At 59.9% G+C, this 110,957-nt stretch carries 97 protein-coding genes and 3 pseudogenes (1 of these 100 cut by a window edge); 45 read left to right on the top strand and 55 right to left on the bottom strand.

Annotated features, from left to right (window positions below; genetic code table 11):
- From DNK10_RS17260 to DNK10_RS17280, 5 genes are all read right to left on the bottom strand, one after another.
- Positions 1–26, bottom strand: partial view of a DUF1272 domain-containing protein gene (locus DNK10_RS17260; protein ID WP_131192399.1) — the 5' end (the start) only. 226 nt of this gene lie to the left of the window's left edge; only the first 26 of its 252 coding nucleotides appear in the window; its start codon is at positions 24–26; its stop codon lies beyond the left edge, outside the window.
- Entirely contained in the window at positions 19–1,029 is a 1,011-nt protein-coding gene (locus tag DNK10_RS17265; protein WP_131192400.1) for a GlxA family transcriptional regulator, read from the bottom strand. The genes DNK10_RS17260 and DNK10_RS17265 overlap by 8 nt, the downstream gene beginning before the upstream one ends.
- Positions 1,030–1,125: 96 nt before the next feature.
- Positions 1,126–2,151 (bottom strand): DNA topoisomerase IB, encoded by a 1,026-nt coding sequence (locus DNK10_RS17270; protein WP_131192401.1) that lies wholly within the window; start codon positions 2,149–2,151, stop codon positions 1,126–1,128.
- 293 nt (positions 2,152–2,444) lie between these two features.
- Positions 2,445–2,714 (bottom strand): hypothetical protein, encoded by a 270-nt coding sequence (locus DNK10_RS17275; protein ID WP_131181695.1) that lies wholly within the window; start codon positions 2,712–2,714, stop codon positions 2,445–2,447.
- 362 nt (positions 2,715–3,076) lie between these two features.
- Positions 3,077–4,156: a patatin-like phospholipase domain-containing protein gene (locus DNK10_RS17280; protein WP_131192402.1), complete on the bottom strand. Its 1,080-nt coding sequence runs from the start codon at positions 4,154–4,156 to the stop codon at positions 3,077–3,079.
- Positions 4,157–4,284: 128 nt separating this feature from the next.
- On the opposite strand from DNK10_RS17280, the gene DNK10_RS17285 reads away from it, so the two are divergent.
- From DNK10_RS17285 to DNK10_RS17300, 4 genes are read left to right on the top strand one after another with little or no spacing between them, the layout of a single operon-like run.
- A complete protein-coding gene (locus tag DNK10_RS17285; RefSeq protein WP_131181693.1) occupies positions 4,285–4,593 on the top strand; it encodes a PepSY domain-containing protein in 309 nt (102 codons plus the stop codon).
- Positions 4,593–4,907 (top strand): PepSY domain-containing protein, encoded by a 315-nt coding sequence (locus tag DNK10_RS17290; protein ID WP_131181692.1) that lies wholly within the window; start codon positions 4,593–4,595, stop codon positions 4,905–4,907. Before DNK10_RS17285 ends, DNK10_RS17290 begins: the two co-directional genes overlap by 1 nt.
- Before the next feature lies 1 nt (position 4,908).
- Positions 4,909–5,577, top strand: coding sequence for a response regulator transcription factor (locus DNK10_RS17295; protein WP_131192403.1), 669 nt, complete (start codon positions 4,909–4,911; stop codon positions 5,575–5,577).
- A complete protein-coding gene (locus DNK10_RS17300; protein WP_131192404.1) occupies positions 5,574–6,896 on the top strand; it encodes a sensor histidine kinase in 1,323 nt (440 codons plus the stop codon). The genes DNK10_RS17295 and DNK10_RS17300 overlap by 4 nt, the downstream gene beginning before the upstream one ends.
- 21 nt (positions 6,897–6,917) lie before the next feature.
- Here DNK10_RS17300 and DNK10_RS17305 read toward each other — a convergent pair whose 3' ends face one another.
- On the bottom strand, positions 6,918–7,514 hold the full coding sequence (locus DNK10_RS17305; protein WP_131192405.1) for an NADPH-dependent FMN reductase: 597 nt from the start codon (positions 7,512–7,514) through the stop codon (positions 6,918–6,920).
- Positions 7,515–7,754: 240 nt separating this feature from the next.
- On the opposite strand from DNK10_RS17305, the gene DNK10_RS17310 reads away from it, so the two are divergent.
- From DNK10_RS17310 to DNK10_RS17320, 3 genes are all read left to right on the top strand, one after another.
- Complete coding sequence (locus tag DNK10_RS17310) at positions 7,755–9,071, top strand: Na+/H+ antiporter family protein (RefSeq protein ID WP_131181688.1); 1,317 nt, start codon at positions 7,755–7,757, stop codon at positions 9,069–9,071.
- A 190-nt stretch (positions 9,072–9,261) separates the two neighbouring features.
- Entirely contained in the window at positions 9,262–10,944 is a 1,683-nt protein-coding gene (locus DNK10_RS17315; protein ID WP_131192406.1) for a methyl-accepting chemotaxis protein, read from the top strand.
- Between the two features lie 91 nt (positions 10,945–11,035).
- Positions 11,036–12,100 (top strand): AI-2E family transporter, encoded by a 1,065-nt coding sequence (locus tag DNK10_RS17320; RefSeq protein WP_131181686.1) that lies wholly within the window; start codon positions 11,036–11,038, stop codon positions 12,098–12,100.
- A gap of 59 nt (positions 12,101–12,159) precedes the next feature.
- Here DNK10_RS17320 and nuoN read toward each other — a convergent pair whose 3' ends face one another.
- The 24 genes from nuoN to cspD all read right to left on the bottom strand — a co-directional run bounded on the left by nuoN (position 12,160) and on the right by cspD (position 39,972).
- A complete protein-coding gene (gene nuoN, locus DNK10_RS17325; RefSeq protein WP_131182476.1) occupies positions 12,160–13,647 on the bottom strand; it encodes an NADH-quinone oxidoreductase subunit NuoN in 1,488 nt (495 codons plus the stop codon).
- Between the two features lie 33 nt (positions 13,648–13,680).
- Positions 13,681–15,210: an NADH-quinone oxidoreductase subunit M gene (gene nuoM, locus DNK10_RS17330; protein WP_131182452.1), complete on the bottom strand. Its 1,530-nt coding sequence runs from the start codon at positions 15,208–15,210 to the stop codon at positions 13,681–13,683.
- Positions 15,211–15,251: 41 nt separating this feature from the next.
- Positions 15,252–17,099, bottom strand: coding sequence for an NADH-quinone oxidoreductase subunit L (gene nuoL, locus DNK10_RS17335; protein WP_131192407.1), 1,848 nt, complete (start codon positions 17,097–17,099; stop codon positions 15,252–15,254).
- A complete protein-coding gene (nuoK, locus tag DNK10_RS17340) occupies positions 17,096–17,404 on the bottom strand; it encodes an NADH-quinone oxidoreductase subunit NuoK (protein WP_070883764.1) in 309 nt (102 codons plus the stop codon). Before nuoK ends, nuoL begins: the two co-directional genes overlap by 4 nt.
- The gene (nuoJ, locus tag DNK10_RS17345) at positions 17,401–17,910 is read right to left on the bottom strand and encodes an NADH-quinone oxidoreductase subunit J (protein ID WP_131192408.1); all 510 of its coding nucleotides are present in this window, start codon (positions 17,908–17,910) and stop codon (positions 17,401–17,403) included. Before nuoJ ends, nuoK begins: the two co-directional genes overlap by 4 nt.
- A gap of 46 nt (positions 17,911–17,956) precedes the next feature.
- On the bottom strand, positions 17,957–18,505 hold the full coding sequence (nuoI, locus tag DNK10_RS17350; RefSeq protein WP_131192409.1) for an NADH-quinone oxidoreductase subunit NuoI: 549 nt from the start codon (positions 18,503–18,505) through the stop codon (positions 17,957–17,959).
- Between the two features lie 153 nt (positions 18,506–18,658).
- Complete coding sequence (gene nuoH / locus DNK10_RS17355; RefSeq protein ID WP_131182456.1) at positions 18,659–19,651, bottom strand: NADH-quinone oxidoreductase subunit NuoH; 993 nt, start codon at positions 19,649–19,651, stop codon at positions 18,659–18,661.
- Positions 19,648–22,392: an NADH-quinone oxidoreductase subunit NuoG gene (nuoG, locus tag DNK10_RS17360; RefSeq protein ID WP_131192410.1), complete on the bottom strand. Its 2,745-nt coding sequence runs from the start codon at positions 22,390–22,392 to the stop codon at positions 19,648–19,650. The genes nuoH and nuoG overlap by 4 nt, the downstream gene beginning before the upstream one ends.
- 106 nt (positions 22,393–22,498) lie before the next feature.
- Positions 22,499–23,860, bottom strand: a complete 1,362-nt coding sequence (nuoF, locus tag DNK10_RS17365) for an NADH-quinone oxidoreductase subunit NuoF (protein ID WP_131182458.1) — start codon at positions 23,858–23,860, stop codon at positions 22,499–22,501.
- Positions 23,857–24,357: an NADH-quinone oxidoreductase subunit NuoE gene (nuoE, locus tag DNK10_RS17370; RefSeq protein ID WP_131192411.1), complete on the bottom strand. Its 501-nt coding sequence runs from the start codon at positions 24,355–24,357 to the stop codon at positions 23,857–23,859. Before nuoE ends, nuoF begins: the two co-directional genes overlap by 4 nt.
- Positions 24,358–24,367: 10 nt before the next feature.
- Positions 24,368–26,149 carry an NADH-quinone oxidoreductase subunit C/D gene (gene nuoC, locus DNK10_RS17375; protein WP_131182460.1) on the bottom strand — a complete coding sequence of 594 codons (1,782 nt, stop codon included), beginning with the start codon at positions 26,147–26,149 and terminating at the stop codon, positions 24,368–24,370.
- Positions 26,150–26,209: 60 nt separating this feature from the next.
- Positions 26,210–26,887, bottom strand: a complete 678-nt coding sequence (locus tag DNK10_RS17380) for a NuoB/complex I 20 kDa subunit family protein (RefSeq protein WP_131182461.1) — start codon at positions 26,885–26,887, stop codon at positions 26,210–26,212.
- 10 nt (positions 26,888–26,897) lie between these two features.
- Positions 26,898–27,311, bottom strand: coding sequence for an NADH-quinone oxidoreductase subunit A (locus tag DNK10_RS17385; protein WP_131192412.1), 414 nt, complete (start codon positions 27,309–27,311; stop codon positions 26,898–26,900).
- Positions 27,312–27,768: 457 nt separating this feature from the next.
- Positions 27,769–29,364 (bottom strand): isocitrate lyase, encoded by a 1,596-nt coding sequence (locus DNK10_RS17390; RefSeq protein WP_131182463.1) that lies wholly within the window; start codon positions 29,362–29,364, stop codon positions 27,769–27,771.
- Between the two features lie 620 nt (positions 29,365–29,984).
- A complete protein-coding gene (locus DNK10_RS17395; protein WP_131192413.1) occupies positions 29,985–30,794 on the bottom strand; it encodes a secretin N-terminal domain-containing protein in 810 nt (269 codons plus the stop codon).
- The gene (locus tag DNK10_RS17400) at positions 30,791–31,411 is read right to left on the bottom strand and encodes a DUF7931 domain-containing protein (RefSeq protein WP_131192414.1); all 621 of its coding nucleotides are present in this window, start codon (positions 31,409–31,411) and stop codon (positions 30,791–30,793) included. The genes DNK10_RS17395 and DNK10_RS17400 overlap by 4 nt, the downstream gene beginning before the upstream one ends.
- A gap of 49 nt (positions 31,412–31,460) precedes the next feature.
- The gene (locus tag DNK10_RS17405; RefSeq protein ID WP_131192415.1) at positions 31,461–31,886 is read right to left on the bottom strand and encodes a GNAT family N-acetyltransferase; all 426 of its coding nucleotides are present in this window, start codon (positions 31,884–31,886) and stop codon (positions 31,461–31,463) included.
- Positions 31,879–33,045, bottom strand: a complete 1,167-nt coding sequence (locus DNK10_RS17410) for a ribosomal protein uL16 3-hydroxylase (protein ID WP_131182467.1) — start codon at positions 33,043–33,045, stop codon at positions 31,879–31,881. The genes DNK10_RS17405 and DNK10_RS17410 overlap by 8 nt, the downstream gene beginning before the upstream one ends.
- An 80-nt stretch (positions 33,046–33,125) precedes the next feature.
- Entirely contained in the window at positions 33,126–34,496 is a 1,371-nt protein-coding gene (purB, locus tag DNK10_RS17415) for an adenylosuccinate lyase (protein ID WP_131192416.1), read from the bottom strand.
- A gap of 123 nt (positions 34,497–34,619) precedes the next feature.
- Positions 34,620–35,240 carry a high frequency lysogenization protein HflD gene (gene hflD / locus DNK10_RS17420; RefSeq protein WP_131182469.1) on the bottom strand — a complete coding sequence of 207 codons (621 nt, stop codon included), beginning with the start codon at positions 35,238–35,240 and terminating at the stop codon, positions 34,620–34,622.
- Positions 35,237–36,352, bottom strand: a complete 1,116-nt coding sequence (mnmA, locus tag DNK10_RS17425; protein ID WP_131192417.1) for a tRNA 2-thiouridine(34) synthase MnmA — start codon at positions 36,350–36,352, stop codon at positions 35,237–35,239. The genes hflD and mnmA overlap by 4 nt, the downstream gene beginning before the upstream one ends.
- A gap of 96 nt (positions 36,353–36,448) precedes the next feature.
- Complete coding sequence (locus DNK10_RS17430; RefSeq protein WP_131192418.1) at positions 36,449–36,895, bottom strand: NUDIX hydrolase; 447 nt, start codon at positions 36,893–36,895, stop codon at positions 36,449–36,451.
- A gap of 76 nt (positions 36,896–36,971) precedes the next feature.
- Positions 36,972–39,200, bottom strand: a complete 2,229-nt coding sequence (locus DNK10_RS17435; RefSeq protein ID WP_131182472.1) for an NADP-dependent isocitrate dehydrogenase — start codon at positions 39,198–39,200, stop codon at positions 36,972–36,974.
- Between the two features lie 505 nt (positions 39,201–39,705).
- Positions 39,706–39,972 carry a cold shock domain-containing protein CspD gene (gene cspD, locus DNK10_RS17440; RefSeq protein ID WP_131192419.1) on the bottom strand — a complete coding sequence of 89 codons (267 nt, stop codon included), beginning with the start codon at positions 39,970–39,972 and terminating at the stop codon, positions 39,706–39,708.
- Between the two features lie 222 nt (positions 39,973–40,194).
- Here cspD and clpS point away from each other — a divergent pair, with 222 nt between their 5' ends.
- Positions 40,195–40,557: an ATP-dependent Clp protease adapter ClpS gene (gene clpS, locus DNK10_RS17445; protein WP_131182474.1), complete on the top strand. Its 363-nt coding sequence runs from the start codon at positions 40,195–40,197 to the stop codon at positions 40,555–40,557.
- A 29-nt stretch (positions 40,558–40,586) separates the two neighbouring features.
- The gene (gene clpA / locus DNK10_RS17450) at positions 40,587–42,857 is read left to right on the top strand and encodes an ATP-dependent Clp protease ATP-binding subunit ClpA (RefSeq protein ID WP_131192420.1); all 2,271 of its coding nucleotides are present in this window, start codon (positions 40,587–40,589) and stop codon (positions 42,855–42,857) included.
- Between the two features lie 136 nt (positions 42,858–42,993).
- On the opposite strand, the gene infA is transcribed toward clpA, so the two are convergent.
- The 4 genes from infA to trxB all read right to left on the bottom strand — a co-directional run bounded on the left by infA (position 42,994) and on the right by trxB (position 45,937).
- Positions 42,994–43,212: a translation initiation factor IF-1 gene (infA, locus tag DNK10_RS17455; protein WP_002553999.1), complete on the bottom strand. Its 219-nt coding sequence runs from the start codon at positions 43,210–43,212 to the stop codon at positions 42,994–42,996.
- Between the two features lie 248 nt (positions 43,213–43,460).
- Positions 43,461–44,168: an arginyltransferase gene (locus DNK10_RS17460; protein WP_131180529.1), complete on the bottom strand. Its 708-nt coding sequence runs from the start codon at positions 44,166–44,168 to the stop codon at positions 43,461–43,463.
- A 68-nt stretch (positions 44,169–44,236) separates the two neighbouring features.
- Positions 44,237–44,938, bottom strand: coding sequence for a leucyl/phenylalanyl-tRNA--protein transferase (gene aat, locus DNK10_RS17465; RefSeq protein ID WP_131192421.1), 702 nt, complete (start codon positions 44,936–44,938; stop codon positions 44,237–44,239).
- A gap of 48 nt (positions 44,939–44,986) precedes the next feature.
- A complete protein-coding gene (gene trxB / locus DNK10_RS17470; RefSeq protein ID WP_131192422.1) occupies positions 44,987–45,937 on the bottom strand; it encodes a thioredoxin-disulfide reductase in 951 nt (316 codons plus the stop codon).
- Positions 45,938–46,146: 209 nt separating this feature from the next.
- Here trxB and ftsK point away from each other — a divergent pair, with 209 nt between their 5' ends.
- The 6 genes from ftsK (at position 46,147) to cysG (ending at position 53,779) form a co-directional block, all read left to right on the top strand.
- Positions 46,147–48,561 (top strand): DNA translocase FtsK, encoded by a 2,415-nt coding sequence (gene ftsK / locus DNK10_RS17475; protein ID WP_165496004.1) that lies wholly within the window; start codon positions 46,147–46,149, stop codon positions 48,559–48,561.
- A gap of 20 nt (positions 48,562–48,581) precedes the next feature.
- Positions 48,582–49,208: an outer membrane lipoprotein periplasmic chaperone LolA gene (gene lolA, locus DNK10_RS17480; RefSeq protein WP_131192424.1), complete on the top strand. Its 627-nt coding sequence runs from the start codon at positions 48,582–48,584 to the stop codon at positions 49,206–49,208.
- 6 nt (positions 49,209–49,214) lie between these two features.
- Positions 49,215–50,540 (top strand): replication-associated recombination protein A, encoded by a 1,326-nt coding sequence (locus tag DNK10_RS17485; protein WP_131192425.1) that lies wholly within the window; start codon positions 49,215–49,217, stop codon positions 50,538–50,540.
- Positions 50,537–50,911: a fluoride efflux transporter CrcB gene (gene crcB, locus DNK10_RS17490; RefSeq protein WP_131180535.1), complete on the top strand. Its 375-nt coding sequence runs from the start codon at positions 50,537–50,539 to the stop codon at positions 50,909–50,911. Before DNK10_RS17485 ends, crcB begins: the two co-directional genes overlap by 4 nt.
- Before the next feature lie 16 nt (positions 50,912–50,927).
- On the top strand, positions 50,928–52,205 hold the full coding sequence (serS, locus tag DNK10_RS17495) for a serine--tRNA ligase (protein ID WP_131180536.1): 1,278 nt from the start codon (positions 50,928–50,930) through the stop codon (positions 52,203–52,205).
- A 173-nt stretch (positions 52,206–52,378) separates the two neighbouring features.
- Positions 52,379–53,779, top strand: a complete 1,401-nt coding sequence (gene cysG, locus DNK10_RS17500) for a siroheme synthase CysG (protein ID WP_131192426.1) — start codon at positions 52,379–52,381, stop codon at positions 53,777–53,779.
- A 77-nt stretch (positions 53,780–53,856) separates the two neighbouring features.
- Here the strand turns inward: cysG and DNK10_RS17505 are convergent, their stop codons facing one another.
- From DNK10_RS17505 to DNK10_RS17535, 7 genes are all read right to left on the bottom strand, one after another.
- A complete protein-coding gene (locus DNK10_RS17505) occupies positions 53,857–54,858 on the bottom strand; it encodes a TRAP transporter substrate-binding protein (RefSeq protein ID WP_131192427.1) in 1,002 nt (333 codons plus the stop codon).
- 161 nt (positions 54,859–55,019) lie between these two features.
- Positions 55,020–56,318, bottom strand: coding sequence for a glycosyltransferase (locus tag DNK10_RS17510; protein WP_131192428.1), 1,299 nt, complete (start codon positions 56,316–56,318; stop codon positions 55,020–55,022).
- Between the two features lie 7 nt (positions 56,319–56,325).
- Positions 56,326–56,832 carry a disulfide bond formation protein B gene (locus DNK10_RS17515; protein WP_131192429.1) on the bottom strand — a complete coding sequence of 169 codons (507 nt, stop codon included), beginning with the start codon at positions 56,830–56,832 and terminating at the stop codon, positions 56,326–56,328.
- A gap of 392 nt (positions 56,833–57,224) precedes the next feature.
- On the bottom strand, positions 57,225–58,637 hold the full coding sequence (locus DNK10_RS17520) for an efflux transporter outer membrane subunit (RefSeq protein WP_131192430.1): 1,413 nt from the start codon (positions 58,635–58,637) through the stop codon (positions 57,225–57,227).
- Positions 58,634–61,807: an efflux RND transporter permease subunit gene (locus tag DNK10_RS17525; RefSeq protein ID WP_131192431.1), complete on the bottom strand. Its 3,174-nt coding sequence runs from the start codon at positions 61,805–61,807 to the stop codon at positions 58,634–58,636. The genes DNK10_RS17520 and DNK10_RS17525 overlap by 4 nt, the downstream gene beginning before the upstream one ends.
- A gap of 103 nt (positions 61,808–61,910) precedes the next feature.
- On the bottom strand, positions 61,911–63,140 hold the full coding sequence (mexE, locus tag DNK10_RS17530) for a multidrug efflux RND transporter periplasmic adaptor subunit MexE (RefSeq protein ID WP_131180543.1): 1,230 nt from the start codon (positions 63,138–63,140) through the stop codon (positions 61,911–61,913).
- Positions 63,141–63,315: 175 nt separating this feature from the next.
- Positions 63,316–64,233, bottom strand: coding sequence for a LysR family transcriptional regulator (locus tag DNK10_RS17535; protein ID WP_131192432.1), 918 nt, complete (start codon positions 64,231–64,233; stop codon positions 63,316–63,318).
- 240 nt (positions 64,234–64,473) lie between these two features.
- Between DNK10_RS17535 and DNK10_RS17540 the strand changes: the two genes are divergently transcribed.
- Entirely contained in the window at positions 64,474–65,493 is a 1,020-nt protein-coding gene (locus DNK10_RS17540) for a zinc-dependent alcohol dehydrogenase family protein (RefSeq protein ID WP_131180545.1), read from the top strand.
- 127 nt (positions 65,494–65,620) lie between these two features.
- Here DNK10_RS17540 and gntR read toward each other — a convergent pair whose 3' ends face one another.
- Positions 65,621–66,646, bottom strand: a complete 1,026-nt coding sequence (gntR, locus tag DNK10_RS17545; protein WP_131180546.1) for an HTH-type transcriptional regulator GntR — start codon at positions 66,644–66,646, stop codon at positions 65,621–65,623.
- Between the two features lie 190 nt (positions 66,647–66,836).
- Here gntR and DNK10_RS17550 point away from each other — a divergent pair, with 190 nt between their 5' ends.
- The 9 genes from DNK10_RS17550 (at position 66,837) to DNK10_RS17590 (ending at position 78,506) form a co-directional block, all read left to right on the top strand.
- Positions 66,837–67,361 carry a gluconokinase gene (locus DNK10_RS17550; protein ID WP_131180547.1) on the top strand — a complete coding sequence of 175 codons (525 nt, stop codon included), beginning with the start codon at positions 66,837–66,839 and terminating at the stop codon, positions 67,359–67,361.
- A gap of 147 nt (positions 67,362–67,508) precedes the next feature.
- On the top strand, positions 67,509–68,885 hold the full coding sequence (locus tag DNK10_RS17555; protein WP_131180548.1) for a GntP family permease: 1,377 nt from the start codon (positions 67,509–67,511) through the stop codon (positions 68,883–68,885).
- Positions 68,886–69,081: 196 nt separating this feature from the next.
- Entirely contained in the window at positions 69,082–69,333 is a 252-nt protein-coding gene (locus DNK10_RS17560; RefSeq protein WP_131192433.1) for a hypothetical protein, read from the top strand.
- Positions 69,334–69,880: 547 nt separating this feature from the next.
- On the top strand, positions 69,881–71,767 hold the full coding sequence (locus DNK10_RS17565; RefSeq protein WP_244216281.1) for a TonB-dependent receptor domain-containing protein: 1,887 nt from the start codon (positions 69,881–69,883) through the stop codon (positions 71,765–71,767).
- 1 nt (position 71,768) lies between these two features.
- Positions 71,769–75,641 carry a cobaltochelatase subunit CobN gene (gene cobN / locus DNK10_RS17570; protein ID WP_131192435.1) on the top strand — a complete coding sequence of 1,291 codons (3,873 nt, stop codon included), beginning with the start codon at positions 71,769–71,771 and terminating at the stop codon, positions 75,639–75,641.
- The gene (locus DNK10_RS17575; RefSeq protein ID WP_131180552.1) at positions 75,638–76,114 is read left to right on the top strand and encodes a MotA/TolQ/ExbB proton channel family protein; all 477 of its coding nucleotides are present in this window, start codon (positions 75,638–75,640) and stop codon (positions 76,112–76,114) included. The genes cobN and DNK10_RS17575 overlap by 4 nt, the downstream gene beginning before the upstream one ends.
- Positions 76,114–76,419, top strand: a complete 306-nt coding sequence (locus tag DNK10_RS17580) for a DUF2149 domain-containing protein (protein WP_131180553.1) — start codon at positions 76,114–76,116, stop codon at positions 76,417–76,419. The genes DNK10_RS17575 and DNK10_RS17580 overlap by 1 nt, the downstream gene beginning before the upstream one ends.
- Positions 76,420–76,657: 238 nt before the next feature.
- Positions 76,658–77,749 carry a DUF3182 family protein gene (locus DNK10_RS17585; RefSeq protein ID WP_131192436.1) on the top strand — a complete coding sequence of 364 codons (1,092 nt, stop codon included), beginning with the start codon at positions 76,658–76,660 and terminating at the stop codon, positions 77,747–77,749.
- A complete protein-coding gene (locus tag DNK10_RS17590; protein ID WP_131192437.1) occupies positions 77,739–78,506 on the top strand; it encodes an alpha/beta hydrolase family protein in 768 nt (255 codons plus the stop codon). Before DNK10_RS17585 ends, DNK10_RS17590 begins: the two co-directional genes overlap by 11 nt.
- Here DNK10_RS17590 and DNK10_RS17595 read toward each other — a convergent pair.
- Together DNK10_RS17595 and DNK10_RS17600 are read right to left on the bottom strand one after the other, a co-directional pair.
- The gene (locus DNK10_RS17595; protein ID WP_244216277.1) at positions 78,497–79,171 is read right to left on the bottom strand and encodes a DUF2238 domain-containing protein; all 675 of its coding nucleotides are present in this window, start codon (positions 79,169–79,171) and stop codon (positions 78,497–78,499) included. The two genes, DNK10_RS17590 and DNK10_RS17595, sit on opposite strands and share 10 nt — an antisense overlap.
- A 43-nt stretch (positions 79,172–79,214) precedes the next feature.
- Positions 79,215–80,072, bottom strand: a complete 858-nt coding sequence (locus tag DNK10_RS17600) for a glucose 1-dehydrogenase (protein ID WP_131192438.1) — start codon at positions 80,070–80,072, stop codon at positions 79,215–79,217.
- A 196-nt stretch (positions 80,073–80,268) separates the two neighbouring features.
- Here DNK10_RS17600 and DNK10_RS17605 point away from each other — a divergent pair, with 196 nt between their 5' ends.
- The 3 genes and pseudogenes from DNK10_RS17605 (at position 80,269) to DNK10_RS17615 (ending at position 83,820) form a co-directional block, all read left to right on the top strand.
- On the top strand, positions 80,269–80,649 hold the full coding sequence (locus DNK10_RS17605) for a termination factor Rho (protein WP_131180557.1): 381 nt from the start codon (positions 80,269–80,271) through the stop codon (positions 80,647–80,649).
- Between the two features lie 32 nt (positions 80,650–80,681).
- On the top strand, positions 80,682–82,217 hold the full coding sequence (locus DNK10_RS17610) for an alpha-amylase family glycosyl hydrolase (protein WP_131180704.1): 1,536 nt from the start codon (positions 80,682–80,684) through the stop codon (positions 82,215–82,217).
- A pseudogene (locus tag DNK10_RS17615) lies at positions 82,214–83,820 on the top strand (alpha-amylase family protein). The gene DNK10_RS17610 and the pseudogene DNK10_RS17615 overlap by 4 nt, the downstream one beginning before the upstream one ends.
- Here DNK10_RS17615 and DNK10_RS17620 read toward each other — a convergent pair.
- The 6 genes and pseudogenes from DNK10_RS17620 to DNK10_RS17645 form a co-directional block, all read right to left on the bottom strand.
- Positions 83,797–84,774 carry an SDR family oxidoreductase gene (locus DNK10_RS17620; RefSeq protein WP_131180559.1) on the bottom strand — a complete coding sequence of 326 codons (978 nt, stop codon included), beginning with the start codon at positions 84,772–84,774 and terminating at the stop codon, positions 83,797–83,799. The pseudogene DNK10_RS17615 and the gene DNK10_RS17620 overlap by 24 nt on opposite strands.
- Positions 84,775–85,160: 386 nt before the next feature.
- Entirely contained in the window at positions 85,161–86,651 is a 1,491-nt protein-coding gene (locus tag DNK10_RS17625) for an aldehyde dehydrogenase (RefSeq protein WP_131192439.1), read from the bottom strand.
- Between the two features lies 1 nt (position 86,652).
- Entirely contained in the window at positions 86,653–87,555 is a 903-nt protein-coding gene (locus DNK10_RS17630; protein ID WP_131192440.1) for a dihydrodipicolinate synthase family protein, read from the bottom strand.
- Between the two features lie 79 nt (positions 87,556–87,634).
- Positions 87,635–87,934, bottom strand: a pseudogene (locus tag DNK10_RS17635) (MFS transporter); the annotation flags it as partial.
- Between the two features lie 188 nt (positions 87,935–88,122).
- Complete coding sequence (locus DNK10_RS17640; RefSeq protein ID WP_131192466.1) at positions 88,123–89,442, bottom strand: NAD(P)/FAD-dependent oxidoreductase; 1,320 nt, start codon at positions 89,440–89,442, stop codon at positions 88,123–88,125.
- Between the two features lie 93 nt (positions 89,443–89,535).
- The gene (locus DNK10_RS17645; RefSeq protein ID WP_131192441.1) at positions 89,536–90,258 is read right to left on the bottom strand and encodes a GntR family transcriptional regulator; all 723 of its coding nucleotides are present in this window, start codon (positions 90,256–90,258) and stop codon (positions 89,536–89,538) included.
- 554 nt (positions 90,259–90,812) lie between these two features.
- On the opposite strand from DNK10_RS17645, the gene DNK10_RS17650 reads away from it, so the two are divergent.
- The 7 genes from DNK10_RS17650 (at position 90,813) to DNK10_RS17680 (ending at position 97,559) form a co-directional block, all read left to right on the top strand.
- Positions 90,813–91,508: a GntR family transcriptional regulator gene (locus tag DNK10_RS17650; RefSeq protein WP_131192442.1), complete on the top strand. Its 696-nt coding sequence runs from the start codon at positions 90,813–90,815 to the stop codon at positions 91,506–91,508.
- 208 nt (positions 91,509–91,716) lie between these two features.
- Entirely contained in the window at positions 91,717–92,568 is an 852-nt protein-coding gene (locus DNK10_RS17655; RefSeq protein WP_131192443.1) for a glycine betaine ABC transporter substrate-binding protein, read from the top strand.
- A 78-nt stretch (positions 92,569–92,646) separates the two neighbouring features.
- A complete protein-coding gene (locus tag DNK10_RS17660; RefSeq protein WP_131180566.1) occupies positions 92,647–93,765 on the top strand; it encodes a quaternary amine ABC transporter ATP-binding protein in 1,119 nt (372 codons plus the stop codon).
- The gene (locus DNK10_RS17665; protein WP_131192444.1) at positions 93,762–94,625 is read left to right on the top strand and encodes an ABC transporter permease; all 864 of its coding nucleotides are present in this window, start codon (positions 93,762–93,764) and stop codon (positions 94,623–94,625) included. The genes DNK10_RS17660 and DNK10_RS17665 overlap by 4 nt, the downstream gene beginning before the upstream one ends.
- Entirely contained in the window at positions 94,612–95,463 is an 852-nt protein-coding gene (locus tag DNK10_RS17670; protein WP_131180568.1) for an ABC transporter permease, read from the top strand. Before DNK10_RS17665 ends, DNK10_RS17670 begins: the two co-directional genes overlap by 14 nt.
- A 13-nt stretch (positions 95,464–95,476) precedes the next feature.
- The gene (locus DNK10_RS17675; protein WP_131180569.1) at positions 95,477–96,475 is read left to right on the top strand and encodes a 4-hydroxyproline epimerase; all 999 of its coding nucleotides are present in this window, start codon (positions 95,477–95,479) and stop codon (positions 96,473–96,475) included.
- Between the two features lie 88 nt (positions 96,476–96,563).
- On the top strand, positions 96,564–97,559 hold the full coding sequence (locus tag DNK10_RS17680; RefSeq protein WP_165496007.1) for a GlxA family transcriptional regulator: 996 nt from the start codon (positions 96,564–96,566) through the stop codon (positions 97,557–97,559).
- 236 nt (positions 97,560–97,795) lie between these two features.
- Here the strand turns inward: DNK10_RS17680 and DNK10_RS17685 are convergent, their stop codons facing one another.
- A complete protein-coding gene (locus DNK10_RS17685; RefSeq protein WP_131180571.1) occupies positions 97,796–98,680 on the bottom strand; it encodes an AraC family transcriptional regulator in 885 nt (294 codons plus the stop codon).
- Between the two features lie 260 nt (positions 98,681–98,940).
- Between DNK10_RS17685 and DNK10_RS17690 the strand changes: the two genes are divergently transcribed.
- Entirely contained in the window at positions 98,941–99,696 is a 756-nt protein-coding gene (locus DNK10_RS17690) for an SDR family NAD(P)-dependent oxidoreductase (RefSeq protein ID WP_131192446.1), read from the top strand.
- Positions 99,697–99,764: 68 nt separating this feature from the next.
- Positions 99,765–100,193, top strand: coding sequence for a tautomerase family protein (locus DNK10_RS17695; protein ID WP_131192447.1), 429 nt, complete (start codon positions 99,765–99,767; stop codon positions 100,191–100,193).
- Between the two features lie 67 nt (positions 100,194–100,260).
- Here the strand turns inward: DNK10_RS17695 and DNK10_RS17700 are convergent.
- Positions 100,261–100,692, bottom strand: a pseudogene (locus DNK10_RS17700) (IS66 family transposase); the annotation flags it as partial.
- Between the two features lie 259 nt (positions 100,693–100,951).
- Positions 100,952–101,884 carry a helix-turn-helix domain-containing protein gene (locus DNK10_RS17705; protein ID WP_244216278.1) on the bottom strand — a complete coding sequence of 311 codons (933 nt, stop codon included), beginning with the start codon at positions 101,882–101,884 and terminating at the stop codon, positions 100,952–100,954.
- Between the two features lie 180 nt (positions 101,885–102,064).
- Here DNK10_RS17705 and DNK10_RS17710 point away from each other — a divergent pair, with 180 nt between their 5' ends.
- Positions 102,065–102,823 carry an SDR family NAD(P)-dependent oxidoreductase gene (locus tag DNK10_RS17710; protein ID WP_131192448.1) on the top strand — a complete coding sequence of 253 codons (759 nt, stop codon included), beginning with the start codon at positions 102,065–102,067 and terminating at the stop codon, positions 102,821–102,823.
- A 468-nt stretch (positions 102,824–103,291) separates the two neighbouring features.
- Here the strand turns inward: DNK10_RS17710 and DNK10_RS17720 are convergent, their stop codons facing one another.
- The gene (locus DNK10_RS17720) at positions 103,292–103,786 is read right to left on the bottom strand and encodes a hypothetical protein (protein WP_131192450.1); all 495 of its coding nucleotides are present in this window, start codon (positions 103,784–103,786) and stop codon (positions 103,292–103,294) included.
- 572 nt (positions 103,787–104,358) lie between these two features.
- On the bottom strand, positions 104,359–104,847 hold the full coding sequence (locus DNK10_RS17725) for a helix-turn-helix domain-containing protein (protein WP_244216279.1): 489 nt from the start codon (positions 104,845–104,847) through the stop codon (positions 104,359–104,361).
- On the opposite strand from DNK10_RS17725, the gene DNK10_RS17730 reads away from it, so the two are divergent.
- The 7 genes from DNK10_RS17730 (at position 104,846) to DNK10_RS17760 (ending at position 110,596) form a co-directional block, all read left to right on the top strand.
- Positions 104,846–106,009 carry a phage/plasmid replication domain-containing protein gene (locus DNK10_RS17730; protein ID WP_131192451.1) on the top strand — a complete coding sequence of 388 codons (1,164 nt, stop codon included), beginning with the start codon at positions 104,846–104,848 and terminating at the stop codon, positions 106,007–106,009. The genes DNK10_RS17725 and DNK10_RS17730 overlap by 2 nt on opposite strands.
- A 694-nt stretch (positions 106,010–106,703) precedes the next feature.
- On the top strand, positions 106,704–106,937 hold the full coding sequence (locus DNK10_RS17735) for a hypothetical protein (protein ID WP_131192452.1): 234 nt from the start codon (positions 106,704–106,706) through the stop codon (positions 106,935–106,937).
- Positions 106,938–107,002: 65 nt separating this feature from the next.
- Positions 107,003–107,284, top strand: coding sequence for a propanediol utilization protein (locus tag DNK10_RS17740; RefSeq protein WP_131192453.1), 282 nt, complete (start codon positions 107,003–107,005; stop codon positions 107,282–107,284).
- 232 nt (positions 107,285–107,516) lie between these two features.
- Complete coding sequence (locus tag DNK10_RS25910) at positions 107,517–107,657, top strand: hypothetical protein (RefSeq protein ID WP_165496005.1); 141 nt, start codon at positions 107,517–107,519, stop codon at positions 107,655–107,657.
- A 135-nt stretch (positions 107,658–107,792) separates the two neighbouring features.
- Positions 107,793–109,121, top strand: coding sequence for a hypothetical protein (locus tag DNK10_RS17750; RefSeq protein ID WP_131192455.1), 1,329 nt, complete (start codon positions 107,793–107,795; stop codon positions 109,119–109,121).
- Positions 109,122–109,123: 2 nt separating this feature from the next.
- On the top strand, positions 109,124–109,399 hold the full coding sequence (locus DNK10_RS17755) for a hypothetical protein (RefSeq protein ID WP_131192456.1): 276 nt from the start codon (positions 109,124–109,126) through the stop codon (positions 109,397–109,399).
- A 3-nt stretch (positions 109,400–109,402) separates the two neighbouring features.
- Positions 109,403–110,596 (top strand): zonular occludens toxin domain-containing protein, encoded by a 1,194-nt coding sequence (locus DNK10_RS17760; protein WP_131192457.1) that lies wholly within the window; start codon positions 109,403–109,405, stop codon positions 110,594–110,596.
- Positions 110,597–110,957 lie beyond the last annotated feature (361 nt).

Below are 110,957 nucleotides of genomic sequence, written 5' to 3' on the forward strand. Positions count from 1 at the left end.
TCGCAGTTGGGGCGCAGTTCAAGCATGGGAGCTCTCCTGACCGAAACGTTCGGCGTATTCCTGGGGGCTGATGGACAGATGTTTGTGAAAGACCCGGCGCAGGTTTTCCGGATGTCCGAACCCCGTCAGACGAGCGACCGTACCGATCGATGCCTGGGCGTCCTGGAGCAGGGCGCGGGCCGCTTCCAGACGGATGCGTTCCACATAACGCGCAGGGCCGATCCCCAATTCCTTGGCGAAAACGCGGGACAGGGTGCGAGGCGCCATCTTTGCCTCGCTGGCCAGCGCTTCCAGGGACAGATCGCTGCCCAGATTGACGGGAATCCAGTCCAGCAATTCGGCAAGACGTGGCGTACGGCTGGGCTCGGGAGCGAGCAGGGCACTGAATTGTGCCTGGCCGCCGGGACGGCGCAGGAACATCACCAGCCGCCGTGCCACGGCCAGCGCCATGCTGCGTCCCAGATCGGCTTCCACCAGCGCCAGGGCAAGATCGATACCTGCCGTCACGCCGGCGGACGTGAACAGGTGCTGGCTGCCATCGGCTGCAGTGGGGTCGTAGGTATGCAGGCAATCGGCATCCACCCGCAGCCTGGCGTGCTGACGCAGTGTGTCGATATCGGCCCAGTGAGTGGTTACCCGCTGGCCGTCGAGCAGCCCTGTACGAGCCAGGATCAGCGCGCCCGAACATACCGAACCGAGCCTGCGGATATGCGGCTCGGCGCTGCGCAGCCAGGCCAGCAAGGCCTGGTTCTCGCACTGCGTCGTTTCGCCGATACCGCCGGGAATCAGCAGGGTATCCAGCCCGGCGGGATCACAATCGCTCCAGGCCGCGTCGGCCATCAGGCGCATCCCGGAGGAGCTAGCTACCGGCCCGGCCTGTTCGCCGAGTATCAGCAGTCGGTAAGCATCGCCCAACCCCTGGCGATTACGCTCCACATTGGCGGAGGCGAACACCTGCAGCGGGCCGACTACATCCAGGCTCATGAAGTCCGGATAGATCAGGGCGGCGATGCATTTGATGTCGTCCATGGCGATCCCTCAGGAAAGATGGACAGAGTGTGCGCGGGCGAGAGAGTGGCGGCAATGACATTAACCCCACATATCTCGCCACTCTATGGGCGTGGCTCAGGCGCTGGGGAGCTTTTCCAGAAAGCGCATCAGCAGGCTTTCTTCCGAGCGCAACCCCTTGCGGGCCGCTGCCAGGCGTAGATCGGAAAGATCGCCAGCGTGAAAGGCATCGATCAGCGCTGGGTGGATATAGCATTTGCGGCACACCGCCGGAGTGTTGCGCAGCTCCTCGGCGACCAGCTTGACCATTGCCGCCACATGCTTCTTGGCCGAGCTTTCCGGCTGCCATTCGAGCTTGCGCAAGAGCGACAGCGCCAAGGCACTGCCGGCCCAGGTGCGGTAATCCTTGGCAGTGAAATCGGCACCCGTCAGCTCGCGCAGGTAATCGTTGATGTCAGTGGAGGTCACGGTATGGCGTTCGCCCTGCGCATCGAGGTACTGGAACAGGTGCTGCCCCGGAAGCTCCAGGCAGCGCCGGATGATGCGTGCCAGGCGCCTGTCGCTGACCTCCACTTCATGCTCGATCCCGCTCTTGCCTCGGAAGTGGAAACGAATGGCGCTGCCCTGCACCTCGACGTGGCGGTTGCGTAGGGTAGTCAGGCCGTACGAGCGGTTTTCCTTTGCATAGCGCACGTTGCCGATGCGGATCAGGGTGTTGTCGAGCAGGGTGATGACCGTTGCCATGACCTTTTCACGACCATGCTCGGGTAGCAGCAAGTGCTGCTCCACTGCCTGACGCAATTTCGGCAGGGCTTTGCCGAACAGCAGCAGATTGGCGTACTTGTCGGTGTCGCGTACTTCACGCCAGCGTGGATGATAGCGGTACTGCTTGCGCCCGCGGGCATCGCGGCCGGTGGCTTGCAGGTGGCCTTTGGGATCCGGGCAGATCCATACGTCGACGTAAGCGGGCGGTATGGCTAACGCATCGATGCGGGCCACCTGCCGGGTATCGCGAATACGCTCCCCGCTGGGATCGAAATAGCAGAATTTGCCGCGAAGTTTGCGCCGAGTGATGCCAGGGCCACTGTCATCGACGTAATGCAGGTCACTCGGTAGCTCGGGGATTAGCGGTGAGTCGGTCATCGACGGTTCGCCAATACAGCACCAGGGGCGGGAGCGACAGTGATGCCAGCAAGGTGGTGAACGGCAGAATGCGTCAGCGGAGACAGCGGTATTTTAATGACGTTGTACATGCCGGCCAGCTCGTTGCGACGGATAAAGACTTAGCCAGCCGAATACGGCGGGAAGTTCAGTCTTTTCCAGGTGCGGTGAGCCAATCGGTAAAGCGGAAGGGAGATGTTTCAATACCGAGACAAGTTGCCGCACCAAAGGTACGGCAACTTCATGGGAACAATGAAAGGCGAGCGATTAACGCTCTATTCCGGCATGCTCCACGGGGCGAGGTCGAAACCTTTGCGGCTCAGCTCGTCGCGGGATTTTTTCAATGCCTTGGCCAATTCTTGCGGATCGCTGTAAATGCTGCTGGTGAGTTGCGTGCGATCGATCAGGCGAGTGCTGGTGCGGTCTACGACCGTCAGGCTCAGTACGCCGGTGCCATCCTGGGGTGTCCAGGCGACACAGTGAAAAGGTTGAAAGGCACGATCGGCAATCAGCAGTGCATCATTGAAACGCAGCGAAGCGTTCATGGGGTCGGTTCTCCGAGGTTTTCCCAATGATTCATAGTGTCAGCGATGTGTTAACGCTGACGTTCATAGCTGTTGATGATCCGATGAGCCCTGCAAGTCACATCCAAATGAATTAATTTTTCAAAAAAATGAAAATTAAATTGTGAAGTTGACGAGCATCAAAGTTTTCAAGGGTTAGAACAGTCAGTTGCTTTACCAACCATTGAAACGACACCAACACTTAATAGGAAAATAACGCAGAGCGTCGGTTCCATTTGGTTCCGGTTTTTTATCAATAGCGGCAAATGTTTAGGTGCCGTGATCGAATTGCTGCCAGTTTTCCGACATTGCTTGGGTCGACGCTGCCAAGGGCATGCTGGGGCTCAAAGAGGCTGCAGATGATCGGCTAGGTGGCCGCTTTCAACCAGCTCGAGAAATTCGTCACCCAGGCGCTGGCTTTCATCCATCGCCAGGCGCCAATAGCGCTCGCGCCCGGCATCGTCGCCCAGAAAACGGCTGAAATCCTTGCGATCCGGCAGCTTGCCGTAGGGTAGGCGTGCCAGGTATTCGCGAGACGGAGCCAGCAGCAGGACATCCTGCAGGCGCGTGGCGTCACCGCGACGCCAGGGCATGCCCTTGTCGAACCAGCCGGGGATGATGCGATCGGTAAAGTGCGGGTACAGCACGATGTCGTCACCGCTGTAAGGCAGATCCAGATGATAGTCGAGCAGGCCGCCGTCGCGGTACGTGCCGGGGCCGGCGCCGGGAATGTCACGCACGCCTTGCATCACGAAGGGAATCGAGCCGGAAGCCAGCAGTGCATGGCGCAGATTGCCGACATCCAGAGGCAAGCAGCGCGAAGGGAAATCGGTGAGTGGGTGCAGTGGTGGGGCCAGACGTGCGTCGTGCAGGATCACCCGTTCGAAGTGACGGGCCAGGCGCGGGCGACCCAGCAGGTTGCTGCCTATCACTGACGAGAGTCCCAGCCCCAGCGTACGTCGCCCGTCCTCGGCAAGCCGACCATGGCTTTTCACCACGACGATGTTGAGCCGGTAATGGGCGTTGTCGAGCACCGCGGCATCCTGCTGTTGCAACAGCTCGTCGAGCATCTGCGTACAGCGGCGCGACACCTCGACCATGCTCACGCCCTTGGCGAAGCGCATGCCGGTATAGAGCTCGCCCAGGCGCCGCAACGCCACGGCTGGCTCAGGCAAACAGGCACTGGCGAAGCGCCAGGAACCAATCGAAGCGCCGATCAGCGAACGCTCCCGCGGAGCGCGTGCCAGCCAGTCACCGAACAACGCGATATCCAGGCCTTGAATACCGAGCGCCTTGGGGCCACCCGCGGCACCCGGCAATGTACCGACATCCGCCGGTTGCAGATTCTGCTCGCGGATGCGCGCAAGAGCGCGACGGCCGGCTTTGAGGGTAAGGGCGGGATACTTGATCTGAATGGCACTCATACCGGTCTCCAGGTGTGAGGTGCCAGTATAGGGCGCGGACAGTATGCGGGTCTGTGGGTCAATTCAGTTTGAGTTAAGTCGCCTCCCTTAACCTGAACATCGTCGAAACAGATAACCGGGAGATCACCGTGAAGAAACTGACTGCATTGTTCGCTGGCGCTGCCCTGACGGCCACCGCCGGTATCGCCCAGGCCCGTGACCTGGGGCCGGATGAGGCGCTGGAATTGTATGAAGCCGGCACCATCCAGTCCTTCGAAAAGCTCAATGAAGCTGCCCTTGCCCAGCATCCGGGCGGTAAACTGGAGGACACCGAGCTCGAGGAAGAATACGGTCGCTATCTCTATCAGGTAGAAGTGCGTGACACCCAGGGTCGCAAATGGGATGTCGAACTGGATGCGACCAATGGCACCATCCTCAAGAACCATCAGGATGATTGATGAAAGGCACCCCGGTTTTACGCTTCATTTCCATCGTGCTGCTGGTGACGCTGACCTGCGCCGCCAGCGCGCGGGATCTGGATCAGGACGAGGCGCGGGATCTGCGCCTGAGCGGCGTGATCCTGCCGCTTGACCAGTTGATGCGCGCAGCACTGGAGCGCTACCCCGGCGCGACACTGCTCGAGGCCGAGCTGGAGGAAGAAGACGACGTCTTCGTTTACGAAGTGGAACTGCTGACCCAAGAAGGCGTGGTTCGCGAATTGGAACTGGACGCCCACGATGGGCGGATACTGAAGGACGAGGTAGACGACTGACATGCGCCTGTTGCTGGTGGAAGACCATGTTCCTCTTGCTGATGAGCTGACCGCCTCGTTGATCCGGCAGGGCTATGCGGTGGACTGGCTGGCCGATGGCCGCGATGCCGTCTACCAGGGCGCCAGCGAGCCTTATGACCTGATCATTCTCGACCTCGGTTTGCCCGGCAAACCGGGGCTCGAGGTGTTGCAGGAGTGGCGCAAGGGCGGCCTCGTTACCCCGGTGCTGATCCTTACCGCGCGCGGCTCCTGGGCCGAGCGTATCGAAGGGCTGAAGGTCGGTGCCGACGATTACCTCACCAAACCTTTCCATCCCGAAGAGTTGCAGCTGCGCATTCAGGCCCTGCTGCGGCGTGCTCGTGGCCTGGCCAATCAGCCACAGTTGCAGGCTGCTGGCCTGCATCTGGATGAAGGCCGGCAATGCGTCAGCCGTGGCGATCAGGAAATCGAACTGACCGCCGCGGAGTTTCGCCTGTTGCGCTACTTCATGCTGCATGCCGGGCAGATTCTCTCCAAAAGCCACCTGGCCGAGCACCTCTACGACGGTGAAACCGAGCGTGATTCCAACGTCATCGAGGTTCACGTCAATCATCTGCGCCGCAAGCTCGGGCGTGAGGTGATCGAAACCCGCCGCGGCCAGGGCTACCGGTTCAGCGGTAGCGCCGCTTGAGGTCGATTCAGCGGCGCCTGAGCCTCGGGCTGATCAGCGTCCTGCTGGTCATTGGTCTGCTGCTGGCGCAAACCTGCCTATGGTTGTTCGATAACAGCCTGCGCCGCTACATGCAGTCCGGCCTGGAGGAGGAGGCGCAATCGCTTCTGGTCGCGCTGGTGCGCGGGCCTTCGGGCATCCAGCTGGATGAGTCGCGGCTCAGCGCGGCTTTTCAGCGCCCTTATTCCGGTCTTTATTTCCGTATCGACTTCGCCGACAAGAGCTGGCGTTCGCGCTCGCTGTGGGACAGCGAACTGCAGCCCAGCGATGTGGATGGCCTGCAGCCCGAACTGCAGGACGGGCCCCAGGGGCAATTGCTGGTGGCCTACCGCGGGGAGTACCGGCGATTTGGCCAGCAACTGACCATCTCCGTGGCGCGTGACTACACGCCCGTGCTGGAAAGCTTCCGGCGCGTGCAACGCATCGGCCTCGGCCTGGGGCTTGGCAGCCTGGCACTGATTCTGTTGCTGCAGCGCCTGGCGGTCAGTCGGGCGCTGCGCCCGCTGGAACAGACACGAGTACAGATCGCCCAACTGCAGGAAGGCCAGCGTTCCGAACTGGATGAAAGGGTGCCCGAGGAGCTGGAGCCCCTGGTCGAGCAGATCAACCATCTGCTGGCCCACACCGAAGAAACCCTGAAGCGCTCACGCAACGCCCTCGGCAACCTCGGGCACGCCCTGAAGACGCCGCTGGCGGTGCTGGTCAATCTGGCTGCTCGGGACGAACTGCGCGCCCACCCGGAGCTGCGTGACAACCTGATCGAACATCTGCAACAGATCGAGCAGCGTATCGCTCGTGAGTTGGGGCGTGCCCGCTTGGCCGGCGAAGCCTTGCCCGGTGCTCATTTCGATTGCCAGGAAGAACTGCCGGGATTGTTCGCGACTCTGGGCATGATCCACGCCAGTGACCTGAAGCTGAGCTGGCAAACCGTGCCGTCAGACTTGCGCTTGCCGCGCGACCGCGAGGATCTGCTGGAACTGCTCGGTAATCTGCTCGATAACGCCTGCAAATGGGCGGACAGTCAGGTACGCCTGCATATCGAGCGTACGACCGAGGCCTATGTTCTCACGGTCGATGACGACGGCCCGGGGATCGAAGGCGAGCGTCGTGAGGACGTGCTCAGCCGTGGCATTCGCCTGGATGAGCAGACCGCCGGACACGGCCTGGGGCTAGGCATCGTGCGCGATATCGTCGACGCCTGGGGCGGCACGATATCGCTGCATGACAGTGATCTGGGTGGGCTTCGCGTCAGGGTCGGACTGCCGCTGCGCACGCGCTGAACGGCAGTTCGACACGCTCGCTTACATGCCGTTGGTGAATGCCGGATCACTGAGATCGATGTTCGCACGCACCGGTTTCAGGGCTTCACCGTACTGAGCGAGGATGTCCAGGGTGTAATCGATACGCGCACGAATGCGGATGTCGTCTTCACTGACCGGTTGCTCGTCGTTCAGCACCTTGGTCACCTGGCGGATGATCAGGTGCTCCGGCAGGTAGTTCACGCGACAGTTCTTGTAGCTCGAGCTGCGCAGCTCGGCGATCGGGCTACCGCCGCCAATGCCCGAAGAAACGCCGACCAGCAGACCCGGCTTGTGCGCCAGTTCGGCCTTGCTGGCATAGATGAAGAAGTTCTTGATCGCCGGCCCGGCCATACCGTTCCACTCGGGAGCGATCACCACCACCGCATCGGCACTTTTCAGACGTTGGCTGTAGTCCGGCCAGGTGCCTTTGTCTTCGGCCGGCCACAGGGGCAGGGGGCCTGTGCCCAGATCGATGATCTGGCTCAGTTCGGCGCTGGTCTTGCCCAGCGTGATCAGGCGTTGGCGCAGAAAGTGGGCGACTTTTGCGGATTGGCTGTCAGGGCGGCTTGAGCCGGCAACCAGGACGATATCGAGCATGTGGATCCTCCATTGATAAAAGGCGTGAGGCTAATGCCCGTTGCCAGAAGCGGGAAAGACGTTTGTGCTATTTGCTTAGAACCGTTCTTGCGGTGCGTTCGATAAACCTTGTGGCCATTCTCGTGCGGATTTTTGACACCCAAGTCAGCTTCCGGCAGAGTGCGACGCTTTTTGTGGACAGCCACCCTTGGCTGCCACCCCAACGGGCCGTCGCTTGCGCGGTGATTCCAGGAGCCTTTCATGAACGCAGTTATCGCCGCCGTCGGCATCATGCTGATTCTCAGCCTTTGCCGGGTGCACGTGGTGGTGGCGCTGATCGTCGGCGCTCTGGCAGGCGGTATGATCGGTGGTCTGGGCATCGAAGGCTCACTGGCCGCGTTCAACAAAGGTCTGGGTGGTGGTGCCACCGTGGCGCTTTCCTATGCCTTGCTGGGGGCCTTTGCCGTGGCGATCGCCAAGTCGGGGCTGGCCCACGCGCTCGCCGACAAGGCACTGGTCATGGTCGGGCGGCAGGATTCGCGTGGCGGCGGTTCGCTGAAGTGGATGCTGGTGGGGCTGCTGTTGGCAGTAGCGATTTCTTCGCAGAACATCCTGCCGATCCATATCGCCTTCATCCCGTTGCTGGTGCCACCGCTGCTTTTCGTCATCACCCGGTTGCAGATCGACCGACGACTGATCGCCTGCGTGCTCACCTTCGGTCTGATCACGCCCTACATGTTCCTGCCGGTGGGTTTCGGCAACATCTTTCTCAACGAAATCCTGCTGGCCAACGTGGTACGCAGCGGAGTGGATGTGACAGGCGTGAACGTCAGCCATGCCATGCTGATCCCGGCCATGGGGATGGTCACGGGTCTGTTGCTGGCGCTGTACAGCTACCGTCGCAAGCGCAGTTACGACTTGGCGCTGGTCGAGCGTACCGAGCGCGTGGATGTCGCTTACAACCGCCGCAGCCTGGTGGTAGCGGGTGTGGCCGTGGCCATCGCGTTCGGCGCGCAACTGTGGCTCGATTCGATGATCATCGGCGCGCTGCTCGGTTTCGTGGTGTTCTCCGCTTCGGGCATCGTGCGCTGGAAGGAAACCGACGATCTGTTCACCGAAGGCATGAAGATGATGGCGATGATCGGTTTCATCATGATCGCCGCCTCGGGTTTCGCTGAAGTGATGCGCGAGACCGGCGAGGTCAAAGGGTTGGTGGACGCCAGCGCCGCGTGGATCGGCGACAGCAAGGGCCTGGGCGTGCTGATGATGTTGCTGGTCGGCCTGCTGGTGACCATGGGCATCGGCTCGTCGTTTTCCACGGTGCCGATCATTGCCGCGATCTTCGTACCGCTCTGCATGCAAATGGGCTTCAGCCCGCTGGCCACGGTATGCATCGTCGGCACCGCCGGCGCCATTGGCGATGCCGGTTCGCCTGCCTCGGACTCGACCCTAGGCCCGACCGCCGGCCTCAATGTCGACGGCCAGCACAACCATGTCTGGGACACCGTGGTGCCCACCTTCCTGCACTACAACCTGCCGCTGCTGGTGTTCGGCTGGGTCGCCGCGATGGTGCTGTGACGGCTGCGCATCGCTCATGCAGCGTTAAAAAGGCTGGAGGCCCAGCCGCTAAACCACTTGCATCCTGAAGCGAGCCTTTGAGCGGGGTCATGATGTGCCCGTTCGACGGTTGGGTTTAACGTTCTCGACGGGGCTGCCGATATGGATGGTAGCTCCGTTGTATTTCGTATGGCTCACAAGGAAAACAAAAATGCGCCTGACCTTGAAATCGAAAGTCGTTCTGTTGGCTCTGATCCCCGTATTGCTGTTCGCTGTGGTGCTCAGCGGTGCTGCGGCCAAGGTGCTGTACGGTCTGGCCGAGCAGGAGGTGGAAGAAACCCGCAGCCGCCTGCTTGAGGAAAAACGCAGCGAACTGCAGAACTACATGTCCATCGCACTGGGATCCGTACAGCAGTTGTACGACGCGGCGCCCAATGGCGATCTGGCCAGTCGCGAGCAGGCCATCGCCATTCTGGCGAAGATCAAGTACGGCGAGGATGGCTACTTCTTCGGCCATGATTCCAATGTGGTGCGACTGTTCCGCAGTACCAGCCCGGTGGACGTCGGCAACGATCTTTCGAATCGGCGCGATGTAAACGGCGTGTACATCAACCGCGAACTGGTGCGCGTTGCCAAGGACAACAGCTACTACGTCAATTATTCCTCGCCGTTGCCCAGTAACGAGGCGGTGCAGGTGCCCAAGCTCGCCTACAGCTACTACCTGCCGAAATGGGACATGGCCATCGGTACAGCGCTGAATCTCGACGGCGTCGAGGCACAGATCGCCGGGGTGCAGGAAGAAATCGACCAGCGTGTAGGCACCATCATCACCAGTATCATGGTTATCGGCGGGGTGTTGCTGGTGGTGTTCGGCGTGGTCGGTCTGATCCTCAGCAACACCTTTCTGCGTCCGTTGCAGCAGATCAAGGCCAACCTGGACGACATAGCCGCTGGCGAGGGCGATCTGACCCGGCGTCTGCCCATCGACAGCAACGACGAGCTGGGAGAGCTAGCCGGCTCGTTCAACCGTTTCGTCGAGAAGGTGCATGGCCTGGTGCGGCAGATCGTTGACATGACCGGCCAATTGACCGAGCTGGTCGGCCAAGTCTCCGCCCAGGCCCAGCGTTCGGAACAGGCCATGGAGCGTCAGCGCCATGAAACGGATCAGGTCGCCACAGCCATCAACGAGATGTCTGCCGCGGCCCACGAAGTGGCGAAGAGCGCCCAGGGCGCTGCAGAAGCTGCACAGCAGACGGATCGCGAAGGCCAGGCGGCCAAACAGGTGGTGGACGGCAGCATCGCACGTATCCACTCCCTGGTCGGCGACATTCGCGGCAGCGGCACATCTCTCGATAACCTGCAGAAGGACGTGCACTCGATTGTCAGTGTGCTCGACGTGATCCGCTCGATCGCCGAACAGACCAACCTGCTGGCCCTCAATGCGGCCATCGAGGCCGCGCGCGCCGGCGAGGCTGGCCGTGGCTTCGCCGTGGTCGCCGACGAGGTGCGGGCGCTGGCCAGTCGTACCCAGCAAAGCACTCAGGAGATCCAGGGCATGATCGACCGACTGCAGAGCGGCACGCGGGACGCGGTCAACGCCATGCGTCAGTCCAGCGATGCCGGCGACATCACCAGCGAACAGGCCAACAAGGCCGGCACCTCGCTGGATGCCATCGCCGGGCTGATCGGTACCATCAATGCGATGAACGCGCAGATCGCCAGCGCCGCCGAGGAACAGACCGCAGTGGCCGAGGAGATCAACCGCAGCGTGCATCAGATCGCTGGAGCGGTGGACAGCGTCGCCGACGAAACCCGCCAGGGCGCGCAGACGGCACGCAGTCTGGCGCAGTTGGGGCAGGGCCTGGAGCAGTTGGTGCGTCAGTTCAGGATCTGAGCAACGGGGGCAGGGACGCCTTCAAGAAGTTTCTCGCACTTTGTCTGGGCCGCAGGTGACTAATGGGCATACCCCATCCTGTGATCCGAACATGCCGACTACCTCCCTCGAAAAGAAAACCTTCATCCTCCTGCTCGTCCTGGTGACGATCGCTTTTTTCTGGATCCTTTTGCCATTCTACGGCGCGGTGTTCTGGGCGGTGGCACTGGCGGTGGTGTTCGCGCCCCTGCAGCGGCGCATGGCCCGGCGCATCGGCGGGCGTGGCAACCTGTCGGCTTTGCTGACGCTGGTCATCTGTCTGCTGGTGGCGATTTTGCCGGTGATTTTCATTACGTCGGCAATGGTGGCCGAAGGCACCAGCCTCTATCAACGCATCGAGTCCGGCGAGCTGGATGTCGGTGCCTACGTCACCAGTACCAAGGATATGTTGCCAGCGTTCCTGCAGCAGCAACTCGACCGCTTCGGCATGGACGATATGGATGGCCTGCGTGAGCAGATCTCCAGCAGCGCCGCGGCTGGCAGCCAGTACCTGGCGACCAAGGTGTTCGCCATCGGCCAAGGCACTTTCCAGTTCATCATCAGCTTCTTCGTCATGCTTTATCTGCTTTTTTTCCTGCTGCGCGATGGGCAGGAACTGGTGCGCGATATCCGCATGGCCATTCCGCTGGGCGAAAACACCAAGCGTCGCTTGCAGATCAAGTTCACCCGGGTGGTACGCGCCACGGTGAAAGGCAATATCGTCGTTGCTGCGGTACAGGGCGCTTTGGGCGGCTTGATCTTCTGGGGGCTGGGCATTTCCAGCCCGTTGCTGTGGGGCGTGCTGATGGCCTTTCTGTCGCTGCTGCCGGCGGTCGGGGCGGGTCTCGTCTGGGCCCCGGTGGCCATTTACCTGTTTCTCAACGGCAGCATTTGGCAGAGTGTGGTGCTGACCCTGTTCGGTGTGCTGGTGATCGGCCTGGTAGACAACATCCTGCGTCCGATCCTGGTCGGCAAGGACACCCGCATGCCCGACTACCTGATCCTGATTTCCACCCTGGGCGGCATGGCACTGTTTGGCCTGAACGGCTTCGTTCTCGGCCCGCTGGTCGCGGCGCTGTTCGTTGCCAGCTGGAACCTGTTCAGCGCTGGCAAGAAGACGGTCAGATTGCCGGAATAACGCGACGTCGAAAGAAAAAACGGCTGCCCCAGGGCAGCCGTTTTTCGTTATGCAGCGGATCAGCGTACGGCGGCGACCAGGCCTGCTTGCTGCACCAGATCCAGCAGCGGCTGCGGGTAGACGCCGAGGATGAAGGCCAGAATGGTCACCAGGATCAGCATGATGCCACCGGCCCGCTGGCCCCAGTTGAACTGGGCGTCGTGGCGATGCAGATTGGGCTCGACCAGAAACAGCGTGACCATCACCCGCAGGTAGTAGAAAACCGCGATGGCACTGCCCAGAATCAGCGCGCCGATCAGCCACCACAATTGTGCCTGCACGCCTGCGGCGATGACGTAGAACTTGCCGATGAAGCCTGCGGTCAGCGGAATGCCGGCCAGCGACAGCATCATCACCGTGAGCACGGCCGTCAGGTACGGGCGACGCCAGAACAGGCCGCGGTATTCGTACAGCGCATCGGCGTCGCGGCCGTTGTAAGGCGTGGACATCAGGGTGATCACGCCGAACGCGCCCAGGCTGGTCAGCACGTAGGTAGCCATGTACACGCCGATGGCTTCCACGGCCAGGCCCTTGCTGGCGATCAGCGCCACCAGCAGATAACCGAAGTGGGCGATGGACGAATAACCGAGCAGGCGCTTGAGGTTGTTCTGCACCAGGGCCAGCAGGTTGCCGAACAGAATCGAGGCGATGGCGATGACCGTCAGCAGGTCGTTCAGCCAGCCGCCGGCGGTAGCCGGGGAGAGCTGATAGAGACGCAGCAGCACGGCGAACACCGCCACCTTGCTGGCCGTGGCCAGGAACGCGGCGACTGGCGCCGGGGCGCCTTCGTAGACGTCCGGTGTCCACAGGTGGAACGGCACCATGGACAGCTTGAACGCCAGGCCGATAAGCATCATGCCGATACCGATCTGCACCAACTGGCTACCGCTGGCGTTGGCCAGGCTGGCACCGATTTCGGCGAAGCTCAGGCTACCGGCGTCGGCATACAGCAGCGCCATGCCGAACAGCAGGAAGGCACTGCCTGCCGCCGACAGCACCATGTACTTGATACCGGCTTCCAGGGAGCGCTTGTTGAAATAGGCGTAGGCGATCATCCCGTAGGTCGGCACCGAGAGCAGCTCCAGACCGATGAACAGGCCCGCCAGGTGCTCGGTGCTGACCAGCACCAGGCCGCCTGCTGCGGAGAGCAACAGCAGCAGGTACATTTCCTCGCGATTACGCGGGTAGCCCTTGGTCTGCCCATCGCTGACCGTCGCCTCGCCCAGGTAGGCGTGGGTCAGGGTCACACAGGCCAGCGTCGCGATCAGTACCAGCGCCATGTAGTAGCAGGCGAAGGTGTCGATCTGCATCAGCGGCGTGACCTGCAGCGGGGTGACGCCGAGGGTCGGTAGCAGCGACAGCAGGGCCAGGTTGAGGCCCAGCACCGAGAGGATGAAGGTCATCTCGTGGTTGCGCTTCCAGGCGATGGCCAGCATCACCACGACCACGGTGGCGCAGGTGACCAGCAGCGGTAGCAGGGCGATCAGGTGTTGGGTGGTGAATTCCACAGCGTGATGTTCCATAAAATTTGAACCCTTACCCTATCGGCCCGAAGCGAGTTGATTGAGGGCGCCGCTGAACCACTGCTGCACGCCTTGCATGCTGGCGGCGGAGGTGTCGAGCACCGGCTGCGGGTAAACACCGAGCAGGATCAGCAGCACGGCCAGGCACAGCACCATGCTCAGCTCACGAAATTGCAGGCCCGGCAGCGGACTGTCGTTCTTGACCGGGCCGAAGTGCGCGCGGTGGATCATGATCAGCGAATACACCGAGCCCAGTACCAGGCCGGTAGCCGCGATCACGGTGATCCAGGGGGCGGTCGGGAAGCTGCCGATCAGGATCAGGAACTCGCCGACGAAGTTGCCGGTGCCCGGCAGGCCCAGTGCGGCGGCTGCGAAGAACAGGCTCAATGCCGGCAGCCAGGACATGCGCGCCCAGATGCCGCCCATCTCGCGCATGTCACGGGTGTGCAGGCGTTCGTACAACTGGCCGCAGAGGATGAACAGCGCGGCAGCCGACAGGCCGTGGGCCATCATCTGCACCACCGCGCCCTGCAGGGCGATCTGGCTGCCGGAATAGATGGCGATCAGCACGAAGCCCATGTGCGAGACGCTGGAGTAGGCCACCAGGCGCTTGATGTCGGTCTGCGCGAAGGACAGCAGCGCACCGTAGATGATCGCGAACACGCCCAGGCACATGGCGATGGGCGCGAACTCTGCCGACGCATTGGGGAACAGTGGCAGAGCGAAGCGCAGCAGGCCGTAGGCCGCGGTTTTCAGCAGGATACCGGCCAGATCCACGGAGCCGGCGGTTGGCGCCTGAGCGTGAGCGTCCGGCAACCAGGAGTGGAAGGGCACTACCGGGAACTTCACCGCGAAGGCGATGAAGAAGCCGAGCATCAGCAGGTACTCGGTGCTTTCCGACAGCTGGGTCTTGAGCAGGTCTGCATAGTTGAAGGTCAGCACGCCGGTCTGGTTGAAGTGCACGAATACCAGGCCGAGGATCGCCACCAGCATCACCAGGCCGCTGGCCTGGGTGAAGATGAAGAACTTGGTGGCCGCGGTGATGCGGCTCTTGCCCGGGCTGCCGCTATGACCCCAGAGCGCGATGAGAAAATACATCGGCACCAGCATCATTTCCCAGAAGAAGAAGAACAGGAACAGGTCGATGGCCAGGAACACGCCGACCACGCCGCCGAGGATCCACATCAGGTTGAGGTGGAAGAACCCGACACGGTTGTGGATCTCGCTCCACGAACAGAGCACCGAGAGCACACCGAGCAGACCGGTGAGGCTCACCATCAGCACCGACAGGCCGTCCATCGCCAGGTGGATGCTGATACCGAAACGCTCGATCCAGCGCACCTGGAACTCGTGGGCCCAGCGCGGCTCGGCACCCGGAGCGGGAGCCAGGCTGAAGTCGCCGGTGCCCCACAGCCACAGGCCGAGGCCGAACAGCAGAGACATGGTCAGCAGCGCGATCCAGCGCGGCAGGGTGGCGCCGAAACGCTCGCCCTGCCAGCACAACAGGCCGCCGATGAAGGGAATCAGGATTAGCCAAGGCAGAATCATGACGGACGGGATTCCTTAGAAAAAGTATGCGGGATCATCGGTCAGGCCATCAGCACGGCGGCGAGCACCAGCACGGCGCCCCCGGCGATGGAGATGGCGTACCAGCGCAGATGTCCGGTCTCGCTGCGGCTCAGGACACTGTGACCACCACGCGCCAGGCGCGGGATGATGGCGATGGCACCATCGATGGGGTCACGGGCGAGCAGGCGGCAGAGGAACAGGTAGGGCTGCACGAAAATCTTGTCGTAGAGCCAGTCGAAGCCCCAGGCAGCGAACCACCAGGCCGACAGGAAACGCCCCGGCGCGCTGTTGGCGACCGCGGTAGCGAAGCTGCGTCTGCCGAGGAACAGCATGGCCGCCAGCAGGATGCCGGCCAGGGCGATGCAGGCCGAGACGATTTCCAGGCTGTGCTTGGCCTCGCCACCGGCGTGTCCGGCGCTCTGCGGCAACACGCCAGCCAGCGGCGGGGTGATCCAGGCGCCGATGAAGGTCGACAACACGATCAGCACGATCAGTGGCAGGTTGTGAGCGATGCCATGGCCGGCATGGGCTTCGGTCTTCTGTTCGCCATGGAAGGCGATGAAGATCAGCCGGAAGGTGTAGATCGAGGTCATGAAGGCGCCCAGCAGGCCGGCGTAGAGCAGACCGGAGCTACCGCTGGCGAAGGCTTCCCAGAGGATCTCGTCCTTGGAATAGAAGCCCACGGTGATCAGCGGCAGCGCCGCCAGGGCCGAGCCGCCGACGATGAAACTGGCGTAGGCCAGCGGCAGCTTCTTCCACAGGCCGCCCATCTTGAAGATGTTCTGCTCGTGATGGCAGGCATGGATCACCGAGCCAGAGGCGAGGAACAGCAGTGCCTTGAAGAAGGCGTGGGTCATCAGGTGGAAGATCGCCGCGTCCCAGGCACCCACGCCAAGGGCAAGGAACATGTAGCCGATCTGGCTCATGGTCGAGTAGGCGAGGATGCGTTTGATGTCGGTCTGCACCAATGCCGCGAAGCCCGCCAGCACCAACGTCACACCGCCGACGATGCCGACCAGGTGGAGAATCTCCGGGGTCAGCAGGAACAGGCCGTTGGTACGGGCGATCAGGTAGACACCCGCAGTGACCATGGTCGCGGCGTGGATCAGTGCCGATACCGGTGTAGGGCCGGCCATGGCGTCGGCCAGCCAGGTCTGCAGCGGCAACTGCGCGGATTTACCGACTGCGCCGCCGAGCAGCATCAGGGTCGCCAGCCACAGCCAGGTGTCGCCTGCCGCGTATTTCTGCGGTGCCAGCACCATCAACTCCTGAATGTTCAGGGTGCCGAGGTTGAGGAACAGCAGGAACAGGCCAATCATCAGGAACACGTCGCCGATGCGGGTGACGATGAAGGCTTTCAGCGCCGCGTTACCGTTGGGCACGTGCTTGTAGTAGAAACCGATCAGCAGGTACGAGCACAGGCCCACGCCTTCCCAGCCGAAGAACAGGGTCATCAGGTTGTCGCCCAGCACCAGCAGCAACATGCTGAAGATGAACAGATTGGTGTAGGAGAGGAAACGCGAGTAACCCTCTTCACCACGCATGTACCAACTGGCGAACATATGGATCAGGAAGCCCACACCGGTCACCACGCCGAGCATGGTCAGCGACAGACCGTCCAGGTACAACGTGAAGCTCGGCGCCAGACCCTCGACGCTCATCCACTGCCAGAGAGTCTGGGTGTAGACGCCGCCTGCCGGTGGCGCGGTATTGAACTGCCACATGATCCAGGCGGTGGTCAGTGCCGACAGGCCGACCGAACCGACGCCGATCAGTGCCGCGCTACCTTCGCTCAGACGGCCGCGGGAGAAGGCCAGGATCAACCAGCCAAGCAGAGGAAACAGTAACGTCAGGAATAAGAAGTTCATCCGCGCATCTCGCTGGCTGCGTCGATATCGAGGGTGTGGAAGCGGCGATACAGCTGCAGCAGGATCGCCAGGCCGATGCTCGCTTCGGCAGCCGCCAGGGCGATGATCAGAATGAACATGATCTGCCCGTCAGCCTGGCCCCAGCGTGCACCCGCCACGACGAAGGCCAGGGCGGCGGCGTTCATCATCACTTCCAGGCTCATCAGCACGAACAGGATGTTGCGACGCACCATCAGACCGACCAGACCGAGACTGAACAGCACGCCGGCCAGCGCCAGGCCGTGCTCCATTGGAATACCGTTCATGGCGTAGCGTCCTTGATGTCGTTGCGGCCCAGGTGATAGGCGGCGACCAGCGCGGCGAGCAGCAGCATGGAAGCCAGTTCCACGGCCAGCAGATAAGGGCCGAACAGATGAATGCCCACGGCTTTGGCATCGACCGTGGTGTGACCGATGGTGACACCGCTCGGTACGGCGAACAGCACGTACAGCAACTGCCCCAGCAATACGGCGGAAAGCAGCGCCGGGCCGATCCAGATGCCCGGGGTCAGCCAGGTGCGTTCCTGCTGTACGGAGGCCGGGCCGAGGTTGAGCATCATCACCACGAAGACGAACAGCACCATGATGGCGCCGGCGTAAACGATGATTTCCAGTGCGCCGGCGAACGGCGCGCCGAGGCTGAAGAACACCATGGAAACGGCGAGCAGGGAAATGATCAGGTAGAGCAGGGCGTGCACCGGGTTCTTGCTGGTGATCACACCCAGGGTCGAGGCAACCGCGACCCCCGCGGAGAAGTAGAAGGCGAATTCCATGGTCATGGCCTCGACGAACGAATGGCGGACGGGAGGATGAGACGGATCATGGCAGCAGCCCCTTGACGTTGATCGGCTCGGCTTCATCCTGCGCGGCGCCTTTGGGCTTGCCGGCGATGGCCATGCCGGCCACGCGATAGAAGTTGTAGTCCGGGTTCTTGCCGGGGCCGGAGATCAGTAGATCTTCCTTCTCGTAGACCAGATCCTGACGCTTGAACTCGCCCATCTCGAAATCCGGGGTGAGCTGGATCGCGGTGGTCGGGCAGGCTTCCTCGCACAGACCGCAGAAGATGCAGCGCGAGAAGTTGATACGGAAGAAGTCCGGATACCAGCGACCATCCTCGGTCTCGGCCTTCTGCAGCGAGATGCAGCCCACCGGGCAGGCCACCGCGCACAGGTTGCAGGCCACGCAGCGCTCCTCGCCGTCGGGGTCGCGAGTCAGCACGATGCGCCCGCGGTAGCGCGGCGGCAGGTACACCGGCTCTTCCGGGTATTGCAGGGTGTCACGCTTGCGGAAGCCATGGCCGAAGATCATGACCAGGCTGCGCAATTGGGTCGCGGTACCGACCAGTACGTCCCAAATGTATTTGAACATCGTCTCTCTCCTAAGAGGGCATCTACAAATTGCTGCGCTCGGTCATGCCGCGTTGAAATCCGTCTCAAAATGCTCATGTACTGCTCGTACACTCCGCTTTTTCGACTGACTTCGCCTTGCCTGACCTTCGCTCGCTGCTTTGTAAATACCCTCTTACTGGGCCGCGGCCAGCACGACTGCGCCGGTCACCAGCAGGTTGATCAGGGTCAGCGGTAGACAGAACTTCCAGCTGAAGGCCATGACCTGGTCATACCGTGGGCGCGGGATGGAGGCGCGCAACAGGATGAAGATCATGATGAAGAAGCAGGTCTTGAGCGCGAACCAGATGAACGGGATTTGCGGCAGGATGCCGAACGGGCCGTGCCAGCCGCCGAAGAACAGGGTCACCAGCAGAGCGGAAATGGTCACGATGCCGATGTATTCACCGACGAAGAACATGCCCCATTTCATGCCGGCGTATTCGATGTGGTAGCCGTCGGCCAGTTCCTGCTCCGCTTCCGGCTGGTCGAAGGGGTGACGGTGGGTCACGGCGACGCCGGCGATGAAGAAGGTACAGAAGCCGAAGAACTGCGGAATGATGAACCACAGGTTCTCGGCCTGGTAGTCGACGATATCGCGCATGTTGAACGAGCCGACCTGGGCGACGATGCCCATCAGCGCCAGGGCCAGGAATACTTCGTAGGACACCGTCTGCGCCGAGGCGCGCAAGGCGCCGAGCAGGGCGAACTTGTTGTTGCTCGACCAACCGGCGAACAGCACGGCGTACACCGACAGACCCGCCATGGCGAAGAAGAACAGGATGCCGATGTTCAGATCCGCCACGCCCCAGTTGGGGGTGATCGGAATGATCGCGAAGGCCATCAGCATCGCGGCCATGGCGATCACCGGGGCCAGGGTGAAGATCACCTTGTCGGCGAAGGGCGGCGTCCAGTCCTCCTTGAAGAACATCTTCAGCATGTCCGCAGCGATCTGGAACATGCCGAACGGACCAACCCGGTTGGGGCCGTAGCGATCCTGCCACCAGCCGAGCAGACGCCGCTCGACGAAGCTCAGCAGCGCGCCGCACACCACCACGGCAAGCAGGATGACGACGGCCTTGAGCACTTCCTGGATGATGTCGAGCAGTTGTGGAGTCAGCCAGCTCATTGCGTGGCCTCCCCACTGCCTGTAATGGAGAGCGCAGTAACCGCAGCACCAGCAAGCGCTGGCGGAATGCCCGGCAGGCCGACTGGCAAGCCGATCAGGCCGACACCCAGCTCATCGATGACGCGCAGCGGCAGACGCAAGGCCTGACCGTTGACCTGCAGGTCGAGCAGGGCGCCATCGTTGACACCGAGGCGATCGGCTTCATCCTTGCACAGCGCGGCATAGGCAGCCGGCATGCGCTCGGCGATCGGTTCGGCACGCGAAGCCATCTCATCGCTGCCGAACAGATGATGCAGCGAGACGACCTGCCAGGTGCCCTGGGCCGGATTGAACGGCGCAGGAGCGGAGAACCAGCCCAGGTTTTCGCCCTTGGCTTCGATCAGGCGAACGCCCGGATCCCCGGCCCGCAGGTGACCACCGACTTCGTCCTGGAACTTGTTCCAGGCTTGTGGCGAGTTCCAGCCCGGCGACCAGGCGAAGGGGATCTGCTGGCGTGCCTCCTTGCTGCCGGAATAACCTTCCATGGAGAAGGAGAAGGCACTGTCGATGTCCTGGGATACACGCGGCTCGTGCACGTTGATATTGGCGCGCATGGCGGTACGGCCGCTGTAACGGTGCGGTTCGCGGGCCAGCTTCATGCCCTTGATACGGAACGAGGCGCTCGGCGCGGCATCACGGATGCCGGCCAACTGTGCGCTGCTGGCGGCGCAGGCGGCAGTGACATGATCCAGTTGCGTCCAGTCGACAGAACGATTCTGCAGAGTGCTATGCAGCGCATGCAGCCAACGCCAGCCTTCGCGTACCAGCACATTGCTGTCGTAGTAGGACGGGTCGTAAACCTGGAAGAAACGCTGGGCGCGACCTTCCTGGCTGACCAGAGTGCCATCGCCCTCGGCGAAGCTGGCGGCCGGCAGCAACAGGTGCGCCTTGGCGCTGGTTGCGGTGTTCTGATGGTCAGCGACTATCACCACCTTGGTGGCGGCGAAGGCAGTATCCACCTTGCTGGCATCAGCACGGCGATAGAGGTCATTCTCCAGTACCACAAGGGCATCGGCCTGGCCGGAGGTCAGGGCCTCAAGGGCTTCGTCCAGGCTATGGCCGGAGAAGTTTTCACCCATCAGCAGGGACAGGCCCATGCTGTTGGCTTCCGGTACCACCAGGCTGATGGAGCCATTCTTCTCGCGATTCTTCAGGGCGCTGGCAATGTTCGCCGCTGCCTCGATCAGGGCTTTGCTGCCCAGGGACGCGCCGGAGACGATCAGCGGCCGCTTGGCGTTCAGCAGAGCCTTGGCGATGCGCTGCACCAACTCCGCCGCTTCGCTTTCCAGGCCGCTGACGGCCGGGGCGCTCGGGTCGATGGCGTGGGCCACGGCAAAACCGATACGGGCCAGGTCGTCCGGAGCGGCGTGCACGCACTGCTCGGCGACGTCATCCAGGCGGGTGGCGGTAACGCTGGCGATGAACAGTGGATTGAGGGCATTCTGGGCGACGTTCTGCACTGCCGCCATGTGCCAATCCTGAATCTTCGCACCGGCGGCGATCTCGGTGGCCTTGCCCTTGACCGACTGGCGCAGGGCCAGGGCGATGCGCGCGGCGGTCTGGGTCAGATCCTCACCGAGCACGAACACCGCGTCATGGCTTTCGATATCGCGCAGGGTCGGCACCGGCAGCGGGCCGTTCTGCAGGATGTCGCGGATAAGGCGGATATTGGCCTGTTCGGCAGCAGCGATACCGGAGTAGAAGTTGCCTTCGCCGACCAGCTCGCGCAGGGCGAAGTTGCTTTCCAGGCTGGCACGCGGCGAACCGATGCCGATCACCTTGCGGTTCTTCAGCAGCGCAGCGGCCTGATCCAGCGCGGCATCCAGGCCCATCTTCATCTTGCTGAGCACCATCAGCGGCTGACGAGGACGGTCTTCACGGTTGACGTAGCCATAGCCGAAGCGACCGCGGTCACACAGAAAGTAGCCGTTAACCGAACCGTTGAAGCGGTTCTCGATGCGGCGCACTTCGCCATAGCGTTCGCCCGGGCTGGTGTTGCAGCCGCTGGAGCAGCCATGGCAGATGCTCGGGGCGAACTGCATGTCCCACTTGCGGTTATAGCGCTCGGAATGGGTCTTGTCGGTGAACACACCGGTCGGGCAGACCTCGACCAGGTTGCCGGAGAACTCGCTCTCCAGGGTGCCGTCTTCGACACGCCCGAAATACACGTTGTCGTGGGCGCCGTAGACGCCCAGATCGGTACCGCCGGCATAGTCCTTGTAGTAGCGCACGCAGCGGTAGCAGGCGATGCAGCGGTTCATCTCGTGGGCGATGAACGGGCCGAGCTCCTGGTTCTGGTGAGTACGCTTGGTGAAGCGGTAGCGACGGGCGTTGTGGCCGGTCATCACCGTCATGTCCTGCAGGTGGCAGTGGCCGCCTTCCTCACACACCGGGCAGTCGTGTGGGTGGTTGGTCATCAGCCATTCGACGACGCTCTTGCGGAAGGCCACGGCCTCTTCGTCGTCGATGGAGATCCAGCTATTGTCGGTGGCTGGCGTCATGCAGGACATGACCAGGCGACCGCGCGTGTCGTTTTCGTCGGTGTACTGCTTCACCGCACACTGGCGGCAGGCGCCGACGCTGCCGAGCGCCGGGTGCCAGCAGAAGTAGGGGATATCGAGTCCGAGGGACAGACAGGCCTGCAGCAGGTTGTCCGCACCATCGACTTCGAGATCTTTGCCGTCTACGTGGATAGTGGCCATTTTCTTCAGTCTTCGTTTGCCCACCCGAAGGTGGACGGGCTAAGGGAATTCGTTGTCGTCACCCGGGCCGGACGGCGCATCGCGCCCACCTGTCCAGCCATCGGGTTCATACCGCGTGTGCCGCCACTGGCGGCTTGATCGAGTCGGCGATTACCCCGGCGTCGAACTCATCACGGAAATATTTGATCGCGCTGCCCAGAGGCTCCACGGCACCCGGCGCGTGAGCGCAGAAGGTCTTGCCGGGGCCGAGGAAATTGACCAGGCCTAGCAGGGTGTCGATGTCCTCGCGGCTACCCTGCTTGCATTCCAGGGCACGCAAAATCTTCACGCTCCACGGCAGACCATCACGGCACGGGGTGCACCAGCCGCAGGATTCGCGAGAGAAGAACTCTTCCATGTTGCGCAGCAACGACACCATGTTCACGGTGTTGTCGACGGCCAGGGCCAGGCCGGTCCCCATACGGGTGCCGACCTTGGCGATGCCGGCGGCGTACATGGACGCGTCCAGGTGCTCGGGCAGCAGGAAGCCAGTGCCGGCGCCGCCTGGCTGCCAGGCCTTGAGCGTATAACCGTCGCGCATGCCACCAGCATAGTCTTCGAACAGCTCGCGGGCGCTGATACCGAAGGGCAGCTCCCAGATGCCTGGCGTCTTGACCTTGCCGGAGAAGCCCATCAGCTTGGTGCCGTGGTCTTCGCTGCCTTCGCGGGCCAGGGATTTGTACCAGTCGACGCCATTGGCGACGATGGACGGCACGTTGCACAGGGTCTCGACGTTGTTGACACAGGTCGGCTTGCCCCAAACGCCCACGGCGGCCGGGAATGGCGGCTTGGCACGCGGGTTGGCGCGGCGGCCTTCCAGGGAGTTGATCAGCGCGGTTTCCTCACCGCAGATGTAGCGACCGGCCCCGGTGTGCACGAACAGTTCGAAGTCGAAACCGCTGCCGAGGATGTTCTTGCCCAGCAGGCCGGCAGCTTTGGCTTCGTCGATTGCCCGGTTGAGGTTGGCGGCGGCGTCGACGTATTCGCCGCGCAGGAATATGTAGCCGCGATAGGCCTTCAAGGCCCGGGCGCTGATCAGCATGCCTTCCACCAGAAGGTGTGGCAGCTGTTCCATCAGCATGCGGTCTTTCCAGGTGTTGGGCTCCATCTCGTCCGCGTTGCACAGCAGATAGCGGATGTTCAGGGATTCGTCGTTGGGCATCAGGCCCCACTTCACACCAGTGGGGAAGCCCGCGCCACCGCGCCCCTTGAGACCGGAATCCTTGACCGTCTGCACGATGTCGGTCTGGGCCATCTCGGCCAGCGCCTTGCGCGCGGCGGCATAACCGTTCTTCTGCCGGTACTCCTCCAGCCAGACAGGTTGCCCGTCGTCGCGCAGGCGCCAGGTCAGCGGATGAGTCTCTTCGCTGCGGGGGATGCGATTCGCCGGGCCGAAGGAGGTGAGCAGGCTGGAACTGCGGCTGATCATTGGAAATTCTCCAGCAGTTGAGCGACGCCTTCGGGGTGAACGTCACCGAAGGTCTCGTCGTCGATCATCATCGCCGGCGCCTTGTCGCAGTTGCCCAGGCAGCACACGGGCAGCAGGGTGAAGCGGCCGTCAGCGGTGGTCTGGCCGGGCACGATGCCCAGCTCGGACTTGATGCTGCCGAGCACGTTTTCATGGCCACCGATGAAGCAGGTCATGCTGTCGCACACGCGAATGATGTGGCGGCCGACGGGCTGGCGAAAAATCTGGCTATAGAAGGTGGCGACACCTTCCACGTCGCTGGCCGGAATACCGAGAATCGCACCGATGGCGTCGGCGGCACCGTCCGGCACCCAGCCGCGCGCCTTCTGCACGATTTTCAAGGCTTCGATGGACGCCGCACGCGGGTCTTCGTAGTGGTGCATCTCGTGCTCGATGGCCGAGCGCTCGGTTTCGCTGAGGGCGAAACGGTCGGTCTGAATCAGGGCTGCATTGCTCATGGTGTTTTCCTCAGCGATCCACGTCGGCCATAACGAAGTCGATACTGCCCAGATACGCGATCAGGTCAGCGACCATGCTGCCGCGGATCACCGAAGGGATCTGCTGCAGGTGCGGGAAGCTCGGGGTACGGATGCGCGTGCGGTAGCTCATGGTGCTGCCGTCGCTGGTCAGGTAGTAGCTGTTGATACCCTTGGTCGCTTCGATCATCTGGAAGCTTTCGTTGGCCGGCATGACCGGGCCCCAGGAAACCTGCAGGAAGTGGGTGATCAGGGTTTCGATGTGCTGCAGCGTGCGCTCTTTCGGTGGCGGCGTGGTCAGCGGGTGATCCGCCTTGTACGGGCCTTCCGGCATGTTGCGCATGCACTGGTCGATGATCTTGATGCTCTGGCGCATCTCTTCGACGCGTACGATGCAGCGGTCATAGGCATCGCCATTGACGGCCAGCGGTACTTCGAACTCGAAGTTCTCGTAGCCGGAGTAGGGGCGTGCCTTGCGCAGGTCGAAATCGCAGCCAGTGGAACGCAGGCCGGCACCGGTGGTGCCCCATTCCAGCGCTTCCTTGGTGTTGTATTGCGCGACGCCGATGGTTCGGGCCTTGAGAATGCTGTTGCGCAGCGCGGCCTTTTCGTACTCGTCGAGGCGCTTGGGCAACCAGTCGACGAATTCCTTGACCAGCTTCTCCCAGCCACGCGGCAGATCGTGGGCGACACCGCCGATGCGATACCAGGCCGGGTGCAGGCGGAAGCCGGTGATGGCTTCGATCACCTTGTAGGCGCGCTGGCGGTCGGTGAAGGTGAAGAACACCGGGGTCATGGCGCCGACGTCCTGGATATAGGTGCCCAGGAACAGCAGGTGACTGGTGATGCGGAAGAACTCGGCCATCATGATGCGGATGGTGTCGACCTTCTGCGGCACCTTGATGCCCGCGAGCTTCTCGACCGAGAGCACGTACGGCAGGTTGTTCATCACCCCGCCGAGGTAGTCGATGCGGTCGGTGTAGGGGATGAAGCTGTGCCAGCTCTGCCGCTCGGCCATCTTCTCGGCGCCGCGGTGGTGGTAACCGACTTCCGGCACGCAGTCGACGATCTCTTCACCGTCGAGTTGCAGGATGATGCGGAATGCACCGTGGGCAGAGGGGTGGTTGGGGCCGAGGTTGAGGAACATGTAGTCCTCGTTCTCGCTCTGGCGTTTCATGCCCCAGTCTTCCGGGTTGAAACGCGCGGCTTCTTCCTCGAGCTGTTGCTTGGCCAGGGTCAGGCTGAACGGATCGAATTCGGTGGCGCGCGCCGGATAATCCTTGCGCAGCGGGTGACCTTCCCAGGTCGGCGGCATCATGATCCGGGTCAGGTGCGGGTGACCGGTGAAATGGATGCCGTAGAGATCCCACACTTCGCGCTCGTACCAGTTGGCGTTCGGCCAGATTCCGGTTACGGAAGGCAGATTGAGGTCGCCTTCACGCAGGGCCACCTTGATCATCACGTCGCTGTTACGTTCCAGCGACATGAGGTGATAGAACACGGTGAAATCGGCGTCCGGCAGGCCGCGGCGCTGAGTACGCAGGCGCTCATCGACGCCGTGCAGGTCATACAGCATGACGTAGGGGCGCGAGGCCTGGCGCAGGAAGCGCAGCACCTCGACGAGCTTGTCGCGGCCGACCCAGATGACCGGCATGCCGGTGCGGGTGGCCTGCAGCGTGAAGCTGTCGGCGCCAAAACGGGATTGAAGCTCAACGACGACGTCTTGGTCGTCCGCCTTGTACGGCGCAATGGACACGGTGGTGTCTGCAGTCATGGTCTCGATCGCTATCGGTCAACGTAGAGAGTGAATCCGGCCTTGCTGGGAAAGCGGGACTCAGACTTCGTCAGGGGAACGCAGGTTGGTAACCGCAATGCGCTGCTCGCGACGCTGTTCTTTCTGCGAGGGCATCTCGGCGCGATAAACGCCTTGATCACCAACGACCCAGGACAGCGGGCGGCGCTCCTGACCGATCGATTCCTGCAGCAGCATCAGCCCTTGCAGAAAGGCCTCGGGACGGGGCGGGCAACCGGGTATGTAGACGTCGACCGGGAGGAACTTGTCGACACCCTGAACAACCGAGTAGATGTCGTACATGCCGCCGGAGTTGGCGCACGAGCCCATGGAGATGACCCACTTGGGTTCGAGCATCTGCTCATAGAGACGCTGGATGACGGGCGCCATCTTGATGAAGCAGGTGCCGGCGATGACCATGAAATCGGCCTGCCGCGGGGATGCCCGGATAACCTCGGCACCGAAGCGCGCAACGTCGTGCGGGGCGGTGAAGGCGGTGGTCATTTCCACGTAGCAACACGATAGACCGAAGTTGTACGGCCACAGGGAGTTCTTGCGACCCCAGTTGACAGCACCGTTGAGAACATCCTCGAGCTTGCCCAGGTAGATGTTCTTGTGAACTTCGTCTTCTAGCAGCGGGTCGGAAACGACCTCCCGTTTGCCGATCGGGTATTGCTCGTTGGGAGCATCCGGATCGATCCGAGTAAGTTTGTATTGCATCGCCAAAGCCTCATTGTTTTAGCTTCGCCTGCCGAGCCTTGCGGCCCTCGGGTGCCCAATCAAGCGCACCGATACGCCAAAGGTAGACAAGACCTGCCAACAGAATGTTTATGAAAACGGCTGCTTCGATAAAGCCGGCCCAGCCGCTTTCGCGAACAGAGATGGCCCAGGCGAAGAGAAAGAGGGCTTCGACGTCGAAGATCACGAAAAGCATCGCGACCAGATAGAATTTGGCGGACAGGCGCAGGCGAGCACTGCCGGTGGGAAGCATGCCTGATTCGAACGGCTCGTTCTTGCTGCGGCCCCATGCCTTGCTACCCAGCAGGCTGGATAAGCCCATCATGAATGCACAAAGGCCAACGACCCCTAGCAGAAAAACGGCCAACGCCCAGTTATGGGACAGGGAACTGCTTGCTTCCAACATGCCGGGACTCCTCAGGCAAGGAACGGCTTCACGCGTAATTAAAAGTTATGGCAAGACAACGCAGGTCGCCTCGCAATCTATTTACATAATGTTATGCCTGTATTTGGTGTAAGTAAATTTTTCAGAGCAAAAAATTAATATTAAGCCGCTTGCCCTTGATCGATCATGGAATGAAAATCCTTTTGAATCAATGATTTATAATGGCCTGTGGATTTGAAATGCCAGTAGTCAGGTGAATGTAGTGAATAATTAAATACACTTCAATGGGAATATTTATCATTTGAGAATTTATTCTTTTAAGCCTTTATTTGTCGCTTAGTTATCCATCTATGGCGCACTTAAACAAACAGTGGTTATTGAATTTTTTTCTTTGTACTAGTTGCGGGAATAAAAAAGCCCCGGCATCGCTGCCAGGGCTCAGGAGTTAATCACGCACCTTGCGGTGCGTTAGCCGCTCTCAGTGGAACTGGTTCATCGTGTTGTCCTTGCCGCCCGCCTTCAGCGCGGCTTCGCCGGCAAAGTACTCCTTGTGGTTGTCACCAATGTCCGAGCCAGCCATGTTCTGATGCTTGACGCAGGCAATGCCCTGGCGGATCTCCTGACGCTGCACGCCTTTGACGTAAGCCAGCATGCCCTGATCGGCGAAGTACCCCTTGGCCAGGTTGTCGGTGGACAGGGCCGCGGTGTGGTAGGTCGGCAGGGTAATGAGGTGGTGGAAGATACCGGCGTTGGCCGAGCTGTCGCGCTGGAAGGTGCGGATCTTCTCGTCGGCAACCTGCGCCAGCTCGGTTTCATCGTACTCGGCGCTCATCAGCTTGGCGCGGTCGTAGCCAGAAACGTCCTTGCCTTCGGCGACGAACGCATCGAACACCTGTTGGCGGAAGCTCAGCGTCCAGTTGAACGACGGGCTGTTATTGTAGACCAGCTTGGCGTTGGGAACGACTTCGCGAACGCGATCGACCATGGCCTTGATCTGCCCGACGTGAGGCTTCTCGGTTTCGATCCAGATCATGTCGGCACCGTTCTGCAGCGAGGTGATGCTGTCCAGCACGCAGCGGTCTTCACCCGTGCCCTTGCGGAACTGGAACAGGTTGGACGGCAGGCGCTTGGGTCGCAGCAGCTTGCCTTCGCGGTTGATCACCACGTCGCCGTTCTTCAGCTCTGCCGCACTGATTTCGTCGCAGTCGAGGAACGAGTTGTACTGATCACCCAGATCGCCCGGCTCGTTGGTCACGGCGATCTGCTTGGTCAGGCCGGCACCCAGGGAGTCGGTACGGGCGACGATCACGCCGTCGTCCACGCCCAACTCGAGGAAGGCGTAGCGCACCGCGTTGATCTTGGCCAGAAAGTCGATGTGCGGAACGGTGACCTTGCCATCCTGATGGCCGCACTGTTTTTCGTCGGATACCTGGTTTTCGATCTGGATGCAGCAGGCGCCTGCCTCGATCATCTTCTTGGCCAGCAGGTAGGTGGCCTCGGGGTTACCGAAACCGGCGTCGATGTCGGCGATGATCGGCACCACGTGGGTTTCGAAATTGTCGATCTGCGCCTGGATTTCGCTCTGCTTGGCCCTGTCGCCGGAATCGCGTGCGGCGTCCAGCGCGCTGAACAGCTGATCCAGTTCGCGAGCGTCGGCCTGACGCAGGAAGGTGTAGAGCTCTTCGATCAGCGCGGCGACCGCGGTCTTCTCGTGCATCGACTGATCCGGCAGCGGGCCGAAATCGGAGCGCAGCGCGGCGATCATCCAGCCGGACAGGTAGAGGTAGCGCTTGTTGGTGGTCTTCAGGTGCTTCTTGATGGAAATCAGCTTCTGCTGGCCAATGAAACCATGCCAGCAACCGAGAGACTGGGTGTAGACGGAAGAGTCGGCGTCGTACTCGGCCATGTCCTTGCGCATGATGGCTGCGGTGTACTTGGCGACGTCCAGGCCGGTCTTGAAGCGGTTCTGGGCGCGCATGCGAGCGACGGATTCCGGGTTGATGGCGCTCCAGCTGCTGCCAGCAGCTTCTTTCAGGGCGGCAACGGCTTTGATGTCGTTTTCGTAAGCTGACATGGTCAATCCTTCAAGTGTGTGTTTGGTCGAGCACCGAGCGTCGCGCGCAGTCCAGGCGCAAGGCTCGGAGCGAGCTCACCGCAGACGTTGAGAGGAAACCGGAAGGAGGAGGGCACTTGGGCCGGGTGGACGAAACGCATCGGCAGGCACCACCCGCCGGATAGGCGAGTCGATATGCTTATGGGCCCGTGGACGCCCGCGGCACTGTGCTGATCGATACGTGAAACGCTTCCCCGTCCCTCAGGACAACCTCGTTCCAGTCGCCATCTCGTCGAGCTGCCTTGTGGGCGTACAGGCTGTTGAAGAACGTTAGCGAGGCGGCTGATGCGAGGCGGAAACAGACGAGAAGGCGGAGTGTACGAGCAGTACATGAGCACTTTGAGCCTGTTTCCAACGAAGCAGCAGCAACGTAGCTAGTTGTTCAGCAGCCTGCTAACAACACGAATCGATCCTGAGGTAGCTAGGATGCGACCCGGAGGCTCCGTTTCCAGAGCCCCTGATTAGCGGGAGCGAGGCCATCATGCGACCGACGAAAATGTTCGTCAATCGTTTTTGTAGTGTTTTTTTAGATCTACTACATAAGTCTTAGGTCGACCGTATGGTCACGTTTTACGGGCCTCTCAGTCGATTACGTCGACCTTCACGCGCATGCTCATATCTTCACGGCCTTCGGTGGAGTGGCGACGCAATACACCGCTGCTGCTGTCGGCCTGACTTTGTTCACTGCTGCCACCAATGCTGATCCATTCGCCGATTCGGCCGCTGACGCGGGTATCGGCCTGCTGGATGTCGATCACACCAGGTTGCGTCTGGTTGACACGGTCACGATTGCTGCTGATCTCCAGGTGCACGACATCACCGGCCAGGCTCGCGGTGACGTAGAAACCCTGGGTGACATTGCGATACTCGGTGTTGTTGTACACCTGGCCATAGGGCCCGCGACTGCTGGTGGTCACCGGTACGCTCTGGCCGACCTGAATCAGCGCCGGATAGCCTTCACTGGTCTGCACCTGCTGAGTGCCGCCGCCACGGCTGTCGGTACTACGGCGGATGATGCGCGCCTGATCGCGGCCATTGACTTCGCCACGACCAATCTCCACGCGGCCATTGCCGGCGCTGATGCTGCCATCCACGCCGTAACCCCGGTCATCGCGATAGGCGGACTCACTGGTGTCGACGCTGATCAGCAAGCGCCTCGGTTGAGTATCGAGTTGACCGAGCAGGGCGCGGATTTCCTCGATCTTGGCCGCCGGCGCGTTGACGATGAGCTGGTTGCCATAGGCGCTGACGCGCCCCTCGTTACCTAATGCCGACTGCACCACGGGCAGCAGGTCGCCAGCGGTTCGGTAGCTGAGCGGGATGACTTCGGTGGCAGCCACCGCCGACAGGCTGAAAGCGAGCAGGGCAGCGCTGAGAAAATACCGTTTCATAGCAGAAAACTCCGCAAATCAGGATCAAGGATGCTGGTCTCCCAGGTTTGATCGAATAACCGCTGCAATTGGCGAACACGGGCCGGATCCTGGTATTTCGCGTACCCGGCGAATTGATCCGGCTCAGGGCGCATCAACAGACCTTGATCGTCAGCCAGCAGAAAGGCGCCTTCGGGAAAAGGGTAATCCGGATGGCAGCGGCGCATCTGTACGTGGCTGGACAGTCTGCGCGATAACGCGATCAGCCGATGCCCGTCGCGAACCGCACGGCCGCTATCACGCAGCAGAATGCGCAGCCGGCTATTGCGATGGCTCAGCAGGAAGCGCGTACACGCTTCCTGGATGCTGCTGTGGTGGTAGAGCCAGGGTTCGAGGTCAGGGCTGTAAAGGCACAGCGTGCGGCAGGCCTGTTGCATCAAGGCCAGGGCATGGCTGCGAGCCTGATCGGGAAGGCTGAAGCGCTGCAGCGCCCGCTCACTGCCCCGCACGTAGGGCGCCGGCTCCCAGGCGGCGGGTTGCGGCAGCTGGCTGTCGGGGTTGTGCAGGGCAAAACGCCCTGGCGACTCGAACTCGATCAGGTCGAGCTCAGTGTCGTCGGGCGCGTGTTCATCGTTCATGCTGACCTCTGTGGCACCGGCGTAACGTCGCACAGGCCACAGCTGATCATCAGCCGCTGCTGCGCACCATGTCGACGTGAGGAATGCCCGCTTCCAGGTATTCCTCACTCACTACAGTGAAGCCCAGCTTTTCATAGAACGGCGTTGCCTGCACCTGGGCGCTGAGCATTTGCTGACTCAGCCCACGTTTCTCCGCCTCGGCGATTACCGACTGCAGCAGCGCTTCGCCGACCTTCAGGCCGCGCCAATCCTTGAGTACCGATACCCGACCGATCTGGCCATCGGCCAGCAGGCGCGCGGTACCGATCGGGTAGTCGCCGTCGCAGGCGAGAAAATGCACGGCATCGCTGTCTTCGGCGTCCCATTCCAGTTCAGGCGGCACGGCCTGTTCGGCGACGAATACCGTTTCGCGGATGCGTCGCAGTTCTTCGTAATCCTTGTGCCAGTCGGCGATGCGTATGCGCAGGTCATTCATCGGCAAACTCCAGGCTGCCTTGCTTGGCCAGTTCGAGCAGCAGGGTACGCGCTTCGTCGTTTGCCAGCCATGGGCCGAGGTTTTCCAGGTGCAGGGCATCGGCCGAGCAGACCATTTTCAGCAATTCGCGCAGGCCTGCGGAAAGCAGGCGGCTATGGCCACTGGCGAACAGCACCAGATCTTCGCCCACTTCGGACCAGGCCATGCGTGCGCTGGGGTTGCGGATCAGTACCGCGCCGTCTTCCAGTTGGTCGAGGAAACCATCCTCGTCGATCTCGATACCGGCGATCAGTTCCGGGTAGCGTGGCTCGGTCATGAACTGGCCGAACCAGGTCATCAGCAGGCGCTCATCGCCCATATGCTCGGCGAGCAGCGCCTTGAGACGATCCAGAGCATCGCGCTGGATTTCGTGCGGATCGCTGGCAGGCGCAGTGCCGGCGTCGCTATAGCGCGTTTCATCGGGCAGGAACTGGCCGAGAAAATCGGTGAAATGGGTCAGTACTTCGGCCGCGCTGGGTGCGCGGAAACCCACGGAATAAGTCATGCAATCGTCCTCGGCGGTACCACAGTGGGCCAGGAGCGGCGGCAGATAGAGCATATCGCCGGGCTCGAGCACCCATTCTTCAGTTTGATCGAATTGAGCCAGGATCTTCAGATCCAGATCTTGCAGCAGGGGGCTTTGCGAGTCGCACATCTGGCCAATCTGCCAGCGGCGGCGGCCATGGCCCTGCAGGAGAAATACGTCGTAATTGTCGTAGTGCGGGCCAACGCCGCCGCCGGGGGCGGCAAAGCTGACCATCACGTCGTCGATGCGCCATTTGGGCAGGAACTTGAACTGCTCCAGCAATTCGGCAACATCCGGCACGAACTGGTCGACGGCCTGTACCAGCAGCGTCCAGTCGCGTTCAGGCAACTGGGAGAAAGCATCCTCGGCGAAGGGGCCGCGGCGCACTTCCCATGGCGTTTCGCCATGTTCGAGCACCAGGCGCGATTCGACTTCTTCCTCGAGGGCGAGGCCGGCCAGTTCGTCCGGGGAGATCGGGCTTTCGAAAGCGGGGATGGCCTGGCGCACCAGCAGGGGCTTCTTCTGCCAGTAATCACGCAGGAATTCGCGTGCGCTCAGGCCACCCAATAGCTGAAGAGGAGCATCAGGATTCATCTGTAAGTCCTTGATATTTATTGATGCGTATAAAAAGAAACGCCCGGCTTCAGCCGGGCGTCCTTGAGACTGAAGACAGCTTAGATGCGTTTGGCCTGGGCCACCGCGTTGCCGATGTAGTTGGCCGGAGTGAGCTGCTTGAGCTCTTCCTTGGTTTGCAATGGCATATCCAGGCCGTCGATGAAGGCCAGCAGCGCTTCTGGCGTGATGCCCTTGCCACGCGTGAGCTCCTTGAGTTTCTCATAGGGATTCTCGATGGCGTAGCGACGCATCACCGTCTGGATCGGTTCGGCGAGCACTTCCCAGCAGGCGTTCAAGTCTTCAGCAATACGTTGAGTATTGAGCTCCAACTTACTGATTCCCTTGAGGCTTGCTTCGTAAGCGATCACGCTGTGAGCGAAGCCGACACCGAGGTTGCGCAGCACGGTGGAGTCGGTCAGGTCGCGCTGCCAGCGGGAAATAGGCAGCTTGCTGGCCAGGTGCTGGAACAGTGCGTTGGCGATCCCCAGGTTGCCTTCGGAGTTCTCGAAGTCGATCGGGTTGACCTTGTGCGGCATGGTCGAGGAGCCGATCTCGCCAGCCACGGTCTTCTGCTTGAAGTAGCCGAGGGAGATGTAGCCCCAGACGTCGCGATCGAAGTCGATGAGGATGGTGTTGAAACGGGCGATGGCATCGAACAGCTCGGCGATGTAGTCGTGAGGTTCGATCTGCGTGGTGTAGGGGTTCCACTGCAGGCCCAGGTCGCTCTCGATGAACTGACGGGCGTTGGCTTCCCAGTCGATCTGCGGATAGGCGGACAGGTGGGCATTGTAGTTGCCCACGGCACCATTGATCTTGCCGAGCAGCGGTACGGCGGCGACTTGGGTGATCTGCCGCTCCAGGCGGTAGACGACGTTGGCCAGCTCCTTGCCCAGGGTGGTCGGCGAGGCTGGCTGACCGTGGGTGCGCGACAGCATCGGCACGTCGGCGAATTTCACCGACAGTTCGCGGATTGCAGCGGCGATCTGGCGCATCAGCGGCAGCAGCACGTTGTCGCGACCTTCGCGCAGCATCAGGGCGTGGGACAGGTTGTTGATGTCCTCGCTGGTGCAGGCGAAATGGATGAATTCACTGACCTTGTCCAGCTCTGGCAGCTTGGCGGCCTGTTCCTTGAGCAGGTACTCCACGGCTTTGACGTCGTGGTTGGTGGTGCGCTCGATTTCCTTGACGCGCTCGGCGTGCTCCACCGCGAAGTTCTCGGCCAGCTCGTTGAGCAGCGCATTGGCTTCGGCGGAGAAGGGCGCGACTTCGCTTACACCTTCATGGGCAGCGAGGCGCTGCAGCCAGCGGACTTCGACCTGAACACGGAAACGAATCAGGCCATATTCGCTGAAAATGGGGCGCAGGGCGCTGGTTTTGCCGGCATAGCGGCCATCTACGGGCGAAACCGCGGTGAGCGAGGAAAGCTGCATGGGAGGCGTTCTCGGACAGTCGGGCGTTGAAAAGGGCGCACATCATACACGAATTAGGGCAGCCATCGGCGGCGCCCCTAGGTCATTCGATGAACGAGATGCACATCAGAAAAGTAGCGCAGATTAACTGCGCAGCATCGGGTAAAGCTCTCGCAGCAATTTGCGGCGACTGAACACCAACTGCCAGCGATGCCCACCCAGTTGCCGCCACAGGCGTCCCGAGCGGATGCCCGCGAGCAGCAGGGCGCGGATTTTCGAGGCATTGCCCGGCTGCTGCAGGAAGCGGCTGTCGCCCTGTACCTGAATACGCTGCCGGAAGGTGCTGATGGTGTCCTGGTACAGCGCACCGCATGAAGACACCACGTTCTCGTGGCCGATCCCGAAGTGTTCGGCCTGGCTCTGGATCTGATCCAGGCGGCTGCCCATCAGTTGCAAGAGGTCTCCGCGCTTGTCGAGTTGCCGCTCCAGGCCCAGCAGGGCCAGGGCATAGCGCAGCGGCTCGCGCTGCAGGCTGGTAGGGTCGCGTTCCAGAGCGCTGACCAGGGCGCGGTAACCCTCGCGCAGATTGAGGTCATCACCACCGAACACATCCAGGGTGCCCTTGGAATCACGCACCAGCAGGCTGCCGATGAGGCATGTCACTTCGCTTTCGGCGGCCTGGCCGGTCTTGGCAATCTTGTCGACCATCACCGCAGCTTGAAAGACAGCGCCAAGGGCGATCAGTTGTTCCTGTATCGAATTCATCGCGGGGCACCCTCGCTCCAGGGCTCGGCGCTTTCGATCACGCCACCGCCAAGACAGATATCGCCATCGTAGAACACCACGGACTGGCCGGGCGTGACGGCGCGTTGCGGCTGGTCGAACGTGGCACGGTAGCCATCAGCGCTGCGCTCCAGCGTGCAGGTCTGATCCGCCTGGCGGTAGCGAACCTTTGCGGTCAGTCGGCGCGGTGTGTCCAGTTCGACGGGGTTGACCCAGTAGATCTGCGACGCGTTCAGGGCGCGGGAGAACAGCCACGGGTGCTCGTTGCCCTGACCAACCACCAGCACGTTGCGAGTCAGATCCTTGTGCAGCACGTACCAGGGCTCGTCGCTGGCGTCTTTCAGGCCGCCGATGCCCAACCCCTGGCGCTGACCGATGGTGTGGTACATCAGACCGTGGTGGCGACCGATGACATCGCCCTCGGTGGTTTCGATATCGCCTGGCTGAGCCGGTAGATACTGCTTGAGAAAATCGCTGAAACGGCGCTCGCCAATAAAGCAGATGCCTGTCGAGTCTTTCTTCTTCGCGGTGGCCAACTCGTATTTCTCGGCAATCGCGCGCACCTGGGGCTTTTCCAGCTCGCCGACAGGAAACAGCGTCTTGCCAATTTGTTCACCGCCAACGGCATGCAGGAAGTAGCTCTGATCCTTGTTCGGGTCAAGGCCCTTGAGCAGCTCGCTACGTCCGTCGATATCGCGGCGACGCACATAGTGGCCGGTGGCAATCAGGTCGGCGCCAAGCATCAGGGCGTAGTCGAGGAACGCCTTGAACTTGATTTCGCGGTTGCACAGGATGTCCGGGTTCGGCGTGCGACCGGCCTTGTATTCGGCCAGAAAGTGCTCGAACACGTTGTCCCAGTACTCGGCGGCGAAGTTGGCGGTATGCAGCTTGATGCCGATGCGGTCGCACACGGCCTGAGCGTCCGCCAGGTCGTCCATGGCGGTGCAGTATTCGGTGCCGTCGTCCTCGTCCCAGTTCTTCATGAACAGGCCTTCGACCTGATAGCACTGTTCGAGCAATAGCAGGGCCGATACGGAGGAGTCGACGCCGCCAGACATGCCGACGATGACGCGTTGAGTGGCTGGATCTTGCATGGTCAGGATCGATACGGGCTTCAAAGGGGCGGGATTCTAACAGGATGCGCACGACGTTTCAGCGCAGCCACGTTGATAGGCATTATCAAGCTTCGTTTACATGGGGGGGCGGATGATACTGAGCGGAAAGCGCTCGCCGCTGAGGTAATCGTCCAGGCAGTGCATTACCAGCTCACTGCGCAGGTGATCGGATTCGGCTTGCAATTCTGCATGAGTCAGCCAGCGGATGCCGCTGATGTCGGTATCCAGCGCGCGTTCGGGATCATGCCTGAGCAGGTTGGCGGTGAAGCAGATGCGTTGATAGGTCACGCCATTGCTGGGCGCCGTATACAGGTAGATACCGGTAACGCCGGTCAGCTCGACATCGCAGCCGGTTTCTTCCAGGGTTTCGCGTACAGCGGCCTGCTGCAGGCTTTCCCGGGGCTCCAGATGGCCGGCGGGCTGGTTGAGCACCAGGCGGCCGCCCCTGAGTTCTTCGACGAACAGAAAGCGCCCGTTGTGCTCGACTATCGTCGCAACGGTGACGTGTGCGTACCAATCCATAAAGGCTCCTTTTCAGGGCTGAAAACAACAACCCCGGCGCTAGGCCGGGGTCGTTGGCGTTACATCAGCACATTACTCAGACCAGCGAGGCCAGAACAGTGTTGAGGGTGTCGCTCGGGCGCATGACTTTTTCGGTCAGTGCCTTGTCAGGTGCATAGTAGCCGCCGATGTCAGCCGGCTTGCCCTGTACTGCACCCAGCTCGGCAACGATCTTGGCTTCGTTGTCGCTCAGGGCCTTGGCCAGCGGGGCGAACTGCGCTTGCAGCGCCGCGTCTTCGTTCTGTGCCGCCAGAGCCTGAGCCCAGTACAGCGCCAGGTAGAAGTGGCTGCCACGGTTGTCGATACCACCAACCTTGCGTGCCGGCGACTTGTCGTTGTCGAGGAATTGGCCGGTAGCCTCATCCAGGGTCTTGCTGAGCACCAACGCCTTGGGGTTGTCGTAGGTGTTGCCCAGATGCTCCAGAGAAGCGGCCAGAGCCAGGAACTCACCCAGGGAATCCCAGCGCAGGAAGTTTTCCTCGACCAGTTGCTGTACGTGCTTGGGCGCGGAGCCGCCAGCACCGGTTTCGAACAGACCGCCGCCGCTCATCAGCGGAACGATCGACAGCATCTTGGCGCTGGTGCCCAGCTCCATGATCGGGAACAGGTCGGTCAGGTAGTCGCGCAGTACGTTGCCGGTCACCGAGATGGTGTCCTTGCCTTCACGGATGCGCGCCAGGGAGAACTTGATGGCTTCGACCGGCGACAGCACACGGATGTCCAGGCCACTGGTGTCGTGATCCTTCAGGTATTTCTGTACCTTCTCGATCATCACGGCGTCGTGGGCGCGAGCCGGATCCAGCCAGAACACGGCCGGGGTGTTGCTCAGGCGGGCGCGGTTGACGGCGAGCTTGACCCAATCCTGGATCGGCGCGTCCTTGGCCTGGCACATGCGCCAGATATCGCCTTCTTCCACGTCCTGCTGCATCAGCACCTGGCCGTTGCTGTCGACCACGCGAACCACGCCATTGGCCTGGATCTGGAAGGTCTTGTCGTGAGAGCCGTATTCTTCGGCTTTCTGCGCCATCAGGCCAACGTTCGGTACGCTGCCCATGGTGGTCGGGTCGAAGGCGCCATTGGCCTTGCAGTCCTCGATCACGGCCTGGTAGATGCTGGCGTAGCAACGATCCGGGATCACGGCCTTGGCATCTTGCAGCTCGCCAGCGGCGTTCCACATCTTGCCCGAATCACGAATCATCGCCGGCATCGAGGCGTCGACGATAACGTCGCTCGGCACGTGCAGGTTGGTGATGCCCTTGTCGGAGTTGACCATGGCCAGCGCCGGGCGCTCGGCATAGACAGCATTGATATCGGCTTCGATCTCTGCCTGCTTGTCGGCTGGCAGCTTCTTGATGCTGGAGTACAGGTCGCCAATGCCGTTGTTCAGGTTGAAGCCCGCTTCCTGCAGTGCAGCAGCGTGCTTCTCCAGGGCCGACTTGTAGAACTCGGCAACGATCTGGCCGAAGATGATTGGGTCGGAGACCTTCATCATGGTGGCTTTCAGGTGAACCGAGAACAGCACACCCTGCTTCTTGGCGTCTTCGATTTCGGCAGCGATGAAGCTGCGCAGCGCCTTCTTGCTCAGAACCGAGCAATCCAGGACTTCGTTGGCCAGAACGGAGGTTTTCTCTTTCAGTACGGTAGTGCTGCCGTCGGCGGCAAGCAGCTCGATCTTCACGCTGCCATTGGCATCGATCAGCGCAGCCTTTTCGCTGCCGTAGAAATCGCCGCTGCTCATGTGAGCCACGTGAGACTTGGAGTCAGCGCTCCAGGCGCCCATCTTGTGCGGGTGTTTGCGGGCGTAGTTCTTGACCGACAGCGGTGCGCGGCGGTCAGAGTTGCCTTCGCGCAGTACCGGGTTCACGGCGCTGCCCTTGACCTTGTCGTAGCGGCTGCGGATGTCGCGCGCTTCGTCGCTGTCGCCGCTATCCGGATAGTCGGGCAGGGCGTAACCCTGGCTCTGCAACTCCTTGATCGCGGCCTTCAGTTGCGGAACCGAGGCACTGATGTTCGGCAATTTGATGATGTTGGCTTCTGGCGTGGTGGCCAGTGCGCCCAGCTCGGCCAGATGATCACCCTGTTTCTGAGCATCGGTCAGAAACTCGGGGAAGAGAGCCAGGATACGGCCGGCCAATGAGATATCGCGGGTTTCGACGGCGATATCCGAGGAGGCGGTAAAGGCTTTGACGACGGGGAGCAGGGAGTAGGTCGCGAGCGCAGGAGCTTCGTCGGTGAGGGTGTAGATAATCTTCGAGCGTGTGGTCATATTTGATTTAACTCTCTTTTTGCTGAACTTGCACAAGGCACTGATCCGGGTGAGGTGGCTTCTGGCCACAGCGCGGCATCAATGATGTGAATTCGAAGTTCCATCCCGATGATGTTGGGTGTCGCAATCGACCGATGGCGATAGCGGATCGCCTCTAAAGGTCGGCACGACAAGTGCTGGAAGCCGTACTCCAGGCGAATGCGCCTTTATGACTACTCAGTCAGCGCCCGAGTATATCAAACCAACGGACTATGGCAGTGACCAAGTTGCTCGCGGCCATACTGAACGAGGCGCTCAGGCACCCTGGACAAACCTCTGGATAGGCCTATTCGGAGCGCAGATTGGTCGCAATGCAGGTGCGTATGAGAAGGTAGGCCGCGTATTTTAAGCGGTTCGAGGGTCAATTCGACCAATGTCTAGGAAAAGCCCCTGCATGCCCCCGACAACGGAAGCGGAAACGAAAAAGCCGGTCGTGAGACCGGCCTTTAAGATGCAGATTAAGAGGTCAGACCTCGACCGGCTCCCCGCGTACTCTACTGGTGGCGGTGGCAGCGACCTCGGAGGTCGCCTGGGCTGTACTGATATTCACGGCATGGAGGCCTTTGGGGCCCTGAATAATATCGAAGCTTACGGCTTGTCCGGCTTTCAGGGTTTTGTACCCGTCCATCTGGATGGCCGAATAATGGGCGAACAGGTCCTCATCTCGGCCGTCGGCCAGGATGAACCCATAGCCCTTGGCGTTGTTGAACCACTTGACCTTACCACTTAGCATGCTGATATCCCTCTGCAAGGAACCCCATTGCTGGAGTATCATCCACATTAGATCCCGCGTTCGTAAGATTGCTCATGCGAGCGCAAGCCCTTTGACCCCGTAGGGGTATCCTTTGGTTGTAACACCCTTTTGCCGATAGTCAAGGCAACGCACGAAGCAACGATAAACGGGTCATATTCTCTGCTACCCGCTTCCATTCACCCACGAACCTTTTAATCCAGCATGCATGCAAGTAGCCAGATTCGACTAACATTCAATCAGGATCGACCCGCACCGCATGAGGACGACTCTTCGGGACTTGCCGTCGAGGAATCCAAGCCGGCATTGCAGGCGCCTCCGCTCTATAAGGTGATCTTGTTCAATGATGACTACACCCCCATGGATTTCGTGGTCGAGATACTTGAGACGTTCTTCAACCTCAATCGCGAGGTGGCGACCAAGATCATGCTGACAGTGCATACCGAAGGTAGCGCCGTTTGTGGTCTCTATACCCGCGACATCGCCGAGACCAAGGCTACACAGGTCAATCAATACGCGCGGGAAAGCCAGCATCCATTACTCTGTGAAATCGAGAAGGACGGTTAACGCCGGCCGCTTGGGCATGAGGTGAAGCTATGTTAAATCGAGAGCTCGAAGTCACCCTCAACCTTGCCTTCAAGGAGGCACGCGCCAAGCGTCATGAATTCATGACGGTGGAGCACCTCCTGCTGGCTCTTCTGGATAACGAAGCAGCCGCCAGTGTGTTGCGCGCATGCGGCGCCAGCCTGGACAAGCTGCGCAACGATCTGCAGGAATTCATCGATTCGACGACCCCGCTGATTCCGCAGCATGACGAAGAGCGCGAAACCCAGCCTACGCTGGGTTTCCAGCGCGTACTGCAGCGCGCGGTGTTCCATGTGCAAAGCTCCGGCAAGCGCGAAGTGACCGGCGCTAACGTGCTGGTCGCGATCTTCAGCGAGCAGGAAAGCCAGGCCGTGTTTCTGCTCAAGCAGCAGAGCGTGGCACGCATCGACGTGGTCAATTTCATCGCCCACGGTATTTCCAAGGTACCGGGGCAGGGTGCGGCTCCGGAAGCCGAGCAGGAAATGCAGGATGACGAGGGGGGCGAATCCTCGTCGTCAGGCAATCCGCTGGACGCTTACGCCAGCAATCTGAACGAACTGGCCCGCCAAGGGCGCATCGATCCACTGGTTGGCCGCGAGCACGAAGTCGAACGCGTGGCACAGATTCTCGCCCGGCGCCGCAAGAACAACCCATTGCTGGTCGGCGAGGCTGGCGTGGGCAAGACCGCCATCGCCGAAGGTCTGGCCAAGCGTATCGTCGACAACCAGGTACCGGATCTGCTCGCCGACAGCGTGGTCTACTCCCTCGACCTGGGGGCATTGCTGGCAGGCACCAAGTACCGCGGCGACTTCGAGAAGCGCCTCAAGGCGTTGCTGACCGAGTTGCGCAAGCGTCCCCATGCGATCCTCTTCATCGACGAAATCCACACCATCATTGGTGCCGGTGCGGCGTCCGGCGGTGTGATGGATGCCTCCAACCTGCTCAAGCCGGCGCTTTCGTCTGGCGAGATCCGTTGCATTGGCTCCACCACCTTCCAGGAGTTCCGCGGCATCTTCGAGAAGGATCGTGCCCTGGCGCGCCGCTTCCAGAAGGTCGATGTGGCCGAGCCTTCGGTGGAGGACACCATTGGCATCCTCAGGGGGCTCAAGGGGCGTTTCGAGCAGCACCATGATATCGAGTACAGCGATGAGGCGTTGCGTGCTGCTGCCGAGCTTGCGTCGCGCTACATCAATGACCGTCACATGCCTGACAAGGCCATCGACGTGATCGACGAAGCGGGTGCCTATCAGCGCCTGCAGCCGCAGGACAAGCGCCTCAAGCGCATTGATGTGCCTCAGGTCGAAGACATCGTCGCCAAGATCGCGCGGATTCCTCCGAAGCACGTCAGCAGTTCCGACAAGGAATTGTTGCGCAACCTGGAGCGCGACCTGAAGCTGACAGTATTCGGCCAGGATGCCGCCATCGACTCGCTGGCTACGGCCATCAAGCTGTCTCGTGCGGGTCTCAAGGCACCGGACAAGCCGGTTGGCTCGTTCCTGTTCGCCGGCCCGACTGGCGTCGGCAAGACCGAAGCCGCTCGTCAGCTATCCAAGGCGCTGGGTGTGGAGTTGGTGCGCTTCGACATGTCCGAGTACATGGAACGGCACACCGTTTCCCGCCTGATTGGTGCGCCACCTGGCTATGTCGGTTTTGATCAGGGCGGTCTGCTGACCGAGGCCATCACCAAACAGCCGCATTGCGTGCTGCTGCTCGACGAAATCGAAAAGGCCCACCCGGAAGTCTTCAACCTGCTGCTGCAGGTGATGGATCACGGCACCTTGACCGACAACAACGGACGCAAGGCGGATTTCCGCAATGTCATCCTGATCATGACCACCAACGCTGGTGCCGAAACAGCGGCCCGGGCGTCGATCGGTTTCACTTATCAGGATCACTCGTCCGATGCCATGGAAGTGATCAAGAAGAGCTTCACGCCGGAGTTCCGCAACCGTCTGGATACCATCATCCAGTTCGGTCGACTCAGCCACGAAACGATCAAGAGCATTGTCGACAAGTTTCTCATCGAACTGCAGGCGCAGCTCGAGGACAAGCGGGTCATGCTCGAGGTCAGCAACGCTGCACGGGACTGGCTGGCGGAGCAGGGCTATGACGTGCAAATGGGTGCGCGACCGATGTCGCGCCTCATCCAGGATCGGATCAAGCGTCCGCTGGCGGAGGAAATCCTCTTCGGCGAGCTGTCCGAGCATGGCGGTACCGTCCACGTGAATCTCGAGAATGGCGAACTGACGTTCGATTTCGAGACGGCGGCGGAAATGGCCTGAGGCGACCAAGGCGGACTCACTGAGTCCGCCAGTTGCCCGATGATTGCGGCAACGACGGAAACGAAAACGCCCGGCAGATGCCGGGCGTTTCCATTTCCGCTTGGCTGGCAGGGCAGGAAGCGTTGCTTCCTGTCTGTTAGCGGGCGCGGTAGGTGATGCGACCCTTGCTCAGGTCGTAAGGCGTCAGCTCTACGCGCACCTTGTCACCAGTCAGAATGCGGATGTAATTCTTGCGCATCTTTCCGGAGATGTGCGCGGTAACGACGTGCCCGTTTTCCAACTCCACACGAAACATGGTGTTGGGCAGGGTGTCGACGACAGTGCCTTCCATTTCGAAGCTGTCTTCTTTCGACATGCAGTAAAGCCCTCGGTATCCAATGAATGGCCCGGCGCAACTGGCCCCAGGCAAAAGCGGCGTGCATTGTGCCCGAAAACTGGGGTTGACGCCAAGGGGCTGTTCCTGTTTCAGCGCAAGTCATGTTGCCGCGCGAAACTTTACGCAACCCGCAAGCCTGGCTCAGGCTTGGTCAGCCAAACTTCGTGATGCGGATCTTTCCTCGAGGCAAGGCGGGTTCCTGCGCGGTCAGGCTGAGGCGGGAGCCTTCAGGTGAGAACGACCCAGTGCTGATTGACGAACAGCTCTATCGGCCGGTATTGCGTCTTGTAATTCATTTTTCGGCAATTCTTGATCCAGTACCCCAGGTAGACGGCTTGAAGATTCATGCGACGGGCCTCGCCTATCTGCCAGAGGATGGCGAAGCGGCCGAGGCTGCGGCGCTCTTCGTCAGGATCGTAGAAGGTGTAGACCGCTGACAGCCCATTGGGCAGCACGTCGGTCACGGCAATGGCCAGCAGCCGCCCCTCATCCCGAAACTCGTAAAAGCACGAGAACGGCAGATCGCGTACCAGGAAAGTGGAGAACTGTTCGTGACTGGGCGGGTACATGTCCCCGTCGGCGTGGCGCTGCTCGATGTAGCGTACGTAGAGGTCGTAATACTCCTCGCTGAACACTGGCCTGACCGCGCGCACTTGAACCGATTCATTACGCTTGATGATTCGTCGCTGCTGCCGATTGGCAATGAACCGGGCAGCAGGAATCCGCGCCGGCACGCAGGCAGTGCAGCGCTGGCAATGTGGGCGGTAGAGATGATCGCCACTACGCCGGAAACCAAGCTCGGAAAGCTCGGCATACACGTGCGCATCCATTGGCTGGCTCGGGTCGAGAAACAGGGTTGTGGCCTGTTCTCCGGACAGGTAGCTGCACGGATGCGGCTGGGTGGCATAGAACTTCAGGCGAGCCAGCTCGGTCATGATCGACTCCCGGGATTAGCCTCGAATCAGTGTATGCCAGCTAGCAGGAGCCGGCCAGAATGAGCAGGTCATCGATCGCTCGGCGGCGTTCGAGTGATCCAGTTGGAGGAGCCGGGCCGATCCAGAAAGCGCCGCAGGTAATCGGAGAACTCCGCTCGAGTGATGGCTCGCGCACCGAGGCTGTGCAGGTGCTGGGTTGGCATCTGGCAGTCGATCAGTTCGAATCCCCTGCTCTTGAGGTGCTCGACCAGCGCCACGAAACCAACCTTGGAGGCATTGTCGGCCCGGCTGAACATCGACTCGCCAAAGAACAATTTGCCCATGGCCAGCCCGTAAAGGCCACCAACCAACTGCTCGCTTTGCCAGACTTCCACACTATGAGCCACGCCGCGCCCGTGCAACTCGATATAGGCCTGCTGCATGGGGGTGGTGATCCAGGTGCCGTCGGCGTAGTCACGCGGTGCGGCACAGGCCTGGATGACGTCAGAGAAGGCCTGGTCGAAGGTCACTCGGTAATGACCCTGACGGATCACTTTACGTAGGCTGCGTGACACATGCAGTTCGTCGGGAAACAGCACGGTGCGCGGATCCGGGGACCACCACAGCAGAGGCTGTCCCTCCTGATACCAGGGAAAGCAGCCATGCCGGTAGGCGGCGATCAGACGCTCGGCACGCAGATCGCCGCCGGCAGCCAGTAGCCCGTTGGGCTCGCGCAGGGCTTTATCGAGAGGCGGGAAGGTCAGTGAGTCGCGTTGCAACCAGGTGAGCATTGGCGAAACCGCGGCAGGGGAGGGCGGGTTTTACCCCGCCTGGGTTGATCAGTTGTCGTCGAGAAATTTTTCGACGTCGAGGGCGGCCATACAGCCGGCACCGGCCGAGGTGATGGCCTGGCGGTAGACGTGGTCGGCCACGTCGCCAGCGGCGAACACGCCTTCGATGCTGGTGGCGGTGGCGTTGCCTTCGTTGCCGCCCTGGATCAGCAGGTAACCATCACGCATTTCCAGCTGGCCCTGGAACAGGTCGGTATTGGGTTTGTGGCCGATGGCGATGAACACGCCGGCCAGCGGCAGATCGCTGGTGCTGCCATCCTGGGTGTTGCGCAGGCGGGCACCGGTTACCCCAGTGGCGTCGCCGAGAACTTCTTCCAGGGTGTGGTTCCAATGCAGGCGCACGTTGCCGTTGGCAGCCTTGTCGAACAGCTTGTCCTGCAGGATCTTCTCCGAACGCAGCTTGTCGCGACGGTGCACCAGGTGCACTTCCTTGGCAATGTTGGAGAGGTAGAGGGCCTCTTCGACGGCAGTGTTGCCGCCGCCGATGACCGCGACCACCTGGTTGCGGTAGAAGAAACCGTCGCAGGTTGCGCAGGCGGAAACCCCCTTGCCGGCGAACGCTTCTTCGGAAGGCAGGCCCAGGTACTGGGCCGATGCGCCAGTCGCGATGATCAGCGCATCACAGGTGTAGGTTCCGCTATCACCCTTGAGGGTAAACGGGCGGCTCTGCAACTCGGCAGTGTGGATGTGGTCGTAGATGATCTCGGTTTCGAAACGCTCGGCGTGTTTCTGCATGCGTTCCATCAGGCCCGGGCCTGTCAGCCCTTCGACATCACCCGGCCAGTTATCGACTTCGGTTGTGGTGGTGAGCTGACCGCCAGGCTGAATACCGGTGATGATGACAGGCTTCAGATTGGCGCGAGCGGCATACACGGCGGCACTGTAGCCGGCTGGCCCGGAGCCCAGGATAATCAGGCGGGAATGCTTGACTTCGCTCATAAAAACACCTCATAAGCCTTTGTCACAAAAGAGAATGCGTGCTCAAATTGAGCCGCACGGACGAATAGTGGCCGCTATGCTACACCGAAGCGTCAAGCAAGCGGGAGCGGACGGGTTCGATCAGCTCCCCATCACTGGCGTGGCATGCCGTACAATGACGGCGTTTCGTCCTCCACCGATCATTCGGCGCGCTACTGGCGCAGGAACAGATGCGTTTGAAGAATTCTAGCTCTACAGCACCGGCGCCAGCCTGGCGTCAGCAACTACCGTATCGCCTCAAGGAGGGTGCGCTGATCGCCCTCGGTGCGTTGTGCCTCTACGTGTGGATGGCGCTGCTCACCTATGATCCGGCTGATCCGGGCTGGACCCATACCAGCAACGTCGAGCAGGTGCACAATGCTGCCGGTCGTGCCGGCGCCTGGTTCGCCGATGTACTGTTCATGGCTCTGGGCTACTTCGCTTATCTGTTCCCATTACTGCTCGGCATAAAGGCGCTGCAGGTATTCCGTGCCCGTCACGAACCCTGGCACTGGAGCGGCTGGCTGTTTTCCTGGCGTCTGATCGGCCTGGTGTTCCTGGTGCTGTCGGGGGCCGCGCTGGCCTACATTCACTTTCAGAGCAGTGCCGGCATGCCGGCATCGGCAGGTGGCGCGCTGGGCGAAAGCCTCGGACAACTGACCGTCGCCGCGCTGAACGTGCAGGGCAGTACGCTGCTGTTCATCGCGCTGTTCCTGTTCGGCCTGACCGTATTTACCGACCTGTCCTGGTTCAAGGTCATGGATATCACCGGCAAGATCACCCTGGATCTGCTGGAGCTGGTGCAGAGTCTGGTCAATCGCTGGTGGAGCTCGCGCCAGGAGCGCAAGCAACTGGTCGCCCAGTTGCGCGAAGTGGACGAGCGCGTTCATGACGTGGCGGCCCCGGTAGTACGTGACCGCCGCGAGCAGGCCAAGGTCAAGGAGCGCCTGATCGAGCGCGAAGAGTCGCTCAACAAGCACATGAGCGAACGCGAAAGCCGTCCTGCTCCGGTCATTACCGCTCCGGTCGCGCCCAAGGCACCTGAACCGAGCAAGCGCGTGCAGAAGGAAAAGCAGGCGCCGCTGTTCGTCGACAGCGCCGTGGAGGGCACCCTGCCACCGATCTCGCTGCTCGACCCGGCAGAAGCCAAGAAGATCGAGTATTCGCCCGAGTCCCTGGCGGGTGTCGGTCATCTGCTGGAGATCAAGCTCAAGGAGTTCGGTGTCGAGGTGTCGGTCGACTCGATCCACCCCGGCCCGGTGATCACCCGCTACGAAATTCAACCCGCCGCTGGCGTCAAGGTCAGCCGCATCGCCAACCTGGCCAAGGATCTGGCGCGCTCGCTGGCGGTGACCAGCGTCCGTGTGGTGGAAGTGATTCCAGGCAAGACCACCGTCGGTATCGAGATTCCCAACGAGAACCGCCAGATCGTGCGCTTCTCCGAGGTGCTGTCGACTCCCGAATACGATGACGCCAAATCGCCGGTCACCCTGGCCCTGGGCCATGACATCGGCGGCAAGCCGGTGATTACCGACCTGGCGAAAATGCCCCACCTGCTGGTCGCCGGTACCACCGGTTCCGGTAAGTCGGTGGGCGTGAACGCGATGATTCTGTCGATCCTGTTCAAGTCGGGGCCGGAAGACGCCAAGATGATCATGATCGACCCGAAAATGCTCGAGTTGTCGATCTACGAAGGCATTCCCCATCTGCTCTGCCCGGTCGTCACCGACATGAAGGAAGCGGCCAACGCGCTGCGCTGGAGCGTCGCCGAGATGGAGCGTCGCTACAAGCTGATGTCGAAGATGGGCGTGCGTAACCTGGCGGGCTTCAACCGCAAGGTGAAGGACGCCATCGAGGCCGGCGATCCGCTGTCCGATCCGCTGTATCGCCGCGAAAGCATGGAAGACGAAGCGCCGCTGCTGAAAACGCTGCCGACCATCGTCGTAGTCGTCGACGAATTCGCCGACATGATGATGATCGTCGGCAAGAAGGTCGAAGAACTGATCGCCCGTATCGCCCAGAAGGCACGGGCGGCGGGGATTCACCTGATTCTCGCTACCCAGCGGCCGTCGGTGGACGTGATCACCGGTCTGATCAAGGCCAACATCCCCACCCGCATGGCCTTCCAGGTATCGAGCAAGATCGACTCGCGCACCATCATCGACCAGGGTGGTGCCGAACAGTTGCTCGGCCACGGTGACATGCTCTACATGCCGCCTGGCACCAGCCTGCCGATTCGCGTGCACGGCGCCTTCGTCTCCGACGATGAAGTGCACCGTGTGGTCGAAGCCTGGAAGCTGCGTGGCGCACCGGATTACAACGAAGACATCCTGGCCGGCGCCGAAGAGGGTGGCGGTGGCTTCGACGGCGGTGGCGGCAGTTCCGAAGGTGGCGACGACAGTGAATCGGATCCGCTATACGACGAAGCGGTCAATTTCGTACTGGAAAGCCGCCGTGCGTCCATCTCCTCGGTACAGCGCAAACTGAAGATCGGCTACAACCGCGCCGCTCGCATGATCGAAGCCATGGAAATGGCCGGTGTGGTAACGCCAATGAACACCAACGGTTCGCGGGAAGTGATTGCCCCCGGGTCTAACCGCGATTAATACCCTGACAGAGGATTCACATGCGCCTGATTCGCCTGATGTTGCTCGCCGTGCTGAGTACCGCGAGCCTGTTCGCCCATGCCGATGATGAAGCCGCTGTACAGCGCCTGACCCAACTGCTCAACCAGGCGCAGACCATCACCGCGCGCTTCTCCCAGCTGTCCCTCGATGGCAGCGGTACCCAGCTGCAGGAAACCTCCGGTGAATTGGCGCTGAAACGCCCGGGCCTGTTCCGCTGGCACACCGATGCGCCCATGGAGCAGTTGCTGGTATCCGATGGCAAGCAGGTATGGCTGTACGACCCGGATCTCGAACAGGTGACCATCCAGGCGCTCGACCAGCGCCTGACCCACACCCCGGCCTTGTTGCTCTCCGGTGATGTCTCGCAGATTCGCGAGAACTTCGAGATCACTTTCAAGGAAGGTGGCAGCGTGGTGGATTTCATCCTCAAGCCGAAGTCCAAGGACACCCTGTTCGACAGCCTGCGCCTGTCCTTCCGTAACGGTGTGCTGAACGACATGCAACTGATCGACAGCATCGGCCAGCGCACCAATATTCTGTTCATGAGCGTGAAGATGAACGAACCCCTGGATGACAAGCAGTTCAGCTTCGAAATCCCTGAGGGTGCGGACGTCATCCAAGAGTAGGTAGTCGTGGATCTGTTTCGCAGCGCGCCCGTCGCCCAGCCGCTGGCCGCCCGTTTACGGGCGACCACGCTGGACGAATACGTTGGCCAGGAGCACCTGCTGGCCCGCGGCAAGCCGCTGCGCGAAGCGCTGGAGCAGGGCGCTCTGCATTCGATGATCTTCTGGGGGCCGCCCGGTGTGGGCAAGACCACCCTGGCACGGCTGCTGGCCCAGGTCACCGATGCGCATTTCGAGACCATTTCCGCAGTGCTGTCCGGGGTCAAGGAAATCCGCCAGGCCGTGGAGGTCGCCCAGCAGCATGCGGCCCAGTACGGTCGCCGCACCATTCTGTTCGTCGACGAAGTGCATCGCTTCAACAAGTCGCAGCAGGATGCCTTCCTGCCTTACGTGGAAGACGGCACGCTGATCTTCATCGGCGCCACCACGGAAAACCCCTCGTTCGAACTCAACAACGCCTTGCTGTCCCGCGCCCGCGTCTACGTGCTCAAGAGCCTGGATGATGCAGCGCTGCGCAAGCTGGTCGACCGCGCCCTGAGCGAAGCCAAGGGGCTGGGCGAGCGCCAACTGACGCTACCGGACGAAAGCTTCGAGATTCTCAAGAGCGCCGCGGATGGCGATGGCCGACGCTTCCTCAATTTTCTCGAGAACGCCGCCGACCTGGCCGATGACGGGAGCGAGATCAGCACCGAACTGCTGCTCGACCTGCTGGGCGACACCCGCCGGCGTTTCGACAAGGGCGGCGAAGCCTTCTACGACCAGATTTCCGCGCTGCACAAATCGGTACGTGGCTCCAGCCCTGACGGTGCGCTGTACTGGTTCGCGCGTATGCTCGATGGCGGTTGCGACCCCCTGTATATCGCCCGGCGCGTGGTACGCATGGCCAGCGAGGATATCGGCAATGCCGACCCGCGCGCACTGACGCTGTGCCTGAATGCCTGGGATGTGCAGGAGCGCCTCGGCAGCCCGGAAGGTGAGCTGGCCGTGGCCCAGGCCATCGTCTACCTGGCCTGCGCGCCGAAGAGCAATGCCGTATACAGCGCCTTCAAGGCGGCCATGCGAGACGTGGCGGAAAACGGCTCCTGCGAAGTACCGCTACACCTGCGCAATGCACCGACCAAGCTGATGAAGCAACTCGGCTATGGCGATGAATACCGCTACGCCCATGATGAACCCGATGCCTACGCCGCTGGCGAAGACTACTTTCCCGAAGACCTCGAACCGCGTCACTATTACCAGCCGGTGCCACGCGGCCTGGAATTGAAGATTCGCGACAAGCTCGCCCATCTGGCCGATCAGGACGCCAACAGCCCGCGGCAACGGAGAAAGCCATGATAGTGACGATTCTCGCCGTGGCCGTGGGTGGCGCGCTGGGTACCTTGGCACGCTTTGCCACGGGCAACTGGGTCAATGCCAACTGGCCGCAGCATTTCTATGGGGCAACCTTGCTGGTGAATCTCGTCGGCTGCCTGCTGATCGGGGTACTCTACGGCCTGTTCATGCTGCGCCCCGAGGTGCCACTGCCGATCCGGGCAGGGTTGATCGTCGGCGTGCTCGGCGGCTTCACCACTTTTTCTTCGTTTTCCCTGGACACCCTGCGCCTGCTGGAAAGCAGCCAGGCACCACTGGCCCTGGGCTATGTGGCAGCGAGTGTTCTGGGTGGCCTGCTCGCCACTTGGGCAGGCCTTTCGCTAACCAAACTCTGATCGACGAGAACCTGAAATGCTCGATTCCAAACTGGTGCGCAGCCAATTGCACGATATTGCCCAGCGTCTGGCCACCCGTGGCTATGAACTGGACGTGACCCGCGTCGAAGCCCTCGAGGCTCAGCGCAAGTCCGTTCAGACCCGTACCGAGCAATTGCAGGCCGAGCGCAACAGTCGATCCAAGTCCATCGGCCAGGCCAAGCAGCGCGGTGAAGACATCGCACCGCTGCTGGCTGACGTCGACCGCATGGGCAGCGAGCTGGAAGAGGGCAAGCGCGAGCTGGACGCCATCCAGGTCGAGCTGGACAACCTGCTGCTGAGCATTCCCAACCTGCCGGACGAGTCGGTGCCGGTCGGCGCGGATGAAGACGACAACCTCGAAGTGCGTCGCTGGGGTACACCCAAGACCTTCGACTTCCCGGTGCAGGATCACGTCAGCCTCGGCGAACAGCACGGCTGGCTGGATTTCGAGACCGCCGCCAAGCTGTCCGGTGCGCGTTTCGCCCTGTTGCGCGGCCCGATCGCCCGTCTGCACCGCGCTCTGGCGCAGTTCATGATCAACCTGCACACCGCCGAGCATGGTTACGAAGAAGCCTACACGCCGTATCTGGTACAGGCGCCAGCGCTGCAGGGCACTGGTCAACTGCCTAAGTTCGAGGAAGACCTGTTCAAGATCAGCCGCGAAGGCGAAGCCGACTTCTATCTCATTCCAACGGCCGAAGTGTCGCTGACCAATATCGTTGCCGGCGAGATCATCGATGCCAAGCAGCTGCCGCTGAAGTTCGTCGCCCACACGCCGTGCTTCCGCAGCGAGGCGGGGGCGTCGGGCCGTGATACCCGCGGCATGATCCGCCAGCATCAGTTCGACAAGGTCGAGATGGTGCACGTGGTCGAACCGGGCAAATCCTTCGAGGCGCTGGAAGAGCTGACCGGCCATGCCGAGAAGGTACTGCAGTTGCTCGAGCTGCCGTATCGCGTATTGGCGCTGTGCACCGGCGACATGGGTTTCAGCGCGACCAAGACCTACGACCTGGAAGTCTGGGTGCCGAGCCAGGACAAGTACCGCGAGATTTCCTCCTGCTCCAACTGCGGCGATTTCCAGGCGCGGCGCATGCAGGCGCGCTATCGCAACCCGGAAACCGGCAAGCCGGAACTGCTGCATACCCTCAACGGCTCCGGCCTGGCGGTTGGCCGTACCCTGGTGGCCGTACTGGAGAACTATCAGCAGGCCGACGGCACGATCCGTGTGCCGGACGTGCTGAAGCCGTACATGGGTGGCATCGAGGTCATCTGAAGCGGGTCTGCGAGAAGGCTCGGGCGCGCTGCTGAGACCCGGCCGTTGCAATGGTGGACGGATAGAGCGTCGGCTACGCGCCCCGATCCACCCTACAAATCAGGCCCCGAGCTTTGTCTCGGGGCCGCTATTTTTTACTGTCGCTGCCGTGAGCGACTGAAGCGGGCCTCGTTATGGACTTCCTTCCTCTGTTCCACAAATTGCAGAACCGCCGCGTGCTGGTGGTGGGCGGTGGCGAAATCGCCTTACGCAAGGCGCGGCTGCTCGCCGATGCGGGCGGTACGCTGCGCGTGGTATCGCCCGACGTGGTCAGCGAATTGCGCGAGCTGGTCGAGCACGGGGCTGGGGAGCTGGTGTTGCGTGGCTACGAGACAGGCGACCTGCAGGGCGTATCCCTGGTGATCGCCGCCACCGACGACATGCCGCTCAATGCGCAGATATCCCAGCAGGCACAGGCGCTCGGCATTCCGGTCAATGTGGTGGATGCGCCATCGCTGTGCAGCGTGATCTTCCCGGCGATCGTCGATCGTTCTCCGCTGATCGTCGCCGTCAGCAGCGGCGGGGATGCGCCAGTGCTGGCTCGCCTGATCCGCGCCAAGATCGAAACCTGGATTCCCGCCACATACGGTCAGCTAGCCGGCTTGGCGAAGATCTTCCGTGCCCAGGTCAAGAGCCTGTTCCCCGATGTACAGCAACGCCGGGTATTCTGGGAGGACGTGTTCCAGGGGGCAATCGCCGAAAGCGTGTTCGCCGGCAAGCTCGGTGAAGCTCGCCGTCTGCTGGAAGAAAAGCTCAGTGGCGCCGCGCCTCGGGCGCTGGGCGAGGTCTATCTGGTCGGTGCCGGCCCAGGCGACCCCGATCTGCTGACCTTTCGTGCCCTGCGCCTGATGCAACAGGCCGACGTGGTGCTCTACGATCGCCTGGTAGCCCCGGCGATCATCGAACTGTGCCGCCGCGATGCCGAACGCATCTACGTGGGCAAGCGCCGCGCCGACCATGCTGTCCCCCAGGAGCAGATCAACCAGCGCCTGATCGACCTGGCCAAGGCCGGCAAGCGCGTATTGAGACTGAAGGGTGGCGATCCGTTCATCTTCGGCCGTGGTGGCGAAGAGATCGAGCATTTGGCAGCCCATGGCATTCCCTTCCAGGTAGTGCCCGGCATCACCGCGGCCAGCGGCTGCTCGGCCTATGCAGGCATTCCGCTGACCCATCGCGATCATGCGCAGTCGGTACGCTTCGTCACGGGCCACCTCAAGGACGGCAGCTGCGACCTGCCCTGGCCGGAGCTGATCGCGCCAAGCCAGACCCTGGTGTTCTACATGGGGTTGGTTGGGTTACCGACCATCTGTCAGCAACTGATCGCCCACGGCCGTGCCGCCAGCACGCCGGCAGCGCTGGTGCAGCAGGGCACCACGGAGAATCAGCGGGTATTTACCGGCACCCTGGCCAACCTGCCGGATCTGGTGGCTCGCCATGAGGTGCATGCACCGACGCTGGTAATCGTCGGCGAAGTGGTGCAGTTACGGGAAAAACTGGCCTGGTTCGAAGGCGCTCAGGAGGAGCGCTCCGAGTAGCGTCTACTGGTTTCGTAGTAGTGGATGAAGAGCGTCGGCGACGCCCCCTATCCACCCTACGGCTACACGCCAGCGGCTCAGTTGTAGCGTTTTCGGTTGACGATCTGCGCTGCCTTGATCGCATCACTGCCAATCTCGGCTTCGAACTGCTGCCACACTGGGCGCATGGCTTCGCGCCAGGCTTCGCGTTGCTCCGGGGTGAGCGTGATGACCTGGCTCTTCCCCGAGGCTTCGATACGACGACGGTCAGCCAGATTGGCCTCTTCAGCCTGGCGGTTCACCGCAAAGGTGACCTCGTCGATGATGGCCTCGAGCTCGGTGCGGATCTGGTGGGGAATGCCGTACCAGAAGCGCGCGTTGCTGATCAGCATGTAGTCGAGCACGCCGTGGTTGGTTTCGGTGATGAACGGCTGAACCTCATGCAAACTCTGGCTGTAGAGGTTCGACCAAGGGTTCTCGGCCCCCTGCACCTGGCCACTCTGCAGGCCCTTGTAGACCTCGGCGAACGGCATTTTCACCGACTTCGCGCCCAACTGGGAGAACTGGGCTTCGAGCACCGTGGAGTTCTGGATACGGAAGCTCAACCCTGCGGCATCTCCCGGTAGACGCAGGGCCTTGGTCGCCGACATCTGCTTCATGCCGTTGTGCCAATAGGCCAGACCGACGATGTTCTGATCCTCCATGGAGCGCAGCAGCTGGCGGCCTTTGGCGCGTTTCTGGAAACGGTTGACCGCTTCCAGGTCATCGAACATGAAGGGTAGATCGAACACCTGGAGCTGCTTGGTGTACTGGTCGAACTTGGCTAGCGAAGGGGCCAGCATCTGCACATCGTTGTTGCGCAGCGCTTCCAGTTCGTTGGCGTCGCCATACAGCGATGAGTTGGGATAGACCTCGACTCTGACCTTGCCTTCCAGGCGCTGATCGACCAGCTTCTGGAACATCAGCGCGCCCTGGCCCTTGGGGGTGTCATCGGTCACCACATGAGCGAACTTGATCACCAATGTGCTTTCTTGGGCGAGGGTAGTATACGAAGTGAGCGTCAGGGCGCAGGCGGCCGCAACGGCGATCTTTTTGAACATGCGGGTGACCTTATTCTTATCGACTATTTTTAGGTCGGACGCTGGTTGGCAGAAGCGTCCGTGCGAGAACCGGTTACGGTTGTTCGCGGAGTCTACTGCAAACATGACGTCCTATTTGTGACGTCCGTCCGGGGAGCAGCAGGAAAGCTGGCAGATTGCCCTCAAACCTTTACTTTGCCGATAGCCGCATTCTTGGCCGCGATCCACTGCGACATGTACTGGGTACTCTTGTGCTGGTGGTGACGCAGCATGGCGCCCACGAAGTTGGTCTGACGGTGCTGCTCGCGCGTAATGAACAGCGCGTTCAGGCGGGCCACCAACTCTTCACCGAGCCGTTGACGATCGAAGCGGCTGTCGAGCAGGGCATGGCCATGCTGCTGCGCCTCTAGCCAGCGCGCTTGATCCTGATAGAGCTGCACTGCGGCATCGGCGAAAGCATCTGCGTCATCAGCGATGCCGCCGGGCCATGGCAACTCGCCGTGCATACCCTCACTGCCGATCGGCGTGGTCACACTCGGCGTGCCACAGGCCATGGCGTCGGCCAGTTTGCCCTTGATTCCGGCACCGAAGCGCAGCGGCGCGAGGCAGACCCTGGCCTGGGCCATTACCCGGTGAGCATCATCGACCCAGCCGAGCACATGGAAGCCCTGTTTGGGATTGTGCAGCGCCGTGGCCTTGGGTGGCGGATAGGCGCCGTAGACGTGCAGTTGGGCCTGAGGCAGGCGCGTTCGGATCAGCGGCCACAGGGCGTGCTTGAGCCACAGCACGGCATCCCAGTTCGGCGCATGGCGAAAGTTGCCGATGCTGAGGAAATGCTGCCGTTCGGAGAAGGGCAGATCCTCGACCGCCGGCGGAATCAGCATCAGTGCACAGTCGTGCAGCAGCGACGTGGGTACGCCGAACTGCTCCTGCAGTAGCTTCATTTCGAATTCGGAGATCATCAAAGTCAGGTCGCAGCGGTAGATCGATGCGACTTCGCGCTGCGCCATGTCGCTATTCGCCATGGCCTCGTATAGCCGACTCGCCGTGGCGCGCAGCGGGCCGACCCGTTGCCGCTCGGCCTCCCCGGAGCAGGCCTGCTGGTTGGCCTTGAGCAAGGCGTGGCGGGCATCGCGCAGGCAGTGCAGATCGCTGGTATCGAGTACCCGCAGGGCAGCAGGCCAGGCGCGCTCGACACGCCAGGCGAACTGTTCCTCGGTGAAGAAACGGTCGAACAGCACCAGATCCGGCTGCAACTGCGCGACGAAGCCATCGAAACTGTCGCAATTCAGGGCGACGACGACCTCGTCGATCTGCAGCTCGCCCAGGTCAGCACGGTGCGAGGACAACGCCGCAGCGCTGGCGAAGGTGACCTGCCAGCCCTGGCCGCGAAAAACGCCCAGCAGTTCGAGCATGCGGCTGCCCGCAGCGGACGAGCGCGGCTCCGGCCAGACGTAGCCGATGACCAATACCTTGCGCATGACGGACTCAGCGCTTGCCGCGAATGCTGCGCCACAGGGTGAGCAGCACCAGGGCGAACAGCGCGGCGATGCTCGCCAGTGTCCAGACGGTGAAGGGCAGGCCGAGAATCTTGTAGTCGTTCTGCCCGCAGATGCCGCCGCTCATGAACACCTCCGGCCAGTACTCGTGCAGAGGCAAGCTCTGGTAGTAGAAGGGGAAGGGCGAGCAACTGAAGCTTTCCATGACGCCCAGTTCGATCAGGGTGACGTGGGCGTTGTCGATCAGCGCCATGCCACTGGCGGCGAGCAGCAGCGGCCAGAGTAGCACCGCCAGCCAGGTTTGCCGGGCGGCCGAGGCGGCGCTGAGCAGCAGGGCCAGAACGATGGTCAGGGCCAGCCACAGGCGAATCTGCACGCACAGTGTGCAGGGTTCCCAGGCAAAGACGTGTTGCGCGACCAGCGCGCCAGCGAGCATGGCGGCGCTGGCCAGTGCGATCACGAGCAGCAGCGGGGCGGGCGTGGCAGAGCGGGGCATGGAGTTCTCCAGAAATACGGTGCTGTAGCGACAAGCTGCCGTTTGTACCGGAAGCTGGCGTGCACGGCAATCGAGGAATCCGATGAAACGCGGCGGATTGAACGATGCATCTTGCGAGTAGGAGCCATAGGGGCACCTGGCCTTGCTGGCAATTAGCGTTGGTGGATGCACTGCAGCATTCACATCGCGCCGGCAAGCCGGCTCCTACGCAATCTGATCCTCTGTAGGAGCCGGCCTGCCGGCGATCTTGTGATCTGAATGTCGAACGTCATAGTTCACTGCGACTACAAGTCCTGAAGCGCGTAACTCTTTTGCCAGAATATAAAAAAGCCCCACGGGCGAACCGTGGGGCGTCAAGGGCCAGCTATGCCGGCCGGGGAGGGAAAAACGATTCAGGACGCTGGCTGCCAACCTCCGCCCAGCGCCTTGTAGATGGCGACGATGCCCTGGTACAGCTCGACCTCGGCCTGCGCCTGGCTGTCCTCGGCGGCCAGGCGCTCGCGCTCGGCGTCGAGCAGTACCAGGAAATCGGCCGTGCCTTCGCGATACTGCAATCCGGCCTGGGCCGCTGCCGCGCGGCTGGCTTCCGACTGGCGCACCAGAGAGATCAGACGTTCCTGGCGTTTGCCGTAATCACTAAAGGCGTTTTCGGACTCTTCCAGTGCCAGCAGAACCTGCTGCTCGTAGCCTGCCAGGGCACCATCGGCATCCGCTTCGGCGCCGCGCAAACGTGCTCGAACGCTGCCCAGGTCGAGCGCCGCCCAACTGATGGTCGGTGCAACGCCCCAGGCCCTGGCCGCCGATGAGCCCAGCTGCGAGCCGCGGCCAGCGGTGAAACCGAGGAAGCCGGACAGGCTGACCCGTGGAAACAGATCCGCCGTGGCCACGCCAACCTGTGCGGTGGCTGCAGCCAGCTCGCGCTCGGCAGCACGAATGTCCGGACGACGACGCAGCAACTCACCCGGGTCACCGATAGGCAATGCCTTGGCGATGGCGGGCAAGGGGCTTGACGACAGATCCACGCTGAGCTGATCCGGGCGCTGGCCGAGCAGGGTGGCGATGCGATTGCGGGCACGCACCTGTTCGGCCTGCAGACGTGGCACGGTGGCTTCGGTGGCAGCCAGACGAGCGTCTGAACGCAGCACGTCCAGTTCACTGCCCATGCCGACTTCACGACGCTGCTCGATGATGTCCCGCGACGAGCGCTGGTTGTCCAGATCGTCACGGGCGATACGCTCACGCAACTGCGCGCCGCGTAGTGTGCCGTAGGCATCCACCAGTTCGGCGATCAGGCTGACCTGCAGTTGCTGATAGTCGGCCTGGGCGACATCGATCTGTGCTTCGCTGGCTTCCAGCTGCCGCTGAATGCGTCCGAACAGGTCGAGCTCCCAGGCCATGTCCAGCCCCAGGTCATAACGCTCGGCGTTGACCCGTTGCTCGGTTCTGCCTGGTTGCTGCCCCTTGCCGATCTCGCTACTGGCCCGGCTGGTCACGGTGGGCAGGCGGTCGTTGGCGACATCGTCACGGATCGCTCGGGCGGCGCGCAGACGGGCATAAGCCACCCGCAATTCGCGGTTGTCCTGTAGCGACTGCTGTACCAGTTGGCTCAGCGTCGGATCCTCGAATTGCTGCCACCACTGGGTTTCGAAGCGGCTGGTGTCGTAGCCGGCCCCGGCGCTTTGTGCCGAGATCACAGCGGCGCTATCCGGCGCCCGGTAGTCAGGGCCGACCGCGCAGGCGCTCAACGCGAGTGTCAGGGCACTGAGCAGCAGGCTACGGGGTATCACGTTGTTCAGGGATTTCATGCCTGCGCCTCCTGCAGACGCGCCACTTTGCGCGCCTCGCGTTTTTCCACGAAAGCCCGGATCAGTACATAGAACACCGGTGTCAGCAGCAGACCGAAGAAGGTCACCCCGAGCATGCCGCTGAACACCGCGACGCCCATGGCATGGCGCATTTCCGCGCCAGCACCGCTCGACAACACCAGTGGCACCACGCCCATGATGAAGGCGAAGCTGGTCATCAGGATCGGCCGCAGACGCAGACGGCAGGCTTCCAGCACCGCGGCGACGCGATCCATGCCTTCTTCCTGTTTGTCCTTGGCGAACTCCACCAGCAGGATGGCGTTCTTGCAGGCCAGGCCAACCAGTACGATCAGTCCTATCTGGGTGAAGATGTTGTTGTCGCTACCGGCCAGGATCACCCCGGCGATGGCCGACAGCAGCGTCATCGGTACGATCAGAATCACCGCCAGCGGCAGACTCCAGCTTTCGTACTGGGCAGCCAGCACCAGGAAGGCCAGCAGTACGCAGAGCGGGAACACGAACAGCGCGGTGTTACCGGCGAGGATCTGCTGATAGGTCAGCTCGGTCCACTCGAAGCTCATGCCGTTGGGCAGTTCTTCCTTCAGCAGTTTGGCCATGGCCGCTTCGGCCTGACCGGTGCTGTAGCCGGGCGCCGCCGCACCGTTGATCTCGGCCGTGATGAAGCCGTTGTAATGCATCACCCGATCAGGGCCTGCGCTGTCGCTGACCTTGACGAAAGTCGACAACGGGATCATCTCGCCACGGTTGTTGCGCACCTTCAGTTGGCCGATCTGTTCGGCTTCCAGGCGGAACTGCTGATCAGCCTGCACGTTGACCTGATAGGTACGGCCAAAGCGGTTGAAGTCGTTGGCGTACAGCGAGCCGAGGTAGACCTGCATGGTGTCGAAGATTTCATCGATGGCCACGCCGTGGGTCTTGGCCTTCTCACGGTCGATATTGGCTTCCACCTGCGGCACGTTGACCTGATAACTGGTGAACAATCCTGCCAGTTCCGGCACCTGCTGGCTCTTGGCGATGATGTTCTGCGTCTGCTTGTATAGCTCCTCGTAACCCAGGTCGGCGCGATCCTGGATCTGCACACGGAAGCCGCCGATGGTGCCCAGCCCCATCACTGGCGGTGGCGGGAAGATGGCGATGTAGGCCTCCTGGATATCAGCGAACTGGGCATTCAGATCCGCCGCGATGGCGTTGGCGCTGAGTGCCGGATCGCTGCGCTGGTCGAAGGGCTTGAGCGGCGTGAAGACGATGCCGCTGTTGGGGCTGTTGGTGAAACCGTTGATCGACAGACCCGGGAAGGACACGGTGTTCTCCACGCCCGGATGCTTGGCGGCGATATCCGACATGCGCTTGATCACCGCTTCGGTGCGATCCAGGCTGGCCGCATCGGGCAACTGGGCGAAGGCCACCAGGTACTGTTTGTCCTGAGGCGGCACGAAACCGCTCGGCGTGCTGGAGAAGCCCAGATAGGTCAGCCCCATCAGACCGGCGTACACCACCAGGGCGATGCCGCTGCCGCGCAGTATGCGGCGCACGGTGCCCACGTAGCGGTTGCTGGCCCGATCGAAGACCCGGTTGAAGGGGTTGAACAGCCAACGGCCGAACAGACGTTCCAGCAAGCGCGAGAAGCGATCCTTGGGCTCGTGGTGACCTTTGAGCAGCACGGCAGCCAGGGCCGGCGACAGGGTCAGGGAGTTGAAGGCCGAGATCACCGTGGAGATGGCGATGGTCAGCGCGAACTGCTGGTAGAACTGCCCGGTGAGCCCGGAAATGAAGGCGGTGGGGATGAACACAGCACACAATACCAGCGCCGTGGCGACGATGGGCCCGGTCACTTCCTTCATCGCCTGCTTGGTGGCCTCCACCGGCGTTTTGCCCAGGCCGATATTGCGCTCGACGTTCTCCACCACCACGATGGCGTCGTCCACCACGATGCCGATGGCCAGTACCAGGCCGAACAGCGACAGGGCGTTGAGCGAGAAACCGAACATGTGCATCACCGCGAAGGTGCCGATCAACGACACCGGTACCGCGGCCAGCGGAATGATCGAGGCGCGCCAGGTCTGCAGGAACAGGATTACCACCAGCACCACCAGTACGATGGCTTCGAGCAGGGTATGCACCACCGCCTCGATGGAGCCGCGCACGAAGATGGTCGGGTCATAGACGATCTCGTAGTCCACGCCCTGGGGGAAGCTCTGCTTCAGCTCGGCCATGCGCTCGCGCACCGCGTCGGAAATGGCGATGGCATTGGAGCCCGGGCGCTGGAAGATCGGCATGGCCACGGCCGGTTTGTTATTCAGCAACGAACGCAGGGCGTACTGATTGGAGCCCAGCTCGATGCGAGCGATGTCCTTGAGGCGAGTGATCTCGCCATTCTCGCCGGCACGGATGACGATGTTCTCGAACTCGTCCTCACTGACCAGGCGGCCCTGGGTGTTGATCGACAGCTGGAAACTGTTGTCGCTGGCAGCGGGCGGCGCGCCCAGGGAACCGGCGGCAACCTGGCGGTTCTGCTCGCGAATGGCATTGACCACATCGGTCGCGGTCAGCCCGCGCGAGGCGACCTTGTCCGGATCCAGCCACACCCGCATGGAATAGTCACCCAGGCCGAACAGTTGCACGTCGCCGACACCATCGAGGCGTGACAGCTCGTCCTTGATGTTCAACGCCGCGTAGTTCGACAGGTACAACATGTCGTAGGCGTCGTTCGGTGACGTCAGGTGCACCACCATGGTCATGTCCGAGGACGCCTTGTCCACCGTCACACCGAGACGCTGCACTTCGGTGGGCAGGGTCGGCATGGTACGGGTCACGCGATTCTGCACCTGCACCTGGGCGGTATCCAGGTTGGTACCCAGAGCGAAGGTGATGGTCAGGGTCATGCGCCCGTCGTTGGTCGCCTGGGAAGACATGTAGAGCATGCCCTCGACGCCGACGATGGCCTGTTCCAGTGGCGAGGCCACGGTTTCGCCGATGACCTTGGGGTTGGCGCCGGGGAAGTCGGCCCTGACCACCACGGTGGGCGGCACCACTTCCGGGTATTCGCTGATCGGTAGCTGGAACAGCGAAATGGCACCGCCGATCAGGATGATCAGCGATAGCACCGCGGCGAAGATCGGCCGCTGAATGAAGAACTGGGAGAAGTTCATCGGGGTGTTCCTTTGTTTAACACGCACAGTCCAGCCTGCCCACGCCATGAATGGCGCGAGCAGGTTCTCGGGATCGGTATAAGGGGGAGGGCCAGGCCCGGTATTACTTGAGGCTGACCTTCAACGGTTCCTCGTCACGCACCGGCCTCGTCAGTGCGACGGCACGGCGTTGCTGCTCCAGGGCTGCGAGGGTTTTCTCGTCAGCCATCGGTACCGCTTGCGGATCCACCGTACTGCCTGGCATCGCCCGCTGCAGACCGTTGACCACGATACGCTCGCCCTTGCTCAGGCCGCTGCGAACGATGCGCAAACCTTCCAGCTTCGGCCCCAGTTCAACGGAGCGATACACCACGCTGTTATCCGCGCCGAGTACCAGCACGAACTTCTTGCCGAGGTCGGTACCGACGGCGACATCCTGGATCAGGGTAGCGTCGTAGGTATCGCTGCCGACCAGTTTCAGGCGGGCATACAGGCCGGGAGTGAAGCGTCCGTCGGCGTTGTCGAACACGGCGCGACCACGGATGGTGCCGGTACGCGGGTTGACCTGGTTGTCGAGAAAGTCCAGTTGACCCAGATGCGGGTTGCCGTCTTCGTTGGACAGTCCCAGGTACACCGGGCTCTTGCCGCGGCTGTCCTGGCCGGACTGGCGAGCCAGTTCGGTGTATTTGAGGAAGGCACGTTCGTCGGCATCGAAGTAGGCGTAGACCTTGTCGGTAGACACAACCGAGGTCAGCAGTGACTGGCTGGCGGTTACCAGGTTGCCGGCAGTGACTTCGGCGCGGCTGACGCGGCCGTCGATGGGCGCCGTCACACGGGTGAAGCTGAGGTTGAGACGGGCGTTGTCCAGTTCCGCCTGAATCCCGGCGACCGCCGCCTGAGCTTCCTGGGCCGAGCTGCTGCGGGCATCTGCCAACTCGGCAGAGATGGCATTGCCCTGGCGCAGACGCTCGCCGCGACGAGCTTCGCTGCTCGCCCGAACCTGATTGGAGCGGGCTTGCTGCAGTTGGGCTTCGAGGCGTTTGACCTCAGCCTGGAAAGGCCGTGGGTCGATCTGGAACAGCAGATCGCCTTTCTTCACCAGGGTGCCTTCAGCGAAGCTCACCTTGTCGATGAAGCCGGAGACCCGAGGGCGGATCTGTACGGATTCAGGGGCCTCGAGGCGGCCAGTGAATTCGTCCCATTCGTTGAGTGGCTGTTCGATGACTTCGGCCACGCTGACTTTCGCTGCGGGCATCTGCTGAGCCACGTCCTCACTCTTGCCGCAGGCGGCGAGCACCAGTGTCGCGGCCAGTGCCAGGGGGAAATGCCAGAGCTTGGTGTTGGGGTGTTCCATGATTGCGATCCGCCAAGATGTAGTGATAGAGGCGGAGTCTGGTCGCAGCAACATCCAGGAACGAATCGAACGCCCCGAAGATAGATATCACTGTGAATGATGATATTACGATTTGGAATATAAATAGCAAGCTATCTATTTATTTTGCATAGCGCAAGGAGCAATGCACGTTCGACTATTCGAGGCTGTCGGGATCGCCGAAGAACATCTGGATGCGCGAGCGCAGCCAGCGTTCGGCCGGATCGTTGTCCTGGGCGCCGCGCCAGGCCATGGACATTTCGAAGCTATTGCTTTCGAACGGCAGATCCTCGGCCCGCAGACCACCTGCCGCAGTGAGGGTCGCAGCGGTGTAATCGGGCACCACGGCAATCAGATCCGTGCCAGCCAGCAAGGTGCCCAGACCATTGAACTGCGGGACGGCGAGCACCACCTTGCGCGTCCGGTCGAAACGCACCAGTTGCTCGTCGATAAAGCCATTGAGATCCCCCGCGAACGACACCATGGCATGGGGGCGAGCGCAGTACTCATCAAGACTCAGGGTGCCCGGCACGGCATCGGCCCGCAGCAGCTTCGGCTTGCTGCGGCGCAGGGTCTTGCGCTTGGCATTGGCCGGTAGCTCCTCGGTGTAGCTGACGCCAACGGAAATCTCGCCGGAGGCCAGCAGGTTGGGCATCAGCAAATAGTTGGCCCGGCGCACCACCAGCACCACGTTGGGCGCTTCGGAACGCAGGCGGCGCAGCAGGGCGGGGAGCAGGGCGAACTCGACGTCATCGGACAGACCAACGCGGAAAACCGCCGTGCTGGTGGCTGGGTCGAACTCCGACGCGCGGCTGACCGCCGTCGAGATCGAATCGAGCGCCGGCGAAAGCAGAGCGAAGATTTCCTGGGCGCGGGCGGTTGGCTCCATGCTGCGACCGGTGCGCACGAACAGGGGATCGTCGAACAGGCTGCGCAGTCGTGAGAGAGCCGCGCTGATCGCCGGTTGGCCGAGAAACAGTTTTTCTGCCGCGCGGGTTACGCTGCGTTCGTGCATGAGCGTTTCGAACACGATCAGCAGGTTGAGATCGAGACGGCGCAGGTCGTTGCGGTTCATCCGGGTACCAAATGTGCGGGCTTGCCAGAGCGGGACGCTAGTGAGAGCCTTGTGCGCCAATAGTACGAGCACTTGAGCAGATTGGGAAAGACACCGGTATCATCGATATATCCACACGTTCTAGCTGCCTATATCACTACCAGGCATGACGACTATCAATCGGGGCGGGTAGTATGCATGAAGGTCTGCAGATAAAGTCGATGACAGTGAATATCCAATCCGCGATCAGTTGAGGTGATGATGTCCCGCATGATCCGTTTCCACAAGTTCGGCGACGCCAGCGTATTGCAGTGCGAAGAATTGCCGACACCGACCCCCGCCGCGGGGGAGGTACTGGTACGCGTCCAGGCCCTTGGGGTTAGCTGGGGCGATGTGCTGTGGCGTCAGAATCTGGCGTCGGAAGAAGCCAAGTTACCCTCAGGTGTCGGCGCAGAACTGGCCGGCATCGTCGAAGCCGTGGGCGAGGGCGTTACCGACCTCGAGATCGGCACACCGGTTGCTGCATTCCCGGCCAGCACTCCCAATCGCTATCCGACCTGGGGCGACCGTGTGGTCGTGCCGCGCTTTGCCCTGACCCGTTACCCCGACGTGCTCAGCCCGGTGGAAGCCAGTGTGCACTACACGGCGCTGCTGTTTGCCTACTTCGCCATGGTCGACTTGGCCAAACTCAAGCCGGGCCAGCACGTGCTGATCACCGAGGCCTGCCACTGCCTGGCCCCTCAGTCGGTGCAGTTGGCCAAGGCGCTGGGCGCCAACGTGATCGCCTCGACGAGCGTTCCGGACAGCCGTGATTTCCTGCGTGAACTGGGCGCCGACAAGATCATCTTCACCGAAGAGCAGGATCTGGTGCTGGAGGTCGAACGCTATACCGAAGGCAAGGGCGCCGAGGTGATTCTCGACCACTGTGCTGGCCAACAGCTCAAGCTGCTCGGTGATGTCGCGGCAACCCGCGGCAAGCTGATTCTGTATGGCATCAACGGCGGCAACGATACCGCGTTTCCGGCCTGCGCCGCATTCAAGAAACACCTGCAGTTCTTCCGTCACTGCGTGCTGGATTTTACCGGGCATTCGGAACTGGGGATCGAACAGGACTGCGCAGCCGTGCAACGGGCGCTTAATCATATCAACCAGCTCACCGCTGACCGTTTGCTCAGGCCGCGCATCGACAAGGTCTTCAGCTTCGATGAATTCGTCGAAGCGCACCGTTATATGGAGGAAGCCTGCCCGGATCGCGGACGTGTCGCACTGACACTGGAGTGATCCAGCATGCAGCGAAAGAAGCCCGGCATCTGACCGGGCTTTTTCTTGGGGCGACACTTCCCTGTGTCATGGCGAAAGCTACGGGAAACCGATTAAGCTTTGATGACGGGAGCGGGCACCTGCTCAGCTAACTGCTTTCGCGCACCCGTAATTCGAAACCGAGATCGATATGCGGTGCCGCTGCGCGTCCATCGAGTATCTTCAGCAGCAGGTTGGCCGCCTCACGGCCAACTTCGGTGCGCGGCGTATGGATGGACGACAGCCTCGGCACTGTGTGCGCGGAAGCCGGCAGGTCATTGAAACCGACCAGCGCCACTCGGCCAGGAACCGCGACTCCACAACGCTGCGCCTCGAACAAGGCGCCCTGCGCAAGGTCGTCATTGCAAAAGAAAATGCCGTCTACATCCGGGTGCTGCTGCATGAGCTCGCGAAACAACTGGCCGCCCAGGGCGATGGATGAGGGCAGGGGATGCAGCAGTTCCAGCGCCGGGTCATACACACCGGCGGCCTGCAGAGTACGCCGGAACCCCTCACCACGCTGCATCACCCGCGGATCCAGCTGCGCGGCGATGTAGGCGAGCCGCTTTCGGCCCTGCTGCAGCAGGTGCTGCGCCACGGTTTCACCCGCAGCCTGTTGCGAAAAACCGACGCTGGCGATACCAGGCGCGCTACTCAACTCCATCATGTGCACACAGGGAATACGGCTGGCACTCAGTAAATGCCGCGTGCCCTCGGTGCGATCGAAGCCGGTCAGCAGCATGCCCATCGGCCGATACGGCAGGTAGTTGCGAACCAGCCGTTCCTCCTCATCGCGGCAATAGTGGTAATCGCCAATCAGCACCTCGATACCGCGCGGGCGCATCACCTCGTGAATCGCCTCCAGCGGCTCGATGAACAGCTGGTTGGACAGAGAAGGGATCAGCACCACCACCGACGTGCTGCGTGCCGACGCCAGGGTGCGTGCGGCAGGGTTCACCACATAGCCCAGCTCGTCGGCAGCCATGCGCACGCGCTCAGCAAGATCGGCGCCCACCGTGGCCACGCCACGCAATGCCCGCGATGCAGTGATGGTGGAAACACCCGCACGTTCGGCGACTTCTGCCAGCGTGGGCATGCCCAGGGTACGGGAGTTGCTATGCGTCGGAGATTTCATCGCAAGGGTTGTCATCGATCATAATTGATGGTTAAGGTAGCGCTGTCTCGAAGGCTTGGCAATGTTGCGTATTGCACATCTGGCCTCGGGAGCTAGTCCCTGGCGAATAACATTTACAACATTCGAAGCCGCCGTCTTGCAGATGTCTACGATCTTCAAAGATAGCGCTGTCTTCCGCTGGAGTTGCGATATGGATAACCCAATAACCGCGTTGGTCGTCATGGGCGTATCCGGCTGTGGCAAAAGCTGCGTCGGAGAGTCGATCGTCGAACATATCGGCGGTTACCTGATCGAGGGTGACCAGTTTCACCCACCCGCCAACATCGAGAAGATGAGCACCGGCGTTCCTCTTACCGATGAGGATCGTGCTGACTGGCTGACTCGCCTGGGCCAGGAACTGGCCAGCGCACTCGAAACCCATGATCGGCCACTGCTGGCCTGCTCTGCGCTCAAGCGCAAATACCGTGATCGGTTGCGCGAGGCCGTCCCCGGCCTGGGCTTCGTCTTTCTCGAACTGTCCCGCGAAGAAGCAGCAAGGCGCGTGGGCGACCGTCCAGGTCATTTCATGCCCGCCAGCCTTATCGACAGTCAGTTCGCCACACTGGAATCACCGAGCGGTGAGCCCGCTACGCTGACTCTCGATGCCACTCTACCCATCGACACCCTTGGTCAGAAGGCCGCCGATTGGTGGCGCTCTGCCGGCAACACCCGCTGATAACGCAACACAACCACGCTTCTCCCATAACAAAGACAAGTGGAGACGACATGAAAACCGTCAATCAAGCTCACCGTTACCCATCCCTGAAAGATGATCGTGTTCGGCATTGCCGAATGGCCGCAGCTGTAGAGGAGGGCGCTCATCATGAATGAGGTGACCACCACTCTCGGCGCCGGAGCGCTTCTATCCATAGCGGCTGGCGCCGTCCTTCTGCTGCTGTTGATGATCATCCGCTTCCGTCTGCATGCCTTTCTGGCGCTAGTGCTGGTGAGCATCATCACCGCACTGGTCACGCAAATCCCCTACGACAACGTCGTCCCGACGTTACTCGGCGGATTCGGCACCACGCTGGCGGCCGTAGCCCTGCTGGTCGGTCTTGGCGCCATGATCGGCCGACTGCTGGAAATAACCGGCGGCGCTCAGGTACTGGCGGACACGCTGATCAACAAGTTCGGCGAACAGCGGGCGCCGTTCGCCCTGGGTGTCGCTTCATTGTTGTTCGGCTTCCCGATCTTCTTCGATGCCGGGTTGATCGTGATGCTGCCGATCATCTTCAGTGTGGCCAAGCGCTTCGGTGGCTCGACCCTGACATACGCGTTGCCGGCCGCAGGTGCCTTTGCGGCGATGCATGCCTTGGTACCGCCGCATCCCGGGCCGGTCGCCGCTGCAGATTTGCTGGGCGCGAACATCGGCTTGCTGGTCATCGTCGGTACCGTGATCGCGTTGCCGACCTGGTACTTCGGTGCTTATCTGTTCGGTTTGTGGGCTGGCAAGCGCTTCAATCTCAAGCTACCGGCCAGTTTCCTGACCGATGTCGAGCGTGACACCAGCGTGGCGCCGCCGCGGTTCTCGCTGGTACTGACCATTCTGCTGATGCCGCTCGTGCTGATCTTCCTGGACACCGGGCTCAATACCCTCAGCGTGATGGGCGTGGTCGATGGCAGCAGTAATTGGGTGCAATTCCTGCGGATGATCGGCAAGACGCCAGTGGCACTGCTGATAACGGTGCTCTTCGCTCTGATCGCCTTCAGTGGCTGGCACAGCCGCAAGCACCTCGAAAAAGTCTGTGAAGGTGCGCTCGGGCCGATCTGCTCGATCATCCTGGTGACAGGGGCCGGGGGCATGTTCGGTGGTGTCCTGCGTACCAGCGGTATCGGTGATGCCCTGGCGGAGACCCTCTCGGATACCGGTATGCCGGTCATCCTCGCGGCCTTCGTGATCTCCGCAGCGCTGCGCGTGGCCCAGGGCTCGGCGACAGTGGCGCTGACCACCACAGCGGCACTGGTGGCCCCCATGGTTGCTGCCACACCAGGGCTGAGCGAGTTCGACCTGTGCTTCATCGTCGTTGCCATTGCCGGCGGTGCGACGGTGTTGTCTCACGTCAACGACTCGGGGTTCTGGCTGGTCAGCCGCTTCCTGGAAATGGACGAGAAAACCACCCTCAAGACCTGGACGGTGATGGAAACCCTGCTGGGCGGCATTGCCTTCCTGCTGGCCGTAATCGGTAGCCTCATCCTCTAGAGGCTGGTGCAAATCAGGCATGCGCAGCGAACCGCAACGGTCGCTGCGAATGCCTCGCTCATGTTTGAAAACATGCAAGCTAGACGTATCCGCTCAATCACCTACAGTAACGAAAGGAACAAGAGGCCGTATGAAACGGCCATTAACCCTGCGTGGCAGGAAGCCATCAGGCGCCATTTATCGCGGAGCGCTCTCCATGCCTACTTTAACCAGCAAAGCGCCGGTATTCACTCACACCAGCCAAACCGGCTCACGCAGCGTGCAGCTCGAGTTCATCTGGGCAACCGAATTGGGCGGTATCGCTCAAGCGGTCATCGCTACATTCCAGGACGACACCGGAAAGCCGCTCAAGCAGTTCACCATATCAGGGCCATTCAGCGAGCCGGGCAGCGCCCGCAAAGCAGTGATCGCCAAAGCGAATGCCTGGTTCGATCAGGGTCGCGAGTGAGTGGGCCTGAAGAAATCTCAGAAACCCTCAAAATAGAAAAACCATAAGCACAAGCGACTTCAAACGCCGGTTGGACATCGGAAATTCTGCGCGTGCGGCCAGTATTTCGAGGTCGTGGATACCGTTCGAGGTGGGCAAGGGCAGTATCTGCTTCGGGCGTAGGTCTATTGGCCTTGATCATCAGTGCGGCCGCATTTCCCGCCCGGGCTGAGCGAACCAAACCAAGTTGACCTCAAAAACGTGGCGCGGACACGTCAGCGCGTCATCAGCGTAAAATAACGCACGGATTATTATGATATAAAGTAACATTCGTGAGTTGCCATCATCGATAGCCTCCACTAGAGAGGCGCGATACCACATATCGCGCGGCACAGAATGTAATCTAAAAAGAAATGATATAACGATTCCAATCTGACGGAGATGGGGATCAATTGCTTGTTTGATGTACGCCGCCGGCAGTGGCGTACGCAGTTCAGAAGGGGATAGCGCCATGTCTTACACCTCACCGCGCCTGCAGCTTTTGTCGCTGGTTTCTGCTTTGCCGTTCATGGCAACTGCGGCAACGACGCCTATCGATCTGGATGAGCTTGTCGTTACCGCAACCTCCACCGAGCGACAGCTCAAGGATGCTCCGGCAAGCATCTCGGTCATCACCCGTGAAGCGTTGAGTGAGCGCCCCGTGCAGGATCTGGAGGATGCCTTGCGTGGCACACCGGGCTTGCAGTTCACCGGTGTGGGGATGACCCGAAGAGGTATCAGCATCCGCGGCATGGACAGTGGCCACACGCTGGTTTTGCTGAATGGTCAGCGCATCAATACCGCGGCAGGTGCCATCGCTCACTCGGATTTCGATTTGGGCTGGGTTCCGGTCGAGTCCATCGAACGAATTGAGGTCGTACGTGGCCCGATGTCATCACTCTATGGGTCGGAAGCACTGGGTGGTGTGATCAACGTCATCACGCGCAAGGCCACCGATGAGTGGAAAGGCAGTGCGTTGCTGAGCGGCGGTTTGCGAGAGGATGAACGTGGTGGGCAAAGCCACCAGTTGGGTGCCTATGTGGGTGGGCCTCTGGTGCCAGGTGTGCTGGGTTTGTCGCTGACTGGAGAAAGCCGACGCCGTCAGGAAACGCCACTGCACCTGGATGCCACGCAGTCGGAACTTGAAGGACGTGATGCGCACAATGCCAGCGCTACTCTCAGTTGGACGCCCGACCAAGCCCAGCGTATCGATTTCACCTATGGCAATGGGCTTGAGGATCGTTGGCGTAATACCCGCAGCGCAGGCGCAAGCCCAATCGATTACGAGTCGAGCGACCGCATCGAGCGTGAGCACTATGCGATTGCCCATAGTGGTGACTGGAGCTGGGGGAGCAGTTCGCTGCGTGCTTACCGTAGCGAACTGGAACGCACCAACCGCTACACCAACGGTGTTGTCCCGAGCTCACCCCATCAGCGCCTGACCGACGATATCGTCGATGGCAGTTTCAGCGTGCCCCTGGCAGATACTCATCTGCTTACTGCCGGTGCCGAATGGCGCAAGGAGCAATTGGAGGACGGTGGATTCCTTGTCGGTGATGCACAGACCATCCACCGTGCGCTGTTCCTGCAGGATGAGCTAACTTTCAGCCCCGCCTGGTCGCTGGTACTCGGTAGCCGCTTCGACAACCACGAGCAATATGGTTGGCAGAAGAGTCCGCGTGCTTACCTGGTGCACCATGTCAATGACGCCCTGACTCTGAAGGGAGGCGTCGGACGTGGTTTCAAGGCACCGACGCTGAAGCAGCTATCACCCGGCTATTCGGCTGTGGGCGGCGGCGGACAGTTCACCATTTACGGCAATCCGGATCTGGCCCCGGAGATCAACACCACCTACGAATTCAGTGCCGATTATCAGGGGCAGGGCTGGTCGGCCAACGCCGGGGTGTTCCAGAACAACGTGCACGGTCTGATCCAGACCCGTTGCGTCTCCTCCTGTGGCATACGGCGGCTGGAAGTTCGCAATTACGAAAACGTCGACAAGGCACGCATCCGGGGGCTCGAGTTGGGCGGCGGGGTGGATCTGCCGCAGAACCTGCGCTGGGATCTCAACTACACCTACCTCGATGCCATTGACCGTAGCGCCGGGCGTCGATTGGGTGATCGTTCCCGACACCTGGGCAACACCACATTGCAGTGGAAGCCCAACAGTGGCTTCAACGCCCAGATCCGCGGCGAATATGTCGGCAGTCAGTTGAGTTACTCGGGGAGCAGCACCTACTCCATGCCTGCCTATAGCCTCTGGCATCTGGAAATGAGCCAATCGCTGACCGAGAACCTGACCTTGCGCGGCGGCATCGAGAACCTGACCGATAGAGACTTCAGCGATACAGAAGACGCATTCACCTTCGCCGAGCCTGGTCGTACCTTGCATATCGGTTTGAACCTGAGTTTCTGAGATGCGCCAGTACTTCTATGCATTGCTGGCCCTGTTGATAGCGGGCTCGGCGGTAGCCGAGGCGCGTGAGTCGAAAGCCGATGTCCGCATCCTGACAACTGATTTCGTTCTGCAAGGCAAGCTCGATCGCTTGCAGCAGTGGGGGCAGGAGGCCGGACTATCGTTGCAATCCGAACACCTGTCCAAACGCTTGCCGGATATAGACGGTTCGCTGCAGGGGGCTCGCCTGGTGCTTCTCGATACGCCACGCCCGAGCGACCTGGCGGAGATGCAACAGGCGTTAGGTGACGAACTGACGGCCACCAGTACGCCCTGGCTACGTGTTGGCGGCGGTCCGCCAGCATTCGGCAATCTGCCTGCACCCGTGGCGATGCGCCTTGCTGCTTACTACGGCAATGGCGGTGAGCGTAACCTGCGCCATTTCTTTCTTTATCTGAAGGCCTACCAGACGGGGGCTGCGTCTGATGACATACCGAAGCCCGAGCTCCTGGGCAAGTCCGGTATCTATCATCCGCAAGCCCCGGAAGTATTCGAGCGCCTGGAGGATTATCTGGCATGGGGAGCAGCGCGATGGCCTGGAAAGGCCCCTCGAGTAGCGTTCGCCATCCACCGTGGCGCCATAGTCGATGCGCAGTTGCGCCTGATCGATGATCTGGTTCTGCGCAGCGAGCGTCATGGTCAGGCACCGCTGGTGTTCTGGTTCGATGACAGTGATCCGCAAGCCTTGCAGAAGCTTCTCAAGCCCTGGCATGCCGATGTGCTGGTCAACCTGCAGCACATGCAAAACGCGCCGGCCAGAAAAGCCGAGTTCCTCGCGCTTGGGATACCGGTTATCGCGACCCTGGTCTCGCGCGAAGGTGATCGCGAGCATTGGCGCCAAGCCGGCAGCGGTATCTCGCCACGCACTGCGGCCACGCTGTTGAGCGTGCCCGAGAGCTGGGGCATGAGCGATCCGTTGGTCATCGGTGCCGTTGAAGGCGGTGAACCTCTGGCTTTGGACGAGCAGGTCGAGATTCTGCTGGGCAAGGTCGACAGCCTTGCTCGCCTGCGCCACACCTCACCGGCAGATAAGCGTCTGGCCCTGATGTTCTGGAACCACCCGGACGGCGAACGCAATATCGCGGCTTCCAATCTCAACGTACCCAGAAGTCTGCAGCATCTGCTGCACGAGCTGGCGGTCGCCGGCTACGACGTTCACGAGCAATCGGAGCAACAGCTGATCGACGCTGCCAGGCAGCTTCTCGGCGGCTATTACCATCCGCAAACCCTGGATCGATTGCTCGAGAAAAGGCTGGCCATAACCTTGCCGCTTTCCGCCTATCAGGCCTGGCTGGCGCAGCAGCCACGAGTCGTTCAGCAGCAGTTGCGAGCGCGCTGGGGAGAGCCTTCGGTACATTGGGCATTACGCGAGGTCGATGGTGAACAGCAGTTCGTCATTCCTGCAATGCGCCTGGGCAAGCTGATACTCATGCCACAGCCGCCACGGGCAGGTCGTCCGGGCGAGGCCTATCACGACGCCAAGGTGCCGCCTGATCATGTTTATCTCGCGGCTTATCTGTATCTGCGAGAAGGCTTCAAGGCAAATGCGCTGATCCATTTCGGTACCCACGGTACTCAGGAGTGGCTGCCCGGCAAGGATCGTGGCCTGGCTGCCAGCGACTATCCCTTTCTGGCACTGGGCGATTTACCCGTCTTCTATCCCTACATTCAGGACAATATCGGTGAGGCGATGCAGGCCAGACGTCGGGGCAGGGCAGTCATCGTCAGCCACCAGACGCCGCCATTTGCCCCGGCAGGTCTTTACGACGAATTGCGCGACCTGCATGAGTTGCTTCACGAGTATCAGCAACTGGATGAGGGTGCGGTACGTGACGAAACGGCAGAGCGGATACGCCTTTTAGCGCTGGACAACGACCTGGGCCGTGACATCGGCTGGGACGAGACTCGCATACGTGCCGATTTCGGGGCGTTTCTGGCTGCGTTGCATGAGCATGTCCATGACCTGGCCGAAGCCAACACGCCATTGGGGCTGCACACCTTCGGCTTGCCGGCCACCCCGGAGCAGCGACTGGCCACTGTCCTGCAGCAACTGGGGGAGCCCTATCTTCAGGCTCTCGGGGTATCCACCGACGAACCGCTGGCCGAGGATTTTGCGGCGCTTAAAGCCAGCCTGCCGTATCGCACCCTGGAGCGTTACCTGAGTCAGCCTGCGGCGATCGCGCAGATCGACAACGCAAGGTTGCGTGAACAGATCGAGCGCGCCCGCGACCTGGAACGGCACCTGGCCAATCCTGGCGAGATGCAGGCCTTGCTCGCCGGCCTTGCGGGCGGTTTCATCGCCCCAGGCCCTGGCGGTGATCCCATACGCAACCCGCAGGTACCCAGCGGCCGTAATCTCTATGCCTTCGAGGCTGACAAGCTACCGACACGCTCGGCCTATGCCAGTGGCGAGGTTGCCCTCGAGCAACTGCTGGACAGCTATCGACGTGAGCACGGCGGCCAGTATCCGAGCAAACTCGCCTTCAGTCTCTGGTCATCGGAGGCGATGCGTCATCTGGGCGTTCTCGAGAGCCAGGTACTGCATGCGCTCGGCTTGCGTCCTATATGGGATGCGGGGGGACGGGTAACCGGCCTGGAAATCATTCCCGCACGCGAGTTGGGGCGTCCACGTATCGATGCAGTGGTTCAGGTAACCAGTGTTTATCGCGATCAGTTCGACGGGTTCATGCGCCTGCTGGCTGATACGTTCGAGCAGCTTGCCCAGCTGGATGAACCAGGGAATAGCGTTTTTGCCAATAGCCAGTCCGTGGCAATGCGACTGCGCGCAGAGGGCGTGGAGCCCGAGCGTGCTCTGCAGCTATCGCGGGTAAGGGTATTCGGCAACGAGGCTGGCGATTACGGTACCGGCGTCTCTCGGTTGGCGCTGGACTCGACCAAGTGGGAAGGTGACTCGGCTATTGCCGAGCAGTTCCTCGCACGCTTGCAGTATGGATATAGCGCGTCGGGATGGGGCCAGAAGCTCGAAGGCCACAACCTCTTCGCCGAGCACCTCAAAGGTGTGCAGGCTGCGGTCATGGCGCGTTCCAGCGAACTCAACGGAGTGCTTTCCACCGATCATCCTTTCGAGTTCCTTGGCGGCCTTTCTGCGGCTGTCCGGCACCTGGATGGTGCCAGCCCGGCGCTCTATATCTCCGATCTGCGCAAGGCCCAGCCGCGTACCAGCGGTGCCGCCGAGTTCCTGGCCAGCGAACTGCGCAGTCGCTATCTGAACCCGCAATGGATCAGTGCCATGAAGGAGGAGGGCTACGCCGGTACCCTGGAGCTCCTCGACGTCACCAACAACCTGTTTGGTTGGCAGGCAGCCGATCCCTCCACGGTGCGGGCGGATCAGTGGCAAGCGCTTCACGACACCTACGTCATGGACAAGCGCGATCTGCAACTCGATCGATGGTTCGAGCAACACAATCCGACTGCGCAAGTTCAGCTCATCGAGCGCATGGCTGAAGCCATACGCAAGGGCTATTGGGATGCTCCGGAACAGACTCGCCGCGAACTGGCGCAGCGCTGGACGGAACTGACGGAACAGCATGAGGCCGATGCCGGCGCGCCGCTCACCACCGAGTTCGTACAGCAGATGGGCAGTGGCTTCGGTCTCGCCAATCCTGCTGCCAGCAATGCAGCACAAGGTGCAGGTGAAACCGTGCAAGGCCAGGTGCTGCACGAAGTGCAACCTGCCGAGCCCCCTCCGTTTCCCTGGGCCCTATGGCTGGGCGCCTGCGCCTTGCTTGCCTGTATCTTTTGGGGGGCTGCCAGGCAGTGGTTTGCCGGCCGTCAACAGCTTTCGAGCAAACGATTTGTACAGGACGCGACATGAATACTTTCGAAACCAGTCTCTACGAACTAACCCGTCTTTTCCTCGTGCCCGTCTTGCTGCTGATCATGGCGGCACTGGCATATGCCTTCGTGGCCTTGGGAGCTTTCCTGGTCGAGGCCTTCCAGCGACGTAAGGGGCAGTACCAACCAGCGCTTGTGCGCTATCAGCGCGTTCATGGCGGTAGTAGTGACGACCTCGAACTATGGATCATGGGTCGCCTGGAATGGTTGCGCATTACCTCGCGCAGCGCACCGATGCTCGGCCTGGTGGCGACCATGATTCCGATGGGGCCGACGCTGCTCGCTCTGACGCAGAACGATGCTCAAGGCATTGCCGATAATCTGGTGGTGGCTTTTTCTGCCGTGATTCTCGCCCTGGTTGCGGCCAGCATCACCTTCTTCATCCTCACCATACGCCGTCGATGGTTACTCCAGGAACTGCGAGCCATCGAGCGTTTGCAGGAGAATCGTTGATGCGCTTTCTCGAACACGACGATGCCGATGATCCGATCGTCTCCATGGTCAACCTCATCGACCTGTTCCTGGTGATCATCGGTATTTTGCTGATCATCATCGTCAAGAATCCGCTCAATCCCTTCACCCAGGACAAGGTCATCGTCATCGAGAACCCAGGTGAGGCGAACATGCGGATGCTGGTCAAGGACGGCCAGGAGCTGAAGGAGTACCAGTCCAGTGGAGAGATTGGTGAAGGGCAGGGTGCAAAGGCCGGTGTGACTTACCGCCTGAATGATGGGCGGATGATTTACGTGCCTGAATAAGACTTCCAGCCAGCCCTGTACCGTTACTCCAATGAGTTGAACTTCACCGTTACAGCCTGCTTCCTAACTTTAACGCCAGCAATCCACAGCCGCAGTTCGACTGGCCGTGATGTTGCCTGACGACCCAACGATAAGCCGTCCTGATACATCAACTGATAGGAGTGCGTGTGATGACCCGCAGCCAGCAAAATCAGTTCGCCATGGACTCCTTAGGCGCAGGGCGCAGGGCGGTTCGGCGATGACCAGCAAGGCAGGGGTTGCACTGATCACCATGGACACGCCAATACCTGAGCATGATGCTGCGATCCAGCTATTGCTGGGCGAAAAGCTGGCGTCGTTACTGGCAATTCCCTTGCTGGGCTGGCGAGATGGGAATCCTGCTGAGGGTGATTGCTACTGGGTGCCAGCTGAAACCCTGGTCGGTATGCAGAGCATGAGTCGACTCGGCATAAGCAACGCGGACGACTTTTTCGGCGGCGCGGTGCCGCAAGCCTTCATGGCGACCAAAGCCATCAGCCACCCATTGATCGACAAGCCACTATGCGTGCCCGAGGGATGGTGCACCGATTTTCATCAGCAGGTTGCATCGGTGGTTCTGGCTGGTTACACGGTGTTCGATCTACAGGACGCACGGCGCGCAGCGATACTGCTGCTGCGCAACGGGCCGGTCAGAATGAAGCCGGTACGGGGCAAAGCTGGGCTGGGTCAGGAATTGATTGCCGACCAGGCTCAGTTGGATGCCTGCCTTGTCGGTCAGGATGTTGAAGAAGTGGCCAAATGGGGACTGGTATTCGAGGAGCAGCTGGAAAGTGTCGCAACCTTCAGCGTTGGGCAGGTGACCGTTGCAGGTATTACCGCCAGCTATTTCGGAACTCAGCGCTTGACCCGTGATGACTGCGGTCATGAGGTGTACGGTGGCTCGGAACTGAGCGTCGTGCGCGGCGACTATGCCGCGCTGCAGTCCTTGCCGCTCGACGCCCAAGCCCGCAAGGCCATTGATCAGGCGCAGTGCTACGAGCAGGCAGCGCTTGAATGCTATGGATTGATCGCCTCACGGCGTAACTATGATATCGCCCAGGGCATCGATCACCTTGGCCGCCAGCGCTCAGGAGTCCTGGAGCAGTCCTGGCGGATCGGCGGTGCCAGCGCCGCGGAACTCTTTGCCCTTCAGGCCCTGCAACAAAACCCACAGTTGTCGCGTGTATGTGCCAGCACCTACGAGTCTTATCACGATGATGCGCCCGTGGGAGCGCAGCTGCTTCAACGTTGCAGCATCGCGCCCCATGGCACGCTCAGCAGATATGTGAAGGTTGAAACCGATGGCCTATAGCGAAAAGATAAACATCGAGGTGGGCAACGAACTCATGGCTGGCACCCTGATGTCGCCCGAGCGCAAGGTGCCTGGCGTGCTCTTTGTTCATGGCTGGGGCGGCAGCCAGCAGCGTGACCTGGCCCGCGCGAAAGGTATCGCCGGATTTGGCTGTGTATGCCTGACTTTCGACATGCGCGGGCACGAACAGACTGCCGCCAGCAGACAGAGCGTATCCCGCGAAGATAGCCTGGCCGATCTCCTCGCCGCCTATGACCGCCTGGTGAGCTTGCCCACCATCGATTCCGACAAGATAGCGGTCATCGGTACCAGCTATGGCGGTTACCTGTCCGCCATTCTCAGCGAGTTACGCGCCGTACGCTGGCTGGCGCTACGTGTGCCGGCGCTGTATTGGGACGACGAGTGGAGTAGCCCCAAGCAACTGCTCGATCGCGACCGCTTGGCGCAGTACCGACGTACAGTCGTCACACCGCTCGAAAACAGAGCGTTGACTGCCTGCTCACGGTTCACCGGTGACGTACTGCTGGTGGAGTCGGAGTTCGACGATTACATACCTCATGCCACGTTGATGAACTATCGATCCTCTTTTGAGAAAGCACACTCATTGACACATCGAATAATGACCGGTGCCGATCATGCGCTCACTCAAGACAGTGATCAAAAAGCCTATACGTCGATATTGACCAGTTGGATAAGTGAAATGATTGTGGAATCGCGCACGGCGGAGTACCCCTATTATTCAGCGTATTATTCATGAACCACTCTAAAAAATAGACGGCCTTCTATCACCATAAGGCTGGTTAGCGCGCCTAGCAGAGCCAAGGCCATATCTTTCTGTGGATCCCATGGGTCTTCCTGCGTCGCGAGGAAGGCCTCGGCTTGATCATCGCCCAGATATTGGCCTCCCACCCATTCGATCAATTCATACAATGCCGATGTCGCCAGAATCAGACTCACGGCCATCAGTGCCAGCCAGGCACCGCGTAGCGTGGTCTGGCGATAGATAATTTCCCTGAAAGGGATGAAGAACAGAACGCCGTAGCTTAGGTGTACCAAACGATCGAACTGATTGCGTTGCCAGCCCATCAGTGAACTTAACGAGTGGCCCGTGAGGTCATGAATCCATTTCTCATAGGGCACCTCGGCATAGGTGAAATGCGCGCCTAGTTCATGTACGCCAATCATCAGCAAGATTGCCAGATAAGCCGCGCATGACAGCCGCAGGTGCCGCCAGACTGCGGCGAGCCCGAGCAACAGCCCGACCGGCAGAGTATTTTCGACAAGCCAGTCCACACGGCTATGCGGCGCTATGCCGGAGCAGATCACGGCAGCCACTGCCAAGGCCAGCAGAGTCGAGGCCTGAGCCGGCGTGGCTGTTGGCAGAGTCAAATTGTCAGGACGCCTGGAAATAATGGCAATCACCCAGCTATCAAAAGTCTAGACCTATTCAACCCCACGGCCTGGTTCACAGGATGGGTTTTCCGCCGGTTACGCCATACCTTGAGCCCGATATGTAACTGGCTTCATCGGATGCCAGCAAGACAAAGATCGGTGCCACCTCAACCGGCTGACCGGGCCGACCCAAGGGCGTCTGTTCACCGAAGGTGGTCACCGACTCCTGCGGCATCGTGGATACGATCAACGGCGTCCATATCGGGCCGGGCGCGACACTGTTGACTCGAATACCTTTAGGCCCCAGCAATTGTGCAAGCCCACCAGTGAAATTGGCGATCGCGCCCTTACTGGTCGCATAGGCGAGCAGCGTGGGTGTGGGGGCATCGGAATTGATCGAGGTGGTGTTGATGATCGAGCCGCCACGCGGCATGGACGGCACAGCCGCCTGGCACAGGCGGAACATGGCGGTGATGTTCACGTCGAAGGTTCTGAGCCACTCCTCATCGGGAATCTCCTCGAGCGATTGACGGCTCATCTGGAAAGCGGCGTTGTTGACCAGAATATCTATGCGGCCGAATTGCTCCACGGTTCTTGCCACGATGTCCTGGCATACCCCCTTATCCGCCAGGTCTCCGGGTAACAGTAAGCATTGCCGTCCGGCCTGTTCGACCCAGCGGGCGGTTTCGCGGGCGTCCTCGTCTTCTTGCAGATAGGCAACGGCCACGTCCGCACCCTCCCGGGCGAAGGCAATTGCCACTGCGCGGCCGATACCGCTGTCACCTCCCGTGATAAGTGCGACCTTGCCGCTCAGGCGGTCACTGCCGGTATAGGTGTGTTCGCCGCAGTCCGGCAGGGGCTCCATTTTACGCTGTGAGCCCGGCACTGGCTGGGGCTGGGCGGGGAAGGGCGGAGTAGGGTAGGTACGCATTGCTGTCTCTCCTTTGAACAGGGGAATCCTGCCGCTGTTCTTTTGGGAAAACTGGCAATGCATGAAAGTTGGAGCAAATCGTATGACATCTCGACGAAAGGTTCATGTGAGCCACGAGCCGTTCGTCCATCCGGTGGCACTCACGCACCAAGGCTAGCTTCATACCTAAACCAAGGGCTATCCGGGAGTGATCACCATGCCACGTGGAAGCAAAGACAAATATACCGAGGAGCAAAAGCGCAAGGCGCAGCATATTGAAGAGAGTTACGAGGACAAGGGTGTGTCCAGTGACGAAGCCGAAGCCCGTGCCTGGGCAACCGTTAACAAGCAATCCGGAGGCGGTGAGAAATCGGGTGGCTCGGGTAAGAAAACATCGTCGAGCGAAAAAAAGACCGCACGCTCGGATTCGGCCAAGCGCGCCGCCAAAACGCGTGAAGGGCATTCCCGCACCTCCCAGCCTTCACTGGACACCCAGACCAAGCAAAGTCTGCTGAAAGAGGCTCGCAGCAAGGATATTCGGGGTCGCTCCAGCATGAGCAAAGCACAGCTGATCAAGGCCCTGCGCGAACACCATTGATGCAGCAGAAACGGGATAGTCGAGGAGTTTGCATGGCAGAAGCGAACGACCATCTATGGTGGAAGAGCGCGGTGATCTATCAGGTTTATCCGCGCTCGTTCGCCGACAGCAATGGTGACGGTGTCGGCGATATCCGTGGCATCAGTGCGAACCTCGATTACCTGAAGGCACTGGGTGTCGATGCGCTCTGGATATCCCCGGTGTTTCGTTCGCCCATGTGCGATGCCGGTTACGACATCTGTGATTACACCGATGTCGATCCGCTCTTTGGCACCCTTGACGATCTCGACACACTCATCGACGAGGCTCACCAGCGGGGCCTGAAAATACTGCTCGATTTCGTCCCTAACCACACCTCCGATCAGCATCCCTGGTTCGTTGAATCGCGGGCTAGCCGCGACAGTGCAAAGCGTGACTGGTACATCTGGCGTGACCAGCCCAACAACTGGCGAGCAGCCATCGGCGGCGGTAGCGCCTGGACATGGCATGAAGGCAGCCAGCAGTACTATCTGCACTTTTTCTTGCCCCAGCAGCCCGACCTAAACTGGCACAACCCGGAAGTGGTCGCGGCCATGCATGACGTGTTGCACTTCTGGCTCAAGCGCGGAGTGGATGGTTTCCGGATCGATGTGGTGCATTGCGTCGGTAAGGATCCGCATTTCGAAGATGACCCGCGGTGCCTGGCCGGGGAGGCCATGGTGCATATCAACGACCAGCCTTACAGTCATGAGGTGCTCCGAGGCCTGCGGCGGCTGGTGGACGGTTATCCCGGTGATCGCGTGCTGATCGGCGAGGTCAACATTCGCTCCACGCGCCAGGTTGCGGCTTATTACGGGGCCAGCGACGAATTGCATATGTCATTCAACTTTCCGCCGTTGGATGCTAGCTGGGATCCCGTACTCTTCCGTCTCTGCATCCGTGAAGTGGAAAATGAGCTGGGGCCGTTGCTGGCATGGCCTACCTGGGTACTCTCCAACCATGACAACAGTCGCCATCGCAGCCGATACGGAGGCTCGTTGCGTCGGGCTCAGGCCGCCGCTGTGCTGCTGCTCAGCTTGCGCGGCACGCCATTCATCTTTCAGGGAGAGGAGCTTGGCCTGGAAGATATCGAGGTCAACGAGCATTCCCGTGTCGACCCGGGTGGCCGCGACGGCAGCAGGTCACCGTTGCCGTGGACAGCGAAAGCCCCTCACGGCTGGAAGGGTGCGCCGACCTGGTTGCCGTTTGCGCCTCGCGCCGGCCTGTTGTCGGTAGAGTCTCAACATCATCAATCGACTTCGACGCTTGCCCTGTATCGACGGCTGCTCGCCTGTCGACGCGTCAGCAATGCGCTGCGGCTAGGCAATTGGCAAGAACTGCCGTCGCACCCACAGGTTTTGGCCTATCGGCGTTGGTACGAAGACGACGAACGCCTGGTGTGCATCAACTTCAGCGAAACGGATCAGGTTTTTTCGCTTGCCGAACCCTGGCGGGTGCAGGTGGCAAGCGATGGTCATGGTGAAGGGCAGCCATTCACTGGTTGGCTGGCACCTGAGCAGGCTGTGGTTCTTTGCAGGAGCGACGCATGAATGCCCATTGGCATCTGAACACGCTGATCTATCAGATTGACCCCTCCCTGTTTCTTGACAGCACTGGCGACGGCTGGGGAGATCTGGGCGGCATCATCGAAAAGCTGGACTACCTGCAAGGTCTGGGTATCGGAACGTTGTGGCTGATGCCGATCTACGAATCGCCATGGCGCGACGCGGGCTACGACGTCACCGACCATCTCGCCCTGAACCCGCGCTTCGGCAGCGAAGCACAATTCAAAGCACTGGTTCGTGAGATGAAGCAGCGCGGCTGGAACTTGTCATGCAGCACACGTCCGACCTGCATCCATGGTTCGTGAAGGCGCGGCAGGATCGGAATAGTCCATATCGCGATTATTTTATCTGGTCGGATCTGCCAGTCGATGATGGCAACACACCCATCTTTCCATCAGTCGAAGACAGCATCTGGCAGTGGGATGAGCAGGCGGGGCAGTATTACCGGCACTTGTTTTACCGTTATCAGCCGGATTTGAATTTGACCAACCCGCACGTGATCGAGGAAATCGAGCGGATCATGGCTCGCTGGCTGGCGCTGGGTATCGATGGTTTCCGCCTTGATGCGGCATCGCATATGGTTGAGCAGGCGGGTGGCGGCAAAGAAGAGCAGGGCGTGTGGTTACTGGAACGGCTTCATGCCTTCATGATCCGCCTCAATCCCCAAGCCATTCTGCTGGGCGAAGTGGACGTTGAACCCGAGCGCTTTCCCCATTACCTCGGTAATGGCCAGCGTATGGGGTTGGTGCTCGATTTCTGGCTCAACAATCATATATTCCTGGCCTTGGCCACTCGGCAGGCTGAGCCGCTTCAGCGAGCCATCGAACGCAGGCCGCAGTCGCCAGACAATGCCGGCTATGCAGTGTGGCTGCGCAATCATGACGAATTGGATCTGGAGCGTCTGAGCGAAGCAGAACGTGAGGAAGTCATGCGTATCTTTGCCCCGGAAGAAGACATGCGCCTGTATGGGCGCGGCATTCGCCGCCGGTTGGCACCGATGCTTGACGGGGATGTCCATCGCCAACTGTTGGCTCAGGCGCTGCTGCTTTCGTTGCCCGGCATACCGGTGCTGCGCTATGGCGACGAGATCGGAATGGGAGACGATCTGGATCTGCCCGAGCGCCTTGCGGTACGCACACCCATGCAATGGTCCGACAAGGCCAATGCAGGTTTTTCCAGCTCTACCGGGAAACTCGCCATGCCGGTTATCGACCGAGGCGCTTTCGCCTACCAGACACTCAACGTGACGACACAGCAGCGCATCCCGGGCTCCATGCTTGATCGAGTCTCTGATCTGCTGCGCCTGCGTGCTAACTTGCCGGAAGTCGGCAAGGGGAGAGTGCGGTTATTGGATGTACAGCATCCCGCTGTCTTTGCAATCAGCCATGGCGAAGACCCTATTTCGCTCATGTTGGCCAATCTCGGCAGCACGATAGCCGAGGTATCCGTCGACCTTGATGGATTCTCGGAAATTATCGCTGACACGTCCTACATGGATGAGCGTGCAACAGGCCTATCGATCAATCCGTATGGCTATCGCTGGTTCAGGCGCGTCCGCACGCCGTCAGAGAATCAACAAGACCAGTAAGGCTGCGGTGATTGCCAAGACAGCGATTACACGACTTGAACTCAATCCCCATGCGCGCTTGCGCGAATTACGGGTGAAACGTCCACGCACTTCATGCAGGCCGTTTACGGGTTCGAACAGGTTTCCTGCCTGAGGCGTTGGTTGAGTATTGTCCACCATCTGGCCCGACCATGCGCGACGCGCCAGGAGTCGATCGAGCAAGCCTGGAAAAAACAGGGTTCCCATGATTGCCTTGATGGTCGTCATTCCAAGCCAAAGCTCTCGCGGCGGAGCATTGACGACGCTGAGAATGGCTCGCGCGGCAACGTAAGGGTCGTGGATCGGCGGTACAGGTTGCACGCGCTTGCCAAGTTTATTGCACGCCCAATCGAACTGAGGTGTGTTCATGGCGGGAAGTTGAACCATGCAAACGTTGATGTTGCTGCGTTGGTGGATGAGCTCGCATCGTAGTGAGTCGGTAAAACCCCGTACCGCAAACTTTGCGCCGCAATAGGCCGATTGCAATGGGATCGCGCGATACGCAAGCGCCGAGCCCACCTGGATAATGACGCCACGGTTGCGCGAACGCATAAACGAAAGCGCCGCCAAGGTGCCATGAACAGTGCCCAGATAGGTCACCTCGGTGACCCGCTTGATTTCACCCGGTGTCAGTTGCTCAACCGGAGCGAAGACCGTCACCATTGCCGAATTGATCCAGACGTCGATCGGCCCGAGTTCCGTTTCGAATCGTTGTGCCGCCAGGGCAAGAGCTTCCGCTTCGGCCACGTCCACACTGATCGCCAAAGCGGCCACGTCGTAAGACTGCAACTCCTCGACTGTCAGCGCTAAACCTTCATCGCTGCGTGCGATCAACCCGATGGAATAGCCAGCGGCAGCGAAAGCATGGGCGGTGGCACGCCCAACACCAGCACTGGCACCGCAAATCACCACCACCGGACAATCAAGGTCTTTCATTCGTATTCCTCTCAGGCACTCGAGGAGTAGAGACATGCAGCTGCATGGGGTTCAATCAGAAGGACAAAGAGAAATTACGCTCAAATAATCACCGCATCAGCGGAAATATCCTCCTCACCATCACCTCCTACGTAGCATTGATCAGAGCCTTAATCTCGGTATCGATGAGTGGAGGACTAGACTACTCTCCGGTGATGTGCATACCTGGCTATAACTCGCTTCTCAGGGTGAATTCGGCGACCGGTTAGAGTCAGGCCGTCGGCGCAGCAGCATTGAGTGCTCTTCCTTGAGCGCTGCTACCAGTTCGCCGATTTCTTTGACGGTGCCTACCACCGGTTGCGTGGGACGGTGGTGGCACTTCTACTTGTGAGGGATGTTGCCTGTAATTACGACGCGTCGATCCAGATGGTTTTGATCTCGGTGTATTGATCATGCGCCCATTGCGACTTGTCACGACCGCCGAAGCCCGACTCTTTATAGCCTCCGAACGGCGTCGAGGCGTCGCCTTCGCCGAAGCAGTTGACGGTCACGATGCCGGCGCGAATCTCCCGGGACAGGCGCAGTGCGTTGCGCAGGTTGCTGGTGTAGGCCGAGGCCGCGAGGCCATAGACGGTATCGTTGGCCAGTTCGATGGCCTCGTCGATGGTATCGAAGGTGGTGACGCTCAGCACAGGGCCGAAGATCTCTTCCTTGAACAACCGGCTGTCAGGGCTCACGCCATCGACGATGGTCGGCTCGATGAACACGCCTTCGCGGGCATTGCCACCCTCGACGACATCAAGTTGTTGCTCGACCGCATACTCCAGGTACGAACGTACCTTCTCGAAATGCGACTTGCTGACCATGGCGCCCAGGCGGTTCTCGGGATCCAGCGGGTCGCCCAGCTTCCAGTCACGCACCTGCACTTTCATGCGTTCGAGCAGGGCATCCTTGACATCGGCATGCACGATCAGCCGCGACGAGGCCGAACAGTTCTCACCCATGTTCCAGAATGCACCGGCAACCAAGTGCTGCGCGACACTGTCGATATCTTCGACGTCGTTCATCACTACGGCCGGGTTCTTGCCACCCAGTTCCAACACCACGCGCTTGATGTTCGATTCGGCTGCGTACTTGAGAAACAGGCGACCGGTGTCGGTAGAACCAGTGAAGCTGACTGCCGAGATGTCCGGATGACGACCAATCGGTTCGCCGACTTCGCGACCGCCACCAGGTACCACGTTGAACACACCTGCGGGTATGCCCGCTTCGTGGGCCAGTTCAGCCACGCGCAGTGCGCTCAAGGTCGTCTCCTTGGCTGGTTTGACCACGATAGAGCAACCAGCGGCCAGCGACGGTGCAATCTTCCAGGCCAGCATCAGCAGCGGGAAATTCCAGGGCAGCACCAGGCCGACCACGCCAATGGCCTCACGTACCACCATGGTCACTGCACCTGAACCAGTCGGGGCGGTGCTGTCGTAGATCTTGTCGATCAGTTCGGCATGCCAACGTATGGTGTGAATGGTCTCCGGCACGTCGACGTTCTGGCATTCCTGAATCGGTTTGCCGCTGTCCAGGCTTTCGATCACCGCCAGCTCGTGGGCGTTGTCTTCGAGCAGTTGCGCGAAACGCAGCAGAACGCCTTTACGCGCGCCCGGCGAGAGCTTGCTCCAGCGGCCGTCGTCGAATGCTTTCTTGGCGCTGGCCACGGCCAGGTCGACGTCGTGGCTGTCGCCTGCGGCGATATTGGCCAGCAGCTTGCCGGTTGCCGGGTTGGTGGTGGCGAAGGTGTTGCCCGAGACGGAATCGCGGAACGCGCCGTCGATGAATGCCTGGGTCGGAAAGTTGAGTTTTGCGGCAATCGCCGCGTATTGCTCTTTGCTCAGCAATTCAGCCATGTCATACGCCCTCGGTGATTTTTGCGACGTTACGCTTGAGTACAGTGATGATCTCTTTAAGGGTCTGTTTCTCGTCGCCGCTCAGCGACTGCAGCGGGGCACGCACGCCGCCAGTTTTTAGACCCGCGACTTCGCTGCCGTACTTGATCGACTGCACGAATTTGCCTGTCTCCAGGAAGTCCATCAGGGGCAGCAGCTCGGTCATGATGCGGCGACCTTTGACGAAGTCGTTTTCGACCACACACGCCTGGTACAGATCCACATGCTCCTTCGGAATGAAGTTGGAGCCGGCGCAGACCCAGCTGCGTGCCCCCCACGCGAAGAACTCCAGCGCCTGGTCGTCCCAGCCGCAGGAAAGGGCGATTTGCGGGTACTTGCTGGCCAGCAGGTGCAGGCTGGCGGCATCTCCAGTGCTTTCCTTGATGGCGATGATGTTCTTGTTGCCAGCGAGGGCAGAGAACACCTCGTCACCCATGGCCACGCCCATGCGGCCCGGGTAGTTATAGAGCATGATCGGCAGGCCGGCTGCGTTGTCCACCGCGTTCACATGGGTGACGATCTCCTGCTGGGTTGGCAGGGCGTAAGGCGGGGTGCCGACCAGCAGCGCATCAGCCTTGATTTCCTTGGCGGCTTTGGCGAACGCCACCGAGTCTTCGGTGCGAATGGCGCCGGTTCCTACTATCAGCGGCAGGCGACCGTTGATCACGTCCTTGGCCTTGGCAGCGAGGTCGAAACGCTCCTGGGCCGTATGCGCGTAGTACTCGCCGGTGGAGCCGCCGATGATGATGCCGTGAACCTTGGACTCGATCAGGTACTCGAGCACTTCAGCGAATGCCGACGAGTCGATCTGTCCGTCAGCGGTCAGCGGGGTGATTGCCGGGGTATAGATGCCTTCAAATTTCACGGTGCGTTCTCCTGTGGGGTTCAGCTTCTATCTGTCGCGCCTATCTCTGGATTAACTGGCGCGGAGGGTGGTTTAGGTCAGCGAAGCGGCTTGTGATGAACAGCAATGGGCCAACGAAAAAGATCTTCTTGCGGCCCAGGCGATCGGTCAGCCAGCCGCCCAGGAAGCCACCGAAGAAAATGCCGATCAGCGCAGACGCTGCAATCATGCCTTGCCAGAAGCTGCTGAGGCCCAGAGCCGCAGTCATTTGCACCATGCATACGCCAATGATGCTCAGCACGTAGCCGTCAACGAACGATCCGCCGCCGGAGCGTATGGTCAGAAGTTGGTGAAACCGGTTGAGCGGTACATCTTCGATCGAGGTAGTAGATGTTGTCATTATTGTCTCCAGGTTCTAAGAGCTGCCGGGTAAATTCAGGCTGAGCGAATCCACAGAACTGAAATGCTTCAGTTCTGAAGTTTCCTTAAGCCACCACCTAAATTACGGTTGGCATTCCTTGTCTTTCGCAGGCCAAGAAATCATTGCCGCGCAAGAAAAAACGTTGCATGTATCAAATGTTCGAGTGCCTATATTTCCCGGCCCGAGCGGTGCTGGCCCCACTTCAAATTGAAATTCACACCGAAAGAAAGAAAGGGCTCCGGCGGATTTCTGTTCGGACCGGGTGAGCCCAGCAGAAACTCGGTCATCTCCGTACGTTCGCCCGCCAGCCAATCGGCAAGCAACTTGCCGGTAGCTGTGCCGCGAGTTACGCCGAGGCCGTTGCAACAAAGTGCGCCGTAGACGTTGGGAGCCAACTCACCGAACTGGCTCGTGTGGTTTCTCGACAACGCAAGAGAGCCGCCCCAGGTGTATTCGAACTCGACGTCGGGCAGCATTGGGAAGCGGTTGGCGAAGGAGGCGCGATGGTTGCGCACGAAACGCTCGTTGAATTTGCTTTTGCTCTGGCCGTCCGGGTTGAAACTGAAACTGTTGCGAATCAGCAGACGGTTGTCCGGTGTGCGGCGTACCGTGGTGCCATAGGTATCGGCGGGTATCACACCCCAGAAGGGCTTGCCGCCGAGGCGAGCCTGCTCGTCGTCGGTCAATGGCCGAGTGATGCTGGCGTAGGTGAATACCGGGAGCATGCGGCCCCTCAGGAAACCGAAGCTCATGCCGAACGCGTTGGTGCTGAGGATCAGCTTGTCGGCGGTGATGCTGCCGTTCTTGTGAGTCAGAACGACTTTGTCGCCATACTCCACATCGGTAATGGGCGTGTGTTCGTAGAGGGTCACATTGCTCGGTAGCGAGTCAGCCAAGCCTTTGACCAGAGCGGACGGCTGGAGGAGCACGGTGCCCGGAGTGAAAAGTGCCTTGCGATAAAAGCGAGTGCCAATATGGCTGGGCAGCTCATCCGCCTCGATCATTTCATACGGCTGGCCCAGCTTGTCCAAACCACGGCGGTAGGCATCCAGCACTGCTACGCCGCGATCCTCCACGGCCGCCTGGTATTTGCCGCAGGCTTTCATCTGGCACTCGATGGAATAACGCTCGACCAGTTCGGTGAGCATCGACTGGCCTGTGAGGTTGAGCTTCATCGAGGTTCTAGCGACAGCGATGTCGCCGATATAGTCTTCGGCCCCGATATCATGGGGGAGATCGATAGCGAATCCGGCGTTGCGCCCGGCTGTCCCGAAACCGACCTCCTGGGCCTCGATCAGAATGATCTCGTCGCCGGGATAATGCAGTGCCAACTGCCGAGCCGCTGCAAGGCCTACATAGCCAGCTCCTACGATGACCCAGCGAGCGGAGCTCTTGCCGCTATGGGCAGGTTTTGGTTGCCTGGGTTTACTGAGATGGAACCAGCCGCAGGTCGAATCATCGGCAGGCAAGTGGGTCACTCTGGTCATTTCGGGAAACCTAACTTTATTGTTTGAGCTTTGGTTAACTATCCCTTGCGTGAAATGACTCATGATCAGGTGAGACCACCAGCGCTTGGGTTCCTAAAACGTCAATGCCACCTCGACACCGGCTGGTGCGGCGTATTCCGCCATGCGACGACGCGACAGCTCGAAGTGCGCGCGCACAACTATCGCAGCGGTATCCGGGTCACGCCGTTCGATAGCGTCGATCATCTGGTCGTGCTGGTCGCAGGCGATCTCCAGATCGCGTTGCATGTCATCGGTAGTGGGGTGTCGGTAGAAGATTTTTCCAAGCCGCGCATGGTCGATCAGCAAACGTCGCAGGCTGGGCATGAGGTAATCGTTGTGTGCCATCCTGCCGATCTCGAGGTGGAACTCGTCGTTATGGATGACACGATTCTCGACATCCTTCTCTTCGATGGCCTGGCGAAACTGTTCCTGAATCCCTCTGAGCACTTCGATTTCCGCGGCCGAGGCATGTAGCGCTGCCAGTTGCGTGGTCGCGATGTAGATCAGTGGTGCAGCCAGGTAAAAGCTGTGCAGGGATTCGTGGTTCATCGAGGCAACGCGCGGCGCACGATTAGCCTCCAGTTCGATGTAGCCCTCCGCTGCGATCTGCCGCAGCAGTTCCCTGACAGGAGGCCGGGAAAGGCCGAACTCATTGCACAGAGCGATCTCGTCGACGACGGCACCAGGTGCCAGTTCCATGCTCAGAATTCGACGGCGCAGCGCATCACCGAGAACCGTCTTGCGATCCAGGGGAATGTCGATGACGAGGTTGTCGGCTTCGGAATGAGCTTTCATGGACTGTTTTCTGCTGGTCATAATCTGTGTCTACAGTTTGTATAATGACTATAAAATCACGTCAGACAATATGTCTACAGATTTTTGCGTGGACAGCAGGCGCCCTGATTTGGGTCTGGAAGACATCACTCAGCAAGCGGGCGGGTGTACTCGGCGTGAGTACGCCACGGCTGCTGTAGGCCTAGTGCGGTGCCTGTGTCGTGGCGCTATTTCATCACATCCGCACCCCGAACCGCTCTTACTCGCGACCGCTGCGAGTTCGAGTCGATGAGCCTGTTGCGCTCATCGGTTCGGATCTTCACCTGCGCAAGATGAGTCACGATGAAGGTGTATTTCTGAAAGCGACCTGCTCATATCTATTTGCGACTGGTCGGAGGCCTGCGAAGCACTGACCAAACTGTTGAAGCGAGCAAGAAAATAGCGGTCTCCGCGTATTTTTTATGAATTCTATTGGTATACATAAAGAATACAGCGCGTATTGACCGACGTTGGAGCGCGTGCGAGTCTCGATCCATCAGCCATGTGCGGCGGGTCGGTCAACAGCGGAGGCCCTTGTGAAAAGCGATAAGAACAGTCTCTACGACGACATGAAACGGCAGATCCTGACGATGCAGCTCGATCCTGGCCAAGTCCTGGAAGAACTCAGCTTGAGCGCTCGCTATGGTTTGTCCCGCACACCGGTTCGCGAAGTACTGCGGCGCCTGGCAGGCGAGGGCTATCTCGACATCCAAGAAAATCGCGGTGCGCGGGTTGCACCGATGAATCACTCGACCTTGCGCAATTTCTTCCTCGCCGCACCGATGATCTATGCGGCGATCGGCCGGCTGGCTGTACAGAATTTCAAGCCTGCGCAACTGAATGATCTGCAGGCTACCCAGGAGCGATTTCGCGGCGCGACGCTCGCGCGCGATCCACTGGCGATGGTGGTGGAAAATAATCGGTTTCACGAAATCATGGGGGAAATGTCCGGCAGCCCTTATCTCGAGCCCAGTCTCGGCCGGCTGCTGATCGACCACGCGAGAATCGGCCATACCTTCTTCAGGCCGCGTAACGAAGAAATGGAAAAGCACCTGTTACTCGCTGTCGAGCACCACGACTCATTCATTGAAGCGTTCGGCAGGCATGACGAAACCGCTGTAGTTGATCTGGTGTTCGAACATTGGGAGCTGTCTCGAGGGAACATGGAAATGTTCATCGCCCCTCAAGGACTGAAGGCTGATACCTGGGCTGATAGAACAGGTACCTATTAAAAGCGAATGCACGCCTCCACCAACGCTGGGCGAATAAAAAGTCAGCATGATCGGACGCAGCGGCATGTGTCGCTGAGCGAGAGGCATCTCCGGACGTTCACGCTGAGAAAAAGAATGCGTCGTGAGTGTTTACGGCTTTCACGACGTTAATAAGAAGCGAAGACCACTATATCGCTGATCTCATCAGCACTACTACAGGGCATACACCATGAAGATTTTGTGGAAGGCACTCTGCGCGCTGGCGATCGTCAGCATGACGATTGTACAAAGCCATGCTGACGAAAAAGTTATCAAAATGGGGACGCTGTCTTGGGAGGATCTCACGCCCATTACCGGCATTACCAAAAAGGCGTTGGAGAACGCAGGTTATACAGTGAAAGTTACTTCGTTTTCGGAATGGGGAATTGCCTATGCAGCATTGAGCAAGGGTGATATCCAGATACTTACATCGCAGATCGATTACGCCGCTCACGATTACTGGAACCGCAGCAAGAACCGTCTGGAAAAAATTTCTCCGGTTTCTCATGGTCTGTACCAAGGTATCGCGGTACCCAGCTACGTCGCCATCGACTCGATCGAACAGCTCAATGACAACGCCGAGAAGTTTGGCAACAAGATCGTCGGCATCGAACCAGGTTCGGGCCTGATGAGTGACGCGGCGAACGCGGTGTCGGCATACGGCATCAAGCTCAATCTGCTGGAAGGCAGTACTGCCGCCATGACCGCAGCCCTCAAATCGGCTGTTGATCGTAAGGACTGGGTCGCCGTTGCGATCTGGGAACCATCCTGGATGACGCAGAAGTTCGATGTGAAGTTCCTCAAGGATCCCAAAGGTGTTTTCCCGCCACCACAGGGTTACTACTGGATTGCTCAGAAAGGTTTCTCGGAGAAGAACCCACAGGCGCGTGAAGTCATTGCCGGTGTTTATGTGCCGCTGGCAGATATCACTGCAATCAACGGCGAAGTGAAAGATGGAAAAACCATGGAGCAGGCCGTTAGTGACTGGTCTGAGAAGAACGAAGAGATTTTGACACGCTGGAATAATATTAAAAAATATTGAAGTGCGCTTTTTTTAACTGCCGCTGCCGAACTTGATGTCAACAATTAAACCAGAATCTTCTGGTTCGACGGGTGCGAAATGAATTCCTTAAGTAATGGCACTGACGAAGTGCTAGTAAGTTGCCAGTCTGTCTGGAAAGTGTTTGGGCAGAACTCCTCAGCTGCAATGAAGGCTTATGTCGAGCGAGGGCTCTCCAAAAAACAGATCCTGCAGGATTACGGCTGCGTCGTCGGCGTGTCGGATGTCAGTCTTGAGGTTCGCCGCGGCGAAATCTTCTGCATCATGGGCCTCTCGGGCAGCGGCAAGTCCACCTTGATCCGCTTGCTGAACAAGTTGATTGCACCAAGCGCTGGCCAGGTGCTGGTCAAGGGCAAGGATCTGGCCACGCTCAATGCGGTGGAGTTGCGCAAGGTGCGAGCGCAACACATCGGCATGGTATTTCAGAGCGTGGCGCTATTGCCGCACCGTACCGTTCTGGAAAACGCCGCCTTCGGGCTCGAGGTGCAAGGCGTTTCCAAGGCCGAACGACATAAGGTCGCTGAGCAGGCACTGGCCAAGGTCGGCCTATCCGACTGGGCCGCTCGCTATCCATCCGAACTCTCAGGCGGTATGCAGCAGCGGGTTGGATTGGCACGTGCCATCACTTCCGATCCGGAAATCATCCTGATGGACGAGCCGTTCAGCGCGCTCGATCCACTCATTCGTCGGCAGTTGCAGGACGAATTCCGCCAACTCACCAAATCCCTAGGCAAATCCGCGGTATTCATTACCCATGATCTGGAGGAGGCGATTCGTATCGGTGATCGTATCGCGATCATGAAAGACGGCATGATCATTCAGGAAGGTACGGCCGAAGACATCGTGCTGAATCCGGCTGATGACTATGTCGCCGATTTCGTTGCCGGCATCTCGCGCTTGCATCTGGTCAAGGCGCATTCGGTCATGACGCCTTATGCGAACTACCGGCAAGCCCATCCCGAGGTTGACGTCAGCACGCTGTGCCACACGACTCCAGCCGCGGATCTGAACGAGCTGATCAATCTGCTCATTCAGTCCGATGGCGAGGCGCTGGCAGTGCTGGAGGAGGGCACACCGTTGGGTGTCATCACGGCACGCGATCTGTTGCGCGGTGTGCAGGGGGCGCCAAACGAGTCTGTGGAGGTGCCGGTACGGGAATCTCTGGAGCACTCGCTATGAGCCCGGATGATTTCGCAGCGCAGTTCGACGAAACGGTCGACGCTGGCCTGGAGTGGCTCACGGATAACGGGGCCAATGTATTCGACTTTCTCAACCAGGTGCTCACAGGCTTTTATGAGACCGTACTATGGGTTTTGCAGGTTGCGCCCTTCTATGTGGTAGCGCTGGTGGTTGGCGCGCTAGCCTGGCGGCTGTCGTCGAACCTGAAGTTCGGTATCGCCTCGGCTCTGGCCTTGGCGTTCTGTTCGATCATGGGGTTGTGGCCCGAGACCATGAGTACGCTGGCGCTGGTACTGGCGGCGACCAGCCTGGCGCTGTTGGTCGGCATCCCGATGGGCGTGGCAGCCGGGCTGCTGCCGTCGCTGGACAAAGTAACCGAGCCAGTGCTCGACCTCGTGCAAACCCTGCCTCCTTATATATACCTGCTGCCCGCCATCGCGCTGCTGGGCTATGGCTCGGCGACTGCCCTGGTCGCCACCTTCATCGTTGCAGTGCCGCCGGTACTCAGGTTGACCTCACTGGGCATCCGCATGACGCCCAATCAATTCATCGAGCTGGGCGAGGCGAGCGGCACCAGTGGCTGGCAGCTGTTCTTCAAGATCCGTCTGCCTTTTGCACTGCCCAGCATCATGGCTGGGGTGAACCAGAGCCTGATGATGGCATTCGGAATGGTGGTGATCGCTGGCATTGTCGGCTCGGGCGGATTGGGTGAGGCCATTTATGGGGCCATCCGTACACTGGATATCGCTCAGTCGATCAATGCCTCCATTGCCATTGTCATCCTGACTCTGATCCTTGATCGCATGGCTCAGAGCGCCACGCGCTCTGGAAAAAAGGAGGTGAGCAATGACGCTCACTGAACTGAAATTCTCGCCGGGTCAGCATCTCGCGCCTGCCATCGATTGGCTGAATGCAAACTTTCATCCTCTGTTCGCGACGATCAGCAGGGTTATCGAGACGGTACTCGGCGGTGTCGAGTCGGCACTGCTGGCCATGCCCGCGTATGCACTGATCGCTGTAGTGGCGGTGTTGGCATACCTGTTCACCAACTTGCGTGTCGCGGTGCTGTCAGCCTTCATGCTGGGCTTCTGTCTGATTTCCGGGCTTTGGACGGCATCGATGCAGACGATTGCCCTGGTCTCGGTGTCGGTTCTCATCTCGGTGGCGATCGCCTTCCCGCTGGGTGTGCTGGCTTCGCGGGTGAAGCGCTTCGAGGCAGCCGTTCGCCCGGTGTTGAACGTCATGCAGACGGTGCCGCCCTGGGTCTACCTGATTCCAGCCGTGATGATCTTCAGCCTCGGCAAGGTTCCGGCCATCATCGCCACCGTCATCTACGGTATCCCGCCGATGATGCGGCTCACTACCCTGGCTTTCAACCAGATCCCCAAGGATCTCCTCGAACTCGGTCAGGCAACGGGGGCCTCTCCGCGCGCCATCCTGCTCAAGATCGAAATCCCGGCTGCAACGCCGACGCTGATGGTGGGCCTCAACCAGTGCATCCTGCTGTCCCTGGCCATGGTGGTGCTGGCCGGCCTGGTTGGTGCCGGTGGTCTTGGCGCGGAAGTGACTCGCGGGCTGACGCGCATGGAAATGGGCCTGGGGCTGCGGGCCGGGTTGGCTATCGTCGCGGTCGCGCTGCTGCTGGATCGCCTGTCACGTGGTGCCCTGCAACGGCACTCCGCCCGTAAAGCAATCTAGAGGGAAGCGACGCATGCGCAGCACATTCTTCTGCATAGACTCCCATGCCTGTGGCAACCCTGTACGGGTGGTCGCAGGAGGCGCGCCGCTGATGCCCCATGTGAGCATGGCGGATCGACGCGAGCTGTTTATCCGCGACCATGACTGGATTCGCAAGGCGTTGATGTTCGAGCCCCGGGGCCATGAAGTGATGTCCGGCGCGATGATCTACCCCTCGATACGCAGCGATTGCGATTTTGCCGTGCTGTTCATCGAAGTGAGTGGTTGCCTGCCGATGTGCGGGGCCGGCACCATAGGCTTGAGTACCGTGGTGATCGAGCACGACCTGGTCAGGCCGAAGGTACCGGGCAAGTTGTCCATCGAGACGCCGGCCGGCAAGGTGGAGGTGGAGTACCGCATGGACGGCGACAAGGTCGAATCGGTAAGCCTGTTCAACGTACCGAGCTACCTGCACACGGCGGATGTCCGTGTCGAGGTTCCGGGGCTGGGTTCGCTCGTTGTGGACATCGCCTACGGCGGCAATTACTACGCGGTGGTCGAGCCTCAGGAAAACTGGCCTGGGCTGGATGGAATGTCCTCAGCGGACATCGTTGCCCACAGCCGCAGCCTACGCAGTGCGCTTGCCGGGATCTGCGAGCCAGTGCACCCGGACGACCCGCGGATCAACGGCGTACACCATGCCATCTGGTGTGATATCGGAAGCAGCGAAGCGTCCGATGGACGAAACATCGTTTTCTATGGTGACAAGGCAATCGACCGTTCCCCAGGCGGCACCGGTACGTCTGCACGCCTGGCACAGCTGTATGGCAAAGGGCGCCTTGCAGTCGGTGACACGTATCGCAGCGAGAGCCTGATCGGCACGATCTACCAAGGGCGTATCGAAGCCGCCGCTCAGGTTGGTACTTATCCGGGCATCCTGCCCAGCGTCACCGGGTGGGCACAGGTGATCGGACTCAATACCATTTTCGTGGATGAGCGCGATCCTCTGGCTCACGGTTTCCTCGTTGACTGAAAGCGCGCTGGTGAAGAACATCGACACGCCAACAACAAATGATCGATAGGGGCAGAGATTGTCGGACAGACGAAGTTTCAGTGAGGCGATGCAAGGACAGAACCTCCGTTTTGTGGGCGACAAGAGCCGCGTGCTGCAAGAGGCCCGCGTTGGTTTCCTGCTCCTCGAGAATTTCTCCCTGCCTGCATTCACTCAGGCACTGGATATTCTCGTAACGGCCAACCTCATCAGTACGGGTGTCTTCGCCACGCAGACGTTCAGTCTGAGTGGCCAGGCGGTGGTCAGCGATCTCGGCATCATCATCTGCCCGAACGCCGAGCTGAGCGCGAAACATCTCGCGGGCCTGGATCTACTGGTGATCTGTGGCGGGCTGCGCACCACCTTGCGGCCGATCCCTGCGCTCAAACAGCTCCTGCATGCGGCCGATGAGAAGAATGTGGCCCTGGCCGGGCTGTGGAGTGGTGCCTGGTTCTTGGGGCAGGCGGGGTTACTCGACGGCTATAAATGCGCGATCCATCCCGAGCACCGTGCGGCACTGGCGGAAATCGCCAAGCACAGCCAGGTTACCTCTGAAAGCTTCATGGTTGACCGTAATCGGCTGACAGCCGCCAGCCCGACCGGCGCCTTCAATATGGTGCTGGAATGGATCAACAAGCTCCATGGCCGTGACCTGGTTGAGGGCATCGTTGGCATTCTGGCTTTTGAAGAGTCTCGCTACCGGCGAGTGCGCCCGACGGTGCACGCAAAAATGAGCGAGCCGCTACGCAATGTGATCAACCTGATGAGTGCAAATATCGAGGAGCCACTGAGCCTGGAGCAATTAGCGAGCTACGCAGGGCGCTCTCGGCGCCAGATCGAGCGACTGTTCCAGCAGCAACTCGGCACCACGCCGGTACGCTACTACCTGGAGCTTCGAATCACCGAAGGGCGACGGCTGCTCCAGCATTCCGACTTGCCGATTCTGGATGTGAGCGTCGCCTGTGGCTTCGTATCCCCCAGCCATTTCAGCAAATGCTACACGGCATACTTCGGCAACTCACCCTCCAAGGAAATACGCCACGGCAATGTGAGGTCGAGCAAATAAGTGAGTAGGCATTGTGTAAGCGTCCGGCCAAGTCACCTAGCGAACTTCCTCATGATGGGCGATGATGTCCGCGCATTTTTAGTAGACGAGATCGCAAGTATCGACAGGATTTTAATGCGCCACCGAAGCTCTTTTCCGTACCACTCAAAGCCCACACTGCCCAGGAAAAGCTGCAATATGTAGCGGCGGCTATCCCATCACCGCTCAGCGCCACGGCCAGCACGTATGATCCGAGGCTAAGCCGATGTGCTAAGTAGCATTTTTACTTCGCGGATATCTTTCGCGGGGGACACGCCAAACATTCGACCGTATTCTCGCGTGAATTGGGGGATGCTTTCGTACCCCACTCCATAGGCGGCGTTGGCGATAGGTGTACCCTCCAAAAGCCTTCGCCTGGCCTCGATCAGTCTGAGTTGTTTTTGATATTGAAGCGGAGTCAGCGAGGTGACCGTCCTGAAATGGGTGTGGAACCCTGAAACACTCATACCGGCTGTCTCTGCCAACTGCTCCACTCGCAGCGGTTGGGCGAATTCATCTCGAATCCGGGCGATCGCCCGGCCGACTCTTTGGGCGTGGCTGCTTGCAATTCCAAGCGCTCGGATTGCTCCACCATGGCGCCCTGACAGGAGCCAGTAATGGAGTTCCCTGAGCAGTTGGCTTTTTAATACTGCTACTGAACTAGGTCGCTCAAGCAGGCGAAGCAAGCGCAGGGCTGCGTCTGTCACCTCTGTTTCTGTGGACTCTACCCTTAATGGCTCGCCCACAGTAAAGGGAGCCGTACCCATCTCGACGACCAAAGATTCTATAAGTACGTGATCAAGCTCTATGACGAATGCCAAGTAAGGTTCGTTCTGAGAGGCGACAATGATCTGACTTACCGTTGGTACATCAGCGGTGATGATCAGTGATTCGCCGGCCCCGAACTCAAAGATTTTGTCGCCCATCGAGACACGCTTTTTCCCTTGAAGCACCAGCGCAACCAACGGCCTTGAGATCGCGTAGAGGAGTGCCGTAGGCGTTGTCTCCCGAAGAATCACCAGCCCAGGGAAAGGGGTCGCAGCAATACCGCCTTGATGATTAGCCTCAGCGTAGCGGCTCACAGCCTTGAGCAGATCGTTCATAGGTCATCACCCCCTCAGTCCGTATCGGCCTATTGCAATGTCGAACGCTTGCCGATGCAAGCTGATTGGATGAATCCGCAAACAATCTAGAGGAATAAGCAAATTCAGCACAACCATTGCAGGGGGATCGACGCCAGTTTGCTTGTCACCCTACCAGTTTGGACGAATAGGCAATTCAAGTGTCCGATCGCGCAACCTGCAACGCCTGCGAGATGTCATCGTTGACGCTCATTCAGCATGTGCTTGGCAGGAGTATAACGATGAGCACTATTTCAATTGTAACCGGTGCAAACCGTGGCCTTGGCCGCAATACTGCACTGAGCATTGCTCGCCAAGGTGGCGATGTGATCCTTACCTACCGTACTGGCAAGGAAGCTGCGGATGTCGTGGTAGCCGATATTCGGGCACAAGGCCGCAAGGCCGTCGCGCTGCAACTGGACACGAGCAAGGTGTCGTCCTTCCCGGCTTTCGTGACCGCCGTGCGCGCAGCACTGAACGACACTTGGAGCGCGAATACGATTGACCACCTTATCAACAACGCCGGGCATGGCGAAATGGCGGATTTTGCTGCCACCACGGAAACTCAGTTCGACGCACTTTTTGACGTGCACGTCAAAGGGGTGTTTTTCCTGACTCAGTCTCTGCTGCCGATATTGGCCGATGGCGGGCGTATCGTAAATTTCTCGTCGGGCTTGACCCGTGTGTCCTTCCCAGGCTTCTCGGCCTACTCGGCAGCCAAAGGTGCAGTCGAGACACTCACCGTTTACATGGCCAAGGAACTGGGCAGTCGTGGCATTACCGTCAACACCGTAGCCCCGGGCGCGATCGAAACCGACTTTTTGGGCGGAGCAGTGCGCGACGTTCCCGAATACAACAAAGCGTTCTCCGATATGACCGCTCTTGGCCGCGTAGGTGTACCCGACGACATCGGCCCAATGATCGCCAGCCTCTTGAGCCCTGGCAATCGCTGGGTCACAGGTCAGCGTATTGAAGTCTCAGGTGGCCAAACGATTTGATTGATCGACGATGGATTCTGCTTAGGCGCAATCCATCGTTCCCCCGTCACCTGAATCAGGAATTCACCATGCCTAAATTGATCATTCATTCCCCTTCGGGGACGTTCGATGCCACCGAGCGTCAACAGGTTGCCAGCGCTCTGATGACGCTGGGGCTTAGCTGTGAGGCACTGCCTGACTCGCCTATGGTACGAAGCACCGTATGGACGTACTTCAACGAGTATTCGCCTGATGCCGTGTTCATGGGAGATACGGCGGCATGGCTGCCAGTGGTGTCGCTTCAAATATACGTGATCAAGGGTGGGCTCGACGCAAAAAACAAGCGCAGGTTGATTGAGGGCGCAACCGCGATTCTCGATCGCCGTACGCAGGGTACCGCTGTGGCCCCAGTCTATGTGGTGATCCATGAAGCAGAAGAGGAAAACTGGGGCATCTTCGGTCAGCAAGCGGATCTGACAGCACTTCGAGCCAGTGCTATCGACGCGCCAGCCATATAAACAAACACCATAGGGCGATTACTGGGGGCGCTCACAATAAGCGTACGGGGAATACGTCTTACGCAGGTCAGCCCGGCATCCACTGATGCGGCAGCGACTGATCGACCTCACTGGACTTTTGCGTCGGCAAACGGGTCAGCACGTCCTTTAGATACACGTACGGATCATGCCCGTTCAAGCGCGCCGACTGGATCAAACTCATGATCGCCGCCGCCCGTTTGCCGCTGCGCAGCGATCCTGCGAAGAGCCAATTTGAGCGACCAAGCGCCCACGGCCTGATCGTGTTTTCGACTGGATTGTTGTCGATGGGTACAGCTCCATCATCCAGGTAGCGCGTCAGCGCTACCCAGCGTTTGAGGCTGTAATCCAGAGCTTTAGCCGTGGCCGAACCCTCAGGCACAAGTTCACGCTGGGCCAGCATCCACTCATGTAGCTTTTCAGCGATGGGCACTGCTGTTTCCTGGCGTAATCGCCAACGGTCTTCGTCGCTCATTTCCTTGAATGGTTTAGGGTAAGAGCTTCGTTGGCGCATGGAAATCCTTGCGATAAGGGCGATCGCGTCCGCTTAAAAATACGCGGACACCATCGCCCTTAATGCTGGAGTTTGGTAGGTGACTTGGCCGGACGGTTACGGCATTGTTTACTTCGATGACAGTCCAGCGAACAGCGCGAGGAGGGCGGGTAATGAAGAATCGGTGTTTATTGCCAAGGGGGGGAGAGGTTGATTGTTGAACGCCCTCAGGAGCGAAAACCTCAACTTATCTACACTGGCGGTACTCACGTGGTGTAGCGCCGGTGTGACGTCTGAAGACCTGCGCAAAATGACTTGGGCTGTTGTATCCAACATCAAGAGCGACATTTACGATGCTTAAGTCGGATTCCAGAAGGAGCTGACGCGCCATTTCCATCCGCATATGAATGAAATACTGGGAGGGAGATCGCCCTGTTGCCTTCCGGAACATACGACTGAAGTGGGAAATACTCATGCTTGCGTCTGACGCCAGTCTTTCGAGGCTGAACTCGCTATCAAGCCCTGTACGCATGGCCTCAATCGCCCTATGCAATTTGTAAGCAGGCAACGCGTATACCTGTTTAGAAAGCCCACTACTACCGTCCCTGTAGCATCGGACTAGATGCACGGCGAGTGCTTGGCCGATACCTTGTAGATACAACGCACTGGCTTGCCGGCTTGAAGTCATTTCACGATAGAGGGATCTCATCAATCCGGAAATTTCGTGGTCTCGTTCTCCAGACACCTCTCGCAGCCGTACATGTTGGTCAACGAAAATATCCCGAGCAGCAAGATCCAGTAGACGCTGGCTGAGATACACGTGCACCACCTCGAAGCCAGCATCACTCTCTGTTTGCCAGCGCATCTCATAGGGGACTGGCGACATCGTCAGAAAAAAATCGTCAGCGGCAACAGCATTTGCTGTCCACTCCTGATCTCCTACACGCTCTTCCACGAGCGCAGCGCCTGAAACAACCAAAACGAGCAACGGTTCTGCGACGGCAGGGATGGTTAGGTTCCGACTCGTGGTGCGGTGTCTGAATATTTGTACTTGTACCTCCGAGTCCAGGTGATGGCCAACCAACCGATGCGCGGCAGCGGGCAGGTGGTCAGGCATTTTGTGTGCAGGAATTCGCTCATGGTGGTTTGAACTACGTATCTGCTGTTCGAGCTTTTCCATGGCGTTTTCGCTGGAGATCATTGGGGGAGGCGATTTGGACAGACTACAAATTTTGCGCAACTAAAAGCAAAACCCCAATAGTCTGGCAAAACCGCGTCAGATGCGAACATACCAATGGAGGAAGGTGTAGTTGTCTACAGCGGCAGTCCATGCGGCTGGACACATCATCTGGAGATAAGGATGGCATCTGATACACGTGGTGAGTTTGAAGGTCGAGTCGTTCTAGTGACCGGTGCAGCCAGCGGGATTGGCCGGGCTGTCGCGCTAATGCTGCATGAGCGAGGAGCTAGAGTCATCGCTGAAGACAAAAGCCCGACGGTCGAGCAGCTTGCGAGACCCGGTTTGATTCCACTGATTGCGGACATCACTCAGAATGGCGCTGCCGAAACGGCAGTGGCTACGGCGATTGCCCATTTTGGCCGCTTGGACATTTTGGTCAATAATGCCGGGATCATCATTAACAAATTAGTTGTGGATATGACTCGCGATGACTGGGAGCGCATCCAGGCTGTCAATGTGACCGCAGCATTCCTGCACTCTCGAGAGGCCATAAAGGCGATGATCCCGAACCGAAGCGGGGCTATCGTCAACATAGTTTCCTACGCCGCTTATCAGGCATTTCCCACGATTGCGGCTTATACCGCCTCCAAAGGAGCGCTGGCCCAACTTACGCGGACACTCGCCCTGGAGGTCATCGACCATGGTATACGCGTCAATGCAGTCGGCTCCGGTGATGTAATCACAAACATTCTGAACGATGTCGTTGATGACGGCCCGTCATTCCTAGCCCGGCATGGCGAGAAAACGCCTATCAAACGTGCCGCTCAGTCAGAGGAAATAGCCGAGGTAGTCGCGTTTCTGGCCTCTGAGCGGGCTTCCTATATTTTGGGTGCCGTAGTCATGGTAGATGGGGGGATGAGCGTGCCAGCTGGCTCTTAACGGGAGTGGCTACGGAAGGCCATATTCCATATTTAAGATACCGGGTTTCTAAGCTTGATTTCATAGCTACAGCAGCCAGCAAGCAGCCGCGGCGTTTGCTGTAGTGATTTTTCTAGGGGGTGTTGCTTCGGCCTTACTCTTTGGTTCGCATAATGGGTAACGTTACGTTTATTCGTGACGGGACAATGGCGAAGCGCTCCCGGCGCGATTTAATGTAACGTTTATTATGCGACAGCCCGTTACCGTAATTATCCCGCCCCACACCATCGAGCAGGCACGGCTATATGCAGCCGGTCGGTCTGACTCCGAGGCTGTACAGCATCTGCTTGATGACTATCCGCGTGTTGTGGCTGAGCTGCGCTCGCTTCGTCGCCGTGCTGCCCAGCTGGATGAAGAGGGCGCCGCCCTGGACGCCCGCGTTACTGCCCTACAGGACGCCTGCCGGGCTATTCTCGATTTGTAGTCACGTTACTTATATTCGTTCACCGGCAGGTTTGCAGGCACGATCCTGTAGCGCTGCCTGGATCCATTTGCCAGCCCTTCCTTTACGAATTTCTCGGCGTCCTGCCAGTTGTTGAAGGGCGGGTTTTCAGGGTTGGTATCGCCGATCGTTACCCATTTGCGTGACCGCGGGTTCCACGACTGGGCGTGGTACTGCTCCAGCGCGCTTTCGGTAACGGCAGGTCGTGACGCTAATTCGCGCACCTTCCCGCGCAGAGCCAAGTTTTCCTTTTCAATGACCATCAGCCGCCGTTCCATCTCTTTCACGAAGTGACCCAGGCTATCTGCCCACTCCGGCAGCTCAGCATTTACGGTAACTTTACCCTTCGCCGCTTTCTGCCGTTCACGGTAGGCCTTCTGTTTCTTTGCTGCGGTCATGGCCTGGCCGGTTTTCGGCCTGCCGCGCCCGCGCTTGGGCTCGAGGGGAAGGGCGTGGGTTTGCTTGTCCAGGGCGTCGATCATGATGGCTACTCCGTTGCTGATGGAGTAATTATAGTAACGTTACCAATAATAGTCCATCGGTAACGTTACCAATAATCGACCGTTCGTCGGCATTAATAGTAACGGCTGTTCGTTACCTTAATTACCCGCCGACCTCGAGCAGTGCCACGCCCTGGACGACCCCTTCACTGATCGCTCGCTTCTCGCTCTCCGTGGTGATCGCTAAAACCGCGTGCAGATCCACTCGCACATTTGCGATCAGCGCGAAGCGGTGAGGGGCGACAGCCCTGCTTTTTGGTGCGCCTGGATCGGCGCTGAGGGGTGGGGGTGCTGTTACACCCCCACTTTACCCCGGTTTCCCGGGGTGACTGCAATTCTCTACTTCTCTACTGCTTTGCAATTGAACATTACGCTCTGTTCGCTTCCTGCCATTTTCTTGCCATCTATTTTGTCGCTTGACCTCCATGCCGCCCTAATCTCCTCACCTATGATCTGCCCGGCTCTCATGCATCGTTCTTTCGAGCTGAATCCGTCCACTAGATGTGTTTCTGCTCGATTGTCAAAACTTAGCAGGACGAATAGCACCCACTCAGTCATCTGATCGTTTCCTGCTCGAACCCGAATAGCACGCCTTTCAGGGCTATACGTGCTTGATTCCTGATCTCTAGCGGCAAAGCCTCGAATCTCCGAAGTATGGGCTTCATGTCTTCGGATACCGATAGCTCGCGCTCGCTCATCAATAGTTCGTCTGTCGATACTCCCAGCACTTTTGCAAGCGCTAGAGCCTTGTCTGCTGCGGGCATCCCGTGCCCCGACTCGTAGCCCGTGTAGCTCGACTTGCTGATGCCTGCAGCCTCCCATACCTGCTGCTGCGTCAAGCCGCGTGCGGCCCGAAATCGTTTCAGGTTCGCTGCAAGGTTCATGTGTATCTCGCTGATGTCATTCATGGCATCAACAGCGTAAGGACTGTTCATATTTACAGTTCCGGTATTTCGGAACAAAACTCCTTGCATTCTCAGATTGCCAGCACCCATAATCCTGCCACTTCTGTACCGATATTCAGATATTGACAGGTTTTTCATGGGCACGTTCGAACGGACACCGATAGCAGCCTTTTTCATCGACTGGCTGACCGTTTCGCAGGAATTCGATTTCGACCTGCCGACTGTCTGTGACGTGTTCACCCTGACCATTGATGCCAATACGGATGAAGTGCTCAGCACCCGCCAACCGCGCTTCAAGCATGAAGCCAGTCATTCGACCTCGATCACTATTCATGTCCAGGGCCGGAAAATCCGTGTCGAGGGCAATCCCAGCAGAGTAGGGCGCCTTGACAACCTCTTCGGATTTACCACGGTCGATCAGTGCATCGCCGTTTACAACGCAATCCTCCGTGAATACGGCCTTCCAGGCTTCACCCGTTGCACTCGCGTTGACGTGCGCCAGGGTGAGTCGGGCGCTAAAGCAGGTGACCTCCTTGCGGACGGCGCCAAAATCGAGCGTATCGATCTAACCACGAACGTTTCGGTCGGCGACGGCAACGTTCTGGCGTACCTGCGCGGTGTTTCCAGTCAGCGCCTGGGCCACTCCGTCGGCTTCCTGTACCCGAACGGTCGTACTGTCAGTTGGACACCTAAGGGTAACGGCAAGGGCGGGCGTCTTCAGTACCGCAAGGCGTATGACAAGGCTTTTGAGCTTGACGCCAATTTGCTCCCCCGGATCAAGCGCCTCTACGGCGACGAATCACCCGAATTCGCATACGTCCAGCGTGTGCGCGACTACTGCGCCGAACACGGCGTCGTTCGCATGGAGCAGGAACTCAAGAGCGAGTTTCTCCAGCGGCAACACCTCAGCTACTGGGGCTTATTTGACGAAAGGCGTTTTGCCGAACTCCACGACGAGTTTTTGAAGGTCGATGACCGATTGAAGGTGACAGCTATGGATATCGTTAGCATCAGCGAACAGCTCCTTGTCGAGGGCATTGTTGATACCACTCGCGCTGCCAATACCACGGCCATGTATGCGATTCAGTGGATGAATGGTCAGGTCTTTGATTTCAACAAGTCTCAGGTGCAGACCCACGCCGCCCGCCTCAACAAGATCGGCATCAACATTCGCAACGCCTGCGACACCTCGCGTTTCGCGCCCGTTTTCGTCCGCCAGTGCCGCGAAATCACTAAGACCACGGTGCTCCCGATCCCGAGCTGGTACCAGCGCGCCAACCACCTGCAGGTGGCCGCATGAAAACCGAGTGCGGTTACGCCTGCGACGGCTGCGGCGGCGAAATGATCACTGACCTTGAGCTCGATGCGCTGGGCGCTGTGTTCTGGGCGGATCAGCCAGAGCATATCTGCCTTATGTGCTGCTTTGTCCCTGCCTCAGAGGCTTTTGCTCTTCGGGCGAGCGACTCCGGAAAACAAGCGAAGCGCAGCCCGTCGCACGAATGTGCAGAGGGTGAAGAGCGCGTAGCGGCACGTAGTGCGAACTCTTCATTGACGGCATTGGAGCGAGCCCGGCTCTTGACGTTGAGGGCTTCGGCATGACCCTCCGCACTGTCTACCGCCTCACGGTGCTTGCCGCTGACGGCCGCTATGTCGCGCCTCGTTACGTGAATGTCCGCGCCTTGATGCTCGATGACGACTCTCGGTGCTTTTACACGCCGATCCGCTGGCTCGCTTATGAGGTGGCCCAATGATCGCCGCGACCATGGATATCGCCATCATCTCCACGGCCGGCGTCGCCGCCATTATCTGGCTCGGCGATTGGGTGCGCGCATGAAACAGGCCATTCGATACCTCGTCGCGCTGCTTTGGCATTGGTCTTTGCCCGCATGCGCTGGCTACGCCCTTGCTTTAACGACCTCAATGTGGATTCAGGTCGAGATGATGCTAGAGCTCGATGCGTACCTCACTGAGCTTCTCAAGCCATTGGTGACCGTATGCGCACAGTGAGCTTTCAAGGCATCCAGCTTACCGCTGGCCAGCGCCGCCAGCATGCCTTTCAGCAGCAAGCCAAAGCCTCGTTTCTGAGCGCTTCGCTGCAACAGATTCTGGATGACTCCGCTGCCGAACTCGCTAAGCGCAAAGAGCAGGGCGCCAAGCCTGAACGTATCTGGTTCGTTGACCGCATCGAGAAGGGTACGCCCTGGCTCGGTGACGTCTTCGGCTACTGAATCGCCCACCAGGGCACAACTGGACGGCCTCCGCGCCGATCCGCCACACGCAAGAGGGCAACACCATGAGCATGACTATCAAGATCGTTACCACCGGCAACTTCCGCACTGGCGTCGCCGCAAAATCGGGCAAGCCGTACACCATGGCAGAGGCCTACGCCCACCTGCCGGGCGTCCCGTTCCCGCAGAAGTTCTCGTACTACTGCACTCAGCCCAGCGAAGTGCTGGCCGCGGGTGAGTACGAAGCCGATTTAATCCTGGGCATCAAAGACGAACGCATCACCGTTGAGGTGGATCCGCGCCAGGCCCGCAAACTTCCGGCTCCTGCTGCACGGCAGACCGCCTAATCATGAGCGACCTCGTCACGCTGGTTTGCCAGGGCACTGTCTCTGTCCTCGCTGACGGGGCGCCAACTTGTTCCGGCCTTTGGATGCTCGTCCAGATGCCAGAACCGTTCAACGTTGAAACGTTGGACTTCTCCGCTCTCGGCAAGGCCTTTGCGGTCGGGTTTACGGTTTGCGCCGTACCTGCTGCTGCGGGCATTGCTGCCAGGGCATTACTTGACGCAATAAGGGGTAAATGAAAATGGTTGAAGCAGTTTTGAGCTCGGTTGACTTCGCAGCAATCGCTATCGGTATCGGCACTATCGCCGGTCTCGTCGCCGTTGCACTCGTGGCCAAAAAAGGTGCTGCCATGCTCCTGGGTATGCTCGGTCGTTAATCACGGCTGATCGGCAGGGAAGGGGCTTAACGGCCCCTTTTTTTATTCGGGAGATAGTCATGGTCGACCTTTACGAGTTGGTCTTTTTGTTCCTGGGCGGGATCACTGCCTGCGTTGTATTCATGGGGTGGTGATATGCGCTTGATAACTCGCACGTTATTTACGTTAACGCTATTGGGATTTGGCCAGTTTGTTTTTGCTGCACCCTATGTTTGGACAGTTCAGGGTTATGGCTACCATACCGGCTCTAGCCCTATGTCTGCTGCTCAATCAGCCAAATCTGCCAATGGCTGGGTTTCCATTGATTGGTGCATCCGTTCAAATGATTCATCGTTTACGTGCAGGACTAACTGGCAACCCGGCGGTTATTATTTTAATTTTAATGTGGTACGCAGTGGAGATTCTTGCTCTGATCCTCTTGCGACCTTTAACCCTGCAACCGGCGAATGCGAAGCTCCTCCAGAACCAGAGCCCGATAAATGCGCCGAAAAAGCAGGTCAGGATACGCCCGTTAGGCGTGAAGGTACTCGCGGCGATGGCTATCTAAGTGTTTCTGTAATTAATGGAAAGAACTACCCCGTTCATCCTGACGATGGTTGTCGTGGCGGCTGTCAGGTTACTGTCCAGCAAACATGCATCCTTACACCTTCCTCAGATGCGTATAGCTGTATTGGCAAGGGTTATTACACGGGTGCCTCTTGTGAAGCTGCTCCAGCAAATCAGCTTGAAGAATCCCCTGATACTGAGCAGCGCGCCCCTACCGAAACAGACACTAAAGAGCCTTGTGTTTACGTTCAAGATGCTGAGGGGCGTAGTCATTGCGTATCTAAAGAGACTCAGGAAAAGGAAGGTCAGAATTGCGGCACCTATAACGGTGTTTCTCTCTGTGTGCCTAAAGAGGCATCGCTTGATGAGAAAAAAGTAGAAACCGAAGTAAAGGAAACCACCGACGCTGACGGCGGCAAGACTACTGTCAAGAAGGATGTTGCGACCGAGACCAAGTGCAAGGGTTCTAAGGACAACTGCACAACGACCACGACGACTACAACGACCACTACAAAGAGCGACGGCTCTGGTACTGAGACAAAGACTGAAACGGTCTGTAGCGGCGCCAATTGCGGCTCAACCGGTGGTGGCGGCGGTGGTGGCGGCTCAGGCTCTGGTGATGGCGAAGGCGAGGAAGAGGGCGGTGGTGACCTTCCTGGGAATGACGATGTGGCCAGCTTTGGCGAGTCTCTGCAATCGTTCAATGCTCGTATTGCTGCAGCGCCAGTGCTGTCGGCTGTAAGTAGTATCTCTATGCCTAGCGGTGGTAGTTGCAGCATGCCGTCTGCAAGTGTTCCGTTGATCGGCACTGTTTCGTTTAATCAAATTTGTCAGAACGCGGACATTTTAGACCCTCTGTATCACTTGATGCTCGCTATATGGGCGCTCGGTGCTGTTCGTATATTCCTGGAGGCTTAGTTATGTGGTCATACATTGAAAGGTTTGCCGAATGGCTTAAAGACCTTTTTCTCTGGCTTCCTCGGAAGCTATGGGCTGAGCTGCTTGATTCGCTTGCAGGCTTGGTGGAGTCGATTGGCACACCTGACTTTATCTTGCAGGCACAGCAGGCATTTAACGGCATACCTTCGGTATTTATATTCTTCGCGACCAAGCTTGCTATTCCTGAGGGCATTGCAATGATGCTGGCTGCCCTGGTGCTGCGCTTCATTCTTCGTCGCATTCCGCTAATCGGGTGATGTATGGCTATTGATGCGTATGTTGGTAAGCCTCGCTCTGGAAAGAGCTACAGCGTAGTTAAGCAAGTAATATTGCCGTCCCTGAAGTCCGGGCGTCATGTGTACACGAATATTCCGTTAACGGAATTGGCGCATGATGAGTTTCCGGGCATGATTCACCAGCTTGAACCGGGCTGGTATGAGGATGTGGATCTATTTGACAAGATCCCGGATGGCTCTGTTGTTGTGCTCGATGAAGTTTGGCGGCGCTGGCCTAAGGGCATGAATGCCAATTCGATTCCCAAGAAAGACAAAGCGTTTCTTGCAGAGCATGGTCACCTTGTTAATGACCTCGGCCATACCACGCGGGTTATTCTGGTAACTCAGGATCTAGACCAGATATCGAACTTCTGCATGACGTTGATCGACAAGACATATCAGTCGATCAAGCTTGATGCGCTGGGCGCAAGTAGCAAGTTTCGTGTCGATATATATGAAGGTGCCGCAAAGGGTCAGCGTCCTCCTAAGTCGCAGTTGATACGTTCAAGTTTCGATAGTTACAGCGACAAGGTTTATCGCTATTACAAGTCGGCAACTAAGTCGCAGACCGATAATGTTGGTGATGAGAGCAGGGCGGACAAGCGTGCGTCGGCCTGGCGTTCGCCGTTCTTGTGGTTCGCCATCGTCGCGCCGTTCGTGGTTGTCCCGTTGGGGCTGTGGTACCTGTCAGGGTTGTTCTCTAGCGGCTTTGGTGCCGTGAAGGATGATCCCGCTCATGAGGTGGTCCAGGTGCAGCAGCCCGGCCCTACGAATCCCTGGCCTCCTGGGTACTCCGTACCGAACCAGCCGGTGGCAGTTCAGCCCAAGGTAACGACGAATGCTCAGGCGCCCGCAGAATCGCTCCGTTGGCGTGTTGCAGGGCATATTCAGCGTGTGGATCGCGACACCAAAAAGATGGTTGATGCCGTGATTCTCACGGACGGCCAGTTCGTCACGTACGTGGCATTGGCCGATTGCGAGAAAATCAGCCTTGGCACTGAATACCGCTGCCTGTTCCAGGGCGACTGGGTGACCCCCTGGTCTGGCCCGCGAGCTGTTTCCGTCGCTGATTCTGTTCTAGGATCGGTGCCGTTCGTGGGTGGAGAGCGTAGCGAGCAAGCCCGCGAGACGGCACCGAAGCCAGCACCTTCATCGACCAATCCGGCACCGAGGGCGTGACCATGTTCGATCTGTTCATCGGCTTTATGGCGTTGCTCGAAGGCATGGTTGCTGTCGGCATCTTTGTCTTTCTGGTCGTCGGCATCTGGCGAAGCGTCCGGCCAGACTGACCATGCGCGAGCTCGAAATCGTCTATGCTGAACCCGCGTGGCACTAGGGCTCTAGCTGATCACGATCTGGAGATTCCATATTTAAATATGCGAGCAGATCTGCTCAGGGGTCTTAACCTTTGGCTTCGCATAATGGGTAACGTTACGTTTATTCGTGACGGGACAATGGCGAAGCGCTCCCGGCGCGATTTAATGTAACGTTTATTATGCGACAGCCCGTTACCGTAATTATCCCGCCCCACACCATCGAG

Origin of the sequence: Phytopseudomonas daroniae, assembly GCF_004327275.1 — a bacterium.
GTDB classification, from domain to species: domain Bacteria; phylum Pseudomonadota; class Gammaproteobacteria; order Pseudomonadales; family Pseudomonadaceae; genus Aquipseudomonas; species Aquipseudomonas daroniae.

Bases quoted from the DNA above. Each gene is read 5' to 3' on its own strand.
- clpS (WP_131182474.1), top strand. From the start codon at position 40,195: ATGCATGCAAGTAGCCAGATTCGACTAACATTCAATCAGGATCGACCC.
- DNK10_RS17395 (WP_131192413.1), bottom strand. From the start codon at position 30,794: ATGAAACGGTATTTTCTCAGCGCTGCCCTGCTCGCTTTCAGCCTGTCG.
- DNK10_RS17655 (WP_131192443.1), top strand. From the start codon at position 91,717: ATGAAGATTTTGTGGAAGGCACTCTGCGCGCTGGCGATCGTCAGCATG.
- DNK10_RS17550 (WP_131180547.1), top strand. From the start codon at position 66,837: ATGGATAACCCAATAACCGCGTTGGTCGTCATGGGCGTATCCGGCTGT.
- DNK10_RS17620 (WP_131180559.1), bottom strand. From the start codon at position 84,774: ATGAAAGACCTTGATTGTCCGGTGGTGGTGATTTGCGGTGCCAGTGCT.
- clpA (WP_131192420.1), top strand. From the start codon at position 40,587: ATGTTAAATCGAGAGCTCGAAGTCACCCTCAACCTTGCCTTCAAGGAG.
- trxB (WP_131192422.1), bottom strand. From the start codon at position 45,937: ATGAGCGAAGTCAAGCATTCCCGCCTGATTATCCTGGGCTCCGGGCCA.
- DNK10_RS17725 (WP_244216279.1), bottom strand. From the start codon at position 104,847: ATGAAAAACCTGTCAATATCTGAATATCGGTACAGAAGTGGCAGGATT.
- nuoG (WP_131192410.1), bottom strand. From the start codon at position 22,392: ATGGCCACTATCCACGTAGACGGCAAAGATCTCGAAGTCGATGGTGCG.
- DNK10_RS17555 (WP_131180548.1), top strand. From the start codon at position 67,509: ATGAATGAGGTGACCACCACTCTCGGCGCCGGAGCGCTTCTATCCATA.
- nuoJ (WP_131192408.1), bottom strand. From the start codon at position 17,910: ATGGAATTCGCCTTCTACTTCTCCGCGGGGGTCGCGGTTGCCTCGACC.
- DNK10_RS17310 (WP_131181688.1), top strand. From the start codon at position 7,755: ATGAACGCAGTTATCGCCGCCGTCGGCATCATGCTGATTCTCAGCCTT.
- nuoF (WP_131182458.1), bottom strand. From the start codon at position 23,860: ATGATCAGCCGCAGTTCCAGCCTGCTCACCTCCTTCGGCCCGGCGAAT.
- mexE (WP_131180543.1), bottom strand. From the start codon at position 63,140: ATGGAACACCCCAACACCAAGCTCTGGCATTTCCCCCTGGCACTGGCC.
- DNK10_RS17760 (WP_131192457.1), top strand. From the start codon at position 109,403: ATGGCTATTGATGCGTATGTTGGTAAGCCTCGCTCTGGAAAGAGCTAC.
- DNK10_RS17400 (WP_131192414.1), bottom strand. From the start codon at position 31,411: ATGAACGATGAACACGCGCCCGACGACACTGAGCTCGACCTGATCGAG.
- nuoK (WP_070883764.1), bottom strand. From the start codon at position 17,404: ATGAACGGTATTCCAATGGAGCACGGCCTGGCGCTGGCCGGCGTGCTG.
- DNK10_RS17320 (WP_131181686.1), top strand. From the start codon at position 11,036: ATGCCGACTACCTCCCTCGAAAAGAAAACCTTCATCCTCCTGCTCGTC.
- DNK10_RS17675 (WP_131180569.1), top strand. From the start codon at position 95,477: ATGCGCAGCACATTCTTCTGCATAGACTCCCATGCCTGTGGCAACCCT.
- DNK10_RS17560 (WP_131192433.1), top strand. From the start codon at position 69,082: ATGCCTACTTTAACCAGCAAAGCGCCGGTATTCACTCACACCAGCCAA.
- DNK10_RS17690 (WP_131192446.1), top strand. From the start codon at position 98,941: ATGAGCACTATTTCAATTGTAACCGGTGCAAACCGTGGCCTTGGCCGC.
- nuoL (WP_131192407.1), bottom strand. From the start codon at position 17,099: ATGAACTTCTTATTCCTGACGTTACTGTTTCCTCTGCTTGGCTGGTTG.
- hflD (WP_131182469.1), bottom strand. From the start codon at position 35,240: ATGAATTCGATACAGGAACAACTGATCGCCCTTGGCGCTGTCTTTCAA.
- DNK10_RS17290 (WP_131181692.1), top strand. From the start codon at position 4,593: ATGAAAGGCACCCCGGTTTTACGCTTCATTTCCATCGTGCTGCTGGTG.
- DNK10_RS17410 (WP_131182467.1), bottom strand. From the start codon at position 33,045: ATGAATCCTGATGCTCCTCTTCAGCTATTGGGTGGCCTGAGCGCACGC.
- DNK10_RS17730 (WP_131192451.1), top strand. From the start codon at position 104,846: ATGGGCACGTTCGAACGGACACCGATAGCAGCCTTTTTCATCGACTGG.
- DNK10_RS17710 (WP_131192448.1), top strand. From the start codon at position 102,065: ATGGCATCTGATACACGTGGTGAGTTTGAAGGTCGAGTCGTTCTAGTG.
- DNK10_RS17265 (WP_131192400.1), bottom strand. From the start codon at position 1,029: ATGGACGACATCAAATGCATCGCCGCCCTGATCTATCCGGACTTCATG.
- DNK10_RS17685 (WP_131180571.1), bottom strand. From the start codon at position 98,680: ATGAACGATCTGCTCAAGGCTGTGAGCCGCTACGCTGAGGCTAATCAT.
- serS (WP_131180536.1), top strand. From the start codon at position 50,928: ATGCTCGATTCCAAACTGGTGCGCAGCCAATTGCACGATATTGCCCAG.
- DNK10_RS17295 (WP_131192403.1), top strand. From the start codon at position 4,909: ATGCGCCTGTTGCTGGTGGAAGACCATGTTCCTCTTGCTGATGAGCTG.
- ftsK (WP_165496004.1), top strand. From the start codon at position 46,147: ATGCGTTTGAAGAATTCTAGCTCTACAGCACCGGCGCCAGCCTGGCGT.
- DNK10_RS17755 (WP_131192456.1), top strand. From the start codon at position 109,124: ATGTGGTCATACATTGAAAGGTTTGCCGAATGGCTTAAAGACCTTTTT.
- DNK10_RS17640 (WP_131192466.1), bottom strand. From the start codon at position 89,442: ATGACCAGAGTGACCCACTTGCCTGCCGATGATTCGACCTGCGGCTGG.
- aat (WP_131192421.1), bottom strand. From the start codon at position 44,938: ATGCTCACCTGGTTGCAACGCGACTCACTGACCTTCCCGCCTCTCGAT.
- DNK10_RS17590 (WP_131192437.1), top strand. From the start codon at position 77,739: ATGGCCTATAGCGAAAAGATAAACATCGAGGTGGGCAACGAACTCATG.
- cobN (WP_131192435.1), top strand. From the start codon at position 71,769: ATGCGCCAGTACTTCTATGCATTGCTGGCCCTGTTGATAGCGGGCTCG.
- crcB (WP_131180535.1), top strand. From the start codon at position 50,537: ATGATAGTGACGATTCTCGCCGTGGCCGTGGGTGGCGCGCTGGGTACC.
- DNK10_RS17430 (WP_131192418.1), bottom strand. From the start codon at position 36,895: ATGGATTGGTACGCACACGTCACCGTTGCGACGATAGTCGAGCACAAC.
- DNK10_RS17625 (WP_131192439.1), bottom strand. From the start codon at position 86,651: ATGGCTGAATTGCTGAGCAAAGAGCAATACGCGGCGATTGCCGCAAAA.
- DNK10_RS17510 (WP_131192428.1), bottom strand. From the start codon at position 56,318: ATGCGCAAGGTATTGGTCATCGGCTACGTCTGGCCGGAGCCGCGCTCG.
- DNK10_RS17520 (WP_131192430.1), bottom strand. From the start codon at position 58,637: ATGAAATCCCTGAACAACGTGATACCCCGTAGCCTGCTGCTCAGTGCC.
- DNK10_RS17600 (WP_131192438.1), bottom strand. From the start codon at position 80,072: ATGCGTACCTACCCTACTCCGCCCTTCCCCGCCCAGCCCCAGCCAGTG.
- DNK10_RS17515 (WP_131192429.1), bottom strand. From the start codon at position 56,832: ATGCCCCGCTCTGCCACGCCCGCCCCGCTGCTGCTCGTGATCGCACTG.
- DNK10_RS17605 (WP_131180557.1), top strand. From the start codon at position 80,269: ATGCCACGTGGAAGCAAAGACAAATATACCGAGGAGCAAAAGCGCAAG.
- nuoC (WP_131182460.1), bottom strand. From the start codon at position 26,149: ATGACTGCAGACACCACCGTGTCCATTGCGCCGTACAAGGCGGACGAC.
- DNK10_RS17505 (WP_131192427.1), bottom strand. From the start codon at position 54,858: ATGTTCAAAAAGATCGCCGTTGCGGCCGCCTGCGCCCTGACGCTCACT.
- DNK10_RS17695 (WP_131192447.1), top strand. From the start codon at position 99,765: ATGCCTAAATTGATCATTCATTCCCCTTCGGGGACGTTCGATGCCACC.
- nuoM (WP_131182452.1), bottom strand. From the start codon at position 15,210: ATGATTCTGCCTTGGCTAATCCTGATTCCCTTCATCGGCGGCCTGTTG.
- DNK10_RS17270 (WP_131192401.1), bottom strand. From the start codon at position 2,151: ATGACCGACTCACCGCTAATCCCCGAGCTACCGAGTGACCTGCATTAC.
- DNK10_RS17305 (WP_131192405.1), bottom strand. From the start codon at position 7,514: ATGCTCGATATCGTCCTGGTTGCCGGCTCAAGCCGCCCTGACAGCCAA.
- nuoI (WP_131192409.1), bottom strand. From the start codon at position 18,505: ATGTTCAAATACATTTGGGACGTACTGGTCGGTACCGCGACCCAATTG.
- DNK10_RS17460 (WP_131180529.1), bottom strand. From the start codon at position 44,168: ATGACCGAGCTGGCTCGCCTGAAGTTCTATGCCACCCAGCCGCATCCG.
- DNK10_RS17525 (WP_131192431.1), bottom strand. From the start codon at position 61,807: ATGAACTTCTCCCAGTTCTTCATTCAGCGGCCGATCTTCGCCGCGGTG.
- DNK10_RS25910 (WP_165496005.1), top strand. From the start codon at position 107,517: ATGAAAATGGTTGAAGCAGTTTTGAGCTCGGTTGACTTCGCAGCAATC.
- DNK10_RS17735 (WP_131192452.1), top strand. From the start codon at position 106,704: ATGCGCACAGTGAGCTTTCAAGGCATCCAGCTTACCGCTGGCCAGCGC.
- cspD (WP_131192419.1), bottom strand. From the start codon at position 39,972: ATGCTAAGTGGTAAGGTCAAGTGGTTCAACAACGCCAAGGGCTATGGG.
- DNK10_RS17435 (WP_131182472.1), bottom strand. From the start codon at position 39,200: ATGACCACACGCTCGAAGATTATCTACACCCTCACCGACGAAGCTCCT.
- DNK10_RS17575 (WP_131180552.1), top strand. From the start codon at position 75,638: ATGAATACTTTCGAAACCAGTCTCTACGAACTAACCCGTCTTTTCCTC.
- DNK10_RS17315 (WP_131192406.1), top strand. From the start codon at position 9,262: ATGCGCCTGACCTTGAAATCGAAAGTCGTTCTGTTGGCTCTGATCCCC.
- nuoH (WP_131182456.1), bottom strand. From the start codon at position 19,651: ATGAGCTGGCTGACTCCACAACTGCTCGACATCATCCAGGAAGTGCTC.
- DNK10_RS17660 (WP_131180566.1), top strand. From the start codon at position 92,647: ATGAATTCCTTAAGTAATGGCACTGACGAAGTGCTAGTAAGTTGCCAG.
- DNK10_RS17380 (WP_131182461.1), bottom strand. From the start codon at position 26,887: ATGCAATACAAACTTACTCGGATCGATCCGGATGCTCCCAACGAGCAA.
- gntR (WP_131180546.1), bottom strand. From the start codon at position 66,646: ATGAAATCTCCGACGCATAGCAACTCCCGTACCCTGGGCATGCCCACG.
- purB (WP_131192416.1), bottom strand. From the start codon at position 34,496: ATGCAGCTTTCCTCGCTCACCGCGGTTTCGCCCGTAGATGGCCGCTAT.
- DNK10_RS17540 (WP_131180545.1), top strand. From the start codon at position 64,474: ATGTCCCGCATGATCCGTTTCCACAAGTTCGGCGACGCCAGCGTATTG.
- cysG (WP_131192426.1), top strand. From the start codon at position 52,379: ATGGACTTCCTTCCTCTGTTCCACAAATTGCAGAACCGCCGCGTGCTG.
- DNK10_RS17565 (WP_244216281.1), top strand. From the start codon at position 69,881: ATGGCAACTGCGGCAACGACGCCTATCGATCTGGATGAGCTTGTCGTT.
- DNK10_RS17665 (WP_131192444.1), top strand. From the start codon at position 93,762: ATGAGCCCGGATGATTTCGCAGCGCAGTTCGACGAAACGGTCGACGCT.
- DNK10_RS17670 (WP_131180568.1), top strand. From the start codon at position 94,612: ATGACGCTCACTGAACTGAAATTCTCGCCGGGTCAGCATCTCGCGCCT.
- DNK10_RS17740 (WP_131192453.1), top strand. From the start codon at position 107,003: ATGAGCATGACTATCAAGATCGTTACCACCGGCAACTTCCGCACTGGC.
- DNK10_RS17680 (WP_165496007.1), top strand. From the start codon at position 96,564: ATGCAAGGACAGAACCTCCGTTTTGTGGGCGACAAGAGCCGCGTGCTG.
- DNK10_RS17385 (WP_131192412.1), bottom strand. From the start codon at position 27,311: ATGTTGGAAGCAAGCAGTTCCCTGTCCCATAACTGGGCGTTGGCCGTT.
- DNK10_RS17705 (WP_244216278.1), bottom strand. From the start codon at position 101,884: ATGGAAAAGCTCGAACAGCAGATACGTAGTTCAAACCACCATGAGCGA.
- DNK10_RS17390 (WP_131182463.1), bottom strand. From the start codon at position 29,364: ATGTCAGCTTACGAAAACGACATCAAAGCCGTTGCCGCCCTGAAAGAA.
- nuoE (WP_131192411.1), bottom strand. From the start codon at position 24,357: ATGAGCAATGCAGCCCTGATTCAGACCGACCGTTTCGCCCTCAGCGAA.
- DNK10_RS17720 (WP_131192450.1), bottom strand. From the start codon at position 103,786: ATGATCGACGCCCTGGACAAGCAAACCCACGCCCTTCCCCTCGAGCCC.
- DNK10_RS17535 (WP_131192432.1), bottom strand. From the start codon at position 64,233: ATGAACCGCAACGACCTGCGCCGTCTCGATCTCAACCTGCTGATCGTG.
- infA (WP_002553999.1), bottom strand. From the start codon at position 43,212: ATGTCGAAAGAAGACAGCTTCGAAATGGAAGGCACTGTCGTCGACACC.
- lolA (WP_131192424.1), top strand. From the start codon at position 48,582: ATGCGCCTGATTCGCCTGATGTTGCTCGCCGTGCTGAGTACCGCGAGC.
- DNK10_RS17280 (WP_131192402.1), bottom strand. From the start codon at position 4,156: ATGAGTGCCATTCAGATCAAGTATCCCGCCCTTACCCTCAAAGCCGGC.
- DNK10_RS17610 (WP_131180704.1), top strand. From the start codon at position 80,682: ATGGCAGAAGCGAACGACCATCTATGGTGGAAGAGCGCGGTGATCTAT.
- mnmA (WP_131192417.1), bottom strand. From the start codon at position 36,352: ATGCAAGATCCAGCCACTCAACGCGTCATCGTCGGCATGTCTGGCGGC.
- DNK10_RS17750 (WP_131192455.1), top strand. From the start codon at position 107,793: ATGCGCTTGATAACTCGCACGTTATTTACGTTAACGCTATTGGGATTT.
- DNK10_RS17645 (WP_131192441.1), bottom strand. From the start codon at position 90,258: ATGAAAGCTCATTCCGAAGCCGACAACCTCGTCATCGACATTCCCCTG.
- DNK10_RS17580 (WP_131180553.1), top strand. From the start codon at position 76,114: ATGCGCTTTCTCGAACACGACGATGCCGATGATCCGATCGTCTCCATG.
- DNK10_RS17405 (WP_131192415.1), bottom strand. From the start codon at position 31,886: ATGAATGACCTGCGCATACGCATCGCCGACTGGCACAAGGATTACGAA.
- DNK10_RS17585 (WP_131192436.1), top strand. From the start codon at position 76,658: ATGACCAGCAAGGCAGGGGTTGCACTGATCACCATGGACACGCCAATA.
- DNK10_RS17275 (WP_131181695.1), bottom strand. From the start codon at position 2,714: ATGAACGCTTCGCTGCGTTTCAATGATGCACTGCTGATTGCCGATCGT.